This is a genomic window from Caballeronia ptereochthonis (assembly GCF_001545075.1).
In the GTDB taxonomy this organism is placed as follows: domain Bacteria; phylum Pseudomonadota; class Gammaproteobacteria; order Burkholderiales; family Burkholderiaceae; genus Caballeronia; species Caballeronia ptereochthonis.
Genome location: NZ_FCOB02000013.1, coordinates 57,203 through 171,102, shown reverse-complemented (window position 1 = coordinate 171,102; position 113,900 = coordinate 57,203). Strand labels below are relative to the sequence as shown.

103 protein-coding genes and 5 pseudogenes (2 of these 108 running past the window's edge) are annotated in these 113,900 nt (G+C 63.7%); 43 read left to right on the top strand and 65 right to left on the bottom strand.

Annotation, left to right across the window (positions count from 1 at the left end; translation table 11 throughout):
• The 9 genes from AWB83_RS15825 to AWB83_RS15785 form a co-directional block, all read right to left on the bottom strand.
• Positions 1-20, bottom strand: partial view of an NAD(P)H-dependent flavin oxidoreductase gene (locus tag AWB83_RS15825; RefSeq protein ID WP_087046503.1) — the 5' portion only. Its footprint begins 967 nt before the window's first position; the window shows 20 of its 987 coding nt (coding positions 1-20); the start codon lies at positions 18-20; its stop codon lies beyond the left edge, outside the window.
• Complete coding sequence (locus AWB83_RS15820) at positions 17-1,228, bottom strand: CaiB/BaiF CoA transferase family protein (RefSeq protein ID WP_087046502.1); 1,212 nt, start codon at positions 1,226-1,228, stop codon at positions 17-19. The genes AWB83_RS15825 and AWB83_RS15820 overlap by 4 nt, the downstream gene beginning before the upstream one ends.
• An 11-nt stretch (positions 1,229-1,239) precedes the next feature.
• Positions 1,240-2,052 carry an oxepin-CoA hydrolase, alternative type gene (locus AWB83_RS15815; RefSeq protein ID WP_087046501.1) on the bottom strand — a complete coding sequence of 271 codons (813 nt, stop codon included), beginning with the start codon at positions 2,050-2,052 and terminating at the stop codon, positions 1,240-1,242.
• Complete coding sequence (locus AWB83_RS15810) at positions 2,045-3,169, bottom strand: acyl-CoA dehydrogenase family protein (RefSeq protein ID WP_087046500.1); 1,125 nt, start codon at positions 3,167-3,169, stop codon at positions 2,045-2,047. Before AWB83_RS15810 ends, AWB83_RS15815 begins: the two co-directional genes overlap by 8 nt.
• 10 nt (positions 3,170-3,179) lie before the next feature.
• A complete protein-coding gene (locus tag AWB83_RS15805; RefSeq protein ID WP_087046499.1) occupies positions 3,180-4,388 on the bottom strand; it encodes an acyl-CoA dehydrogenase family protein in 1,209 nt (402 codons plus the stop codon).
• A 12-nt stretch (positions 4,389-4,400) separates the two neighbouring features.
• The gene (locus AWB83_RS15800; RefSeq protein ID WP_087046498.1) at positions 4,401-5,582 is read right to left on the bottom strand and encodes an acetyl-CoA C-acyltransferase; all 1,182 of its coding nucleotides are present in this window, start codon (positions 5,580-5,582) and stop codon (positions 4,401-4,403) included.
• 14 nt (positions 5,583-5,596) lie between these two features.
• Positions 5,597-7,717 (bottom strand): 3-hydroxyacyl-CoA dehydrogenase NAD-binding domain-containing protein, encoded by a 2,121-nt coding sequence (locus AWB83_RS15795; RefSeq protein ID WP_087046497.1) that lies wholly within the window; start codon positions 7,715-7,717, stop codon positions 5,597-5,599.
• Positions 7,718-7,831: 114 nt separating this feature from the next.
• On the bottom strand, positions 7,832-8,743 hold the full coding sequence (locus AWB83_RS15790; protein ID WP_087046496.1) for a LysR family transcriptional regulator: 912 nt from the start codon (positions 8,741-8,743) through the stop codon (positions 7,832-7,834).
• Between the two features lie 147 nt (positions 8,744-8,890).
• Positions 8,891-9,835 carry a GlxA family transcriptional regulator gene (locus AWB83_RS15785; protein ID WP_087046495.1) on the bottom strand — a complete coding sequence of 315 codons (945 nt, stop codon included), beginning with the start codon at positions 9,833-9,835 and terminating at the stop codon, positions 8,891-8,893.
• Positions 9,836-10,033: 198 nt separating this feature from the next.
• Between AWB83_RS15785 and AWB83_RS15780 the strand changes: the two genes are divergently transcribed.
• The gene (locus AWB83_RS15780) at positions 10,034-11,317 is read left to right on the top strand and encodes an epoxide hydrolase family protein (RefSeq protein WP_087046540.1); all 1,284 of its coding nucleotides are present in this window, start codon (positions 10,034-10,036) and stop codon (positions 11,315-11,317) included.
• Between the two features lie 229 nt (positions 11,318-11,546).
• A complete protein-coding gene (locus AWB83_RS15775; RefSeq protein ID WP_087046494.1) occupies positions 11,547-12,878 on the top strand; it encodes an aminotransferase-like domain-containing protein in 1,332 nt (443 codons plus the stop codon).
• Positions 12,879-13,072: 194 nt separating this feature from the next.
• Here AWB83_RS15775 and AWB83_RS15770 read toward each other — a convergent pair.
• A pseudogene (locus tag AWB83_RS15770) lies at positions 13,073-13,770 on the bottom strand (sulfite exporter TauE/SafE family protein).
• Positions 13,771-14,539: 769 nt separating this feature from the next.
• Between AWB83_RS15770 and AWB83_RS15765 the strand changes: the two are divergent.
• Both AWB83_RS15765 and AWB83_RS15760 read left to right on the top strand, forming a co-directional pair.
• A pseudogene (locus AWB83_RS15765) lies at positions 14,540-15,595 on the top strand (alkene reductase).
• 1,175 nt (positions 15,596-16,770) lie between these two features.
• Positions 16,771-18,336 carry a CYTH and CHAD domain-containing protein gene (locus AWB83_RS15760; protein WP_244197754.1) on the top strand — a complete coding sequence of 522 codons (1,566 nt, stop codon included), beginning with the start codon at positions 16,771-16,773 and terminating at the stop codon, positions 18,334-18,336.
• A gap of 182 nt (positions 18,337-18,518) precedes the next feature.
• On the opposite strand, the gene AWB83_RS15755 is transcribed toward AWB83_RS15760, so the two are convergent.
• Positions 18,519-18,776: a LysR family transcriptional regulator gene (locus AWB83_RS15755; RefSeq protein WP_159463054.1), complete on the bottom strand. Its 258-nt coding sequence runs from the start codon at positions 18,774-18,776 to the stop codon at positions 18,519-18,521.
• Positions 18,777-18,991: 215 nt separating this feature from the next.
• On the opposite strand from AWB83_RS15755, the pseudogene AWB83_RS15750 reads away from it, so the two are divergent.
• The 4 genes and pseudogenes from AWB83_RS15750 to AWB83_RS15735 all read left to right on the top strand — a co-directional run.
• Positions 18,992-19,789 (top strand): annotated as a pseudogene (locus AWB83_RS15750) (carbon-nitrogen hydrolase family protein); the annotation flags it as partial.
• Positions 19,790-19,836: 47 nt separating this feature from the next.
• On the top strand, positions 19,837-20,862 hold the full coding sequence (locus AWB83_RS15745) for an alpha/beta fold hydrolase (protein WP_244197761.1): 1,026 nt from the start codon (positions 19,837-19,839) through the stop codon (positions 20,860-20,862).
• A 117-nt stretch (positions 20,863-20,979) separates the two neighbouring features.
• Positions 20,980-21,912: an NmrA family NAD(P)-binding protein gene (locus tag AWB83_RS15740; RefSeq protein WP_087046538.1), complete on the top strand. Its 933-nt coding sequence runs from the start codon at positions 20,980-20,982 to the stop codon at positions 21,910-21,912.
• 21 nt (positions 21,913-21,933) lie between these two features.
• Complete coding sequence (locus tag AWB83_RS15735) at positions 21,934-23,286, top strand: epoxide hydrolase (protein ID WP_087046491.1); 1,353 nt, start codon at positions 21,934-21,936, stop codon at positions 23,284-23,286.
• 657 nt (positions 23,287-23,943) lie between these two features.
• Here the strand turns inward: AWB83_RS15735 and AWB83_RS15730 are convergent.
• Entirely contained in the window at positions 23,944-24,546 is a 603-nt protein-coding gene (locus tag AWB83_RS15730) for a nitroreductase family protein (RefSeq protein ID WP_087046490.1), read from the bottom strand.
• A gap of 226 nt (positions 24,547-24,772) precedes the next feature.
• Here AWB83_RS15730 and AWB83_RS15725 point away from each other — a divergent pair, with 226 nt between their 5' ends.
• Positions 24,773-25,432, top strand: coding sequence for an NADPH-dependent FMN reductase (locus AWB83_RS15725; RefSeq protein ID WP_087046489.1), 660 nt, complete (start codon positions 24,773-24,775; stop codon positions 25,430-25,432).
• Between the two features lie 41 nt (positions 25,433-25,473).
• Here the strand turns inward: AWB83_RS15725 and AWB83_RS15720 are convergent, their stop codons facing one another.
• From AWB83_RS15720 to AWB83_RS15635, 18 genes are all read right to left on the bottom strand, one after another.
• Positions 25,474-26,280, bottom strand: a complete 807-nt coding sequence (locus AWB83_RS15720; RefSeq protein ID WP_087046488.1) for an ATP-binding cassette domain-containing protein — start codon at positions 26,278-26,280, stop codon at positions 25,474-25,476.
• Positions 26,277-27,071 carry an aliphatic sulfonate ABC transporter permease SsuC gene (ssuC, locus tag AWB83_RS15715; protein ID WP_087046487.1) on the bottom strand — a complete coding sequence of 265 codons (795 nt, stop codon included), beginning with the start codon at positions 27,069-27,071 and terminating at the stop codon, positions 26,277-26,279. The genes AWB83_RS15720 and ssuC overlap by 4 nt, the downstream gene beginning before the upstream one ends.
• Before the next feature lie 8 nt (positions 27,072-27,079).
• Complete coding sequence (ssuD, locus tag AWB83_RS15710; RefSeq protein WP_087046486.1) at positions 27,080-28,228, bottom strand: FMNH2-dependent alkanesulfonate monooxygenase; 1,149 nt, start codon at positions 28,226-28,228, stop codon at positions 27,080-27,082.
• A 60-nt stretch (positions 28,229-28,288) separates the two neighbouring features.
• Positions 28,289-29,263, bottom strand: coding sequence for a sulfonate ABC transporter substrate-binding protein (locus AWB83_RS15705; protein ID WP_087046485.1), 975 nt, complete (start codon positions 29,261-29,263; stop codon positions 28,289-28,291).
• Positions 29,264-29,397: 134 nt separating this feature from the next.
• Entirely contained in the window at positions 29,398-31,125 is a 1,728-nt protein-coding gene (locus AWB83_RS15700) for an ATP-binding cassette domain-containing protein (RefSeq protein WP_087046484.1), read from the bottom strand.
• Positions 31,122-31,979, bottom strand: coding sequence for an ABC transporter permease (locus AWB83_RS15695; protein WP_087046483.1), 858 nt, complete (start codon positions 31,977-31,979; stop codon positions 31,122-31,124). Before AWB83_RS15695 ends, AWB83_RS15700 begins: the two co-directional genes overlap by 4 nt.
• Entirely contained in the window at positions 31,976-32,890 is a 915-nt protein-coding gene (locus AWB83_RS15690; RefSeq protein ID WP_087046482.1) for an ABC transporter permease, read from the bottom strand. The genes AWB83_RS15695 and AWB83_RS15690 overlap by 4 nt, the downstream gene beginning before the upstream one ends.
• A gap of 1 nt (position 32,891) precedes the next feature.
• Positions 32,892-34,559, bottom strand: coding sequence for an ABC transporter substrate-binding protein (locus AWB83_RS15685; RefSeq protein WP_087046481.1), 1,668 nt, complete (start codon positions 34,557-34,559; stop codon positions 32,892-32,894).
• A gap of 195 nt (positions 34,560-34,754) precedes the next feature.
• The gene (locus AWB83_RS15680) at positions 34,755-35,015 is read right to left on the bottom strand and encodes a hypothetical protein (RefSeq protein ID WP_087046480.1); all 261 of its coding nucleotides are present in this window, start codon (positions 35,013-35,015) and stop codon (positions 34,755-34,757) included.
• Between the two features lie 98 nt (positions 35,016-35,113).
• Complete coding sequence (locus AWB83_RS15675) at positions 35,114-36,457, bottom strand: LLM class flavin-dependent oxidoreductase (RefSeq protein ID WP_087046479.1); 1,344 nt, start codon at positions 36,455-36,457, stop codon at positions 35,114-35,116.
• A 46-nt stretch (positions 36,458-36,503) separates the two neighbouring features.
• Positions 36,504-37,727: an acyl-CoA dehydrogenase family protein gene (locus AWB83_RS15670; RefSeq protein WP_087046478.1), complete on the bottom strand. Its 1,224-nt coding sequence runs from the start codon at positions 37,725-37,727 to the stop codon at positions 36,504-36,506.
• Positions 37,728-37,764: 37 nt separating this feature from the next.
• Complete coding sequence (locus AWB83_RS15665) at positions 37,765-39,462, bottom strand: ABC transporter ATP-binding protein (protein ID WP_087046477.1); 1,698 nt, start codon at positions 39,460-39,462, stop codon at positions 37,765-37,767.
• A 12-nt stretch (positions 39,463-39,474) separates the two neighbouring features.
• Positions 39,475-40,425 (bottom strand): ABC transporter permease, encoded by a 951-nt coding sequence (locus tag AWB83_RS15660; RefSeq protein WP_087046476.1) that lies wholly within the window; start codon positions 40,423-40,425, stop codon positions 39,475-39,477.
• Between the two features lie 19 nt (positions 40,426-40,444).
• Positions 40,445-41,425, bottom strand: coding sequence for an ABC transporter permease (locus AWB83_RS15655; protein WP_087046475.1), 981 nt, complete (start codon positions 41,423-41,425; stop codon positions 40,445-40,447).
• Between the two features lie 11 nt (positions 41,426-41,436).
• Positions 41,437-43,041 carry an ABC transporter substrate-binding protein gene (locus tag AWB83_RS15650; protein WP_087046474.1) on the bottom strand — a complete coding sequence of 535 codons (1,605 nt, stop codon included), beginning with the start codon at positions 43,039-43,041 and terminating at the stop codon, positions 41,437-41,439.
• 210 nt (positions 43,042-43,251) lie between these two features.
• Complete coding sequence (locus AWB83_RS15645) at positions 43,252-43,479, bottom strand: hypothetical protein (protein WP_087046537.1); 228 nt, start codon at positions 43,477-43,479, stop codon at positions 43,252-43,254.
• A 118-nt stretch (positions 43,480-43,597) separates the two neighbouring features.
• Positions 43,598-44,914, bottom strand: a complete 1,317-nt coding sequence (locus tag AWB83_RS15640) for an MFS transporter (protein WP_087046473.1) — start codon at positions 44,912-44,914, stop codon at positions 43,598-43,600.
• A 52-nt stretch (positions 44,915-44,966) separates the two neighbouring features.
• Positions 44,967-46,241, bottom strand: a complete 1,275-nt coding sequence (locus tag AWB83_RS15635) for a glucarate dehydratase family protein (protein WP_087046472.1) — start codon at positions 46,239-46,241, stop codon at positions 44,967-44,969.
• Positions 46,242-46,421: 180 nt separating this feature from the next.
• On the opposite strand from AWB83_RS15635, the gene AWB83_RS15630 reads away from it, so the two are divergent.
• Positions 46,422-47,126: a GntR family transcriptional regulator gene (locus AWB83_RS15630; RefSeq protein WP_087046471.1), complete on the top strand. Its 705-nt coding sequence runs from the start codon at positions 46,422-46,424 to the stop codon at positions 47,124-47,126.
• 3 nt (positions 47,127-47,129) lie between these two features.
• The gene (locus AWB83_RS15625; RefSeq protein ID WP_087046470.1) at positions 47,130-47,597 is read left to right on the top strand and encodes a YaiI/YqxD family protein; all 468 of its coding nucleotides are present in this window, start codon (positions 47,130-47,132) and stop codon (positions 47,595-47,597) included.
• An 89-nt stretch (positions 47,598-47,686) separates the two neighbouring features.
• Here the strand turns inward: AWB83_RS15625 and AWB83_RS15620 are convergent, their stop codons facing one another.
• Positions 47,687-48,280, bottom strand: coding sequence for a cysteine hydrolase family protein (locus AWB83_RS15620; protein WP_087046536.1), 594 nt, complete (start codon positions 48,278-48,280; stop codon positions 47,687-47,689).
• A gap of 330 nt (positions 48,281-48,610) precedes the next feature.
• Here AWB83_RS15620 and AWB83_RS15615 point away from each other — a divergent pair, with 330 nt between their 5' ends.
• A complete protein-coding gene (locus tag AWB83_RS15615) occupies positions 48,611-48,934 on the top strand; it encodes a hypothetical protein (protein ID WP_087046469.1) in 324 nt (107 codons plus the stop codon).
• A gap of 151 nt (positions 48,935-49,085) precedes the next feature.
• Here the strand turns inward: AWB83_RS15615 and AWB83_RS15610 are convergent.
• From AWB83_RS15610 to AWB83_RS15605, 3 genes and pseudogenes are all read right to left on the bottom strand, one after another.
• Positions 49,086-49,364: pseudogene (locus AWB83_RS15610) on the bottom strand (LysR substrate-binding domain-containing protein); the annotation flags it as partial.
• Positions 49,365-49,368: 4 nt separating this feature from the next.
• A pseudogene (glyA, locus tag AWB83_RS35800) lies at positions 49,369-49,497 on the bottom strand (serine hydroxymethyltransferase); the annotation flags it as partial.
• Between the two features lie 56 nt (positions 49,498-49,553).
• On the bottom strand, positions 49,554-51,308 hold the full coding sequence (locus AWB83_RS15605; protein ID WP_087046468.1) for a cytochrome c biogenesis protein DipZ: 1,755 nt from the start codon (positions 51,306-51,308) through the stop codon (positions 49,554-49,556).
• Positions 51,309-51,617: 309 nt separating this feature from the next.
• Between AWB83_RS15605 and AWB83_RS15595 the strand changes: the two genes are divergently transcribed.
• Positions 51,618-52,193, top strand: coding sequence for a thioredoxin family protein (locus tag AWB83_RS15595; RefSeq protein WP_087046467.1), 576 nt, complete (start codon positions 51,618-51,620; stop codon positions 52,191-52,193).
• A gap of 77 nt (positions 52,194-52,270) precedes the next feature.
• Here AWB83_RS15595 and panS read toward each other — a convergent pair whose 3' ends face one another.
• Positions 52,271-53,230: a ketopantoate/pantoate/pantothenate transporter PanS gene (gene panS / locus AWB83_RS15590; RefSeq protein ID WP_087046535.1), complete on the bottom strand. Its 960-nt coding sequence runs from the start codon at positions 53,228-53,230 to the stop codon at positions 52,271-52,273.
• A 395-nt stretch (positions 53,231-53,625) separates the two neighbouring features.
• Between panS and AWB83_RS15585 the strand changes: the two genes are divergently transcribed.
• Together AWB83_RS15585 and AWB83_RS15580 are read left to right on the top strand one after the other, a co-directional pair.
• Complete coding sequence (locus AWB83_RS15585; RefSeq protein ID WP_087046534.1) at positions 53,626-54,180, top strand: DUF6622 family protein; 555 nt, start codon at positions 53,626-53,628, stop codon at positions 54,178-54,180.
• Between the two features lie 171 nt (positions 54,181-54,351).
• Positions 54,352-55,155 (top strand): DUF899 domain-containing protein, encoded by an 804-nt coding sequence (locus AWB83_RS15580; protein WP_087046466.1) that lies wholly within the window; start codon positions 54,352-54,354, stop codon positions 55,153-55,155.
• A gap of 24 nt (positions 55,156-55,179) precedes the next feature.
• On the opposite strand, the gene AWB83_RS15575 is transcribed toward AWB83_RS15580, so the two are convergent.
• The 8 genes from AWB83_RS15575 to AWB83_RS15535 all read right to left on the bottom strand — a co-directional run bounded on the left by AWB83_RS15575 (position 55,180) and on the right by AWB83_RS15535 (position 63,044).
• The gene (locus AWB83_RS15575) at positions 55,180-56,043 is read right to left on the bottom strand and encodes an alpha/beta fold hydrolase (protein ID WP_244197752.1); all 864 of its coding nucleotides are present in this window, start codon (positions 56,041-56,043) and stop codon (positions 55,180-55,182) included.
• 363 nt (positions 56,044-56,406) lie between these two features.
• Positions 56,407-58,128 carry a ubiquinone-dependent pyruvate dehydrogenase gene (poxB, locus tag AWB83_RS15565; protein ID WP_087046465.1) on the bottom strand — a complete coding sequence of 574 codons (1,722 nt, stop codon included), beginning with the start codon at positions 58,126-58,128 and terminating at the stop codon, positions 56,407-56,409.
• 217 nt (positions 58,129-58,345) lie between these two features.
• On the bottom strand, positions 58,346-58,774 hold the full coding sequence (locus tag AWB83_RS15560; RefSeq protein ID WP_087046464.1) for a glycosyltransferase family protein: 429 nt from the start codon (positions 58,772-58,774) through the stop codon (positions 58,346-58,348).
• Positions 58,775-59,114: 340 nt separating this feature from the next.
• Complete coding sequence (locus AWB83_RS15555; RefSeq protein WP_087046463.1) at positions 59,115-59,909, bottom strand: transporter substrate-binding domain-containing protein; 795 nt, start codon at positions 59,907-59,909, stop codon at positions 59,115-59,117.
• Between the two features lie 54 nt (positions 59,910-59,963).
• A complete protein-coding gene (locus AWB83_RS15550; protein WP_087046462.1) occupies positions 59,964-60,692 on the bottom strand; it encodes an amino acid ABC transporter ATP-binding protein in 729 nt (242 codons plus the stop codon).
• Positions 60,676-61,329 carry an amino acid ABC transporter permease gene (locus AWB83_RS15545; protein ID WP_087046461.1) on the bottom strand — a complete coding sequence of 218 codons (654 nt, stop codon included), beginning with the start codon at positions 61,327-61,329 and terminating at the stop codon, positions 60,676-60,678. Before AWB83_RS15545 ends, AWB83_RS15550 begins: the two co-directional genes overlap by 17 nt.
• Entirely contained in the window at positions 61,326-62,072 is a 747-nt protein-coding gene (locus AWB83_RS15540; protein ID WP_087046460.1) for an amino acid ABC transporter permease, read from the bottom strand. Before AWB83_RS15540 ends, AWB83_RS15545 begins: the two co-directional genes overlap by 4 nt.
• A 126-nt stretch (positions 62,073-62,198) precedes the next feature.
• Positions 62,199-63,044: an NAD-dependent epimerase/dehydratase family protein gene (locus AWB83_RS15535; RefSeq protein WP_087046459.1), complete on the bottom strand. Its 846-nt coding sequence runs from the start codon at positions 63,042-63,044 to the stop codon at positions 62,199-62,201.
• Positions 63,045-63,224: 180 nt separating this feature from the next.
• Here AWB83_RS15535 and AWB83_RS15530 point away from each other — a divergent pair, with 180 nt between their 5' ends.
• Positions 63,225-64,001, top strand: a complete 777-nt coding sequence (locus tag AWB83_RS15530) for a FadR/GntR family transcriptional regulator (RefSeq protein WP_087046458.1) — start codon at positions 63,225-63,227, stop codon at positions 63,999-64,001.
• Between the two features lie 67 nt (positions 64,002-64,068).
• Here the strand turns inward: AWB83_RS15530 and AWB83_RS15525 are convergent, their stop codons facing one another.
• The 3 genes from AWB83_RS15525 to AWB83_RS15515 all read right to left on the bottom strand — a co-directional run bounded on the left by AWB83_RS15525 (position 64,069) and on the right by AWB83_RS15515 (position 67,383).
• Positions 64,069-65,415, bottom strand: a complete 1,347-nt coding sequence (locus AWB83_RS15525; protein WP_087046457.1) for an MFS transporter — start codon at positions 65,413-65,415, stop codon at positions 64,069-64,071.
• 232 nt (positions 65,416-65,647) lie between these two features.
• Positions 65,648-66,556, bottom strand: a complete 909-nt coding sequence (locus tag AWB83_RS15520) for an SMP-30/gluconolactonase/LRE family protein (RefSeq protein WP_087046456.1) — start codon at positions 66,554-66,556, stop codon at positions 65,648-65,650.
• Entirely contained in the window at positions 66,553-67,383 is an 831-nt protein-coding gene (locus tag AWB83_RS15515; RefSeq protein ID WP_087046455.1) for an NAD-dependent epimerase/dehydratase family protein, read from the bottom strand. The genes AWB83_RS15520 and AWB83_RS15515 overlap by 4 nt, the downstream gene beginning before the upstream one ends.
• Before the next feature lie 197 nt (positions 67,384-67,580).
• Here AWB83_RS15515 and AWB83_RS15510 point away from each other — a divergent pair, with 197 nt between their 5' ends.
• Complete coding sequence (locus AWB83_RS15510) at positions 67,581-68,570, top strand: LacI family DNA-binding transcriptional regulator (RefSeq protein WP_087046454.1); 990 nt, start codon at positions 67,581-67,583, stop codon at positions 68,568-68,570.
• Between the two features lie 66 nt (positions 68,571-68,636).
• Here AWB83_RS15510 and AWB83_RS15505 read toward each other — a convergent pair whose 3' ends face one another.
• Positions 68,637-69,926 carry an MFS transporter gene (locus AWB83_RS15505; protein WP_087046453.1) on the bottom strand — a complete coding sequence of 430 codons (1,290 nt, stop codon included), beginning with the start codon at positions 69,924-69,926 and terminating at the stop codon, positions 68,637-68,639.
• A gap of 461 nt (positions 69,927-70,387) precedes the next feature.
• Between AWB83_RS15505 and AWB83_RS15500 the strand changes: the two genes are divergently transcribed.
• Positions 70,388-71,260: a DMT family transporter gene (locus AWB83_RS15500; protein WP_087046452.1), complete on the top strand. Its 873-nt coding sequence runs from the start codon at positions 70,388-70,390 to the stop codon at positions 71,258-71,260.
• 89 nt (positions 71,261-71,349) lie between these two features.
• On the opposite strand, the gene AWB83_RS15495 is transcribed toward AWB83_RS15500, so the two are convergent.
• From AWB83_RS15495 to AWB83_RS15480, 4 genes are read right to left on the bottom strand one after another with little or no spacing between them, the layout of a single operon-like run.
• Positions 71,350-72,159: an SDR family oxidoreductase gene (locus AWB83_RS15495; protein ID WP_087046451.1), complete on the bottom strand. Its 810-nt coding sequence runs from the start codon at positions 72,157-72,159 to the stop codon at positions 71,350-71,352.
• A 27-nt stretch (positions 72,160-72,186) separates the two neighbouring features.
• Complete coding sequence (locus AWB83_RS15490; protein ID WP_087046450.1) at positions 72,187-73,428, bottom strand: NAD(P)/FAD-dependent oxidoreductase; 1,242 nt, start codon at positions 73,426-73,428, stop codon at positions 72,187-72,189.
• A gap of 4 nt (positions 73,429-73,432) precedes the next feature.
• Positions 73,433-73,741 carry a non-heme iron oxygenase ferredoxin subunit gene (locus AWB83_RS15485; RefSeq protein WP_087046449.1) on the bottom strand — a complete coding sequence of 103 codons (309 nt, stop codon included), beginning with the start codon at positions 73,739-73,741 and terminating at the stop codon, positions 73,433-73,435.
• A gap of 23 nt (positions 73,742-73,764) precedes the next feature.
• On the bottom strand, positions 73,765-74,844 hold the full coding sequence (locus tag AWB83_RS15480; protein ID WP_087046448.1) for a fatty acid desaturase family protein: 1,080 nt from the start codon (positions 74,842-74,844) through the stop codon (positions 73,765-73,767).
• 146 nt (positions 74,845-74,990) lie between these two features.
• Between AWB83_RS15480 and AWB83_RS15475 the strand changes: the two genes are divergently transcribed.
• Positions 74,991-76,043: a LacI family DNA-binding transcriptional regulator gene (locus AWB83_RS15475; protein WP_087046447.1), complete on the top strand. Its 1,053-nt coding sequence runs from the start codon at positions 74,991-74,993 to the stop codon at positions 76,041-76,043.
• A 72-nt stretch (positions 76,044-76,115) separates the two neighbouring features.
• Entirely contained in the window at positions 76,116-76,406 is a 291-nt protein-coding gene (locus AWB83_RS15470; RefSeq protein ID WP_087046446.1) for a DUF4148 domain-containing protein, read from the top strand.
• 73 nt (positions 76,407-76,479) lie between these two features.
• Here the strand turns inward: AWB83_RS15470 and AWB83_RS36110 are convergent, their stop codons facing one another.
• Complete coding sequence (locus AWB83_RS36110; protein ID WP_143750059.1) at positions 76,480-76,740, bottom strand: hypothetical protein; 261 nt, start codon at positions 76,738-76,740, stop codon at positions 76,480-76,482.
• A 758-nt stretch (positions 76,741-77,498) separates the two neighbouring features.
• On the opposite strand from AWB83_RS36110, the gene AWB83_RS15465 reads away from it, so the two are divergent.
• Complete coding sequence (locus AWB83_RS15465) at positions 77,499-78,560, top strand: glycosyltransferase family 2 protein (RefSeq protein WP_244197751.1); 1,062 nt, start codon at positions 77,499-77,501, stop codon at positions 78,558-78,560.
• A gap of 59 nt (positions 78,561-78,619) precedes the next feature.
• Here the strand turns inward: AWB83_RS15465 and AWB83_RS15460 are convergent, their stop codons facing one another.
• Positions 78,620-78,934, bottom strand: a complete 315-nt coding sequence (locus AWB83_RS15460) for a hypothetical protein (protein WP_244197750.1) — start codon at positions 78,932-78,934, stop codon at positions 78,620-78,622.
• 38 nt (positions 78,935-78,972) lie between these two features.
• On the opposite strand from AWB83_RS15460, the gene AWB83_RS15455 reads away from it, so the two are divergent.
• A complete protein-coding gene (locus tag AWB83_RS15455; protein ID WP_244197749.1) occupies positions 78,973-79,185 on the top strand; it encodes a hypothetical protein in 213 nt (70 codons plus the stop codon).
• 41 nt (positions 79,186-79,226) lie between these two features.
• Positions 79,227-79,484, top strand: coding sequence for a hypothetical protein (locus AWB83_RS15450; protein ID WP_087046444.1), 258 nt, complete (start codon positions 79,227-79,229; stop codon positions 79,482-79,484).
• Positions 79,485-79,493: 9 nt separating this feature from the next.
• Here the strand turns inward: AWB83_RS15450 and AWB83_RS15445 are convergent, their stop codons facing one another.
• Positions 79,494-80,903, bottom strand: coding sequence for an HdeD family acid-resistance protein (locus AWB83_RS15445; protein WP_087046443.1), 1,410 nt, complete (start codon positions 80,901-80,903; stop codon positions 79,494-79,496).
• Positions 80,904-81,072: 169 nt separating this feature from the next.
• On the opposite strand from AWB83_RS15445, the gene AWB83_RS15440 reads away from it, so the two are divergent.
• From AWB83_RS15440 to AWB83_RS15420, 5 genes are all read left to right on the top strand, one after another.
• Positions 81,073-81,657, top strand: coding sequence for a DUF1349 domain-containing protein (locus AWB83_RS15440; RefSeq protein ID WP_087046442.1), 585 nt, complete (start codon positions 81,073-81,075; stop codon positions 81,655-81,657).
• Between the two features lie 96 nt (positions 81,658-81,753).
• A complete protein-coding gene (locus tag AWB83_RS15435) occupies positions 81,754-82,863 on the top strand; it encodes a LacI family DNA-binding transcriptional regulator (RefSeq protein ID WP_087046441.1) in 1,110 nt (369 codons plus the stop codon).
• Positions 82,864-82,967: 104 nt separating this feature from the next.
• Positions 82,968-83,942 (top strand): substrate-binding domain-containing protein, encoded by a 975-nt coding sequence (locus tag AWB83_RS15430; protein ID WP_087046440.1) that lies wholly within the window; start codon positions 82,968-82,970, stop codon positions 83,940-83,942.
• Positions 83,943-83,953: 11 nt separating this feature from the next.
• Positions 83,954-85,471 (top strand): sugar ABC transporter ATP-binding protein, encoded by a 1,518-nt coding sequence (locus AWB83_RS15425; RefSeq protein WP_087046439.1) that lies wholly within the window; start codon positions 83,954-83,956, stop codon positions 85,469-85,471.
• 22 nt (positions 85,472-85,493) lie between these two features.
• Positions 85,494-86,771, top strand: a complete 1,278-nt coding sequence (locus AWB83_RS15420; RefSeq protein WP_087046438.1) for an ABC transporter permease — start codon at positions 85,494-85,496, stop codon at positions 86,769-86,771.
• Here AWB83_RS15420 and AWB83_RS15415 read toward each other — a convergent pair whose 3' ends face one another.
• Positions 86,772-87,560 carry an aldolase gene (locus AWB83_RS15415; RefSeq protein WP_087046437.1) on the bottom strand — a complete coding sequence of 263 codons (789 nt, stop codon included), beginning with the start codon at positions 87,558-87,560 and terminating at the stop codon, positions 86,772-86,774.
• Positions 87,561-87,808: 248 nt separating this feature from the next.
• Here AWB83_RS15415 and AWB83_RS15410 point away from each other — a divergent pair, with 248 nt between their 5' ends.
• Together AWB83_RS15410 and AWB83_RS15405 are read left to right on the top strand one after the other, a co-directional pair.
• On the top strand, positions 87,809-88,012 hold the full coding sequence (locus AWB83_RS15410) for a cold-shock protein (protein WP_008347993.1): 204 nt from the start codon (positions 87,809-87,811) through the stop codon (positions 88,010-88,012).
• Positions 88,013-88,299: 287 nt separating this feature from the next.
• Complete coding sequence (locus AWB83_RS15405) at positions 88,300-88,743, top strand: hypothetical protein (RefSeq protein WP_087046436.1); 444 nt, start codon at positions 88,300-88,302, stop codon at positions 88,741-88,743.
• A gap of 293 nt (positions 88,744-89,036) precedes the next feature.
• On the opposite strand, the gene AWB83_RS15400 is transcribed toward AWB83_RS15405, so the two are convergent.
• Positions 89,037-89,804: a sulfite exporter TauE/SafE family protein gene (locus AWB83_RS15400; protein ID WP_087046435.1), complete on the bottom strand. Its 768-nt coding sequence runs from the start codon at positions 89,802-89,804 to the stop codon at positions 89,037-89,039.
• Positions 89,805-89,886: 82 nt separating this feature from the next.
• On the opposite strand from AWB83_RS15400, the gene AWB83_RS15395 reads away from it, so the two are divergent.
• Entirely contained in the window at positions 89,887-90,777 is an 891-nt protein-coding gene (locus tag AWB83_RS15395) for a LysR family transcriptional regulator (protein ID WP_087046532.1), read from the top strand.
• On the opposite strand, the gene ppk2 is transcribed toward AWB83_RS15395, so the two are convergent.
• Both ppk2 and AWB83_RS15385 read right to left on the bottom strand, forming a co-directional pair.
• On the bottom strand, positions 90,774-91,892 hold the full coding sequence (gene ppk2 / locus AWB83_RS15390; RefSeq protein WP_374729119.1) for a polyphosphate kinase 2: 1,119 nt from the start codon (positions 91,890-91,892) through the stop codon (positions 90,774-90,776). The genes AWB83_RS15395 and ppk2 overlap by 4 nt on opposite strands.
• 53 nt (positions 91,893-91,945) lie before the next feature.
• Complete coding sequence (locus AWB83_RS15385; RefSeq protein WP_087046434.1) at positions 91,946-92,167, bottom strand: HP1242/YdcH family protein; 222 nt, start codon at positions 92,165-92,167, stop codon at positions 91,946-91,948.
• Between the two features lie 245 nt (positions 92,168-92,412).
• Between AWB83_RS15385 and AWB83_RS15380 the strand changes: the two genes are divergently transcribed.
• Both AWB83_RS15380 and AWB83_RS15375 read left to right on the top strand, forming a co-directional pair.
• Positions 92,413-92,733 (top strand): hypothetical protein, encoded by a 321-nt coding sequence (locus AWB83_RS15380; RefSeq protein ID WP_087046433.1) that lies wholly within the window; start codon positions 92,413-92,415, stop codon positions 92,731-92,733.
• Positions 92,734-92,971: 238 nt separating this feature from the next.
• The gene (locus tag AWB83_RS15375) at positions 92,972-93,619 is read left to right on the top strand and encodes a VC0807 family protein (protein ID WP_087046432.1); all 648 of its coding nucleotides are present in this window, start codon (positions 92,972-92,974) and stop codon (positions 93,617-93,619) included.
• On the opposite strand, the gene AWB83_RS15370 is transcribed toward AWB83_RS15375, so the two are convergent.
• Entirely contained in the window at positions 93,608-94,432 is an 825-nt protein-coding gene (locus AWB83_RS15370; RefSeq protein WP_087046530.1) for an alpha/beta fold hydrolase, read from the bottom strand. The two genes, AWB83_RS15375 and AWB83_RS15370, sit on opposite strands and share 12 nt — an antisense overlap.
• Before the next feature lie 25 nt (positions 94,433-94,457).
• The gene (locus AWB83_RS36105; protein WP_244197748.1) at positions 94,458-94,631 is read right to left on the bottom strand and encodes a DUF3563 family protein; all 174 of its coding nucleotides are present in this window, start codon (positions 94,629-94,631) and stop codon (positions 94,458-94,460) included.
• Positions 94,632-95,107: 476 nt separating this feature from the next.
• On the opposite strand from AWB83_RS36105, the gene AWB83_RS15365 reads away from it, so the two are divergent.
• Positions 95,108-99,094 (top strand): response regulator, encoded by a 3,987-nt coding sequence (locus AWB83_RS15365; protein WP_244197747.1) that lies wholly within the window; start codon positions 95,108-95,110, stop codon positions 99,092-99,094.
• Between the two features lie 20 nt (positions 99,095-99,114).
• On the opposite strand, the gene AWB83_RS15360 is transcribed toward AWB83_RS15365, so the two are convergent.
• On the bottom strand, positions 99,115-100,047 hold the full coding sequence (locus tag AWB83_RS15360) for a response regulator (protein WP_087046430.1): 933 nt from the start codon (positions 100,045-100,047) through the stop codon (positions 99,115-99,117).
• Positions 100,048-100,449: 402 nt separating this feature from the next.
• Between AWB83_RS15360 and AWB83_RS15355 the strand changes: the two genes are divergently transcribed.
• The gene (locus AWB83_RS15355) at positions 100,450-101,823 is read left to right on the top strand and encodes a sigma-54 dependent transcriptional regulator (RefSeq protein WP_087046429.1); all 1,374 of its coding nucleotides are present in this window, start codon (positions 100,450-100,452) and stop codon (positions 101,821-101,823) included.
• A gap of 370 nt (positions 101,824-102,193) precedes the next feature.
• Positions 102,194-103,558 (top strand): MATE family efflux transporter, encoded by a 1,365-nt coding sequence (locus AWB83_RS15350; protein WP_087046428.1) that lies wholly within the window; start codon positions 102,194-102,196, stop codon positions 103,556-103,558.
• Positions 103,559-103,573: 15 nt separating this feature from the next.
• Here AWB83_RS15350 and AWB83_RS15345 read toward each other — a convergent pair whose 3' ends face one another.
• Entirely contained in the window at positions 103,574-104,770 is a 1,197-nt protein-coding gene (locus AWB83_RS15345) for an acyltransferase family protein (protein WP_087046427.1), read from the bottom strand.
• A gap of 707 nt (positions 104,771-105,477) precedes the next feature.
• Between AWB83_RS15345 and AWB83_RS15340 the strand changes: the two genes are divergently transcribed.
• Positions 105,478-106,380 carry a phytanoyl-CoA dioxygenase family protein gene (locus tag AWB83_RS15340; protein WP_087046426.1) on the top strand — a complete coding sequence of 301 codons (903 nt, stop codon included), beginning with the start codon at positions 105,478-105,480 and terminating at the stop codon, positions 106,378-106,380.
• A 20-nt stretch (positions 106,381-106,400) separates the two neighbouring features.
• Here the strand turns inward: AWB83_RS15340 and AWB83_RS15335 are convergent, their stop codons facing one another.
• Complete coding sequence (locus tag AWB83_RS15335) at positions 106,401-107,528, bottom strand: alpha/beta fold hydrolase (protein ID WP_208636760.1); 1,128 nt, start codon at positions 107,526-107,528, stop codon at positions 106,401-106,403.
• A gap of 97 nt (positions 107,529-107,625) precedes the next feature.
• On the bottom strand, positions 107,626-108,507 hold the full coding sequence (locus AWB83_RS15330; protein WP_087046424.1) for a LysR family transcriptional regulator: 882 nt from the start codon (positions 108,505-108,507) through the stop codon (positions 107,626-107,628).
• A gap of 126 nt (positions 108,508-108,633) precedes the next feature.
• On the opposite strand from AWB83_RS15330, the gene AWB83_RS15325 reads away from it, so the two are divergent.
• Genes AWB83_RS15325 through AWB83_RS15315 form a run of 3 tightly spaced genes read left to right on the top strand, consistent with a single transcriptional unit; the run spans position 108,634 to position 111,809 of the window.
• Positions 108,634-109,917 (top strand): MFS transporter, encoded by a 1,284-nt coding sequence (locus AWB83_RS15325; protein ID WP_087046423.1) that lies wholly within the window; start codon positions 108,634-108,636, stop codon positions 109,915-109,917.
• Positions 109,918-109,924: 7 nt separating this feature from the next.
• The gene (locus AWB83_RS15320) at positions 109,925-110,869 is read left to right on the top strand and encodes an amidohydrolase family protein (RefSeq protein ID WP_087046422.1); all 945 of its coding nucleotides are present in this window, start codon (positions 109,925-109,927) and stop codon (positions 110,867-110,869) included.
• A 58-nt stretch (positions 110,870-110,927) separates the two neighbouring features.
• The gene (locus AWB83_RS15315; RefSeq protein ID WP_087046421.1) at positions 110,928-111,809 is read left to right on the top strand and encodes an isocitrate lyase/PEP mutase family protein; all 882 of its coding nucleotides are present in this window, start codon (positions 110,928-110,930) and stop codon (positions 111,807-111,809) included.
• Between the two features lie 49 nt (positions 111,810-111,858).
• Here the strand turns inward: AWB83_RS15315 and AWB83_RS15310 are convergent, their stop codons facing one another.
• Positions 111,859-112,158: a DUF4148 domain-containing protein gene (locus AWB83_RS15310; protein WP_087046420.1), complete on the bottom strand. Its 300-nt coding sequence runs from the start codon at positions 112,156-112,158 to the stop codon at positions 111,859-111,861.
• A gap of 280 nt (positions 112,159-112,438) precedes the next feature.
• Here AWB83_RS15310 and AWB83_RS15305 point away from each other — a divergent pair, with 280 nt between their 5' ends.
• The 3 genes from AWB83_RS15305 to AWB83_RS15295 all read left to right on the top strand — a co-directional run.
• Positions 112,439-112,732 (top strand): DUF1330 domain-containing protein, encoded by a 294-nt coding sequence (locus AWB83_RS15305; protein WP_087046529.1) that lies wholly within the window; start codon positions 112,439-112,441, stop codon positions 112,730-112,732.
• 216 nt (positions 112,733-112,948) lie between these two features.
• Positions 112,949-113,659 (top strand): SDR family NAD(P)-dependent oxidoreductase, encoded by a 711-nt coding sequence (locus tag AWB83_RS15300; protein ID WP_087046419.1) that lies wholly within the window; start codon positions 112,949-112,951, stop codon positions 113,657-113,659.
• Between the two features lie 54 nt (positions 113,660-113,713).
• Positions 113,714-113,900: the 5' portion of a tautomerase family protein gene (locus AWB83_RS15295; protein WP_087046528.1), read on the top strand. The gene runs 50 nt beyond the window's last position; 187 of the gene's 237 nt are visible here — the first part of the coding sequence; its start codon is at positions 113,714-113,716; its stop codon lies off the right edge, out of view.

The following is a 113,900-nucleotide window of genomic DNA, read 5'->3' as shown; positions in this document are numbered from 1 at the left end:
GCAAAGAAGCGCTGACTCATGATGTGATCTCCTGCGCCTTCAGTCGTGAAACGTCTTCGTCAGACAGGCCGAGCAGCGAACGAAGCACGTCGCTCGTGCCTTCGCCGAGGGGTGGCGGCGCGCTGCGCACGGGCAGGCGCGCACCGTCGAATCGCCAGGGCGGCGCGAGCACGTGCGTGCTGCCCGCTTCAGGATGCGGAACCGTCGTCAGAAGCCCGGCTTCCTTCGCGCGCTGCGATGTGAGCGCGTCGTGAAGACCGAGCACTTCGCCGCACGGAATGCCTGCGCCCGTGAGCCGCTCCAGCAACACCGCGCGATTCAGCGAGCCGATCGCACGCGTGAGTGCGGGCACGAGCACGTCGCGATTCGCGGCACGGACGAGATTCGTGCAATATCGCTCGTCATCGAAAAGCTCGGGACGCTCGATCACTTCGCGGCAAAAGCGCTCGTACTGGCGATTCGTTCCTACCGCGATGACGACCGGTCCATCGACCGCGTCGAACACGCCGTAAGGCACGATCGACGGATGCGCGTTGCCGTAGCGCGGCGGATCATCCTCTAGCAACATCGACTCGAGCCCGTAGTACGACGTGATCATCAGGCCGCAATCGAAGAGTGCCATTTCAATGTGACGCCCCCTGCCGGTCTTCTGACGCTCGAAGAGCGCGGCCAGCACGGCTTGCGCGGAATACATGCCGGTGAACAGATCGACGGCCGCGACGCCGAACTTGAGCGGCGGTTGATCGGCGGTGCCATTCATCGCCATCAGTCCCGCCTCGCCCTGCACGACGATGTCGTAGCCGGGACGCGCGGCTTCCGGTCCGTGGCGGTCGTAGCCAGAGATCGAGCAATAGATGAGATCCTCGCGGCCTTCGGCGAGTTGTGCGTAGCCCAGGCCGAGCTTTTCCGCGCCGCCGTATTTGAAGTTCTGGATCACGACATCACACTGTGCCGCGAGCTCGCGTGCGATGCGCTGTCCTTCGGCGCTTTGTAGATCGAGACACACCGAGCGCTTGTTGCGGTTGACGCTGTTGAAATACGTCGTCTCGGTCGCGCCGACGCGAATGCCCCAGTCGCGCGTGTCGTCGCCGCGCTTCGGGTGCTCGACCTTGATGACTTCGGCGCCGAGATCGCCGAGCACCATCGCGCACCACGGACCCGCGAGCACGCGAGACAGATCGAGAATGCGAACGCCGGCGAGCGGCAGTGAGGAAACCGGATTCGACATGACAGATCCGTTTATGAAGACTGCACGGCCGCGCCGCGGCGCAACGCGGCGTAATCGGCGGGACGCTTGCCGAAGAACGCGCCGATGCCTTCGGCGGACTCGTCGTCGCCGAGCGATTCGGTCATGTAATCCGCTTCGAGATCGAGTTGCGCGTCGAGCGTGTTCTCGCCCGCATGGCGGCACAAGCTCTTGATGCGGGCAATCGCGCGCTCCGGACCGGCCGCGAGCAGTTGCGCCATCGCGATGGCTTCCGCGAGCGCGCCTTCGGGTTCCGTGAGCCGATTCGCGACGCCGAGCGCATGCATGCGTTCCCCCGTCACGGGCTTGCCCAGCAGACACAACTCGGTCAGCAATTGACGCGAGACGCAGCCGGAGAGAAACGCGGTCGCGCCGGCATCGGGCGAAAGTCCAACCTTTACATAGGCGACCGAGAACGACGCATTGCGTGCGGCAACGAGCAGATCGCACGCGAGCGCAATCGACAGCCCCGCGCCTGCCGCCGCGCCTTCGACCGCCGCGATCACCGGCTTGCTGCAATCGCGGATCGCGCGAATCATCGTGTGCAAGACTTCGACGCCGGCGCGCCGGTCCGTCGGCGTCATCGCGCGGCGTTGCGCGAGACGGTTCAGATCGCCGCCCGCGCAGAACACGCCGCCTGCGCCCGTCAACACGATTGCGCCGACGTCAGGATCGCGCTCTGCCTTTGCGAGCGCGGCCGGCAGCGCCGTGTACGTTTCCGCGGTGAGTGCATTGCGCGCGGAGGGATTGTTCATCGACAGCACTTGCACCGCGCCCTCGCGGCGCGAAAGGATGGCTTCATTCATGACGTTGGCTCCGGGTCAATGCGATATAGCGTTGGAGATGGTGATCTTCGTCGCCGAGTTGATGGTCGACCATCACAAGGCGCTTGGCGTAATGCGCGAGCGGCAGTTCCCACGTCATGCCAATGCCGCCGTGCATCTGGATGCTCTCTTCGGCGACCAGCGCGCCGATGCGCCCGATCGAGTACTTCGCCGCCGACAGCGCGCGCTCGCGCTCGATGCGCTCCGCGCCCAAAAGAGCGGCCGCGTTGATGACCGCCGAGCGCGCCTGCTCGATTTCGAGCAGCATGTCGGCCATGCGGTGCTGCAACGCCTGGAACGTCCCGATCGCGACGCCGAACTGCTTGCGCGTGCGCAGATACTCCAGCGTGTGTTCTTTCGCGACATCCATCGCGCCGAGCGCTTCCGCGCAGAGCGCGAGCACGCCCGCGCCGATCGCACGTTCGAGCGTCGCGAAACCCGCATCGCGTTCGCCGACGAGCGCGTGATCGTCGACGCGGACTTCGTTCAGACGCAGCTCGGCGGCACGCCCGCCATCGATCTTCGGATAGCCGCGCACGTCGACACCCGCCGCATCACGCGCGACGATGAAGAGCGAAATGCCGTCTTCAGCGTCATGCGCGCCGCTCGTGCGCGCCGAGACGAGGAAGAAATCCGCGTGCTCGCCCTGCTGCACGACCGCTTTCGCGCCCGTCAGTACCCAGCCGTTCGAACTGCGCACGGCGCGTGTCGAAACATTCGTCAATTCATAGTGCAAATCGCATTCTTCATGCGCAATGGCGGCGACGGAGCGTCCGTCGATCAGGCACGCGACGAGCGCCTTCTGCGCGTCGTTGCCGGCGTGAGTCAATGCATGGCCGACGACGAGCGCGCCGAGAAACGGCTCGACAACGAGGCCGCGCCCGAGGCTTTCGAACACGACGGCGATATCGAAGCCATCGCCGCCAAAGCCGCCATCGGCCTCATCGAAGAGCGCGCCGATCACGCCCAGTTCGGCGAAGCGCCGCCACATGTCGGCGCTGAAACCCGCCTCGCGTGTCTTGAAGTCGTACCGCTCGGCGACGAAGCGGTTCAGCGAATCCGCCAGCATGCGGCGGTCTTCTGTGTGCTGGAAATTCATCGTCGTGCCTTCACAGTCCCAGGATCATCTTCGAGATGATGTTCTTCTGGATTTCGTTGGAGCCGCCGAAGATCGACAGCTTGCGGTTGTTGAAGTACTGCGCGGCGGCGCTCGCGGCCCCTTGCGGACCGATGCGCGCTTCGTCATGACCTTCTTCGAGCGCTTCCTCGATGAACGGCTGCGCATACGGACCCATCGCGCGACGCATCAGCGATGCAATCTCCTGACGGATCTCGGTGCCGCGAACCTTTAGCATCGAGCTTTCCGCGCCCGGGACGCCTCCGCCCGACACGGCCGCGACCACGCGCAGGTTGGTCGTCTTCATGTTTTCCAGATCGATCTCGACGCGGGCGAGGCGCGCGGCGAAGAGCGAATCGTCGGCGAGCGGACGGCCGTTGCGCTTCACCTTCGCCGCGACGCGCCTCAGGCGCGCCAGCGCCGCCATCGAAAAGCCAACGCCCGCGATGTTCGTGCGCTCGTAGGTCAGCAGATATTTCGCGTACGTCCAACCCTTGTTCTCCTCGCCGACGAGATTGGCGGCGGGCACGCGCACGTCGGTGAAGAACACTTCGTTGATTTCGTGATCGCCGTCGAGCGTGATGATCGGACGCACGTCGACGCCGGGTGCCTTCATATCGACGAGCAGAAAGCTGATGCCTTCCTGCTTGCGCACGTCGTTAGCGGTGCGCACGAGGCAGAAGATCATGTTCGCGTGCTGCCCGAGCGTGGTCCATGTCTTCTGGCCATTGACGATGTAATGCTCGCCCTGATCGTCGATGCCGCGCACCGCGGTCGTCTTCACCGATGCGAGATCTGATCCCGAGCCAGGCTCCGAATAGCCTTGGCACCACCAGTCGGAGCCATCGAGAATGCGCGGCAGCCAGTAGCGCTTCTGGGCCTCGCTTCCGTATTTGATGAGCACCGGCCCGAGCATGTTCACGCCGAACGGCAGGATGCGCGGCGCGCCCGCGAGCGCGCACTCGTTCTCGAAGATGAACTTCTGCGCGGTGTTCCAGCCGGGGCCGCCGTATTCCTTCGGCCAGTGATTCGCGAGCCAGCCTCGTTCGTTGAGAATGGCGTGCCATTCGACCATGTCGTCGCGCGTGAGGCGCACGCCGTTGCGCGCCTTGTCGGCAAGCCGGGCGGGCAGCTTTTCATCGAGAAAGCGCACGACGCTTGCGCGAAACGCTTCCTCTTCGGGAGTGAACTTCAGATCCATGAATCGCTTCTCTCAATAGATTTCGAAGAGGCCCGCGGCGCCCATGCCGCCGGCCATGCACATCGTGACGATCGCGTACTTCACGCCGCGCCGCCGTCCCTCGATGAGAACGTGGCCGACGAGACGCGAGCCCGTCATGCCGAACGGATGCCCGATGGAGATCGCGCCGCCGTTCACGTTGAGACGCTCCGACGGAATCTCGAGCTTCTTCTGGCAGTGGATCGCCTGCGACGCGAACGCTTCGTTCAACTCCCACAGGCCGATGTCGTCGACGGTCAGGCCATGACGCGCGAGCAGCTTCGGCACCGCGAGCACGGGACCGATGCCCATTTCGTCGGGTTCGCAGCCCGCGACCGCGAGCCCGCGAAACGCGCCCAGCGGAGCGATGTTCGCGCGCTCGGCGGCCTTCGCGTCCATCAGCACGCAAGCCGATGCTCCATCCGCGTTCTGCGATGCGTTGCCCGCCGTGATGAACTTGTCCGGCCCTTTAACGGGCACGAGATTCGCGAGCCCTTCGTAGGTCGTGCCGGGACGGTTGCAGTTGTCGGCGGATACCGTCACTTCGCGATAGCTAACGACGCGCGTTTCCTTGTCGGTGACGGACATCGTCGTCGTGACGGGCACGATCTCATCGGCATAACGGCCCGCACGCTGCGCTTCGGCCGTGCGGCGCTGGCTTTGTTCGGAGAAGCGGTCCTGCGCCTCGCGGCTGATGCCGTAACGCTGTGCGACGATATCGGCGGTATCGATCATCGCCATGTAGAGCGAGGGCTTGTGCTCGACGATCCACGGGTCGAGCCCGCTCACGCCGTCTTCACGCGTGCGGATGCCCGAAATGCTTTCGACGCCGCCCGCAATCATCGCCGGCGCGCCCTCGGCGACGATGCGCCCCGCCGCCATCGCGATCGCCTGAAGGCCGGACGCGCAGAAGCGGTTGACGGTAGTGCCCGCGATCGACAGCGGCAGACCCGCGCGGATCACGGCCTGACGCGCGACGTTGCGTCCCGTGAGGCCTTCCGGATAACCGCAACCGAGGATTGTGTCCTCGATGAGCTCCGGATCGATGCCCGAGCGCTCGACGGCTGCACGCACCGCGAACGATGCAAGCGTCGGACCCGGCGTGATGTTGAATTCGCCGCGATGCGCCTTGGTGAGCGGCGTGCGTGCGGTGGAAACGATGACTGCTTCGCGCATGAGTTACTCCTGCGTCAGGCGGATTGATTGAGGCTCGCGAGCGTGGCGCCGCGTTCGACCAGATCGACGATGAGCGTCGACGGCTTCCAGAAGAGCGGATCTTCTTGCGCGAACTCGCGGATATCGGCGAGCACGCTGGCGAGGCCGACGGTATCGGCGTACTTCATCGGGCCGCCGCGATGACGCGGAAAGCCGTAGCCATGAACGAACGTGACGTCGACATCAAGCGGACGCAGCGCGATGCCTTCATGCACGACGTTCGCGGCTTCGTTGATCATCGCGGCCATGTAGCGGCGCATGATTTCGTCGTCGGTGAAGGTGCGCGGCGTGATCTCGGCGCGTTTGCGTTCCGCATCGATGATCGCTTCGACTTCGGGATCGGGTTTGCCGGTGCGCCCGCCATCGGTATAGAGATAGAAGCCGCGTCCCGTCTTCTGCCCGAACCAGCCACGCTCGCAGATGCGGTCGGCGATCTGCACGTAACGCAGCTTCGGATCGCGTGTCGCGGCGCGGCGCTTGCGCGTCGCCCAGCCGATATCGCCGCCCGCGAGGTCGGACACTTGAAACGGTCCCATCGGGAAACCGAAGTCGCGCACCGCGCGATCGATCTGATACGGCGACGCGCCGTCTTCCATCATGTGATCCGCTGCCGCGCGATAGATCGCGAGCACGCGATTGCCGATAAAGCCGTCACATACGCCCGCGCGCACCGGCACCTTGCGCAGCTTCTTCGCGAGGTCGAACGCGGTGGCGATCACATCCGCGCTGGACTGTGCGGGCACCACGACTTCCAGCAGCTTCATCACGTTCGCCGGAGAGAAGAAGTGCAGGCCGACGACATCGGCGGGACGCGAGATGCTCGCGGCGATCGCATCAATGTCTAGATACGACGTGTTGGTCGCGAGTACGGCACCCGGCTTGCACACGCGGTCGAGCTCGGCGAATACGGCCTTCTTCACGGCCATGTCTTCGAAGACCGCTTCGATCACGAGATCGGCTTTATCGAGCGCGTCATACGACGTGCTGCCATGCAGGCGCGCGAGGATATCGGCCTTCTCTTGCAGCGACATGCGGCCCCCTGCGATGAGCCTGTCGTAGACCTTTTCGACGAGCGCTTCGCCGCGCAGCAGCGATGCATCGTCGCGCTCGATCATCGCCACCGGTAGGCCCGCGTCCAGCAGCGCCACCGCGATGCCCGCGCCCATCGTGCCGCCGCCGATCACGCCGACGCTTCGTATCGCGCGCGGCTTCGCCTTGCGCGTTTCAGGCGCTTTGCGCGCCTCGCGCTCCGCAAAAAACGCATGAACCAGACCCGCGCGCTGCGGGCTGTCGAGACATTGCAGAAACAGTTGACGTTCGTGGCACAGGCCATCGTCAAAGGGCATTTCGAGTGCGGCCTGAACGGCATCGACGATCTTCATCGGCGAAAAGAGATGCCGCGTGCTCTTCGATACTTCAGTGCGCGCCGCTTCGATAGCCGTCCGGCTTGCCGTGCGATCCGCGAGTCCTTGCGCGTCGCGTGTGCGGCGTGCCGGAGCACGCGCGGCCAGCAGGCCTTGCGTGTAGGCGAGACCTTCGGCGAGCGCGTCGTCCGTTGTGGCGATTTCGTCGATGAGACCGAGCGCGCGCGCTTCCTTGGCGCCGATCTGACGGCCGCTCAGCATCAGATCGAGCGCTGCCTTCGCGCCGATGAGACGCGGCGCGCGCTGCGTGCCGCCCGCGCCCGGCAGCAAGCCGAGCGTCACTTCGGGCAGGCCGAGCTTCGCGTCGGACGACGCGATCCGGTAATGCGCCGCCAGCGCGACTTCGAGGCCGCCACCCAGCGCGACGCCATGAATGGCGGCGACCACCGGCTTCGCGCTCGCTTCGATGTAGTTGCAGACCTCGGGCAACGATGGCGGCACGGGCGGCTTGCCGAACTCGCGGATATCCGCGCCGCCGATGAAATTGCGGCCCGCGCCGAGCAGCAGCACGGCATCGACTTCGGGATGGGTATCGGCAGCTTCGATCGCTGCGCGCAACTGGGAGCGCACCTGTGCGCCGAGCGCATTGACGGGCGGATTGTCGACAGTGACAACGAAAACGCGGCCGTGCACTGCCTGCCTCACGGCATCCGCGGATGCTTCTGGGGTCATCGCCCTTGTCTCCGTGTAATGTGTGTAGGGCGATTGTGGGAGGCCGCTATTGCCTTGACAATCCAACTGGCGATTAACGCACTGTTAACTGAGACTTGACGATGGCGCTTCTTTTCAGGCCCAGGTTTGCGAGAGGGCGATGACTTCGGCTCGCAGAAAATCAATCAATGCCTGCGTCGCCGCCGAAGGATAGCGATTCGGCAGCGTCACGATATACAGCGTGTTTTGTGGCCCCAGCACGCGATACTCCGGCAGGATGCGCACGAATCCCTGACTCGCGGGCGCGTACTGGATATATGCCGGCAAGAGCCCGATGCCGAGACCTTGAGCCACGGCTTCGGTGAGAAACGGATAGTCGGATGACTGCAGCACGGATTGAATCGTGATCTCGTGAACGTCGTTTTCGTCCTGCCGGTGCGTGAGCGTCATCGTCACGCGCCGCTCCGGATGCGGCGATGCGACGAACGTCTGCCCCTGAAGGTCGGCGGGCGATTGAACGGGCCCATGCGCCTTCATGTAATCCGGCGATGCGTAGAGACGCCAGTCGATCAGACAGATGTCGCGCGCGACGCAATCGAGCGGCGGCGTGCGCGTGATTCTCAGCGCGACGTCGACTTCGGACGCGATCAGATCCTCGATGCGATTATTGAACGTGACATCGAGCGTGATGCCCGGATGCGCGCGCGCGAATTCGAGCAGCTTCGATCCGATGAACATTCGGCCGAAGCCCGTCGGCACGCTGATGCGCACGCGGCCGCTCAGGGTTTGCCCGAGACTGTCGATCGACGCGCGCGCCGCGCACAGATCTTCCAGCATGCGCTTGCCGCAGTCGTAGAGCGTGTGGCCGGCTTGCGTCAGCTCGAGGCTGCGCGTGGAGCGTCGCAGTAGTTGCGCATCGGTTTCGCGTTCCAGCAGCTTGAGCCGCTGGCTGATGTTCGCGCGCGTCATGTCGAGCTTGCGCGCCGCGGCGCTCAGGCTGCGCGATTCGACGATCTCGACGAACAGGCGGATGAGGTTCAGGTCCATGAGGCGTCAGTGCGTATCTATCGTTGTCCTGCGGCGGACAACGCATCATGCAATGCCGCGCGGAATTTTTGTACTGCGGGAGACAGGTACGTCTTGCGTCGATGGAACTGCCCGATGCGGCTTTCGCTCGACAGTAAGGGCCACCCTTCACGCAACCGCCGCGCGACCGTTTCTGCGAATCGCCTGAGGCGGCTGTCCGAACGCACGCGTGAACGCTTCGCGCATGCGCCGGGAATCGGCAAAGCCCGTCTGCTGCGCGATCTGCTCGACGCTATGGCGGCTTCGCTCCAGCATCAGCCGCGCCGCCTCCAGCCGCAATCGCTCGACGGCTTTCGCGGGCGACTGCCCCGTTTCTGCACGAAACGCGCGGCTGAATTGGCGGGGACTGAGACGCGCGACTTCGGCCAACTGTTCAACCGACAGCGACTGCGCGAGATGCTTCTTCGCATATGTCAGCGCGGACTGTATCCGATCCGACTTGGCGTCGATTTCGAGCAGCGCGGAATGCTGGGACTGGCCACCCGCGCGCCGGTGAGACACGACAAGCGTTTGCGCCACCGCTCGCGCGAGATCGGTGCCGAGATCGGCTTCTACCATCGCGAGCGCGAGGTCGATTCCCGCCGTCATTCCAGCCGATGTCCACACCGGACCATCGATGACATAGATCCGGTCCGCTTCGACGCGCGCCTCGGGATAGCGCTTGCTCAACGCGCGCGCATAGATCCAGTGCGTGGTGACCCGACGGCCATCCAGCAAGCCCGCCTCGCCCAGCACGAACGCACCCGTGCAGATGGACGCGACACGCCGGGCCGTTGACGCGCTATGGCGCACGAACTCAAGCAATCCCCGCGACGACGGCACGTCGGTCGGATCGCCGCCGGCGAAGATCACTGTGTCGAACGTTTGGTTGCCAAAAGGCTCGGTCATCACGGCCGGGCCGTCGACCGGTTGAACCGGCGCGCCGTTTTCCGACAGCGTGAGCGTGTCGTAGAACGGCTGACCGTACTTCCGGTTGGCGAACGAAAACACGGGCTGCGCGGCCAGCGCCATCACGTGAAATCCATCGAACACGACGAACGCGATTGTCGGCACGGTGACTCCTCGGTTGACGTCCTGAAAGCGTAGGTTCTACGTCCTTTGCGACATCGGCTGCACGCCATATAACTACGCTATGGATGCATGGAACGCGATTGATCTTTGACGCCGCATCGGCCGCAAAGCAGCATATCGACTCCTCCAGCTCCCATTCTAGTTCTCGTTCGGTTGGTCCAAAGTCAGGAAAACGTCATGATGAAAGGCTTGAAGTCCATCGTCGTCAGTGCTGCACTCGTCGCGACTCCGTTCGCCTATGCGACCGGGTCCGCGCGCGCCGCCGACGCTTCCCTACCGTCCGCCATATCCGGCGATGACGTGTCGATACGCCCGTTCAAGGCGCACTTCTCGGACACCCAACTCGCCGATCTGCGCCAGCGCATCGCCGCGACGCGCTGGCCGGATCCAGAATCGGTCACGGATCGTTCGCAGGGCGTGCAGCTAGCGAGGTTGCAGGCGCTCGTGAAGTATTGGGGCAACGGCTATGACTGGCGACGCGCGGAGGCGCAGCTCAATGCGTTGCCGCAGTATGTGACCACGATCGATGGCGTCGATATTCATTTCATCTGGGTTCGTTCGAAGAACCAGAATGCGCTGCCGCTCATCATGACGCATGGCTGGCCCGGATCGGTCTTCGAAGAACTGAAGGTCATCGGGCCGCTGACGAATCCCGTCGCATATGGCGGGCGCGCCGAAGATTCGTTCGATCTGGTCCTGCCTTCGATGCCCGGCTACGGCTTCTCCGGCAAACCGAAAACCGCCGACTGGACTCCGGATCACATCGCGCGCGCATGGGATGAACTGATGCATCGGCTGGGCTATCAGCGCTATGTCGCGCAGGGCGGTGACTGGGGCTCGGTCATCGCCGACAAGATGGCCGCGCAGAAACCGCCCGGCTTGATCGGCATTCACGTCAACATGCCGGCGACCGTGCCGCCGGAAGTCGCGAAGTCCCTGAAGGCAGGCGACCCGCCGCCACCCGGACTCGACGCCAAGGAAACCGCCGCCTATAAGTCGCTCGACAACCTCTACACGCGCGGCGGCGGTTACGCTGCGATGATGGTGACGCGTCCGCAAACCATAGGCTATGCGCTCGCGGATTCGCCGGTCGGTCAAGCTGCATGGATGTACGATAAGTTCTCAGACTGGACGTACAGCGGCGGCAATCCCGAGCGTGCGCTAACGAAGGACGAGATGCTCGACGACATCACCCTGTACTGGCTGACGAACACGTCGACGTCGGCGGCTCAGCTCTACTGGACGAACAACGCGAACAACTTCAACGCCGTCGACATTTCGATTCCCGCGGCCGTCACCGTCTTCCCCGGCGAGATCTATCAGGCGCCGCGCAGTTGGGCCGAACGAAGCTATCACGATCTCATCTACTTCAACGAAGTAAATAAGGGAGGTCACTTCGCGGCATGGGAACAGCCTCAGTTGTTCTCGGAAGAGATCAGAGCCGCGTTCAAGACCTTGCGCTAACGGTGTCAGTGCATATCGACATCGCCCGGCCGATGTGCGCGGCGTCGGCCGAATGAGACGTGTCGAGTCCGTGCAAGCTCGGGATGCTCGATGCTTGCGCCTGCAGCACCACGCCGTTCATCGACCGCAACTTGGCGATGCGCACGGCGTCCTCACGGAGAGCTTGTATGACAGTATGGTAGGGTCGATAATCGATACAATCAAATAATTGTCGTGGATACACTGAGCCGTGCCTGAGGCCCGCTACAAGCAAATCGTTGACCGCCTTGCAACTGACATTCGCGACGGCCGCCTACGTCCCGGGACGCGTCTGCCTACGCATCGCGAACTGGCTGCTCGCGAGGGCCTCGCCCTCGTGACAGCAACTCGTGTGTATGCGGAGCTACGCACGATGGGTCTGGTTAGCGGCGAAATCGGGCGTGGCACCTTCGTCAAGGAGCCTCTCCCCCGTGGTGAGGGGGTTGACTTGCATGCGTGGAGTTCACTTACGATTGACCTGAGCTTTAACTCTCCGTCTGCGCCGGGTCAGACCGACCTTTTCCGCTCAGCGCTGCGCCAGCTCTCGGCGGCCGGCGATCTGGAGTCGCTGCTTCGATACCAGCCGCACGGCGGGCGAGAGCACGAGCGCGAGACGGCGGCACGCCATCTAGCCAGCCGGGGTCTGGCAGCGACGGCCGCAACGACGTTGCTCGTGAGTGGGGCACAGCACGGACTGACGACGTCCGCCATGGCGCTGCTCGAACCCGGCGACGTGGTTGCCGTGGACGCACTAACCTACCCGGGATTCAAGCTGGCCGCCGAGGCCAATCGATTGGAACTCGCGCCGATTCCGGTCGCCGGGCGTGGCCCCGATCTGGACGCATTGACGGCCCTGTGCAAGCGACGACGCGTACGCGCCGTATACGCGATGCCTACGCTGCACAACCCGCTCGGCTGGGTAATGAGCGCCAGCCGGCGCCGCGAGCTTGTCAGCATCGCTCGACAACATGGACTGGTCCTCATCGAGGACGCGGCCTACGCGTACCTCGCTGAAGATGCTCCGCCACCGTTAGCATCGATTGCTCCGGAAACGACGGTCTATGTCTCAAGCTTATCGAAGAGTGTCGCAACGGGTCTGCGCGTAGGTTTCGTCTGCGCACCACGCGAATGGATTCCCAAGTTTGAACGGGCGATCCGGGCAACGACTTGGAACACACCGGCGACCATGACGGCGATCGCCTGCAACTGGATAAACGACGGCACGGTGGTGCGGCTCGAAAACGAGAAGCGGCGGGACGCCACGATGCGGCAAAGTCTTGCTGCCGAAGCTCTCGGCAAGCTCAGGACGATCACCCATCCCGCCGCGTACTTCATCTGGATTCCTCTCGCGCAGGAAGTTCGCGCCGACGCTGTCGCGATGGCGCTGATGCGCGAACGCATCTCGGTTTCGACCGCCCTGCCCTTCGCTACATCGACTCAGGTACCTCACGCCATTCGACTGGCGATTGGGTCGGTCGATCTGCCCACGCTCCGACAATCGCTGAAAGCAGTGGCTCGCGTTATTGCGGAACATACCTACTGACGCAGGTTTGCGAGGGCGCAGTCTGTCCGGCAGGATCGGACGACGACTTTGCCGCCTTCCCGACGGCTTCCCCGGTAAGCCGCCCTGCAACATGCCTTCCCTGGGCTCATCGCGCAAAACGCACTGCGGCATTGGCGACATATCGCATTTCCGAATGCCCGCGCGATGCGTTCACCGATGCGTGCTGCTGATATTCATCGCAGATACCCGGACGCTCCATCCCACAGCAACTTCATGGCCGTGACCAGGAGCAGGCCGTAGCAGGCCCTGTACATCTGGCGCTGGCCCAACCTGGCGTGCAGGCGCCAGCCCAACCAGACGCCAGACGGAACGGCAAGCAGGCAGATCGCCATCAACGTCCAGACGGTGGTCGCCGGCCTGGCCAAGGCCAACCAAGGTGCCGCCTTGATGATGTTGCCTACCGTGAAGAACAGGCTGGTCGTACCGGCGTAGACCTGCTTGCTGAGGCCGAGCGGCAGCAGATACATCGCAGCGGCGGTCCGCCAGAGTGCGCAACCATGGTAGTAACGCCGGACGTCATACCAGCGGTGACAGCCCGGGCCGACGAGCGTGGCCGAACCGCGACCTCTCCACCGCGTGAGAACCACAAGCCGACGAAAATCAGTGTGACTGCTGCCATCACGATGGCGATCGCGCGATGATCCAGCACCCTAAATAGCAGGTAGCCGACGCCAATGCCGACTACTAGCCCTGGCACCAACACAAGGAGGTCGGGCTTGGACCACGTCGACGGCTTCCAGTAACGAAGGCTGAAGAGATCCATAGCGACAAACAACGGAGCAAGCAGGCCGCCCGCAGTCACCGGATCCATCACAAGCGACAGCAGCGGAATACCAACGATGGCAAAGCCACCACCGAAGGCACCTTTCATGAAGCAGATGAGGAAGACACCCGCAAATGTGACGAGGATGGTGGTGGCGTTCAGTTCCATGTTGCGATTCCCTTCATCGACCAAGAGCGATGCCATCGTAGTCTGGTCAATCACGACAATCAAACTATTGTCATGGATACAGAGTTATTTCCAATGCGAGCATCCGCCAGCAACCGGTGGATTTCCCGCCGATCGAAGTCTACGGAGGCATAAGACGCCGCTGCTACGCTCACCTGTGTGCTCGCCGTCCTTGTACGCATCGGTTGTACGCGACGCGGCACACTTCTCGTGACGCATACATCACCCTCGTACGCATGTCGAAGTGTATGCACGACAATTGATTGGATGTATTGCTTGTCAGGTCTACGATGGTGCCGTTTCGCTGATCTCATCGAAGGACCGTTTGACGAGTCCGGCGTGCAAGCGCCTCGCGTGTCTCTCAAGGCAGCCGATATGGGACAGACGGAGGAGTCGTGGATGACTTGCCTGCCCAGCACTTTGCCCTGTGATGGATGTGCATGTATGCCGGGCTCATCGACCGCACCTGGAGGTTTGAGTCTGCGGTTCAACACCGCACGGGTCTTGTCCATGGCGCAGAGAGGGAACGCGCCGCAGCAGTCACCGACTTCGTGCCCGATCCTCGCCCATGCACCGCGACCATGAATCGGAGAACATCAACCCGCCGTGGCAACAGAAAAACGTCTGACCCCAGGGCTATATCTAAACCCCATCACATAACACTCGCTCTCGCATGAAAGGCAAATACTTTGTGAATACCCTTTTCGATCGCATCCGCATCGGCGACCTCGACCTGCCCAACCGCATCGTCATGGCGCCGCTGACACGCTCACGCGCCATCGGTGGTCAACGCGTCCCAAACGCGCTGATGGCTGAGTATTATGTTCAGCGCGCCTCTGCCGGCCTGATCATTTCAGAAGCCACTGCGGTGACGCCACAAGGTGTCGACTACGCCAACACGCCCGGGATCTGGAGCGATGAGCAGGTGCTAGGCTGGAAACAGGTCACCGACGCAATACACGCTGTCGGGGGCTGCATCTTCCTGCAACTGTGACATGTTGGCCGAATCTCGGACCCAATCTTTCTGGACGGCGATTTACCAGTGGCGCCGAGCGCTATCGCCGCCGCCGGACATGTGAGCCTGGTCCGGACCGAGCGCGCATACGTCACCCCGCGCGCTCTAGAAACCGAGGAGATCGGGGGTGTGGTTGCGGCCTTCCGGCAGGGCGCTGAAAACGCAAGGAAGGCAGGATTCGACGGCGTGGAAGTTCATGGTGCCAACGGTTATTTGCTTGACCAGTTCTTGCAGGACTCCACCAATAAGCGCACTGACGCCTATGGTGGTCCGATCGAGAATCGCGCCCGACTGCTGCTCGAAGTCACAGACGCCTGCGTCGCCGTATGGGGCGCCAACCGGGTTGGCGTACACCTGTCGCCGCGCGGTGACGTGAAATCGATGGGCGATTCGGATCCTGCGGACACCTTTGGCTATGTCGCACGTGAACTCGGCAAACGCAGCATTGCCTTCATCTGCGCGCGCGAAGCGCTAGGCAACGACCGACTCGGTCCCGCACTGAAAGCAGCGTTCGGCGGCGTCTATATCGCCAACGAACAGATGACGAAGAACACGGCCGAACGGTTGCTCGCTGCCGGTGAGGCGGACGCCGTGGCTTTTGGGCAAATGTTCATCGCCAACCCGGACCTGCCGCGGCGACTTCAATTGGGCGCATCGGTCAATGAGCCGCGGCCTGAGACGTTCTATCAATCGGGGTCGGATGGGTATACCGACTACCCGGCGCTTGCCTGACCGTATTCATCGACGCCTCCAAGCTTCCCACCAACGAGGTATTTCTTTGGACGACCGCGCTAGACGCAGTGGTTGTGCGACAAGGCAAGAACAGCAAACGACGGCCCTCGGGCGTAGAACCAGCAGTCACGTTCCCGGAAAAGCCACTTTGTGGCGCATGGGGGAAGCGTCCGGTCCCGTTTCGATCCCGATCCGCATCATCAGCAAAACGCGCGGACGGAAGTGCGCCGCGCATACAGTACGCTTGGCAAAACAGGCGGCATGAGTGCAGCGACAATCATTTGACGCGCGCCCGCATCGCGGATGAACGCCGACGATTCCCGCGAGAACCGAGCTTGCCCCTCGGTACCATGACTACGTGAACCCGCGAGTTGCGCAATCGCGCGTCAAATCATGGACACGACAACGCAACTTCGCAAAATCACGATTCCTGCTTGTTCGTTCACGATTCGGTCGCAGAGTGGCGGCGAGCGCAACGGGAAGTCCCCGTCGGGTGCCACAAGCGGTCCGCATGTGACCGCCATCCGTAGCCGACAGTGGGCCCATTGCCGTCATCTCTGCTTTCGCGTTACCGCAATGATGCCGCGATCGTTCACGAGATTGCGTCTTCGATTCGCGAGGCCCATTTTTTGTCTCCTGTTGCGCGTGAGAGCATGGTCGATGCGACGAGAGGTTCTTCATCGCAGGCAGCCGACGCATACGTCAGTCAGACGTGCCGGCCACTTGAGAAACAGTTCATGAAACTCGCATCGCATGCTACGGCTGGAAGGCCATTCGAACTCTCACGTGAAGGTCACTACGAGGACGCATGGATTGAGTTTGTGCATTTCTGTAAATATCCACATGCACGGTCATTCTGCTTCGCATCGGCGAGCCGCACCGGGCCTGCGGCGGTAAAGGTAGTTGCGTCCCGACTACAGCGGTTACCGGATAAATGACGTCACGAGCACCAATCGCCCTTCCAGCTTTGGCCTCCGCCGACCTCGCACCTGTGATGCGCCAACAAGATCGTTTTCACAAACTTGTGAACCCGGATATGCGTCAGCCAGCCTTTAGCCGGGACCCAGACTTCGGGGAAATGGGACGTGTCTGCGCCTTCGCCGCCATCAGAGGCTCGGCAGCCGGGCTGCATCCGATCCGAGAACGTTTAATGCTTATATCGTGAGAGTACCTTTGTGGCCGCGCTCGACGGAGGAATGATGGAAAGCGAACTCAAATTACACGTATCCGCAGGTAAGGCGAGCCAGATCCTGCATGCTCCCGCGATCAGTCGACTATTGCGTGACTCGAGCACGACCCACGAGCTCACGAGCACCTACTTCGACACGCCCGACTTGCACTTGCATAGGAACGGAGCCTCCCTACGAGTGCGGGCTGACGGCGCCGAACGCTCGCAGACCCTCAAGCTGGACGGCACTGTCGCCGCGGGATTCTTCGAGCGAGACGAATTCGAGAGCCCTGTGAGCGGCGATTCGCCGGACCTTGAACGATTACAACGGTTGATTCCGGCTCGCAAAAAGGGCCGGAAGCTTCTGAAGAATGAGGAACTCGCGTCCCAACTTCAGCCGTTATTTGTTACGCGTGTCAAACGCTCCACTGCGGTGCTTCGATTGCCGCGGGACGCAGAGGTCGAGCTGGCAGTGGATGACGGGGTCATCGAAGCTCAAGCCGGTTCTACAGCGATCCACGGTGTCGAGATGGAATTGAAAACCGGCGCGCCCGAGCAGCTTTACGAGTTGGCGCTTTCGCTCCTCGACGATATTCCTCTTCGCATCGACTACATGAGCAAGGGCGACCGAGGATACGAGTTGCTCGTGCAGGAGCACCGGACGCCCGTGCGAGCAAATCCGCTCAAGCTCAAGAAGCGTTACACGATCGAAGAGGCGTTCCAGCATATTGCGAAGAATTGTCTTGCACAAGTCCACGGCAACGAACGGGGTGTCGTGTCGGGACATGATCCATCAAGCGTGCATCAGATGCGTGTCGGGCTGCGTCGATTGCGCTCGGCGCTGAACTTGTTCGCGAATGTGATTACGGTCCCGGCGCAGTTCGATTCGGAACTCAGATGGATCGCGGGCGAACTCGGCGGTGCACGCGACTGGGAAGTTCTGGCGGGGCCAACGCTCGATCAGGCCTTCGATTCGGTCGAAGGCGGTGAAGACGCGAACGCCACCCGGCAGGCCGCCAAAGAGCGCGCGGTGCAAAATCGCAAAACGGCCGCGGCTGCGGTCGATTCGGTGCGCTATACCCGGCTCGTGCTCAAGCTCACGCTTTGGATCGAGACAATGGGATGGCGTAATGGACAGGCCGACGACGAGCGCAAGCGCTGTGAAAAGCGAGTCGGGAAGTTCGCCAAAGCGACCTTGACAGCCCGTCACAAGAAGCTCCTCAAGCGTGGCCGCGGTCTCGCCGAACTCGACGACGAGGCTCGGCATCGTGCGCGCATCGCAGCGAAGAAAGTTCGATATGCGACTGAGTTTTTTGCGTCACTATTTCCGCGTCGGTCCGTTCAATCGTATGTCAGCGCACTCAGTGAACTTCAGGATGACCTCGGCTGGCGTAACGACATTGTTGTCGCGGATGAGTTGCTCAAGTCGTTGGCGACGACGACGCCCGAAACAGCCTCCGGAGCCGGTTTCGCTCGCGGTTATTTCGCATCGCGCGTCGCCCAGGACCATGATTCGATGAAGATACTGTGGAACAGATTCAAACGACTGCCCCCACCCTCTTCCCATTGTTGAAGCGGCACATGGGGCTTAGGGGTCACGATTGGTATGATCCTTTCAGCTACCTCACCCCCATGAACGCCCATTACAGGCAGGCATCGAGCAAGTCATGTGGCTGAGCGGATCGGGCGCCCAAGCCAGCTCCTCGAGACGGCATACGCAGTCAGCGATCGTCTATCTTCGCTCCGTACACTCATTCAGTTACTGCAGCCAAAATCGGCGGCCTTATGCTGGGCCTGGGTTCGAATGTAATGCGCCAGCGCTTTAACGCCGGGCAGCTTTCGCGTTCCTTCGTGCGTGACCAGCCACAAAGGCAACACAGGCACTTTGCTCTTGATCGGTACACGCACAAGGTTAGCCGAGCTGTTACCGACGATACAGGCCAGTAAGGCGATACCTAACCCCTTCTCCGCCGCCACATAGCCGAACCCTAAGCTATCGGACGATATCGCCATACATTTCCTGCGGCGCAAAATCATTCAACCAAACAGATGGCTCAAATCTGGCAAGTTTGCCCGACATCCCTATAAAGCGATGCTTCGCCAGATCGCCGTCATGTCCCGGTAGCCCGTGTACACGGATGTACTCCTTCGACGCATATAGTCCAAATGCAACGCTGGCCACTCTCGTCGCATAGAGAGAGTCAGGGCCCGGAGAGCCGAGCCGCAGAGCCGAACATCTGCGCCTGCTCGAACAGGCCGTGACTGTGCCCTCCGCTGCTACCGACGCAATCGGCGAAGCCGCGCGACAGGCCGGCATGGTCGTGTCCATCGGCGTCAATGAGCGCGACGGCGGCACGCTGTACAACACGCAACTGCTCTTCGATGCCGACGGTACGCTGATCCAGCGCCGCCGCAAGATCACGCCGACCCATTTCGAACGCATGATCTGGGGGCAAGGAGATGGCTCCGGCTTGCGTGCAGTCGACAGCGCAGTCGGCCGCATCGGCCAGCTCGCATGCTTCGAGCACAACAACCCGCTTGCACGTTACGCAATGATCGCCGACGGCGAGCAGATTCATTCGGCGATGTACCCTGGCTCGGCCTTTGGCGAGGGCTTCGCCCAGCGTATGGAGATCAACATCCGCCAGCATGCGCTCGAGTCCGGCGCTTTCGTCGTCAACGCAACGGCGTGGCTTGACGCCGACCAGCAGGCGCAAACCATGAAGGACACCGGTTGTCCAATCGGTCCGATCTCGGGCGGCTGCTTGACTACCATCGTCTCTCCTGACGGCATGCTGATGGCAGAGCCCCTTCGCTCGGGTGAAGGCGAAGTGATCGTCGATCTCGACTTCACACAGATCGACCGCCGCAAGATGCTGATGGACTCGGCCGGCCACTACAACCGCCCTGAACTGCTAAGTCTGATGATCGACCGTATGCCGGCGGCGCATATTCACGAACGTGCTTCGCGCCCGATGATCGTCGACGACCAGAGTTCCGACGATCTGCGCACCCATGCTGCATGAACCTGCGAACGTCGAACTGCCTCGATAGGAGGATTGCTGTGAAAGCAATGATCAGGACCGGCGTCGTTGCGGCGCTGATGGCGACAGTCTCGCCCGGCTACGCGCAGACGTCTGCAATGCATACGCCAGTCGCCACGCATGCACGCAAGCCGGCGGCCGCCAAGACCGATGTCTCGGATCTCACGCTGGTGAAGTCGCTGCCCGGATTCAGAAATGGCCATGCAACCGTGAATGGCGTACGGCTGCATTATGTGATCGGTGGCAAGGGCGAGCCGCTCGTGTTGCTTCCTGGTTGGCCCAAAACATGGTGGACCTTCCACAAGATCATGCCGGCGCTCGCCGAGCATTACACCGTGATCGTGGTGGATCTGCGCGGCATGGGCGCATCGTCGAAACCCGCTGACGGCTATGACAAGAAAACGATGGCCGCTGATATCCATCAGCTGACGCAATCGCTTGGATACGACAAGGTTACGATCGCGGGACACGACATCGGCTCGGCCGTGGCGTTCGCCTATGCGGAGAACTATCCGGAAGCCACCGACAAACTGGTGATGATGGAGTTTCCGCATCCCGACGATAGCTTGCAGACGCTTCCGCTTCTACCCGCCCAGGGCGCATACGGTGACAGGCTGGGTTCGGCGCGCCCGAACCTATGGTGGTTCGCGTTCAATCAGGTCAGAGGTTTGCCGGAGCAACTGCTGGCAGGGCGCGTCCGGCTTGAACAGGACTGGCTCTTCCACTACTTTCTCGTGAATGAGAAAGCAGTCGACGCGCGCGACCGCGCCGTGTACGAGCACGCCTACGACAGTGCCGCCGCCATCCGCGCAGGCAACGCGTGGTATCAGGCCTTCCCTCAGGACGTCAGCGACAACAAGAACTACGGCCCGCTGCAAATGCCCGTGCTCGTGATGGGTGGTCCCGCATACAAGTGGATGAAGATGGTCGTTGGACAGAAGGCGGCCAACATGAGCGCCGTCGACATCGAGAACAGCGGACACTTCATCCAGGAGGAACAGCCCGAGTTGGTCACGAAAACAATGCTCGGCTTTCTGCAAGGCGCACGCGGATGAGCAACGCGGGCTTGCAAACAATCTCGCCATTCGATGTGCATATGCACGTACATAAATGAAATGAAGTCGAACGTGCGACTCGACGTAATTGAACCCAATTCAAAAAGGTATCTGGAAATGAACACTCAACTTGCACACGATAGACCCATCCTCGTGACGGGAGCTGGAGGCGCGATCGGTGGAATCGGCCGAAGCGTGACCACGTCCTTGCTCGAGAAGGGCTACAAGGTCCGGGCGCTGGTCCGCAAAGAGGACGCACGTGCGGACGAGCTGCGCCGGCTTGGCGCCGAAGTCGTGGTCGGCGATCTCACCGATCTCACGGCGATGCACCGCGCGATCGAAGGCTGCTCGCGGGTCTACTTCGGCATGTCGGTCTCCCCCGCCTACCTGGAGGCAACCGTGAACTTCGCCGCGGCGGCGCGTAATCATGGCGTCGAAGCCATCGTGAACATGTCGCAGATGACGGTCACGGAAATGAGCATCACGGAGACGACCGACAGTCCCCAGCACAAGCTGCACTGGCTCGCCGAACAGGTCTTGCAGTGGTCGGGGCTGCCCGTCGTCACGATGCGACCGACAGCGTTTCTCGAGAGCTTCTTCCTGACACTGGGCGCCGCCGGCGTGCGCGATAACGACGAACTCGCGCTGCCGCTCGGCGACAGCAGGACGTCGCCCATTTCCGCAGTCGACGTTGCGCACGCCGTATCGGTGATTCTCGAGAACCCGGCGCCGCATATCGGCAAGATCTATAACCTGACGGGTCTCGAATCGACGGATCCCGAACATGCCGCACGCGTCTTCTCGGAGGCGCTCGGTCGGCCCATCCGCTACCGCAATGTGCCGGTCGCACCATGGTCCGACAAATTGCGCGAGCTCGGCATTCCCGATCACGTCGTCGCGCACCTCGCCGTGATGACCGATCTGCATGCACAGGGACGATACGACCGCATGACGAACGACCTGTTCGAGCTCACGGGCCGCAAGCCGATGAGCATGTACGACTTCGTGAAGCTGCACGCAGCCGACTTCACGCGCAAGGCAACGCACTGATCGCCGCTCGAGCCCCATCCTATGTCAAACAACGCTTCCCAATCCTCATCGCGCCGCCATTTCGTCGGCATGGCCGCTGCGGCGCTCGCGGCAGGCTCGCCGAGCCGGCTCGCCTTGGCTAACGCGTTCCCGACTGTCGGCACGATCACGGAACCCGCGAATGGCGACAAGACAGCGCTGCGCCCGTTCCGCATTCACGTTCCTGAAGCGCAGCTCGTCGACATGCGGCGGCGCATCAAGGCGACGCGCTGGCCGGACCGCGAAACCGTGCCCGACGAATCGCAGGGTATTCAGCTCGCCACTATCCAGGGACTCGCTCAATACTGGGCGACCGGATACGACTGGCGTAAATGCGAGGCGCGACTGAATTCGTATCCGCAATTCATCACGGAGATCGACGGACTCGATATCCATTTCATCCATGTGCGCTCGAAGCACGACGACGCCATGCCGTTGATCGTCACGCATGGATGGCCCGGGTCGGTCATCGAACAGTTCAAGATCATCGATCCGCTCGTCAATCCGACCGCGTATGGCGCGCCGGCATCGGATGCCTTCCATCTCGTGATTCCCTCTTTGCCCGGTTACGGCTTTTCGGCCAGACCGACCACGACAGGATGGGGACCGGAGCGCACCGCACACGCGTGGGTCACATTGATGAAACGCGTCGGCTATGAGCGTTTTGCTTCGCAGGGCGGCGATCTCGGCGGGATCGTCACGAACATCATGGCCAAACAGGCGCCGCCCGAACTGATCGGCATTCATGTGAACTTCCCTGCCTCCGTTCCAGCGGAGATTCTGAAGTCGCTGGCTGCCGGTGAATCGATGCCCGCCGGATTATCGGAGGAGGAAAAGCACGCGTATGAGCAGTTGAGTGCCAACTTCAAGAAGAAGCGCGGCTACGCATTCGAAATGGGCACGCGCCCGCAGACGCTGTACGGACTCGCCGACTCGCCCGTCGCGCTGGCTTCCTGGCTACTCGACCACGGCGACGGCTACGGCCAGCCCGCCGCTGCGCTGAGTGCGGCCGTCCTTGGTCACCCCGTCAACGGTCACTCAGCAGGCGCGCTGACGCGAGACGACATACTCGACGACATCACGCTTTACTGGCTGACCAACACCGGTATCTCGGCAGCGCGTTTCTACTGGGAGTCGCATGCGAACTTCTTTCTCACAGCCGACGTCAATGTGCCTGCTGCCGTGAGCGCATTTCCCGGAGAAAACTACCAGGCGCCGAAGAGCTGGACGGAAAAGGCCTATCACAAGCTGATTTACTTCAACAAGCCCGAAACGGGCGGCCACTTCGCGGCATGGGAAGAGCCGATGATCTTCGCGAATGAAGTACGCTCGGGGTTAAGGCCCTTGCGCGCGTGAAGCTCGAAACGCTCCGGCGCGCATGCGTCGGAGCGCTCATCGATGTCGAAGCCGTGGCGGACGCCATGGAATCGTTGCCCACGATTTTTCCCTGTCATGGATCGCGAATCCTGCCTTTTGACGGCATATAGACCATCTCGATCATCTGAGCGTGTCGAGCGGCAGATCCCGCTTCGCCAAAAGATTGACTCTACCTCTATGGAAAAAAAGCTAACTTCATTGTGTGTTGATACATATGCGACAGACCAGCATCGTCTTAAGATCGATTAAAGACTCCAGTTGAATGGGGCGAAGTGGCAGCGTCCCCGTTACCCGTCTCGGCATGGGGTAGGCGAAACAGCGCAAATCTTCGGCCTTATATACGACGGCCGCACGCCCCGCGCGCGACGGTCGAAGCGAAGCTCGCCGCACCGCATCTGCTGTCGAGATCGCTGTGGTGGCCGCGCAGTAGGCGCAAGGGAGTCGATGCGCGGCGGCGGACAGCGCTCGCGAGCACCGCCGCGACGATCCAATCCGGCGCCTCGATGCGTGCGAGCCGCCCGCTAGCGCTCGAACTCTGTCCCGCGCACCGCCTCGATCAGATGATCGACAAACGGGACGCCTTATTTGCAGCGCCATTCCCTACGATGGTGCACGCGAATCTCTCTCGTTTTGACTTTATTGTTCGCGAACCGGGGCCTGCCATCCGCCGAATCGCGCGATCTCGTCGAGCGGCAGCCGGGCGCGCGGCGCGGCTTCGCGCTCGGCCAGCGCGGCGGGCAGCGCCTGGGCATCGCCGTGATGCGCCACGGAGATCACGCTGAGCGCGGCGTAGCGCTCGGGAATCACGAAGGCCTGTCGAAAGGCGCTCGCATCGAATCCGCTCATCGGATGCGCGGCGAGTCCTTGCGCCTGCGCCTGCAACAACAGCGCCATCGCGGCGGCGCCTGCGTCGTAGCTTGCGCTCGGGTTGACCGTCCCTTTCGAGGTCAGCGTATCCGCGAGCACGACGATCAATACCTGCGCGGGCGCATTCCACGTCTGATTGAAGGGAATGAGCGTCGCGAACGCGCGCGCGAACGCATCCGGGTCCTGGCCTTTCTCGAAGACGACGAAGCGCCACGGTTGCGCATTGAACGCGGATGGCGCCCAGCGGGCCGCCTCCAGCAGAGCAAGGACCTGTTCATGCGCGACCGGCCGCTCCGCATAGGCGCGCGGACTCCAGCGTGCGGCGATCAGGGGATGAATGTCGATATCGGTTTGAGCGGGTCGATGTGTCATGGCGTATTTGTTAAAGAAGACGAGCCGAAAAGCTTAAGCGGCGAACCCCGCGCGCTTAAACAATTTACCTGACTAAGCAAAGCGCTCGGGCAGGAATGAAACGTTCATGTATATCCTTAGCGAAAATCATGCGTTCCGGTCCGTGATGCCGCTGGCTATGATGTTTAGCCTGACGGTTCGTCACGCACCGCGTGCAGCGCCGCCCCCTTCATCTGGAGCATTGATCTTGACTCGAATTCATTCATCGCGCCGCCCGCTCGTGGTCGGAATCGGCGGCACGACACGGCCCGCATCGTCGACGGAACGCGCGCTCGCATTTGCATTGAAGGGCGCACAGGAAGCCGGCGCGCGCGTTCAGCTCTTCGGCGGCGCGTTCCTGCACACGCTGCCTCACTACGCGCCCGAGACGCGCGAACTCACCGACGAACAGCACGAACTCATCGAAGCCGTGCGCGCCGCCGATGCGCTCGTCATCGCGACGCCGGGCTATCACGGCGGCATCTCGGGTCTGGTGAAGAACGCGCTCGATATGCTGGAGGAACTCCGGCTCGACGATCGTCCGTACCTCGACGGGCGCGCGGTCGGCAGCATCGTGACCGCGTATGGCTGGCAGGCGGCGGGGACGGTGCTGACGTCGCTGCGCTCGATCGTTCATGCGCTGCGCGGCTGGCCGACGCCGTTCGGCGCCACGGTCAATACGCTCGAAACGCGCTTCGAGACGGCCGACACCTGCTCGGACCCGAAGGTCGTCGAGCAGCTCAGGACAGTGGGCCGCCAGGCGTCGAGCTTCGCGCTGGCTTTCGGCACGCAACAATCCGACGCCTATCACGCAGTGGAACAACATCACGCAGTGGAACAACGCGAATCCGTCATCGCTCAAAGCTGAGTGATCGCCCGGTCGAGGCAACGCCCCGACCTTTTCTCGCCTCAGTCCGTTCGCAACACGCGCGACAGCACCTGTTCTTCCAGTTCGGCGAACCTCTCCGCCGTGCGCGCACGCGGGCGCGGCAGCGCCACTTCGGTATCGAGCGTGATGCGCCCCTCCTCGATCAGCACGACGCGATCCCCGAGCGACACCGCTTCCTGCACATCGTGCGTGACGAGCAACGCCGTAAAGCGATGCTCGCGCCAGAGCCTTTCGATCAAGCCCTGCATTTCGATGCGCGTCAATGCGTCGAGCGCGCCGAGCGGCTCGTCGAGCAGCAGCAGATCCGGCCGATGCACCAGCGCCCGCGCGAGCGCCACGCGCTGGCGCTGGCCGCCCGACAACCGCGAAGGCCAGTCGCGTTCGCGCTCGCTCAATCCCACTTCGGCGAGCGTCGCGCGCGCTTCGTCGCGTGCGCTGCGCGGCAGGCCGAGCATCACGTTGTCGAGCACGCTCTTCCAAGGCAGAAGCCGCGCATCCTGAAACATGATGCGAATGCGCAGCGCGTCGTCGGGCGACGCCGCATGATGCTGCACGGCACCGCCCGTCGTGTCTTCGAGTCCCGCGATCAGCCGCAGCAACGTGGACTTGCCGCAGCCGCTGCGCCCGACGATCGACACGAAACCGCCGCGTTCGATCGACAAGTCCAGGTCCCGCAACACGCGGCGCTCGCCGAAGCGCTTCTCGACGCCTCTCAGCGAGACGGCCGGATCGCGCCCGACCGGCAAGTGCGCGACCGGCGACGGACGCTGCAAGGTCCGCGCGAAGGCATCGCCGTTGCGTTCGATCGTCGAATTCATCGAAGTCATGTTTGCACCTTGTTCTGATAGGCCGGATGCCAGCGCAGGGTCGCGCGTTCGATCGCGCGGGCGGCCATGTCGGCGAGCTTGCCGAGCAACGCATAGAGCAGGATGCCGACCAGCACCACATCGGTCTGCAGGAACTCGCGCGCGTTCATCGTCATGTAGCCGATGCCCGATTGGGCGGAAATGGTCTCCGCGACGATCAACATCACCCACATCAGCCCGAACGCGAAGCGCACGCCGACGAGAATCGAGGGCAGCGCGCCCGGCAGGATCACATGCCGATACAGCGCCGGCCCGGAGAGTCCGTAACTCTTCGCCATCTCGATCAGATCGCGGTCGACCGAGCGGATGCCGTGGTACGTGTTCACGTAGACGGGAAAGAACACGCCCAGCGCGACGAGCACGAGCTTCGCCTCCTCGCCGATGCCGAACCACAGGATGAGCAGCGGAATCATGGCGAGCGCGGGGATGTTGCGGACCATCTGCACGGTCGAATCGAGCGCGACCTCCGCGGGCTTGAAGAGCCCCGTGGCCAGACCGAGCACGAAGCCGGCGGAGCCGCCCATCGCGAACCCGGCGAACGCGCGCCACGCGCTCACCTTGACGTTGGCCCAAAGGTCGCCGGACAGGATCAGCGCCCACGCCGCCTTCACCACCGCGAGCGGCTCGGGCAGCACGCGCGCGGACAGGCCGCCCGCGCGCGCCGCGCCTTCCCACGCGATCAGGATCAGAAGCGGCACGACCCAGGGCAAGGCCCGCGCGCTCGCGCGCCGAAGAGCAGAGTTGAGCGTCATCGTGATGTTCAGCCTTGCGCCGCCTTCGGCAATTCGGATGTGCCGATCACTTCGCCGAACGGTCCGGACAACGGCCCCGTCGCCTTCTCCTTCTGCGCCCGCGGCAGAAGCGGAAACACGAGTTCGGCGAAGCGATACGACTCTTCGAGATGCGGATAACCCGACAGGATGAAGGTCTCGATGCCGAGGTCCGCATATTGCTTCATCAAGCCGGCCACCTGCTCCGGATTGCCGACGAGCGCCGTGCCCGCGCCGCCCCGCACGAGCCCGACACCGGCCCACAGATGCGGATACACCTCCAGCTTCTCGCGGCTGCCGCCGTGCAGCGCGGCCATGCGGCGCTGGCCTTCCGAATCCATCTTCGCGAACGAGGCCTGCGCGCGGCGGATGGTTTCGTCGTCGAGCTTGCTGATGAGACGCTCCGCATCCGTCCACGCTTCGCTCTCCGTTTCGCGCACGATCACGTGCAGACGAATGCCGAACTTGATCGTGCGCCCCGCATCGGCGGCGCGGCGGCGAATATCGGCAAGCTTCTTCTCGACTTCGGCGGGCGGCTCGCCCCAAGTCAGATAGGTGTCGATATGCTTCGCCGCGATCTCGTGCGCCGCCGGCGACGAACCGCCGAACCACAGCGGCGGATGCGCCTTCTGCACCGGCGCATACAGCACCTTGCCGCCCTGCGTGCGCAGATGCCGGCCGTCGAAGTCGAAGCTGCCGTTCTCGTGCGAGGTCTCGAGCAGGCCCCGCCAGATGCTCAGAAACTCGTCGGTGATTTCGTAGCGTGTGTCGTGGTCGTAAAACACGCCGTCGCCCGCCAGTTCCCCCGGATCGCCGCCGGTTACGACGTTGATGAGCAGACGCCCGTTCGAGAGCCGGTCGAAGGTCGACGCCATGCGCGCCGAAAGACCCGGCGAACTCAGGCCCGGCCGCACCGCGACGAGGAACTTGAGACGCCGCGTGGCGTGGATGAGGCTCGAAGCCACCACCCACGCATCCTCGCAGGAGCGGCCCGTGGGCAGCAGGACGCCTTCGTAGCCGAGCGTATCGGCGGCTGTCGCGATCTGCCGGAAGTAGTCGTAATTCGCCGCGCGCGCGCCTTGCGTCGTGCCGAGATAGCGGCTGTCGCCGTGTGTGGGAATGAACCAGAAAACATTCATTGCGGGCCTGCCTTTCGAAATCGTCGTGTCGTGAATATCGTGAATGTCGGGATGCGGCGCTCAGGCGACGTTCCAGCGCGCCTCGGTCACATCGAGCTTCTTCGGAATCAGCCTGAGATCGGTGAACACGTCGGCGATCTGCTGCTGATACGAGAGCGTCGCGGGCGCGACCGGCTGCACGCCATACGCCGTGCGCTTCAGCGCGACTTCGAGGATGCCCGCGTCGAGCCCGACGAGCGGCGAGAGTTGCGCGGCCACCGCGGGCACATTGTCGTGCGCCCAGCGGTCGACCTGATCGAGTTCGTCCAGCACCGCATGCACGAGTTGCGGCCGCGTGGTGGCGAACTTGCGCGTGGCGAGGTAGTACTGGATGTTGCGCACGAGGTTCGTGCCGTCGGCGAGCTGGCGCGCATTCGCCTGTTTTTCGACGGCGGCGAGATACGGGTCCCAGATCACCCATGCGTCGATGCTGCCTTGCACGAAGGCCGCGCGCGCATCGGCCGGCGCGAGATAGACGGGCTGGATATCGGCATAGGTGAGCCCCGCCTTCTTCAGCGCTTCGACCAGCAGATAATGAACGTTCGAGCCCTTGTTCAAGGCCACTTTCTTGCCGCGCAGTTCCGCCACCGAACGGATCGCCGAATTCTGCGGCACGACGATCGCCTCGGCCCTGGGCGCGGGCGGCTCGTTGGCCACATAGACGAAATCGACGCCCGCGGCCTGCGCGAAGATGGGCGGCGTTTCACCGACCGTGCCGATGTCCACCGCGCCCGCGTTGAGACCTTCGAGCAATTGCGGCCCCGCGGGAAACTCGAGCCATTGCACGGTGACGCCCTGCGCCGCGAGCCGCTTGTCGAGCGTGCCGCGCGCCTTCAAGACGACGAAGTTGCCATACTTCTGATAGCCGATGCGCAGCGTCCCGGGCGCATCGGCGGCGCGCGCGCCGCTGGTGGCGAATGCGCCCGATGCACCCGCACCGAGAGCCGCGAGCTTGATGAGCGCGCGACGGCGAGACGCATTCTTCAGATCGAACATAAGGATTCCTCGGGCAATGAACGACGGCATTCCCGATGCCGTATAGTCCGTCGATCTTAGCAATGCATGCCGCCAGCGCTAAGTGAGCAATCGTGATAACCATTGCAGCAAATCGGCGATGGATCAGCGCATCGTCAGCTCGCTGCGAGCTCCCGCTCTTCACCGCACAACGTCGGCGCGGATGCCTTCAACAAGCGCGTATAGGCGTGCTGCGGCCGGGCGAACACGCGTTCGACATCGCCCTCCTCCACGATGTGCCCGTCCTTGAACACGAGCACGCGATCGCTCAGATGCCCGACCACGTCGAGATCGTGCGAGATGAAGAGCAGCGCTGTCGAATGACGCGCCTGCAACGACACGAGCAGATCGAGCACCTGCGCCTGCACGTAGACATCGAGCGCGGAAACCGGCTCGTCGCAGACGATCAGCGCGGGCTCCGAAGCAAGCGCACGCGCGATGGCGACGCGTTGCCGCTGCCCGCCCGACAGCGATACGGGACGACGCTCCAGAAACGCAACACCCAGTCCGACCTGCTCCAGCAATTCGACGCTGCGCGCGAGCGTATCGGCCTTGGAAAGCCGTTGTGGATAGAGTCCTTCTTCAAGCAACTGGCGCACCGAATGTCGCGGATCGAATGAGCTCAGCGGGTCTTGCGGAATGTATTGCATGCGGGGACGCAACGCGCGCCGCATCTTCTCCGTGACGCCCCGACCGTTCCATTCGGCATCGAGAAAACGAACCTTGCCGCGATCAGGCGCGAGCAAGCCGAGCACGATGTTGCCGCACGTGCTCTTCCCCGATCCCGATTCGCCGATGATGCCGAGCACTTCGCTTTCGCGAACGATGAACGAGACGTCGTCGAGCGCGGTGAAGCGTTCGTCGTGCGCGCCGCCGCGACGTCGATAGGTCTTGCCGATGCCTTCGACACGCAGCACTTCACGCCCCGAACCGGCGACGCGCGGCGGCAGCGGATCGCGAACGATCGATAGCGCCTCGACATCATCACGCGCGGCACGCACGATGCGCGCCGAGCTCAGCCGATGCCCGCGCGATTCCAGCGAAGGCTGCGCGGCCAGCAACTGCCGCGTGTAGTCGTGCACGGGACGATTGAGCACATCGCCGGTCGCGCCGCTGTCGACCACGATGCCGTCGTGCATCACGATGACGCGGTCCGCGATGCCCGAAACCACCGCCAGATCGTGACTGATCAGGAGCACGCCCACGCCCTGCGCGAGACGCTCCGCGAGCACGGCGAGCACCTGCGCCTGCACGGTGACGTCGAGCGCGGTCGTCGGCTCGTCGGCGATGACGAGCGCCGGTCCCGCCGCGATCGCCGCCGCGATCAGCGCACGCTGCCGCAAACCGCCCGACAGTTCGTGCGCGTACTGATGCGCGCGCATCGCGGGATCGGGAATGCCGACATCGGCCATCACTTCACGCACGCGCGCCTGCCGCTCGCCGCGCGAACGCAGCACGCGATGATGCGCCAGCACTTCCGTGATCTCCGCGCCGACCGTGCGCAGCGGATCGAGCGAGACGAGCGCATCCTGCATGACGAGACCCGCGAACGGTCCGCGCAGCGTGCGCCAGTCGCGTTCGGTGAATGCCCGCGCATCGCGCCCGTCGATCTCGAAGCGCTGCGCGTCGATGCGCGCGCCCGGCCCCGAGAGGCCGATCAGACTTCGCGCGGTCAGGCTCTTCCCCGAGCCCGATTCGCCGACCAGCGCCACGCATTCGCCGGGGCGAATCGTCAGGTCGACGTCGCGCACGAGCGGCGCGCCGCCGTTCGCATGCGCGAAGCCGATGGAAAGCCCGCGAATATCGACGAGCGGCCGGGCCGGACCTGAAGCCGGTGAAGTCATGCGCGCACCTCGAACTTGCGTTGCAGGAAGCGGCCGATCACGGCGAACGAAAGCACCGTCAGTGTGATGGCCATGCCGGGAAACACGCTCGGCCACCACGCGACGCGCAGCACGTCGCGCCCTTCCGCAAGCATGACGCCCCACTCGGGCGTCGGCGGCTGCGGGCCGAGCCCGAGAAAGCTGAGGCCCGACACCGCGATGATCGCGCTGCCGATATCGATGGTCGCGATCACCGGCACCGCGACGAGCACGTTCGGCAGCACGTGGCGAAAGAAGATGCGGCTGCGCGAAAGCCCGAAGCTCACCGCATGCGTGACGTAATCGGCGCGGCGCACGACGAGCGCCTGCGAGCGCAGCACGCGTCCGAACTTCGGTATGCCGGCGATGCCCACCGCGATCGCGATATTGACGATGCCCTGCCCGAGAAACGTGACGACGAAGAGCGAGAGCAGAATCGGCGGGAATGCGGAAAGCACGTCGAAGATGCGCGACGCGCCTTCATCGGCGAGACGATTCGACAGTCCCGCGAACAGACCGATGACGAGCCCGATGGCAAGACTCACGATCATGCTCGCAAGTCCGATCAGCAACGAGTAACGCGCGCCGTAGATCACGCGCGAAAGCACGTCGCGGCCGATGCGGTCCGTGCCGAACCAGTGCTGCCCGCCCGGCGCCTGAAGCGTCTGCGCGACGTCGCTCAGGAGCGGATCGTAAGGCGTAAGCAGGCGCGGAAACGCCATGGCGACGGCGAGCACGACGAGAAACGCCACGGCCAGCAACACGCCGGCGGGCAACGGCGATGCGGGACGCGGACGCCTGCGCTCGACGAGAACGAAACGGTCGATGGTGCTCATTGGCTGCGCAACCTCGGATCGATGAAGAGATAAGCGATATCGAGCAGCGTCGAGATGAAGACGTGCACGAACGCGGCGAGCAGCACGACCGCGAGCACGACCGGCACGTCCTGCGACGTCACCGCATTGAGCGTGACGCTGCCGATGCCCGGCCGGCCGAACATCTTCTCGGTGATGACCGCGCCGCCGAGCAGGCTGCCGATCAGCCAGCCGCCCAGCGTCACGACCGGCAGCAAGGCATGACGCAACACGTGCCGCACGCGCAGCGCGAGCTCGGACACGCCGCGCGCGCGCACCGTCGTCACGAAGGGCTTCGCGAGCGCGGCTTCGAGCGCTTCGCGCATCACCTGCGAAAGAATTCCCGCCGTCGGCAATGCGAGCGTCACGGCGGGCAATACCAGCGAGCGCCAGCCTTTCGCGCCGGATACCGGAAAGAGCCGCAGCTCGAACGAGAATGCAATCAGCAGCAGCATGCCGAGCCAGAATACGGGCGTCGACGTGCAGGTGAGCTCGACCAGCGACGCGATGCGCGTACTCCAGCGCCCGCCCGCGGTCAAGGTCGCGACCAGAATCGCGAGCACGATCGCCAGCAGTCCCGCCGATGCCGCGAGCTGCATCGTCGGCCACAACTGGCTCTTCAGAACGTCGAGCACGGGCTGCTGCATCACGAACGACGTGCCGAGATCCCCGTGCGCGAGGCGCAACAGGAACTGCCCGTACTGCCACAACAGACTGCGATCGAGGCCCCATTGCGCCGCGATCGCCTCGCGCAGACCGGGATACGCGAGGTCGCCCGCCAGCACGTCCTCGATGCGGCCCGGCAGCGCGTGGATCGCCACGAACGCCGCCGAGGCGGCGAGCCATAGCACGAGGAGTCCCGTCATGAGCCGTGTCGCGATTTTTTGGCGCATCTCATGCTCCTCGCTTGTCTATCCAGATGTCATACGCGCTCGCGGGACCATCGAGTTGCGGTTCGAAACCGATTCCATGCACCGTCGACTTGGCGGCGAGGTGATACACCGGCGCGAACAGCGGCACGATGAACGCTTCATCGACGGCGCGCTTCTGGATTTCGCCGAGCAGCTTGCGGCGCTCGTCGCCCACCGGCATCAGGCGCGAACGATTGATCTGCCCGACGATGGTCGCGTCGGGATTCGGAATCGCGCTGTAGAGAAAGCCCTTGTCGCCGAGCATGTCCCACAGCTCCATCGCCACATCGGACGGGTTGTCGGTATTCGGGTAGATGAACCACACGCCCGTCGCTTTCTGATTGGCGAAGTCGCCCGCCGTCGTGATGCGCAGATGCAGATCGAGCCCGATGTTCTGCCGCAGCGCCGACTGCACCGCGCGGATCAGCACGTCGCGGCTGTCGCGCACATACGGCTGCGGATAGCCGACTTCGATCGAGAGCCGCTTGCCGTCCTTCGTGCGGAAGCCTTCACTGTCGCGCGCGGTCCAGCCCGCTTCGTCGAGCAGCCTGTTCGCCGCCGCCACGTTGTTGCCCCACGAACCCGCGAGCCCCCTGTTGTAGTCGGGATTGTCCGGACCGATGTTCGACCAGGCGCGCTGCACCGTGCCGAGATAGACGCTCTTCACGATGGCGTCGAGATCGAAGCCGTCGCGCAGCGCGCGGCGCACGCGCACGTCGCTGGCGGGCGCGACCGTGTAGTTGACGTTGAGCGTGAACGAGGTCGTCGCCGAAGGACCGCGCACATACTGGAAGCCGTCGACCTTGTCGAACACGGCGATGTCGGTCGGCTGCACGCCTTCGATCAGATCGACTTGTCCGGAACTCAGCGCGCCGGTGCGCACGGCCGATTCCGGCAGGAACCGATACGTGACGCGATCCAGATACGCCGGCCCCTGATGCGCCGCATTGCCGGGCGCCCACCGGTAGTCCGGATTGCGCTCGAAGGTGGCCTGCTGTCCACGCTGATACGACTTGAAGACGAACGGTCCCGTCCCCACGATGCCCGGCCCGCCGCCGCACAGATCCTTGTTCTCGGCCAGCGCTTTCGGCGAGATGAAGCCGAGCTTCACGCTCGAAAGCGATTCGAGCGTCGTCGAATCGGGCTGCTTCATCACGAGCTTCACGACATACGGCGAGACCACATCGACGCGATCGAAGTTGACGAGCAGCGACGCGGAGGCCGAAGTCGTGCTGACGTTCTTCAGGATGTAATCGAAGTTCGCCTTGACCGCTTCGCCGTTGAACGGCGTGCCATCGGTGAACCTGACGTCGTCGCGAAGGTTGAAGGTGTAGCTCTTGCCGTCATCGGCGATGCTCCATGACTTCGCGAGCCACGGCGCATAGGTGCCGTCGGTGCGCTTCGAAATCAGCGAATCGATGAAATTGCGGATGACCCAGAATGCGTTCTGTTGCGACGAGCGATGCGGATCGAAGCAGGCGGGCTCGGTGGTCACGCCCCAGGTCAGCTCGCCGCCCGACACCGCCTGCTTCGCGACGCCCTGCACGGGTGCCGCCGATTCGGATTTGCTGCAGCCGCTGATCGCCACGCCGATTGCGACGAAAATGGGAAGGGCCAGGACGCTCAGCGGCGCCGGTTGTTTTTGGTTCATCTATCAGGAGGTCCTTGGAAGACACGTGCGCGAATCCGGAGACCGCGTCACGGAGAGAGGACCAAGCTTAAGGGCGCGCGAAGGTCGGAGGCAACCAAGCAAAGCTCATAACGTTATGGCTGCGCGCATTCGACAGGATTGCTTCGTATGGCCATATGAATACAGCGGAGAAGCGCTGGAATGAACGCCGCCGGATCACTCCGGCGGCAAGTCGGCGGGCGACTGAAACACGTCGACCGTATAGCCCATGTTGAAATAGCCCGCGCGCGCGTAGAGCGCGATGCGTTCGAGGCGCTCCGTGCGGTTCGCCGCATCGCTTGCGTGCTCGTCCGTTGCGGAAGCCGTGCAGGCGCATGCATTCCTGACGCGCTCGAACGCGCGGATGCGCCTGCGATCGCGCATGTCTTTCGCCGAAGCCGACAGGCTCTGCCAGTAACGCGTCAGGATATGCGGCATGGCGGTTCCCCCGCAATGCATGGATACCTCAAATCTAGACCGATAAAAAAGGCTCCGCAAACAAGGTTTTCTGCAATGCATTGCACGCGCGCGGCGCGTCAGGCCGCTTGTTCCGCCGCATGACGGCCGGCCGGCACGCCAAGCCCGAGATGACTGCGCAAAGTCTTCCCTTCATATGCGCGACGGAAAATCCCGCGCTGCTGAAGAATCGGCACGACGCCTTCCGTGAATGCTTCGAGTCCGCCGGGCAGCGCATCGGGCATCAGATTGAAGCCATCGGCCGCACCCTTGCCGAACCAGTGCGTGATGTCGTCCGCGATCTGCTCCGGCGTACCGACGATCACACGATGCCCGCCTCCGCCCGCAAGCGCGCGCACGAGCTCGCGCACCGTGTAGCCGTGCGTGCGCGCCTGTGCGAGCGTCGCGTTGAAGAACGTGTGGTTGCCGTTGCCGTTGTTGGGCAATGGCAGATCGTCCGGCAGGCGCTTGTCGAGCGAGAGCGATTCGACGGGCACGCCCAGCGTACCCGCCAGACGGTTCAGGCTGTAGCGCCACGGAATCAGCTCGACGAGCTCGTCGCGCCGGCGGATCGCCTCGGCTTCCGTCGCGCCGATGATCGTCGTCAATCCGGCGAGCACCTTCACCGCATTCGGCCCGCGCCCGTGACGCGCCGCGCGCGCGTTGAGATCCTCGCGGTACGCGCGCGATTCGTCGAACGATTGCGAGGCCGAAAAGACCGCTTCCGCATGGCGTGCCGCGAGTTCGCGTCCGTCGCCGGATGCGCCCGCCTGCACCAGCACGGGATGGCCTTGCACCGAACGCGGCAGATTGAGCGCGCCCTGCACGCCGAAGAAGCGCCCGCGATGCGCGGCGGGATGCAGCCTGTCGAGATCGACGAAGCGGCCCGTCGCCTTGTCGGCGACGAGCGCGCCGTCCTCCCAGCTGTTCCACAGCGCCTTCACGAGCGTCGCGAACTCGTCCGCGCGGGCGTAACGCTGCGCGTGATCCGGCACCGCGTCGAGCCCGAAGTTGCGTGCGGAAGGCAGATCCGCCGTCGTCACGATGTTCCAGCCGGCGCGGCCGCCGCTGATGAGATCGAGCGTGGCGAAGCGCCGCGCGATGTTGTACGGCTCGTTATAGCTCGTCGATGCCGTCGCGATCAGCCCCAGATGCGTGGTCGCGGCGGCCACGCTCGTCAGCAGCAGCGTGGGCTCGAGCGCCGTGATCGGGCGCATGTCGAGCTGGTCGGCGATCGCGGCGTTATCGGCGAGAAAGATCGCATCGAGACAGGCGCGTTCGGCGACCTGCGCGAGGCGCACGTAATGATCGACATCGATGAATGCCTGTGGATCGGCTTCGGCGAGACGCCATGCCGAAGGCACGAAGCCGGAATGAAGCGCGTTGATGTTCAGATGCAACTGGCGCGGGGCGGCGGCGCTCATGACAGGAAACTCCGGAGAAGAATCGACTTTCGATAAAGCGGAACCATCAGAACACCCGGCCTTCCGTGAGGTGCGTGGTCACGCCGTTCAGTTCGTAATCGCCGAGCACGCGCGACTTGTGAAGCAGCGGGTTGTGGCTGAAGATCGTGCGCAGATTGCGCCAGTGCCGATCGAAGTTGTGCGCGCGCGAGGTCGCCGAGGCGCCGCCCGCTTCGAACATGCGTTCGGCCGCATAAAGCGCGAGCTTGCTCACGACGAGTTGCGTGCGCGCCGTGGCGAGCGCGCCTTCGAGCACGAGCGCGTCGGCATCGGCGGCGCCGTTGCGGATTGCGCGCGCGGAGCGCTCGAGCTCGCGCGCGTTGTCGCCGATGAGCGCGTCGATCGCGTGGCTGTGCGCCGTCAGCTCGCCGACGACCTGCTGGATGAACGCGTCCTCGCGCGCGCTCGGCGCCGGGCTGTGCAGCACGGGACGTCCATGACGCAGCACGTAACGCTTCGCATCGGCGACGACATTGCGCACGATGCCCGCCGCCACCGCGACCAGATGCAACTGGCGCAACGCGCCGCCGTGCCGGCCGACGAGCGTCGTCTGCACGCGCGGCGTGATCTCGTCCGCATGCACCAGCAGATCGTCGAACTCGAGGCTGCCGCTCGCCGTCATGCGCTGGCCCATGCCGTCCCAGTCGTCGATCACGCCGAAGCCTTCGCGCTTCACCGGCACGATCGCGCTGACCGGCTCGCCGTTTTCGTCCTGCACGTTGAGTCGCGCGTAATCGGAGAAAGCGGTGCCCGTCGAATAGTACTTGCGGCCGGTCAGACGGTAGTGATCGCCTTCGCGCCGCAGTTGCGTCGTGATTTCGCCGGGACGCGACGTGCCCGCTTCCGTCGATGCGCCGCCGAAGATCGCGCCGTCCGCCACGCGCCGGATCTGCAGTTCGTTGAACGGCGTGCGCGGCGAGAGCAGCAGCGCCTCGGTCAGATCGAAGTGGATACGCAGCGCATGCGCGACGTTGCTTTCGTGCGCGGCGAGCGTGGAAATCACATGAAAGACGTCTTCGAGCGATCCGCCGAGGCCGCCCCACTCGACCGGCAGGCGCAGCTTGCCTAGACCCGACCGGCGAAAGAGCGTGAAACCTTCGAACGGCAGCTCGCGGCGCGCTTCACGCGCGGCGGCGTCCTCGCCGATAGCCCGCGCGAGAGCGGGCAAGGCGGCGAGCGCGGCGTCGAGTTCTTCGCGCACGCCGGCGCGGGATTGAGCTTGTTGTGACATCGTTATTCCCTGTTGATTGAGTTGCACGCGGCAAGCGTCAGGCGGCCTGCGCGTCGAATTGCCTGGCCGGCACGGCGTCGAGCAGCGTGCGCGTGTAGGCATGCTGCGGCGAGCGCCAGATATCGCGGTGATGTCCGCTCTCGACGATGCGCCCGCCGTGCATCACGTGCACGCGATCGGCGATATAGCGGACGACGGAAAGATCGTGCGAGATGAACAGATACGCGAGCCCGAGATCGCGCTTCAGCTCGACGAGCAGGTTGAGGATCTGCGCCTGGATCGACACGTCGAGCGCGGACACGGGCTCGTCGCAGATCAGCAACGCGGGTTCGAGAATCAATGCGCGCGCGATGCCGATGCGTTGACGCTGGCCGCCCGAGAACTCATGCGGAAAGCGTTCGAGCGCCGCACCGGGCAAGCCGACGCGATCGAGCATGGCGGCGGCGCGCGTGCGTCGCTGACGCGCATCGCCGATGCCGTTCACCGCCATCACGGTTTCGAGAATCTCGCCCACGGTGCGGCGCGGATTCAACGACGCATACGGGTCCTGGAACACCATCTGCACATGCCGCCGATGCGGTCTCAATTCGCGCTCGGAGAGCGGCACGAGGTCGGCGCCGCGCAGGCGTATTGCGCCGCCCGATGCGGGCACGAGGCGCACGATCGCTTTCGAAAGCGTCGATTTCCCGCAGCCGGATTCGCCGACGAGCCCCACCGTTTCGCCGCGCGCGATGTCGAACGAAACGCCATCGACTGCGCGCAGCGCGCCCTTGCCGTTGCGATGCGCGTAGTCGACAGTGAGATCCTTGATCGAAAGGAGCGGCCCGCTTTCGTCCGGCTTCGCGGTGGACCCGGCCACCGCATTGCGTGGCGCGAGCGGCGTCACGTTGAACGCGGGCTCGCCGTCGCTCGAGGAACCGTGACGTATCTCCGGCAACTTCCAGTCGCGATAATGAAGCTCGTTCGAGAGATTCAGCGACGCGCCGAGCAGGCCACGCGTATAGGCATGCTGCGGCTGCGTGAACAATTGCGCGACGGGTGCCTCCTCCACCTTCTCGCCCGCGAGCATCACCGCGACGCGGTCCGCGTGCTGCGCCACGACGCCGAGGTCGTGCGTGATGAGCAGAAGCGACATCGACAGCTCGCGCCGCAACTCGCCGAGCAGCTCGAGAATGCGCGCCTGAATGGTGACGTCGAGCGCGGTCGTGGGTTCGTCGGCGATGAGCAGGCGCGGTCGGCACGCCACCGCCATCGCGATCATCACGCGCTGACGCTGTCCTCCGGATAGCTCGTGCGGGTAGTCGGACACACGCCGATGCGGCTCCGGAATACGCACCAGATCGAGCAGCTCGACCGCGCGCTTCGTCGCCGCCTGCTTCGACAGCGATTCATGCTGGCGCAAGGTCTCGACGATCTGCGCGCCGACCGGCAGCACTGGATTCAGCGATGTCATCGGCTCCTGAAAGATCATCGAGATCTCGCGGCCGCGCAACGCGCGCATCTCCCGCGGCGTCAGTGCGAGCACGTCGCGCCCGTCGAAGCGCACGCTGCCCGTCACGCGGCCCGGCGACGGCACGAGGCGCATGAGCGAGAGCGCCGTCGCTGATTTGCCGCAGCCCGACTCGCCGACGAGCGCGAGCGTCTCGCCTTCGGCAATATCGAGGTCGATGCCGCGCACCGCGCGATGCGCGCCGAAATCCACGCGCAGATCGCGCACTTCAAGAAGATTTGCCATGAAGCACCTCGATCAGGAAAGCTGCCGCATGCGCGGGTTCAGCGCGTCGTTGAGACCGTCGCCGAGCAGGTTCAGGGCGAGGACGGCAAGCACGATCGCGGCGCCGGGAACCGCGGTGAGATACCACGCCGTGCGCAACGAGTCGCGGCCCGCGCCGATCATGCCGCCCCACGTGACCACGTTGGGGTCGCCCATGCCGAGAAACGAGAGCGACGATTCGATCAGGATCGCGCTCGCCACCATCACGGAAGCGGTGACGATCACCGGCGGCAGCGCGTTCGGCAGGATCTCGCCGAAGATGATGCGCGCGTTGCCGAAGCCCTGGCTGCGCGCGGCGAGCACGAAATCGCTCCGGCGCAAGGTGCGAAACTCGGCGCGCACGATGCGCGCGACGGTCGGCCACGATGCGATGCCGATGGCGAGCGCGATGATCGTCACGCTCGGACGCCCGATCGCGACGATCACGATCACGAGAAGAAACGACGGCACCGTTTGAAAGAGCTCGGTGATGCGCACGAGCAGGTCGTCGAGCAAGCCGCCGAAGAAGCCGCCGAGCGCGCCGACGAGCGTGCCGATCACGAGCCCGATCGCCGCCGACGACGCGCCGATCAAAAGCGACACGCGCGCGCCGTGCGCCACGCCGGCGGCGACGTCGCGGCCGAGCGAGTCGGTGCCGAGGCGGTAGAGCGGATCGGCGCCCGGCCATTCGAAGGGCGCGGCGACCATGTCGAGCGGATCGCCGGGAAAGAGACGCGGAGCGCCGAGCGCGAGCGCGATGAACGCGGCGAGCAGCACGATTCCCGCGAGCGCGGACGGATTGCGCAACAGCGCGCGCCAGGCGCCGCGCGACGCGCCCGCGGACGGCAATGCCTGCGAGCGGCGCGAGCCGAAGAGCGCGCCCGCGAGCTGGCGTCGCCATGCGGACGAAGCCGGTGCAACGAGATCGGGTGAGTCGGAAGCCATGCGTTATCGGATTGAAGAGTTAGGCGATGCGCGGGTCGAGCCACGCCTGAAGCAGATCGACCACCACGTTGGCGACGATCACGAGCAGCGACGAAAGCAGCAGCACGCCGAGCAGCACGCTGAAGTCGCGCGCCATGACGGAATCGAGCGCCAGCCGTCCGAGACCCGGCCAGCTGAAGACGGTTTCCGTCACCGCCGCGCCGCCGAGGAGCGTGCCGAAGTGGATGCCGACCATCGTCGTGAGCGGCATCAGCGCATTGCGCAGAACGTGGCGGACCGTCACGCGCAGCGGATGCAGTCCCTTCGCGTGAGCCGTGCGCACGAAGTCCTGCCGCGCGACTTCGAGCATCGCGGCCCGCGTGAGACGCGCGTAGATCGCGACGAAGAACGTTGCAAGCGTCGAGGCTGGCAGCAGCACGTGCTTTGCGACATCGGCGAGACAAGCGAAGCCGTGCAGGTTCGCACCGACCGTCACGTCGCCGCCGCTCGGCAGCCAGCCGAGATGCACCGAGAACAGCACGATGGCGAGCAGGCCGATCCAGAAACCCGGCGTCGAGTACAGCAGCAGTGCGACGATGGAGAGCACGCGGTCCGGCCATTTGCCCGCCCAGTGCGCCATGACGGCGCCCAGCACGATCCCCGCGACGATGGCGAGCGCGAGCGCCGTGCCCATCAGGATCAGCGTGTTGGGCAGGCGCGAGAGGATCAGCTGCATCACCGGCGCGTCATAGCGCGGCGAGTAGCCGAGGCTTCCATGCGCGAGATGCGAGAGATAAGCCCCGAGCTGATGCAGCACCGTCTGATCGAGGCCGAACTTCGCGCGCATGGTTTGCAGGGTCTCCGCCGTGGCGGAGCCCGCCTCGCCCGCGAGCACGTCGGCGGCGTCGCCGGGCATCAGCTTCAGCAGGAAGAAGTTGACGATCACGATCGCGAGCATCGTCGGCACCGCTTGCCATGCAGTGCGTCGAGCGATCGCGGCAAGGCGCGTGCGTCGGTTCATCGCGTGGGTCCTCAGGCGGCGAGCCAGACGTCGGCGAGATTGCCCTCGAGCCCTTGCGCCGACACCGTATGGTTGCGCACGCGGCGGTTCGCGAGCGTGACCATGCGCGGCGCGACGAGATTCAGGATCGGCAGGTCGCGATAGACGATTTGCTGGAACTGCCGATACAGCGCGACGCGCTTCGTCTCGTCGGTTTCGATCGACGCGGATTCGAGCAGCGTGTCGACCTCCGCGTTGCTGTAATGCGGCGCGTTGGAAAACGGCACGCCGGGACGAATGTTCTTCGACCAGTAAAGCCGCTGCACGCCCACGCTCGGATCGAAGAGCGTATTCACGCCGATGCTCGTGAAGTCGAACTGCCGGTCCGCGTAGACACGCTTCAGGAACGACGGCAGATCCTGCGAGCGCACGGTGACGTCGATGCCCACGCGCGCCAGCGCAGACTTCACGTAGTCCGCCTGGCGCCGGTACATGTCGCCGTAGGGCAGAAAATCGTGCGTCAGCTGAAAGCGCGGGCCGCCGTTCTTGCGCGGATAGCCGGCGGCGTCGAGCAGCTTTTCGGCGCTGGCGGCATCGAACGCATACGGCGCGAGCTTTGCATCGTGATACGGCGACGCGGGTGTGATCGGCGTCGGCGAAAGATCGGCATAGCCATAGGCGATCGTGCGCTGCACGACTTGCGGATTGATCGCGTGCGCGATCGCCTGGCGAACGCGCACGTCCTTCAGGATCGGATGATCGAGATTGAAGTCGATCTCCGAGAGCGGCTCGAGAAAGCGGTAGCCGCGCGTTTCCACCGCGAGTTGCGGCAATTGCGTGAGACGCGGCAAGTCGGAAAGCGGCACCGGGTTCTCGCCGCCGAGATCGAGCGCGCCGGTTTCGAACGCGGCGGAACGCGCGGCCGCATCGGGAATGACCTTGAAGACGAGCGAGTCGATATACGGCTTGCCCGCGTCCCAGTAGTCCGGGTTGCGCTCGTAGACGATGCTCGCGCCGCGCGTCCACGACTTGAAGCGGAACGGGCCGGTGCCGATCGGCGCATTGTTGTGCGGGTTCGCGAGCGGGTCGCCCGTCGCATGGAGATGCTTCGGCACGATCGGCGATTCGCCCGCCGACAGCGCCTTCAGCAGATACGGCGCGGGCTTCGACAGCTCGATGACGGCGGTGCGCGCATCCGGCGTCGACACGCGCACCACGTTGGCGAACGTGCTGCGTCCGCGCGGGTGAATCGATTTCAGCAGATCGATCGAGAACGCGACATCCGCCGACGTGAACGGCTGGCCGTCGTGCCATTTGACGTTCTGACGCAGCGTGAACGTGTACTTGAGGCCGTCCGGGCTCACGTTCCACGCGGTCGCGAGCTGCGGCTTCGGCTTCAGGTCGAAGTCATAGGCGAGCAGGCCTTCCAGCACCTTCGAGCTGGCGACGAGCGCCGGTCCGGTCGTCTGGAAAATGGAGACGAGATCCGGCGGTTCGGGATTGATCAGCATGTTGAGCGTGCCGCCGCGCTTCGGCGCCGCGGCCTCGTCCTGAGCGAACGCCAATGAGGACAGGCTTGCCGACGCGATTGCCGCGCTCGATGAAACCAGAAATTCCCGCCGACTGAAGCCTGCCATGTGATGCCGTTCCTTGTGTGGTGTCGTTCGAATGAGAGGTGCGGCGTCATGCTGCCGCGTCGCTCACGATAAAACGGTGTCGCACGCAAGAGAACCAATCGATACGCATATGCAAAGCATTGCGTTTCGAAAGAGCTTATGAAGGGAGGGATTTATGTGGCGGGGATGGGCGCGCGGGATGGTCGGATTGCTGACGTCGTCAGGGCGACGTCACTCGCGCCGTCGCCCTGCCCGCTTGCCGCGCTGATCGATCCACAGCCGCGCCCAGCGCGCGGCATACGCAATGGCGTGATCGGCTTCGAAGAAATAGTCGAGCGCGTCGAACGTGAACGATGCGCCGCGCGGCGAGGCGCCGCTTTCGATGGTGAGGTTCGCGGCATACAGGCCGCTTGGCATTGCGTGCGCGGAAGGCGCGACGTCGTATCCCTTGTATCGCATGAGGATTTCCGGAGAAATGCGTGCGGGCAACATCGCCCGATGCGATTCATGCTAATACGCGCGCCGCGCCCGTCCAACGAAGGCTTTGGCCTTAGCTAATCAGGGCTGCTTTCACGTCCTATTTCGGCGCGCCCGGTTGAAGTTCGAGCGCGGAGCGCCCTGCCCGAGGCGTCATGCGCGCGAAGAAGACGATCGCGGCGGCCACCACCGACATCAGCGCAAGCCCCGTGAGGCCGCCCTGGATCGAGCCTGTCTTCTGCTCGAGGAAGCCGAAGGCCGCGGGCGCGACAAAGCCGCCGAGATTGCCGATCGAATTGATCAGCGCGAGCACCGGCGCCGCGATGCGCGCATCGAGATAGCCCTGCGGGATCGGCCAGAAGAGCGACGAGGCGGCCTTGAACCCGATCGCCGCGAAGCAGATGGCGATGAACGAGAACACCGGGCTGCCCAGACCGGCGGCGTACATGCCGACCGCCGCGATCAGCAGCACGCACGCGACCCACGCCTGCTGGAACTTGAAGCGCGCGGCGAGCGCGGCGAACAGGTACATCGCGACGATGGAGATCAGCCAGGGAATCGAGTTGAACAGCCCGACCTGGAAGTCGTTCAGATGCCCCATCTTGCGGATGATGCTCGGCAGCCAGAACGTCGCGCCGTAGATGGTGAGCGACACCGAGAAGTAGATCAGGCAGAAGATCACGATCAGCGGATCGCGCAGCAGACTCCACGCGGACGGCTTCACGGTGTGCGCCGCATCGCGCTGACGCTGTTCCGCCTCGATCTCGGCGACGAGCGCGTCCTGCTGCTCGCGCGTAAGCCATTTCGCGTCGCGCGGCTTCGAATCGAGCCAGAACCACACGAAGCCCGCCAGCACCACCGACGCCATGCCCTCGATGATGAACATCCACTGCCAGCCATGCAGGCCCGCGCCTTCGATCAGCAACAGCCCGCCCGAGATCGGCCCGGAGAACACGGACGCGAGCGCCGAGCCGCTGAGGAAGACCGCCATCGCCTTGCCGCGTTCGCCGCGCGGCAGCCACTGCGTGAAGTAGAAGACGACGCCGGGGAAGAATCCCGCCTCGGCCGCGCCGAGCAGGAGGCGCATCGCATAGAACGAGGTCTCGCCCTGCACGAACGCCATGCCGACGGCGGCCAGCCCCCACGTGACCATGATGCGCGTGAGCCACGCCTTCGCGCCGAAGCGCTGCATCAGCATGTTCGACGGCACTTCGAACACCGCGTAGCTCACGAAGAACAAGCCCGCGCCGAGCCCGTAAGCCGCCGCGCCGATGCCGAGATCCGCGCTCAGATGCTGACGCACGAATCCGATGTTCACCCGGTCGATGTAGTTGACGATGAACATCACGACGAAAAGCGGCAGCACGTGCCACTTGATCTTGCGAACGGCGCTCGACAGCGCGCTGGAACTGCTCATGAAGTTGTCTCCTGGATGGGCGCTGCGAACGCGTCTTCGACGTCTGTGCGGATCAGAAGCGCGGATTCCTGCCGCTGAAATCCGGCTGATACTTGCGCATCTGCGAGAGGTCGTCGCGATTGCGCACGCCGCACGACAGATATTGCTGGTGCAGCTCCGCAAGCTTCTCGCGATCGAGCTCGACGCCGAGACCCGGCGTCGTCGGCACGCGCACCGCGCCGTTGTCGAACACGACGCGGCCGCCCTTCACGACCTCCTCTTCCTGCCACGGGTAATGCGTGTCGCAGGCGTAAGTGAGATTGGGGATGCTCGCCGCGACGTGCGTCATCGCCATCAGGCTGATGCCCAGGTGCGAGTTCGAATGCATCGACATGCCCAGGTCCCACAGCCTGCACATGCGCGCGAGCGTCTGCGTCGCGCGCAGGCCGCCCCAGTAGTGGTGGTCCGAGAGCAGCACCTTGACCGAGCCCATCTCGCAGCCGCGGCGGAAATCGTCCATGGTCGTGATGACCATGTTGGTCGCGAGCGGCAGCTTCGTATGCTTCTGCAGTTCGGCCATCCCTTCGAGGCCCGGACACGGGTCTTCGTAATACTCGAGGATCTCGTCGAGTTTGGGCGCGGCCTCGATGCTCGTTTCGAGCGTCCAGTTCGCGTTCGGATCGAGGCGCAGCGGCACGCCGGGGAACGCCTTCGCCAGCGCCTTCATGCACGCGATTTCATGCGCCGGCTCGAACACGCCGCCCTTCAGCTTGATGCTCTGAAAGCCGTACAGGCCGATCATGCGGCGCGCCTGAGCCACGATCTGCTCCGGGCTGATGCCCTCGCCCCATGCATCCGGCGCATAGGGCTTGTCGACATGCTCCGCGTACTTGAAGAACAGATAGGCGCTGTACGGCACGGCGTCGCGGACCTTGCCGCCGAGCAGATCGACGATCGGCGCGCCGACGATCTGCCCTTGCAGATCGAGCATCGCCACTTCGAAGGTGCTGATGGCCTTCGCCGCGTTCTTCGCCGTGTGCGAGCCGGGCGCGAGCTCGAATTCGACCGCGCCGGGCGTCGCCCTGATCGTGGCGCGCACGCGCTCCTCCATCCGGTTCAGGTCGAACGGCGAAAGACCGATGACGAGATCCCTGGCCTGCGCCAGCACGCGCAGCATGGGTTCGTCGCCGTAAGTCTCGGAGATGCCGACGCGCCCGTCGCTCGTCTCCACTTCGACGATGGCGCGCAGTGCCCACGGCTCGTGGATGCCCGCGGCGTTGAGAAGCGGACCGTCGCGAAAGGCGATGGGGGTGATGCGCACCTGGGAGATGGAGATCTGGCGGGTCATGTCGATGTTCCTGCGAATGGGTAGTAGCGAGGATGGACGAATGGTAAAGCACTAATATATTAGTGTGTCAGTAGGGAATCCACTAGCGTCAGCACCGGCGCGATGCGCGGCGGCTCCGGCATTCCGACGGGCTATAGTATTAATGTTTCAGTCATCGCCGCCTTATCGCTTCCGCCTCACATGAAAAACGTCGATTCCCCTCGCGCGGTCCATCGCCTCGACCGGTCCCGCCACGCCGCGCCGCAAGTCTTCGAGAGGCTGCGCGAGATGATCCTGTCGCTCGAACTGGCGCCCGGCACGGTGCTGTCGCGCACCGAGCTCGCGACCCGCTACGGTCTCAGTCAGACGCCGGTGCGCGACGCGCTGATGAAGCTCGGGGAGGAAGGACTCGTCGACATCTTTCCGCAGCACGCCACGGTCGTCAGCCAGATCAGCGTGGCCTCGGCGCTTCAGGCGCACTTCCTGCGCCGCTCGATCGAACTGGAAGTCGTGCGCACGCTGGCGCAGCGGCACAGCGCCGCGCTCATCGCGCGGTTGCGCGCCACCATCGCCGAGCAGATGGAGCTGCTCGATCCGAAGGACGTCGAGCAGTTCGCGCTGCTCGACCACGCTTTTCACCGGCAGATGTACGAAGCCGCGGGCGTGCCGCAGCTATGGGATCTGGTGCGCCGGCTGAGCGGGCACATCGACCGGCTGCGCCGTCTGCATCTTCCGGTGGAAGGCAAGACAATGGCCGTGGTGCGCGATCACACCGAGATCGTCGATGCCATCGAGAAAGGCGACGCCGATGCCGCGGAGGCGGCGCTGCGCAAGCATCTGTCGGGCACGCTCAGTCAGATCGACGAGATCCGCACGAGCCATCCGACCTATTTGACGGATCACTGACCCATGCAGATTCTGGTCGATGCGGACGCCTGCCCGAGCGTCGTCAAGGACATCCTCTTTCGCGCGGGACCGCGCGTGAAGGTATGCGTGACGCTCGTTGCGAACCAGTTTCTGCGCACGCCGCCGTCGCCTTATATTCGCGCGATCCAGGTACCTTCGGGCTTCGATGTCGCGGATTCGCGCATCGTCGAGATGACCCGGCCGGGAGATCTGATCGTCACCGCCGACATTCCGCTCGCAGCCGCCGTGCTTGCAAAGGGCGCGCATGCTCTCGATCCGCGCGGTGAATGGTTCAGCGCGGAAAATATCGAAGAGCGCCTGACGATCCGCTCGATGATGGATCAGTTGCGCAGCACGGGAGTCGCCACGGGCGGGCCGTCGCCGTATAGTCCGCGTGACAACAAGAATTTCGCCGCGCAGCTCGACCGCTTTCTGGCGCGGCGGCGCGATGCGGGAACCCCGCCCGCGTGAGCCGGTTGCGGGTTGCGGGTTGCGGGTTGCAGGCCCTTTGCCGGATGAAACGGCGAGCTATTTTCCGAGCGTCATCCCGCCGTCGATCGTCACGATCTCGCCGCCGGCGAATGCCAGGCAAGCAACGACAAGGCATCAGCGAGCGAGAGCACCGTTGTGCGCGAGTCGAACGCGGTCGAAAAAAGATGATCGTGCACGACCGGGTCCGGGGCGTAGCAGCAATCCTTGACAGTGAACAAGCGGAAGTCCGCATCGCTCGCATACGCAACCGACGACAGCACGACACCGGTCGATGCAATACCCGCCATGAGCAGTGTATCGATACCCTGCCCGGCAAGCCGCGCCTGCAGTCCAGTACCAAAGAACACGCTGGCCCGATGCGCGATGATGAGCGGTTCAGTGGCCTGCTGGCCGAGTTCCGGCGCGATCTGGTCGTCGACGAAAAGACCAAGCCGTTTGATTCCCTGCCCGTTCCTGTTCAACGGACTGACTTCCGGATAGCCCGGGCTAAAGTGGATCTTGGCGAAATAGACGCTGATGCCCTTGGCCCGCGCCGCATCACACAGCCTGCGCGTATTGGCGAGCAAGGTCGGCGCGACCGATGGAAATAACTTCAGGATGTCAGTCTGATAATGCATGACCACCAGAGCGGTTTGCGCCGGAACGATCGCTGGAATCTGCATGTCCACACTTTGCGCCCCGGCGACGCCGCCCACGCCCTGTTGATGGTCTGTCGAATCCGCAAGTCCAGGTTCAATGCGTGGCGACGCAAGGCTACGCGATGATGAATGATGCTCGACTCTATCACGACCATCATGAAGCGAAATTTCACGAAGCGAAGCGTGGTGGCCTCTCCCAAGGCGCGCTGGTTGGCGAACCGCACACCGCTTCGACCATTGACGCGACTGCTTCAGGAAATCGTTCTGCGCGCGGCACGATAATTGCGCCACTTGTATTAAGCAGGCGACGAACGTCTGCGTTCTTGTTCCAGTCCGATAAAGGGGGCACGAGTCATGAGCAAAGCAATCAGCACGTTAATCGCGGCCGTCGCCGCAGTCACGCTGTCGGGCGGCGCCTATGCACAGGCCGCCGGAGGCTCGAGCGGCAGCGGTTCCGCAGGCAGCACGGCTAGCCCGGCAAACCAGGTGAACGGTGCAACGGGCGGCTATGGCAGCCCAAGCGCCACCCACTCGGACAGCGGCATGTCCGCCAGGGCTCCGAACTCGGGCCTGCCGAGCAGCACCAACAGCAATTCGACGTCTGGCACCAGCGCTCCCACGACGAGCAACAACACGCTGGCGACCCCTAGCGTAAAGTCACCGGTTTCCGGCCAATAAAAGCAGTTGAAGATGACCAGCCGCCGCGAATAAGCGGAAGTTCGGTTCCCTTATTTGCCGTCTGGCATATGAAAGGACCGCTGCCCTCGTGACAGCGGTTCTTCGCGTCCTCCGCGACAACCCGCCAGGCAGTCTGCAAACGCACCCCCGCTCATTGCGCGATCTTCGCCCGCGCCGACGGCCATCCCTGCATCATCGTGCCGATTTCTTCATCGAGCCATCGCCGGAACTGAAGATACTCAGGCCACGATTTCGCGTTGCGATGCGTGATCAGATAGTGATGACGGTCGTGAAAGACGAACGCATCGTCGACGGGCCTGACGAGCTTCCTCTGCTCGACCTGACGGTGCACGAGATGATGCCGGCCGAGCAGCGTGCCCTCGCCCGCTTCGGCCTGCGCGACGAGCAGACGATAATCGTTGCTCTCGAGATCGCCACTTGCCCGGAAGCGCCGGACGCGCCCCGTGCGTGAGATGCCCGCCCGCATCGAGCGACGTGCCCATGACGGTGTCGCGGAGCTTCACGAGCGCGAGCATCACCGCGCCGTTCGCCTGCGCGCCCGCCGCGCAAAAATGGCGCGGCGCAGGCTGCAGAAAGTCAGCAAGCGAATCAGATCGGGTCAGCCAAAAGTGAAGCTGTACACCTGCGCGCCAGGATCGAGAAACTCGATCTGAAACGTGCGGTCGTCGACTGCATCGTTCTGACGCACCAGTTGATACAGCCGCGCGTTCGTCACGATGCCGCTGCCATCGGCGGCGACATCGGCGCCGTGCGACGCGCCCGGCGGCTTGCCATCGATCGTGATGCGAAACCGCACCGGCTTGCCATCGGTCGTGGGTCCGAGCACGAGATGCAGATCGCGCGCATGAAAGTGATACGCGATGTGCGCCCGCGACGCAGCCGGCACGGCCGCTTCCCCGCCGACATTCCACTTTCCATCGAGCGCCCATTGGTTGAGCGGCAGTTGCGCGGGCAGCGTGTAGTTTTCCGCGGCATCGGGCTTTACGCGCTGCGGCGATGCAAAGCCTTGCGCCTGTCTGTAACCGACATACGTCTCGTCCGATCCGATATCCGCCGTATCGGCCGCTGCCTGCGCGCCGCTGCCCTGCACCGGCTGCGCATCGGCGGACATCATCGGCTTGCCGTTCTCGGCGAGCAACTGGCGGATCGCATCCTCCGCCTCGCGATACCCGCCTTCACCGAAGTGGTGATAGCGCACACGCCCCTGCGCATCGACGATATAGAACGCCGGCCAGTATTGATTGCCGAACGCGCGCCAGATGCCGTAGTCGTTGTCGATCGCCACGGGATAGCGAATCGTCAGGTTCTCCAGCGCACGCTTCACGTTGCCGGTGTCGCGCTCGAAACCGAACTCCGGCGTGTGCACGCCGACCACGACGAGTCCGTCGTTGCCATAGCGCTGAGCCCACGTCTTGAGATACGGCAAGGTGCGCAGGCAGTTGATGCACGAGTACGTCCAGAAATTGACCACGACGACCTTGCCGCGCAACGCGTCGGCGGAGAGCGGCGCAGAGTTGAGCCAGGCCGTCGCGCCGTCGAGCGACGGCAGACGGCCCTGAACGGGCAGCGCGACCGGCATCGACACGCGCACGACGCGCGCGCCCTGCCGTTCTTCATGCGATGCCTGCTTCGTTTTCGCCACATCGACGAGCCAGCCCTCGATGCCGTTCGTCGGCGCGCCAGGCACGTGCGCGAGCAGGCGCGTGTCGAATCCCGTTGCAATCGCCGCCACCGACAGCAGCACGAGCGCGCCCATCGCGCGACGCAGATGCTCCCCGAAGCCGAGCGAACGCTTGAGCGCATCGAACGCGCGCTTGCCGAGGCCGGTCGCCACCGCGAGCGAACTCACGGCGCCCACGGCATAGGCGGCGAGCGCCGCGGCCGTTTGCCAGTTCGCGCCATGCAAGGCCGCGCCCGTGAGGATCACGCCGAGGATCGGGCCCGCGCACGGCGCCCACAGGAGACCGGTCGCCGCGCCGAGCAGCATCGACGAGGCGATGCGGCGCGTCGTGCCATAGGACTGCGAGCGCGCGGTGATGCGGTCCGCCAGTCCCGACAGCGGTAGCGTGAGCCGCGCGGCGATCGACGGAAACAGCAGCGCCGCGCCGAACAGCGCGAGCATGGCGAGCGCGATCCAGCGGCCGTACTGGCTCAGTTGCGCCGCGCCCGCGAGACCGGCCGCGCCGATGCCGGTCACGAGCGCGAACGTGCCCGCGAGCCCGGCGAAGAGCGGCAGACGATCCGTGAGGAAGGGCCGGTCCGAGCGCGCGAACACGAACGGCACGACCGGCAGGATGCAGGGACTCAGGACGGTGAACACGCCGCCGAGAAATGCGATGACGATGAATGACATGAGATCGGTAACCGGTGAAAGCGGTGGGACAAACCGGCGTCGAACGCCGGGACATCGGCACGTCAGGCCATATGCCGTATTTCAGCGTTCTCATGTATCGGGGGAATTTCAGAACCGGCGTGTCGTGCAACGCCATGTATCGGTCGCGGTACCGGATACACGGCAATACAAACGGCGCGATTGGTATCGCCATGTATCCGGACGGCGCGTCGATACAAAGCGATGCACAACGACCGATGCCGGGACACGCGCCCGATACATCCGCACGTTTCAATACGATCGAACACTCACTCGAAAGGAGCATCCGTCATGTTCGATCGTCTCAAGGTCGCTGCCGTCGCCGCAGCCATGGCCGCTGCATTCGGCGCCGTCGCGGCGCTTGCCGCTTTTGCCTCGACGAGCAATTCATCCGGCCTGAAAACGACGCAGCAGGTCGCCATGCAGGCGCCGGACTTCGCCGGCATCGATACGTGGATCAACAGCGCGCCATTGCACCTCGAGCAGTTGCGCGGAAAGGTCGTGCTCGTCGACTTCTGGACGTTCGACTGCATCAACTGCGCGCATACGCTGCCCCACGTGAAGGACTGGTATGCACGCTATCGCGACAAGGGGCTCGTCGTGGTCGGCGTGCATACGCCCGAATACACGTTCGAGCGCGATACCGGCAATCTGAAGCAGGCGATCAAGCGGTATGGAATCGAGTATCCGGTGGCGCAGGACAATCAGTACGCGACGTGGAATGCATACGGCAATCAATATTGGCCCGCGCTCTATCTGATCGATCAGAACGGCAAGGTCGTGTACAGCCACTTCGGCGAAGGGCGGTATGCGCAGACGGAAGAAGTGATTCGAGACTTGCTCGGACTGAGCGGGAAGCAGGGTTGACCACGCCGCGCACGGTCGAAAAAAAGGCGCGCCCGCAACGGACACGCCTTTCTCTTTGACCCGGCAGCTGTGGTCACTCACCCTTGCCGGGCAACGACCCCTTGCGCATCGGCATCGCGCGTCGACCCTTTCGCGGGCCGTCCCGCCCAATACCCCGCGAGCATCGATCCCGACAGGTTGTGCCACACGGAGAACAACGCCCCCGGCAGCGCCGCGATCGGCGTGAAGTACAGCTTGCCGAGCGTCGCCGCGAGCCCCGAATTCTGCATGCCGACTTCGATCGCAAGCGTGCGGCAGACGGCCTCATCGAAGCCGAGCAGACGCCCGCCCCAATAACCGCCAAGCAGACCGATGCCATTGTGCAGCACCACGCCCAACGCGACGACGAGCCCCACCGAAGCGATGCTCTTCTGCGTCCCGCCGACCACGGCGGCGATGATCAGCAGGATCGACACCATCGACACGAGCGGCAATGCCCATTCGATCCTGCGCACGGCCTTGCCGAACAGATGATTCACGACGAGCCCGACGACGATCGGCAGCGCCACGATCTGCACGATGCTCATCAGCATGCCGTGCACATCGACCGCGATCGACGCATCGACGTACAGGCGCGTGAGCAGCGGCGTCGCGAACACGCCGACGAGCGTCGACAGCGCGCTGATCGTGACCGACAGTGCGACGTCGCCGCGTGCGAGATAGATCATCACGTTCGACGCCGTGCCGCTCGCGACGCTGCCCACCAGCACCATGCCCGCCGTCAGGTCCGGCGGCATGCGCAGGGCCTTCGCGATCGCCCATGCGGCGAGCGGCATCACGAGGTAATGCAGAACGATTCCCGCGATGACCGGCGCGGGACGCGTGAACACGCGCCTGAAATCGTCGAGGGAGAGCGTCACGCCCATCGACAGCATGATGATCGTCAGAAGCGTGGTGACGTGCGGCGCGATGCCCGTCACGGAAGCGGGAGAGCAGTAGGCGGCGATGGAAACCAGCACGGCCCAGAGCGGGAAAAGGCGGGTGATGCGGGCAAGCATGAAAGGCAATCCTCGAATGTCGTGGCGTGTCGTGTTTCTCAGGCGAAACCGTGGCGCGCGGGCGATCGTGCGCGCGGCGGCGGATTCGAAAAGCGGCTTCGCGGCGCCTCGGCGATTGGCGTGGCGCCGCATGCGACTGCGCACGGAATGAACGACCGTGCGCAAACGGAACGAATGATTGCCTTCGTGGGGCGGAGGCCGGCCCGGGATGCCGCGACGCGCGGGTCGCGCGCGATGCGGCTCGATGTCGGGCAGGCGCCGCATTTTACCCGGCGCGCGGGCGGAATTCGGGAATCGCTTAATTTGCGCGTCGCAGGCCGGGCCGGCCGGCTCATTCGCGGCTAATAGTGGGGCGTCATGATGCGCGCGAAACTTCCAATTCGAAGGAGACCGTCATGTCGCCAGTCGCAATCATTCAGGGCACGCCAACCTGGGTCGGCTTGCTGCTCGTCTTCCTGGCCTATCGCGGGTTCACCGCGTTGCAGGGCAGCACGTCGCCGCTTTCGAAGCTCGCCATCGTTCCGGTGATTTTCGCGGGCATGGGAATCGCGCATCTGGTCTCCGAGCCGCTCGCGGGCTGGACCGCCGCGTCGGCATGGATCGTCGGGCTGTGCGGGGGCATCGCGGGCGGCGTCTTCACCGCGAACCGAACCCGTTTCATCGTCGACCCGGTTGCTCGCACCGTCATGCTGCCAGGGTCCGTGGTGCCCCTGCTGCTGATCGCCCTCACGTTCGTCGCCAAATTCTGGCTCGGCTTCCAGATGGCGACCGAGACCAACGCAGCGCTGCTCACGACCTACGTGTTGATCGATGCCGCCGTGTCCGGCGCCGTCGCGGGCATGTTCGCCGGACGCTTCGTCACGTACTGGCGCACGATGACCGCGTGCAGCGGGCTGCTGGACGTCGGCGACGTGAGTTCGGCGTCGTCCGGAAACACGCACGCTTCATGAACCGCGGCTCGCCAGCGGCTCGAGCGAAATACCGCCACACTTGTTACTCCCATCGTTCCGGGTTCCGGGTCCAGACTGTCTCAAGGCAAACGACGAACAAGAGCAGCGAATGGAATCGCGCTTCGGTCACGATGCGCGCAAATTTGCCCCACTCAGGAGGTTGCACAAGCCATGACTACATCAGACGAGAATGGAAAGAACACCCCACCGACCACGATGCGCACGCCGCCGGTCGTGCCGCCCGAAGAATGGGAGGCGGCGCGCGAGCGGTTGCTCGTGAAGGAGAAGGCTCATACCCGCGCCCGCGACGCGCTGGCCGCCGAGCGCCGCCGGATGCCGTGGATGGCCGTCAAGGCCGATTACATGTTCGAGGGCCCGGCGGGCAAGGTCACCCTGCTCGATCTCTTCGACGGGCGGCGGCAGCTGATCGTCTACCGCGCGTTCTACGAACCGGGCGTGTTCGGCTGGCCCGAGCATGCGTGCCGGGGCTGCTCCATGGTGGCGGATCAGGTCGCGCATCTCGCGCATCTGAACGCACGCGACACCACGCTGGTCTTCGTCTCGCGTGCGCCTCAGCAGGACATCGCGCGACTCAAGGAACGCATGGGCTGGGACATCCCTTGGTTCACCATCACGGACCGATTCGATGCCGACTTCGGCGTGGACGAATGGCACGGCACGAACGTGTTCTTCCGCGACGGCGACCGCGTGTTTCGCACCTACTTCATCAACAATCGTGGTGACGAGCAGATGGGAAGCACCTGGAACTACCTCGACATCACGCCGCTCGGCCGGCAGGAGCTCTGGGAGGACTCGCCCGAAGGCTATCCGCAGACGCCGACGTACAAGTGGTGGAACTGGCACGATAGCTACGTTGCAAACGCGCCGCCGGACAAGAAATGGGTCGCGGTGTCCGATGCAGGAGAGGCCGCATTCCGGGCCGAGAGCGCGAAGAAGAAGTCGGGGCCGGCGTGATTTACCGCTTCTTCTGATCGCGCGCTATTCCGTCACGCGCAGGAACGCGAGCAATTCGCCCACGATCGCCTCGGGCGCATCTTCCTGCATCAGATGTCCTGAACCGGGCACGCGCGTGAAGCGCGCGCCCGGAATCAGCGACGCCAGTTCCACGCCACGCTCGACTGGTATCCACTCGTCTTCCTCGCCCCACAGGATCGAAACGGGACACTTCAGTTCGCCGTAACGCGACTGAACCTCGTCGGTGTATCGCTGATCCATCTGGGCAATCTGCCGATAGAACGCGGCCTGACCGCTCTCCCCCGTCCACGGCCGCGTGTAGATGCGCAGCGCCCCGTCCGACAAGGGCCCGTGCGCGGCGCCTTGCAAATATGCATCGAGCATCGCCTGATGCATATAAGGCGGCACGCCCGCGAACGCGGCTTCATGCTGCCGCACATGACGCACGAAGGGCGAGCCCCAGGGGGCGACCGCGACCGGATCGACCAGCATCAGCGAACGATAGGCGCAGCCATCGAGCAATGCCGCTCTCAGCGATGTGGCGCCGCCGAAGTCGTGCGCGAGCACATCGGGCGCGGCGCCGTTCCAGTCGCGGCTCCAGTGCTTCAGCAGCGCCGCGAGCAAGCGGTTCTGCACGCCGAGCGACACGTCCTGTCCCGCGCGCATGTCCGATGCACCGTAGCCCAGCAGATCGAAGTAATGCACGCGCCGCCAGCGCGCCGCGATCGGCGCGATGCGCCGCCAGACCTGCGACGAAAACGGCGTGCCATGCACCATCACGAGCGGCGCGCCCGCGCCGATCACGCCGTAGCGCACGGATTGTCCTTCGAAGTCGAACACATGATCGAGCGGCAATGCGTCCCTGGATTGCTGATTCGTTTCGCTCATGACTCGTTCCTTGAATGTCGATCCATGAGGATAAGGCAGGTCGCCGGACGGCGCACTTGGCCCGGACGTCTCGCCATATACATTCCCAACATGACGCAGCCGTCGATCTCCAAGCATCTCAAGGTGCTGGAGCGCGCCGGCTTGATCTCGCGCTCGCGTGCCGCGCAAACCCGACCTTGCCGTTCTCAAAACGAGCGTTGCGGAATCGCACGCGCACCGTTCAGCGAGCTGTGCCCGCTCGACATAGAGAATGTCGTGACGTTCAGCGATGAAGGCGGCAGGACGGCGATTGCACTGCGTGCGGCGCCGTTCGGTGCAAGCGAGCAGGGGCAGCGCGGCCCGCGAAGGGCCGCGCTTGCCTGCTTAACGCAGGTTCGTGCGGGCCAATTCGATGATCTCGTCGCCGCGACCGCTCAGAATCGCGCGCAGCATGTAGAGACTGAAGCCCTTCGCTTGCGACAGTTCGATGGTCGGCGGCATCGACAGCTCGTGCTTCGACGTGACGACATCGACGACCGCGGGCCCCTTGTGCGCGAACGCCTCGCGCAGCGCGTTCTCCAGTTGCTCCGACTCCTCGACGCGCACCGACCAGATTCCCGCGCCCTTGGCGATCTGCGAGAAGTCGGTCTTGCTCAGGTCGACGTTCGTGTCGACATAGCCTGCTGCTTTGAGCTCCATCGACACGAAGCCGAGCAGGCTGTTGTTGTACACGACGACCTTGATCGGCAGGTCGAGCTGCACCGCGCTCAGAAGATCGCCGAGCAGCATCGACAGGCCGCCATCGCCCGACAGCGACACCACTTGCCGTTGCGGACGCGCCGCCTGCGCGCCGAGCGCCTGTGGCATCGCGTTGGCCATCGAGCCGTGATTGAACGAGCCGTGCAGCTGGCGCTTGCCGTTCATCGTCAGATAACGAGCGGCCCAGAGCGTCGGCGTGCCCACGTCCACCGTGAAGATCGCATCGTCCGCGGCGATTTCGTCGACGAGCTTCGTCAGGTATTGCGGATGAATCGGCCGGCCCGGCGCGGACGGCGTCGCGAGATGGTCGAGGTCCTTGCGCGCGCTGGCATAGTGCTTCAGCGCGTTCTCGAGGAAGCGCCGTTCGTTCTTGCGCTGCAGCTTCGGCAGGAGCGCCGCCAGCGTCTCCTTGATCGTGCCGACGAGGCCCATCTCCAGCGGCGCACGGCGTCCGAGTTGCGCGCCGCGCCAGTCGATCTGCACGATCTTCGCCTGCGGCGGATAGAACGGGCGATATGGAAAATCGCAGCCGAGCAGGAGCAGCGTGTCGCAGTTCATCATCGCGTGATAGCCCGAGCTGAAGCCGATGAGACCGGTCATGCCGACATCGAACGGATTGTCGTATTCGATGAACTGCTTGCCGCGCAGCGCATGCACGACGGGCGCGCCGAGGGTATCGGCGAGCGCCACCACTTCGTCGTGCGAGCCGGCGACGCCGCTGCCGCACATGATCGTCACCGCCTCGCAGCCGTTCAGAAGGCTCGCGAGCCTGTCGAGCTCGGCATCGGGCGGCACGATCGCGCCGGGCGCGCTCGCGGTCCAGCGCGGCTCGATGTCCGGCCCCTCGCTCAATGCGACATCGCCGGGCAGCACGATCACCGCGACGCCGCGCTGATCGACCGCCGCGCGCATCGCACGCTCCAGCACGCGAGGAAACTGCGAAGCATTCGACACCAGCTCGACGAAATGGCTGCACTCCTTGAACAGTTGCTGAGGATGCGTTTCCTGGAAGTAGTCGAGACCGATCTCGGTGGACGGGATATGCGCGGCGATGGCGAGCACCGGCTGATGATTGCGATGGCAATCATAGAGGCCGTTGATCAGGTGCAGATTGCCCGGCCCGCAACTGCCCGCGCAAACGGCGAGCTTGCCTGTCGCGGCGGCATCCGCCCCGGCGGCAAAGGCCGCGGCCTCCTCGTGACGCGTGTGCATCCAGCGGATCGAGCCCACTCGATCGAGGCTGAATGCGAGTCCGTTGAGGCTGTCACCCGTGACGCCCCAGATACGTTCGACGCCCGCTGCCGCGAGCGTCTTCGCGAGGTAGTCGGAGATCGTGTTCTTGGCCATGATGGATTCCGTAAGGAAAAAAGAGATTCCGAAAGACGGCGGATTCGTGCAGACGTGTAACGCACGGTGCAAGTGCGGCGGCTCAATGAATGCACGATGCAAAACGCAGAGGCAGTGTATGCCGGAGACGCGCAGTTTGTCCTAAACCCCGCCAAAGCCTCACGGCACGGGGCCAGGCGGATTCTGCAGCGGTTCGGTGGGAGAATGACATCGCGGATCAGTTATGGACGAAAAGCACCTGACTCACTTTGCGGAATTGCTTCACGCCGTTCGTCGCAACCAGGTCCTCGAAATATGACGCGTCACCATCGTGTGTCTTGTCACGAAAACCGACGCGCTTCGCCAACTCCGTCCTGACGATGAAACAACCGATATCGATCGATTCATGTTTCGGCAACGTTTCGAAATGGCAATAGGAAGCTTGCGGCCTGCCGCCGGGATTGACGTGGCTATGAATCATGTCGCACAGGACGAGCTCACAATCGCTTTGAGACGCGGCGCCGAGCATGGTCTCGACGAATACCGGGCAGTAGTAGTTATCGCCATTGGTGAGCAAGAGCCACTCATGTTCCGCCATACCAATGCCAATATCGCGCAAGGTGTGTCCGAAGTCGTTGTGACGCGCTTCCGTGGAGATAAAACGCATCAGCCCGGGCTGCCGGCTTCCGTAAGCACGACCGATTTCATCGAACTGCGCGTCGGGGCGTCATGAATGATCGTGAGGCGAAAGTTCAGAGACGTTTGCGACAACATGCAGTTTAGAAACGTCTCGAGTTTCGGTCCGTGCCGATAAGTGACACATACGATATCGATCTTGCTCATGGCATACAGGCGGAAACACGTTGGCCGCAGATGATAGCAATATGCATCCGCGGCAACTGAAACAATTCGCCAAATCGAGGCACATTCTGATCGGAACCCAGGCGCACGCAGCACTGACGGACGGGAGCCGCACGGTTCCCCTCCGTCACACATCCTGCTACTACTCAGCTCTTGCGCACGTTGTCCGGCAGATCACGGCCGTGGTACTTCTTGTAGATCGCGTTCAGGTTGCCGTTCTTCATGTTCGTGCTGACCCAGTTGTTGACCCATTCCTTCAGGCGCGGCTGCTCCTTGTTCATGGCGATGCCGAGGTCGAAGTTCTTCTGCTCGAACTTCAGCTCGATGTTTCGTTGCGGCGCGCGATGCTGCATCTCCTGCAGGTTCGACGGCGTGCTCGAAAAGACGTCGATCTGGCCGGTCACCATCGACGTGATGAGCGTCGCGTCGTCTTCATAGCGCTGGATCTGCGCGCCCTTCGCCTGTTGCGTCGTGAGCGTATCGTTCACCGTCGCGCGCGTGAGGCCGATGGTCTTGCCGTCGAGGTCCGCGTAATCCTTCACCTTGATGGACTTCACGCCGCCGACGATGATCGTGATGACCGCATAAGGCACCGAGAAATCGACGACCTTCGCGCGCTCCGGCGTGATCGACAGGTCGGCGATCACGAGGTCCGCGCGCTTCGCCTGCAGCGTAGGAATGCGCGCCGCATTGGTGATCTGCACGAGCTCGAGCTTCACGCCGAGGTCTTTCGCCAGCGCGGCCGCGGTATCGACATCCGAGCCCGCGGGCTTCAGGTTCTCGTCCGCATAGCTGAAGAGCGGCGTGCCCATCGCGATGGCGACGCGCACGACGCCCGCCTTCTTGATGTCGTCGAGCTGATCGGCCATTGCGCTGTGCATCGCGCCTGCCAGCATCAGGGTCGCCACGGCGGCGCGTGCAATGAGTTTCTTCGCTTTCAAGTTGTGTCTCCGTCGTTTCGATGTTGCGTTGAATGATGCGGATCTATCGCGCGCTCACAGACCGTTATCGAGAAATGCGCGCAGTTCCGGCGTGCGGGGCGCGTCGAGCATGCTGCCGTCGCCGACTTCCCACACCTTGCCCTGATGCATGTAGATGATGCGATCCGCCACGCGCTTGGCGAACGCCATCTCGTGCGTGACGAGCAGCATCGTCATGCCGTCCGCCGCGAGGTCCTCCATCACGCGCAGCACTTCGCCCGTCAGTTGCGGATCGAGCGCCGAAGTCACCTCGTCGAACAGCATCACCTTCGGCGACATCGCGAGCGAACGCGCAATCGCGACGCGCTGCTGCTGTCCGCCCGAAAGCTGCTCCGGATACGCAGCGGCCTTCTGCCCGAGACCGACCTGTTCAAGCACGTTCGTCGCGATGCGCCGCGCCTCGTCGCGCGAAAGCTTCTTCACGTGACGCAGCGCGAGCATGATGTTCTCCTCCACGGTCAGATGCGGAAAGAGGTTGTAGCTCTGGAACACGATGCCGACTTCGCGGCGCAACAGATGCAGATCGACTGTCGGATCGTCGACGCGAATGCCGCACACTTCTATCTGCCCCTTGTCGATCGTCTCCAGACGATCGATGCAACGCAGTGCCGTGCTCTTGCCCGAACCGCTCGCGCCGATCACGGCGATCATCTCGCCCTTGTTGACCTCGAAGGACACGCCCTTGAGAACATGATTGGAGCCGAAGCTCTTGTGAATATCGCCGACCTTAACGATTGCTGACATTGAGCTTGTTCTCCATCGATTGACTCCAGCGCGAAAGCGGATAGCACAGGGCGAAATAGAAAGCGCCGACCAGTCCGAAGATGAGGAACGGCTGGAAGATCGAGTTGTTGATGATCTGGCCCGCGCGCGTCAGTTCGATGAAGCCGATCACCGAAGCGAGCGACGTCATCTTGATGAGCTGCACGAGAAAGCCGACGGTAGGCGGCAGGGCGAGGCGCATCGCCTGCGGGATGATCACGAGGCGCAAGGTCTGCCAGCGCGACAGCGACAGACACTCCGACGCTTCCCATTGCGGCTTGGGCATCGCCTCGATGCACCCGCGCCAGATATCGCCGAGATAGGCGCTCGAATAGACCATCAGCGCGAGGCCGGCGGCGACGAGCGCGGGCACCTGGTAGCCGTACACGGACAGGCCGAAATACACGATGAACAACAGGATCAGCAGCGGGATGCCCTGAATTGCTTCGATATAGACGAGCGCCGTGCGCGAAAGCCACGGACGCGGCGAAATGCGCGCGAGCATCACGCCAAAGCCGCCTATTCCCCCCAGTACGAACGCGAGCGCGGAAAGCACCAGCGTCCAGCCGATCGATTGCACCAAATAGACAAGGTGCGAAGCCGTGAATCCGCCGCTCATGCCGCACCTCCGGGAATGACCGTATCGATACGCTGCGGATCGGGCGGCGTCTTGCCCGCGCGTTTGGCGGCCAGTCGAATCGCACGGCGGCGCTTGAAGAGATGCTCGCCCACCGCCCATGCGATGAGCTTGATGATCAGCGACAGCGCGAGATACAGCGCCGCGACCACAATGTACGTTTCGAGCGAGCGGAACGTGTCGGATTGCACGGTGTTGGCGACCGCCGTGAGCTCTTCCGCCGAGATCTGCGATGCGATCGCCGAGGCCTGCATCATCAGCAGAAACTGGCTCGTCAACGCCGGATACACCTTCTCGATCGACGGCTGCAGCATCACATGCCAGCCGATGCGCCACTTCGAAAGCCCGAGACATTCCGCCGCTTCGATCTGTCCGCGTGGCACCGATTCCAGACCAGCGCGAATGATCTCCGCCGCATACGCGCCGATGTTGATCGTCATCGCGAGCGCGGCGGCCGCGAAGGTCGGCATGCGCAAGCCAATGCTCGCCAGGCCGAAGTACAGCAGGAAGATCTGCACGAGGAACGGCGTGTTGCGAACCGCCTCGATATAGAGGATGCAGATGCGCGTGAGCACCGGCACTTTCGCGCGCTTGGCGAACGCGACGAGCATGCCGAGGATCAGGCCGAAGAACACGGCGACGCAGGTCATCTTGAGCGTGAGCCAGGCGCCCAGCAGGAACGTCGGCCAGTACGGCAGCAGCGGTGAGAAATCTAGAGAAAACATGGCGGCAAATGTCCCTGTGATAGTGGGCGCTTTACGCGTCGCGATCGGCCCTCCGGCGACGATCCAATGTTGCGCTTGATGTATGACGACATACTACAAAGGGAGTGATATTGCATGTTGCATGCATTAAACCGGGTCGAACGGGCCGATCGCCGTGAAGGTGCCGCCTTGCAGCACGGTCACCGGATCGGTAGGCGCGGGCGGCGGCGTCGCTTCGATCCTTTCGCGGAATTGCTCGGACGAGTCATGCGGCACGAATCCGAGATGCGCGGCGCAGCGGTTGTCCCACCAGGTGTGCGCGTTCGCGGACATGCCGAAGACGATCGTGTGCCCGACGCCGGGCGTAAAGAGGCTGCGGCGCAAAAGGTCGTGGAAATCGTCGTAGCTCATCCAGCTCGCCATCATGCGGCGGTCCTTCGGCTCCGGAAACACCGAGCCGATGCGGATGCTCACGGTCTCGATGCCGTAACGGTCGAAATAGAGCTGCGCCATGTCCTCGCCGAACGATTTGGACAGGCCATAGTAGCCATCGGGACGCTTGCGCGCTGTGGCGTCGATTCGTTCGTCCTGCCGATAGAAGCCCGTGACGTGGTTCGAGCTCGCGAACACGATGCGCTTCACGCCCCGGCGACGCGCCGCTTCATAGAGATTGAACACGCCCTTGATGTTGGCCTCGAGAATCTCCTCGAACGGACGCTCGACCGATACCCCGCCAAGATGAATGATCGCGTCGCAATCCTGGGCGAGCGCATCGACGGCCCGGCGGTCGGCCAGATCGCAGGGAACGATTTCTTCATGAGGCGCCGCGTCGTCCGGCAAGACGCCGGGCAAGTCCGAGACGCGCACATGGTGCGCGAATTCGGCGACGCGATGCCGGATCGCCCGACCGATTCCCCCTGCGGCGCCAGTCAGCAGCAAGCGATCGAATTGCGCGACGCCGTCGGAAGACGGCGTGCCGTTTTGTTGTTCCATCGAGTCGTGTCTCCTGTAGGCCGGAGTCGGCGCGTCAGCGCTCCGCCGGCCCTCCGAGATTCGGCTAGGGAATTACCCTGCGCGTCTCTTCTTGTACGTTGTCATATCACTGCATGACGCATATCATCATTTACCGACCGATTTGTCAATGTATGTAAAACCCATTCCAACGAAAACGCCGTGACGCTATCGCCCGACATTCATGCGGATCCGCTCCTCGCCTCTTCCACAGATGCCTCCATCGCTTCCCCCGGAATGCGCCGCAGCCTCACTGCGCGGCTCGTGGATGCGTTGCGCGCGCAAATCGAATCGAGGGACCTGAAGGTCGGCAGCCGTCTCGCGACGGAGGCGGAGATGGTGCAGCGCTTCGGCGTGAGCCGCACCGTCGTGCGCGAAGCGCTATCGCGCCTGCAGGCGGCCGGACTCGTGGAAACGCGCCATGGCATCGGCACGTTCGTGTGCGAGGCAGGCGCGTCGACGCTCCTGCAACTCGATCCCGCCGATGTCGCCGGCTCCATCGATGCCCTGGCCATCCTCGAATTGCGCATCAGTCTGGAGACCGAGTGTGCGGGACTCGCGGCCATGCGCCGCGATGCCGAGCGCCTCGCGACGATGCGCTCCGCGCTCGCCGATTTCGCGCAGAGCATAGACGAGGCGGCCGATACGGTATCCCCGGATTTGCGGTTTCACATGGAGATCGCGCATGCGACCGGCAATCGTTACTTCGTCGAGATCATGGAGCATCTGGGAACGCGGATGATTCCGCGCACGCGCATCACCGCCACGCCGATTCCGCGCGATCGATATGCGGAGTATCTGATGCGCGTGAATCGCGAGCATGAGCAGATCGCGGATGCCATCGAACGTGGCGATCCGGATTCGGCGCGCACGGCGATGCGCCTGCATTTGATCAATAGCCGCGAGAGGTTGCGCAGGGCGCAGGCTTCGTCGGCGTGATGCTTCGCCGAACGAATGCGCGAGGGACCGCGACCTGCTCGCGGTCCCTCGCATCTTCACGAAGGTCTCAACGAGCCATGTTAGGCTCGCCGTCCTCGATGTCGTGCGCGCCGGAAATCGTCTCCAGCGCGGAATCATGATGCAGCAGCAACACGGCCGCCACGCCGACCATGCCGGCGCCGGCAAGACACAGCAAGCCCGCGCCGAAGCCGCCCGTGCTGTCCTTGATCCAGCCCATCGCATAAGGACCGAAGAAGCCCGCCAGATTCCCGAGCGAATTGATTGCGGCAATGCCGCCTGCAGCCGCGGCGCCTGACAGGAACGACGCCGGCAATGTCCAGATCACGGGCAGGCAGCCGAAGATGCCGAAGCCCGCGATCGACAGCGCCATCATCTTCAAGACCGGATTGTCCAGTCCCGCCGATGCCGCAATGCCACCCGCCGCGACCATCAGCGCAATGGCCACATGCCAGCGGCGCTCGAGCTTGCGATCCGAATGCCGGCCCCACAGCACCATGCTGACCACGCCAACCACATATGGCAGCGACGTGACGAAACCCGTCTGCACATTGGTGAGGCCAAATGCCTTGACGATCTGCGGCAGGAAAAAGCTCAGGCCATAGTTGGTCGCGTTCGCGCCGAAATAGATCAATGCGATGGCCAGCACGCGCGGATTGAAGAGCGCTTCTTTCACGCTGAACGAATGCACCGCTTCACGATGCGCGCGCTCGTGGGCTTGACGCTTGACGAGCCAGTCGCGTTCTTCATCGGAGAGCCAGTGGGCATCGGAGGGCCTGTCGGTCAGATAGAAGTACACGACGAACGAGAGCAACAGCGCAGGCAATGCTTCGATCAGATAGAGCCATTGCCATCCCGCCATGCCGCCCAGACCGTCCATCTGCAGAAGCGCTCCGGAAACAGGCCCGCCGATCACGGTCGACAGCGGAATCGCCGCCATGAAATAACCGACGACGCGCCCGCGATATTTCGCAGGAAACCACAACGTCAGCAGAAAGATGATGCCGGGAAAGAAGCCCGCTTCCGCAACGCCAAGCAAGATCCGCAAGCCATAGAACACGTATGCGTTGGAAAGACCCGTCGCCTGCGCGATATGCGGAATGTAGGCCATCGCCGCGGCGAGAATGCCCCACGTGAGCATGATGCGCGCGATCCAGCGCCGCGCCCCGAAGCGTTCGAGCAGCAGATTGGACGGGACTTCGAAAAAGAAATAGGCAATGAAGAAAATGCCGGCGCCGAAACCGAACATGCTCGCGGTAAAGCCGAGCGCCTTGTTCATTTGCAAAGCTGCAAAGCCGACGTTGACGCGGTCCAGATACGCAATGAAGTAACACAAGATCAGGAACGGCACGAGGCGAACCATCACGCGCTTCATGGTGCGAGCTTCAAGGTCCATCTATGTCTCCTCCGGATAGAAGAATCGGTAGATCGCTGGGTATGTGAGATACCTGCGGAGACTACTCTTTAAGGAGGAACTACAGCATTGGTGTTTAGCCTTGGTATCGGTTCCGAAGCTTGACGGCGCTCGTCGCCGGATATGCGCCAACGCGGTGCGCGAGAGCGCTCGCGTCCCAAAGTTTGCGCAAAAATGACTAACCGGGGCGAAGGATCGCCCCGTTTCATGAATTTTATGCGACCGGTAACATCCCGGCGTAATCGGGTTCCGGTAAGCCTTGCACACCGGCGTTCAAGGCGAACACATAACCGTCGTCTTCAGTGGCGTTCATTACCGGACGAATCGTCGTGGCATAGAGCGTCGACAAATCGCTGCCGCCGAATGCGCACATGGAAGGCTTGCTCGCGGGCAACGCGATTTCGCGATCGAGCTTGCCTTGCGGCGTAAAGCGCAACAAACGCCCGGCATCGTTCGCGCAGGTCCAGTAGCAGCCGTCCGCATCGACCGCTGCGCCGTCCGGACGTCCCGCGTAATGACGAAGGTCCGCTAACACGCGGGGCGCGCCCGGCGTACCGCTATCGGGGTCGAAGTCGAATGCCCAGACGAGCCGTCTTTGCGGATGCGAATCCGACAAGTACATCGTCCTGCCATCGGGCGACCATGCAAGACCGTTCTGGGTGATCAGACCTTCGACGACGGGCGCCGACAACGTGCCGTTCTCATCGAAACGAAAGAGCGCTCCCGCAGGGCTCGCGAGCGACATGTCCTGCACCATCGTGCCCGCCCAGAAGCGCCCTTGCCTGTCGCAACGGCCATCGTTGAAACGCATGCCGGATGCGGGAAATTCCGGCGCAGCCAACCTGACGACGCGCGCATCGCCCGCTTCCTGCAGGCTCACGCCGAATACCCCGCTCTCCATTCCCGCGACGACGCGCCCCGCCGCATCGAACGCGAAGCACGCGACCTGCTCCGCAAACGTCCACTCGGTGCGTCGCGCGCTCGCGATTTGCAGCCGAACGATGCGCCGCGCCGGAATGTCGACCCAATACAGCGCACCCTCTTCCGCGCGCCAGACGGGGCATTCGCCGACCGTCGCGCGGCCGCCCGCATCGAGCCGCTCGGCGCGAACCGCGACGCTCATCGCTTGCGCTCCATCGGCTCGCCGAGCACGAATGCGCCGCCCTGGAAGCGCTGCGCAGGGTCGTCGCGATCGTCGGTCGGCGCGGTGACGGGGAAGAGCCCGTTGAACTGCGCGGAGCTGTCCTGCGGATCGAAGCCGAGGAAACCGGCCTTCGAGTTGTCCCACCACTTCGCCGGGTTGTCCGACACGCCATACACCACCGCATGACCGACGCGGTTCGTGAACAGCGAGCAACGCACGAGCTCGATGAAATCGCGGTAGCTCAGATACGTGACGAGCATGCGCGGATTCTTCGGCTCCTCGAACGACGAACCGATGCGCAGGCACACCGTCTCGATGCCGAAGCGGTCGAAGTAGTAGCGCGACAGCGACTCGCCGAAGCACTTCGTCACGCCGTACAGGCTGTCCGGGCGCTGCGGAGAATCCGCATCGAGGACTTCGGTGACGGGATGGAAGCCGATCGCGTGATTCGAGCTCGCGAAGACGACGCGCTTCACGCCGTAGCGACGCGCCGCCTCATAAATGTTGTACGTGCCGCGGATATTCGCTTCGATCAGATCGTCGAACGGCGCATCGATCGAGATGCCGCCCAGATGCACGATCGCATCGACGCCCTCGACGAGCTGCATCACCTTCTCGCGGTCCGCGAGATCGACGGCGCTCACTTCCTCGTGTTTCGCGGCGTCGTCGAGCGGAGCGATGTCGGAGAGACGCACGACGTCGGCCCATTGCGCGAGCGCGCCGCGCAACTGACGACCCAGATTGCCGGCCGCGCCGGTCAGAAGCAGGCGCTTGAACGGCTTGCCCGCTGCGGTTGGCTGATTCATCGAGACTCCTGTCGAATACTTTTGATACATTGAAAGCAAAAAGGAAGAAAACGTTTTCTTGACTATAGCGATTGGCTGATCGAGCCGTCAACTGCCATTTGGCATGCAAAACGCCGCACACAAAATGCGCTTTTGCTGTCATTGTTTCCCGATTTTCTGCGACAATCCGTAAACACTGCGAAAACGTTACCCTCCGAATGAAAAAAATTTCCCCGACCATTCGCGATGTCGCCGCCGCGGCGGGCGTGTCGGTCGCGACCGTCTCAAAGTACATCAACGGCGCGCAGCGCTTCTCGGCGCCCGTCGAAGCCCGGCTCAAGGAAGCGATCGACTCGCTCGGCTATCGCTCGAACCCGCTTGCACGCTCGATGATCACGGGCCGCACGCGCACCATCGGGCTCACCATCCTCGACATCAGCAACCCGCACTTCACCCATGTCGTGAAGGGCGCGAACCGCATTGCGCTGCGGCACGACTACACGCTGCTGCTCGTCGATATCGACGAGAACCAGGCCCGCGAGCGTCCGCTCATCGAAGCGCTCGCGCAGCGCGTGGACGGCCTGCTCGTCAGCTCGCGCCTGCCCGACGAACACGCGCAATGGATGCTCGAGCTCGACAAGCCCGTCGTGCTCCTGCGCAACGCCGAGCTGCCCATTCCGAGCGTCGGCATCAACAGCCGCCTCGCCACCTACATGCTCGCGCGCCATCTGCTCGATCTCGGGCACCGCCGCATCGCCTATCTCGGCTTCGAGCACGCGCGCATCAACGATGAACGGATTCGCGGCGCCCGCGAATGTCTCGCCGAAGCGGGGCTCGAGCTCGACATCTACGAAGCTCACGCACCGACCTCGCTCGCGGGCGAACAGGCCTGCTCGCGCGTGATGCTCGGACCGAAGCGGCCGCAAGCCGTGATCTGCTACAACGACCTGATCGCGCTCGGCTTCATGAAGGAGGCCGCGACGCTCGGCATTCGCGTGCCGCACGACGTTTCCGTGACCGGCATCGACAACGTGCCGTACGGCGCGTATGCCGCACCGGGCCTCACCACCGTCGACATTCAAAGCGAGAAGATGGGCGAGCTCGCGATGCAGAAGCTCATCGATGCCCTCGCCGGTCATCCGGACCCGGGCAACTCCATGTTCGAGCCGCGGCTCATCGTGCGCGAATCGACCGCTGCTGTTACATGATGCACGCCGCGCCGCCGGCGTGTTGCAAATGCTGGCGGCGCGGCGCATGTTGCAGTCGGACTGCGATTACGCTGCGAGCTTCGCCGGCGTCATCTTCGGCGTGAGCACGTGCATGATCGCGAAGGCGATGAGGTAGGCCGACGCACCGATCGCGAACAGCACCCAGTAGTGACCCGTGCGTTGCAGCACCTGACCGATCACTTCCGAGAACAGCACGCCGCCGATCGAGCCGGCCATGCCGCCGATACCGACCACCGCGCCCACCGCACGACGCGGGAACAGGTCCGATGCCGTCGTGAAGAGGTTCGCCGACCAGCCCTGGTGCGCCGCCGCCGCGAGACCGACGATCGCCACCGCCACCCACAGATTTTCCGCCTGCGACACGAACGCGATCGGCAGTACGGCACATGCGCAGATCAGCATCGCGGTCTTGCGCGCCCGATTCACGCTCCAGCCCGCGCGCAGGAGCGCCGACGAAATCCAGCCGCCGCCGATGCTGCCCACCGTGGTGATCGCGTAGATCACGACGAGCGGCAGGCCGATGTGCTGCATGTCCATGCCGCGCGATTCGTTCAGCCACTTCGGCAGCCAGAACAGATAGAACCACCACACCGGATCGGTCAGGAACTTGCCGACGATGAACGCCCACGTCTCGCGCTTCTTGATGAGCACCTTGAAGCCCGGCGCGCCCGCCTTCGCGTTGGCGATGTCGGCAACCTTCGCTTCGTCGCCTTCGTCCGCGATTTCGTCCTCTTGCGCGCTGCCGTCCGGTTCGCGATACATCACGAACCACACCACGAGCCACACGATGCCGATGGCGCCGACCATCACGAACGCCGCGCGCCAGCCGAAGGCCACGGCGAGCGCCGGGATGAGCGCGGGCGCGAACACCGCGCCGATGTTCGCACCCGAATTGAAGATGCCGGTCGCGAGCGCGCGTTCACGGCGCGGGAACCATTCGGCGGTGGTCTTGATCGCCGCCGGGAAGTTGCCGCCCTCGCCGATGCCGAGCAGCGCGCGGACCATCGCGAAGCCCATTACGGAGCCGACGGCCGCGTGCAGCACCGCGGCGACGCTCCAGACGAACATCGCAAGCGCATAGGAGATGCGGGTGCCGAGCCAGTCGACGATGCGGCCGAAACAAAGGAGACCGATCGCATAAAAAGCCGAGAACGCAATGACGATGCGGCCGTACTGCACCTGCGTCCAGCCGATGTCGTGCTGCAGCATCGGAGCGAGCAGACCGAGGATCTGCCGGTCCATGTAGTTGATGACCGTGGCGAAGAAGAGCAGCGCGCACACAGTCCAGCGATAACGGCTGGCGGTTCGCACGACGCCGGCAACGACAGTGTTCATGAAAGTCTCCGGACGCGGCGGCGCTCGTCGAGCCGCGTTCTTTGTTGCGTTGAACGGCGACGAGCGCCGTCGGCATGGCTTTGCTTGGTCAGCGAGGCCGCAAGCCGCCCAGGTTTTGGAAAACGTTTTTCGAAGAATAGTCGGTTTGCCTTGGGATGCCTACCCTAGTGTTTGCCCTAGTACGGGCCTAACTCCAAGCCGATACAGCGCCGCAAAGGTTATCCACTAGATTCCAGTCTTAGCTTCGGGAGTTAATCGTTTTCTAGAAAAACACGCTCGCAAAGTTTCGCGAGTGTGAGCGGCGCTCTGCCCGCCCGCGCGTTTCCAAGGTCCCCGGCATTCGCGTGGTCTTTTGCATCTTGCGTTTTGCATACATTTTTGTGTTTTGTATGCCGCGCCATGCATGCCAGGTCAGCCTGTATGATCGGGGCCCGAGAACGACAACGACAAGACCGCCTTCCATGCCAGCTCGCCTGACGGGGTTCATCTATCTGCTCGTCACCGCCACCGGCTGGGCGCTCAACTGGCCGGCCATGAAAGTCCTGTTGCGCGAGTGGCCGCCGCTCTTCTCGCGCGGCGTCGCCGGGATGGCCGCCACCATGCTGCTCGGCGTACTCGCGATATTCGCCGGCGAGGACCTCCGCGTGCCGCGCTCGCTCTTGCCGCGTCTGCTCCTCGCGTCCGCGATCAACGTCTTCGCGTGGATGGGCTTCTCCACCTTGTCGATGAAATGGCTCTCGGTCAGCGAAGGCGCGCTGCTCGTCTACACGATGCCGATCTGGGCAATGCTGATCGCATGGCCCATCGCAAAGCGCAAGCCGTCGACTGCGGGCTTTTGCGCGCTGGCGCTCGGCCTCGCGGGCGTCGTCGTGCTGCTCTCCGCGCACGGCCTTTCCTTCGATGGCGGCAAGATCGCCGGCATCGCATTCGCGCTCGCGGCGGCTGTGCTGTTCGCGCTCGGCACCGTCGTCACGCACGGGCCGATGCCCATTCCCCCGATCACGCTCGTCGCGTGGCAAGTCGGGATCGGTTGCGCACCGATGGTCGTGCTCGGCGTCCTGATCGAGCATCCGGCCCTCTCCGCGCTCGAACTCGACGGCTGGGCGGTGCTCGCCTACATGAGTCTCGTGCCGATGGGCGCCTGCTATCTGGCGTGGTTCGCGACGCTGCGCCGCCTGCCCGCCGAAATCGCGTCGATCGGCATGCTGCTCGTGCCGATCATGGGCATCGTCGCGGCGGCGCTGGCGCTCGGCGAGCCGCTCGGCTCACACGAGGCGATCGCGATGGCGCTTACGCTCTCGGGCGTCGCGCTGGCGATGCGGCAGCGTCCTTAGGACGACAGGATCGAGGAGGCGAGCCGCACGGTCAAACCGGACGGCACCCGCGCGCCGTCGGCATGGTCCGCGTTTGAGCAGGTCGACGCTCAGAGCGGTTCCTTGGGATGCGGCGCGTCGTCATACGCGCCCCATATCGATTGATCGAAGTTGACCATCGATCCCGTCATGAGACCCGATTCCGCGCTCGCGAGATAGGCGACCGCCCGCGCCGCTTCGTTCGTGTTGATCAATCGTCCGAACGGCTGCGCCGTGGCGGCGCGCTCGAGCCAGTCGTCGCCCGCGCCGTGATGGGTGCGCTGAATGCGGTCCTCGCCTTCGCTCGCCATCCAGCCCAGATTCAGACCGTTCACGCGGATGCGATTGCGCAACAGCGCATAGGCCGTGTTCTGCGTGAGCGTCGCGAGCGCCCCCTTGGACGCGCAATACGCCGAGATGAAGGGCTGCCCTGCAATCGCCGACATCGAGCAGATGTTGACGATCGCGCCTTCGATCTGCTCGCGCTTCATGATGCGGATCGTCTCCTGCATCAGGAAGAACGGCGCGCGCACGTTGGTCGCGAACATGCGATCGAAGAGCTCGGGATCAGTGTCCAGGATCGTGCCGCGCTCGGTCGTCGCGGCGGCGTTCACCAGCACGTCGACGCGCCCGAACTGCGCATCCGCCGCCGCGATCACGGCGCGGCAATCCTCCACGCGCGACAGGTCCGCCGCGACGAAGCGCACTTGCGCCCCCCCCGCTTCCGCAAGCTCGTGCGCCTTCTTTTCGCCCTTCTCTTGCGAGCGCGCGCAGATCACGATGCCATGGGCGCCGCGTTCCACGAAGAGCGCCGCCACCGCGGCGCCCAGGCCTTGCGCGCCGCCCGTGATCACCGCCACCTTGCCTTCGAACTGACTCATCGTCGTTCTCCTTGTCTTCGCCTGGTGCTAGAGCAGAGCCTTGAGCCCGATGCCTGCATCGTCGAGCATCTCCGCCGAGGGCGAAAGTCCGCGTTCGACGAGCATGCGCGCGAGCTTCATGTCCTTCGCGATGACGCTTGCAGGCCCGAATCCGCTCGCGCCGACGAGCCGTCCGTGTGCATCGAAATGGAAGTCGATCGATCCCGCATCCCCGAGCGGTCGCCTGACCGCGCGTTCGCCGAGCGACGGCTCGCCCGCCACTTGCAGTTGATGATCATACTGATCGGACCAGAACCACGGGACGTCGTCGTACGTTGCCCGCTCGCCGAGCATGTTGCGCGCGGCCGTGCGCGCCTGCGTCTCGGCGTTGTGCCACGTTTCCTGCCGAATCGGCTGGCCGGTGAAGCGGCTCGGATAGATAGCGATGTCGCCCGCCGCGAATATGCCCGGCACGGACGTCTCCAGCTCGGCGCTCACGATGACGCCGCGATTCACGGCGAGCCCCGCGTCACGCGCCAGTTCGTCCGCCGGCTCGATGCCGATGCCGACGATGACGATATCGGCGGCGATCGAGCGGCCGTCGGAAAGCGATATCCTGAGTGCGCCGTCCGTCGCCCGCTCGATCGCAAGCGGCGCGACGCCGATGCGCACGAGCACGCCATTGCGCTCGTGCAGCCGCAGCACCTGCTCCGCGATGCCCGCGGGCACCGCGCGCCCGAGCAATCGCAGCGCGCCTTCGATCACGCACACTTCGCAGCCGCGCTTGCGGGCGGATGCGGCAACTTCCAGTCCGATGAATCCACCGCCCACGATCACGACGCGCGCGCCGGGCACGAGCCGCGGCGCGATGCGCGCGGCATCGTCGAGTGTGCGCAATGTCGATACGCCATCCAGATCAGCGCCGGGAATTCGCAGGCTCCGCGCGTGCCCACCGGTGGCCAGCAAGAGCGCCTCGTACTCGATGCGGCTGCCATCCTCGAGCCTCACTTCACGCGAGTCCGGCATGATCGCCCCTGCACGGCCCACCACATGCTCGATGCAATCCGTCTGCCACGCATCATGCGTACGCAAGTGGCAATGCATCGCTTCGCGTTCGCCGGTGAGCAGTTGCTTGGATATCGGCGGCCTTTCATAAGGAAGGTGCACCTCCGCGCCGATCATCACGATGCGCCTCTTCCAGCCGAATTCGCGCAGTGCGAGCGCAGCGCGTCCACCGACATGTCCCGCGCCGACGATCACCATCGCGCGCCCGTCCTGCCCGCAAGCCATGGCGTCAGACCTCGATGAAGATGCGTCCGCCCTCGACCCTTGCGGGGTACGTCCTGAGCTTTTCGCAAACCGGCGCGCACAGTGGCCGGCCGTCGCGGATATCGAAGCGTCCGTTGTGCTTCGGGCATTCGATGACGTGATCCATCACGAGCCCGTCGCTCAGATGCACGTGCTCGTGCGTGCACAGGCCGTCGCTTGCGTACACGGCGTCGTTCACGCGGTAGATCGCGAAGGTCCGGCCATCGTGATCGAAGCGCATCACGTCTTCGTCGTCGATGTCGTCCAGCGCGGCTGCATCGATCCATTGCGTCATGACAAATCGTCTCCTCGAGTCTCTTACGCCTGAGTTGCCGCCGGCACCGGCCGTTCGACGTGATACGACGGATCGCGCGTCTGCCGCATGAGCACCGGAATGATTTCCGCGTAAGCAGCGATCGAGCTCGGATAGGGCGGCGGCATGTCGTGCTTGACCGCTTCATGCAGGCGCGGCAGCGCGTGATACGGCACCATCGGAAACATGTGATGCTCGACGTGATAATTCATGTTCAGGTAGAGAAACCGGAACACGGGATTCATCATCACGGTGCGGCAGTTCTTGCGATGATCGAGCACGTTCTCCGGCATGCCGGCGTGCTGCGTCAGGCCGAAGAAAAGATAGAGCCATGCGCCGTAGAGACTCGGCAGGCCGACATAGAGCAGTGGCAAAATCGAATGGAACACGAAGCATGAGGCGATCACCACCGCATGAATCGCAAGCCAGACGCGCGCCTCGATAATCACCTTCGGCCATTCCGCTTCAGGCACATAGGTCCTTTCCTCCTCGCCGATGTTGCCGAAGGCCGATGAAATGATCTTCGGCACCTCGCCCGCGACGTGCTTAAGCGCAAACACATTGAGCGCGAGGCTCAGCCAGTCCGTCGGCAAGGGCACGGCGATCTCGCGATCGCGGCCCACGACGAGCGTATCCGTGTGATGGCGCGCGTGACTCCAGCGCCAGATCGTCGGACGCCGAAACACCTGAAACGACGCCACCTGATAGAGCGCCTTGTTCATCCATGACGTCTTGAACGCGGTGCCGTGTCCGCTCTCGTGCCAGCGCGAATCGGCCGGGCTGCAATACAGCGTGCCGTAGAGAAGGAACGCGGGAATCGCCCAAAGCGAATGCGCTTGCCACGCGAACCACGCCAGCACGCCGCTCGCGACGATCGCCGCATACCAGAGGAGCGTGTCGCGGATCGCGCGCGCATCGCTTCGCTGCATCAGGCTCTTCATGACCGGGCGCGGCACCGCGCATTTGTGCCAGTCGGCATTGACGAGACCCGCCGCCTTCGCGCGCTCGCCGGCGCCTCCTATCAACTGGTAAGCGCAATGCCTGTCCGGCGCGCGTGCGCCTCGGGACTGCCCGGATTCCATCATGTCACCTCATCCGATGATTGGATTTACATCATTCGTTCTTGTCGGATCGATGATAGGAGGCACGCAAAGGCGGCGCAATGTTCGCGCGCATTTGCTATCTTTAAGCATCATCGCGCCATTCGAAAATCCATCATTTCCATCAAGAGATGAGCAAGCGTCCCACACTTCAGTCGGTCGCAGAAGCGGCCGGCGTGAGCCCGGCAACGGTCGACCGCGTGTTCAACGGTCGTCTGAGCGTGCGCGAAGGAACGGCGCTGTGCGTGATCGAAGCGGCTGAACGCATCGGCTATCACGGCGCAGGACTGATGCGCGAGCGCCTGCGCGCACAGCGCGGCGAGCGTCGCGAACGGCACACGCTCGGGTTCTGCCTGCAAAAGCGCGCCGATCCGTTCTATCAGACCTTTGCTCGCATCCTGACCGATGCGGCCGCGCGCCATGAGCCGGAACACTGCACCGCCGTCATCGAGTACATGGACGAGCTCGATCCTGCTTCCATTGCACGCACGCTTCTCGCACTCGGTGAAGAGGCCGATGCGCTCGGCGTCGTCGCGGTGGATCATCCGCACGTGACGGCGGCCATCGAGGCATTGCACGCTCAAGGCAAGCCGACCGTCACGCTGCTGTCGGATCTGAGCGCGCCCTTGCGTGCGGGCTATATCGGCGTGGACCCGCGCAAGAGCGGACGCACGGCAGCGTGGGCCGTGAGCCGCCTCACTCGCCGAGATGAAGGCACCGTGGGCGTGTTCGTCGGCACGCCGCGCTATCTCGGCCAGGAAAGCTGCGAGATCAGCTTCCGCTCGTATCTGCGCGAACATGCGCCCGGACTGCGCGTACTCGACACGCAGATCAACCTGGAGGACAAGCAACTCGCCTATGAAGCGACACTCGCGATGCTCGCGCGGCATGCCGATCTGGCCGGTCTCTACATTCCGGGCGGCGGCGTGGGCGGCGTCATTCGCGCGCTGCGCGAGGAGGCATCGGGAAGACACATCGTGACCGTGTGCAGCGACCTGATGCCCGACCGTTACGAAGCGCTGGTCGAAGGCGTCATCGACCTCGTCATCGATACGCCGCTTCAGCGCATCGCGGAAACGGCAATACAGGCGATGCTGCGTGCGTTGCAGGCCTTGCCCGGAGAGTCGGCGTTAGCGAGTCAGTATCCATTGTCCGCGCAGCTCTACACGCCGGAGAATGTTTGAGCGCGCTAACGCTCGACTAATTCTTCGCACCTAGTCTCCTTATCGAGTTCCACTCTCTTAAGGGGATCGACCATGAAACGCATTTTGATTGCCTTGGTTGCATCCGCCGTCATGGCGCCCGCGCTTTCGTATGCGCGATCGGATGCGCCTGTCACGCGCGCTGAAGTTCAAGGCCAGATCGTCCAGGCGCTGCGCGACGGCACCTTGCATCAATCGAATGTCCACTATCCGGATACACAGCGCACGAGTCCATCATCTGCCGATACCTCGTACGGACCGGGTACCGAAAGCGCGGCGCAAAGCGGATGGATCACGCAGCCCTCGCCACAGGCGCTGGGGCAATCGCTCTATAACCATCATTGACCCTGGCGGCAAGCATTCGATTCGCTTTCGGTTCTTCTTCTTGCCCGCGATCATCGAGTCTCGCTCGCCCGCTTTAATCAGCAGGACGATGCGAGACCGTGGCATTGCATTTGCTACTGCTTTTCGGGCGTTTCTTCCTGCAGATCGAGAATCGGGCGTTGGAACGCGGCATAAAAACCATCGGCGCGTTGACCGGCGCTGCAGCGAACACGTATTTTTTTCGTCTCCGGTGATGATTGGCGCGGCCGGGATGAAAAATCTGCCGCATTTCGCAAAGTTCGCTTGCACCCTGAAACGATTTGTCACGCTCCAGGGCTGAAGACAGCCCTGCCATGTGACTGAGCGCACGGAGCGCATTCGTTCGAGTCTGGACCATACTGTTAATCAGCGCGATCGCGCACCGACGTGAGATGCAACGCGTAATGCATACACGATCAGTGCAATAAGTACGCGCATCGCGCGACCGATCTTGCATCAGTGTCTTGAAAGGAGCACGTTTCGCTTTTTCTGAACGACGTACTGGCAACACACGAATGTCACCGCCTGGTTTTTTTTAAACCGCTAACATGCAAGCTACGTGTTCGGCTTCGCCTGTCAGTCGCGGTTGAATCCGCAAATTTCACAGCGCGGGGACTGTTCACGTGATTCGGGATTGGTGTCAGCGCAAAATCATGGCGTCCGGGGAACCCGCCCCGACGAATGCGCTCTATTGCGTTTGCTCGATCGACATGCACGTCAGACCGGGGCATCCGGGGCCGGCAATGTGACGTGACATGCTCCAACTATAAGCGTCGTAAGACCGTTCATGCGGCTTGCCTCTGGGGCGGCTTTGCGTGAACGCCTGCGCCGCACCGGCGTTTCAAATGGCTCTTCCCCGCCGCGAACACGGTGAACGAGCCCGCCGCATCCATCAGACCACTGCATGACTCGCCGTGTGGCGCGTCGCGCGAGCCGCTTGTGTCGTGGCGCACGGCCCGCCGCGTCGTCACACGTCGTGACATCGACGACGGCTCATCGCATCGAACAGGTGCGGCGAGTCAGAGCCCAATCATCCGACGGAGAGCGTCATATATGCCGTTTGAGAGTGACTCCTTGCGAGACACGAACCCGCTTCTGAGCATCGTCGTGGCGGCGTACAACATCGAGGGATACATCGAGGAAGCGCTCGAATCCTTGCTGTCCCAGCCCCATGTCGACGCGATGAAAATCATCGTCGTCGACGACGGTTCCCGCGACGAGACTTACGCCGCGGCGCGCGCGATCGTCGAGCGCGATCGCGGCGTGCACGTCGAACTGCTGCGCCAGGAAAACCGCGGCCTGAGCGCCGCGCGCAACACGGGCCTGGCGGCGGTGCGCACGCCCTATGTCGGCTTCCTCGACGGCGACGACATCTACCTCGACGGCTTCACCGAGGCGGTCATTCCCGTGCTCGCGGAGCGTGCGTGGGATCTCGTCGAATACAACGTCAAGATCATCGACGACGACGGCCGTGAGCTCGACGAAATCGACCTCGTGGAGACCGCCACGAGCGGTGGCGGTCCGGTGAATCGCGCGACGCTGCAGCAATTCGCAGAAGGCTTCCATACCTTCGCGTGGGCGCGCGTCTATCGCACCGAGCTCTTCGACGACGAGCCGTTTCCCGTTGGCCGTCACTACGAAGACATGGCCGTCGTGCCTTCGACGTATCTTCGCGCCAGCAGCATCTTCCGCATTCCGACGCCGTTGATCGGCTATCGCCGGCGTTTCGGCAGCATCACGCAACGCGCTTCGATCGACGATATGCGGGACCTGCGCACCAACGGCCGGGAAGCGCTCGCGCGTTGCGACGGCGGGGAGTTGGACGACTACTGGCTTACCGTGTTCGACAAGCTGTTTCATCGCGCATGCCATGTCTGCGCGCGAGTCGATCGCGGATCGTTCAAGCAGGCGTCGGAAACGCTGTCCGCCATGGCGGTCGATCATCGCAAGACCCGCGCGAAGCTCGCCGAGCGCAGCGGCCGCGAAGTCGTCGAGCTCAAGCCTTTCGATCTGAACGTGCGCGCGGACCGCTCGATTCACTTTCTGAAAGGCCTCGTGAAGAAGATGCTGAGGCGCAGCCTCGATCATCATCAGCGCGAGCGGCGCCCGAGCACGTCGAACCAGTTGAGTGGATGAGCGCGCAGGCGTGCGAGCGACGTCTTCAGGCCTCCTCTATCGCTCGCAGGCTCATCCGCTTATAGGCGTCGACCAGCAGCGCACCCTCGCCGCGCCTGTGCGCGACGGCGAGGCGCATGGTTTCCTCGCCCAGTTGCCAGATCAGACGCGAGCGCGTTGACGCGCTTGCTGTCGATGTGCGGATCGACGCGCCGGATCGCGGCCGCAAGCAAGGCGCCGCACGCGCGGCTTTCCGCGATCTCGATGCCCATCAGCTCCTTGTCCGAGCGCAGCGCCGATGAGATGTCGCGCATCACGGGCTTGTCCATCACGATTTCATAGTACTGGTCGACCAGTGCGGCAAAGGCGCTGAGCAGTTGCGCCTTGTCGCGCACGCACCGGCGGCTTTCCAACTCGGCGCGACCTGCGTCCGGTGCCCGTGCCGCCCGACGCATTTCGAGCCGGTCTGCTCGACGCCGGTGTGTCGAAGGAGGAAACCGACCTCATCCTTTATCTGTTCGCCACGGTGCTCGACGGGCGCAACGAAAAGCCCGTCGATGGCGTACGCCGTGCGTTGAATCGCGAGCCGCGGTCGTTCCTGGACTATGCAAGGCGAACCGCGGCAAGCGGCGTGTGGAACGCATGACGTACTCGAAGGCCGTCATCGTTTCACGGTAAACTGCAAGGATGGAACAGTGTCCCTATTGCGAGCGAATCCGTGACGAATGGGATTGTCACGGTCAGGAATGCCGCACCGCCATCGCCCGCGCGCTGCGCAGGCAGCGCATGGGCTTGCCGATGGTGGCGAAGGTCATCCGCAACGAAATTCCGCCAGGCGCCACGACGGGCGAAGTGATCGCCCAACTGTCGCGCCAGCGGCTGCGCGCACGCCGTGCGAACGAGGAGCGCCGCGCGCGCAAGGCCGCTGAAGACCTCGACCTTTAGCTCGCTCGTCTATACACGCGCCGGCGGATCGACGTTCGATCCGCCGCTCTGCGCAAGCGTCCCTTCGTCACGCCATTCGCGCCGCGATGCGCGCATCGTCGAAAGCGCCATGCGCGCGACCTTGAGCCAGACATAAGGACGAGGATCGGCGACCATGCTGAGCGCCCGCGCGTAGTCGAGCGTGAGGCCCGGCGTCCAGGCCATCGTCACCGCGCGCTTGCGGACCTGCGCGGCAACCCAGAGTTCGGGCGTCACGATCATCCGCAATAGCGCGCCCCACCCGGCGCGCTCGCCATACAATCGTCCGGCCGCGCCTTCCAGCGCCGCTTCGAGCGCACGCGACACGCTGCTCGAGCAATTGCGATGCGTGAGGTTATAGGTGGTGTCCTCACGATACCTGCGCCAGAAGCGATCCAGACGCACGGGATCGTAATTGCGGATGCGCACGCGCGTCGTCGAAGGGCACCACGCCTTCGATTCGATCGGATAGCTCGGCTGAAACACGCCGGGCACGTCGTTCTCGCGCGTGGCGCGCAGCAGGCGTGCGAAGTCGTCGGGCGAGCGATCGATCTCGACGGCCGGGTAAAGGCTCACGTACACGCCCTCCGGCGATTCGAGCGCGGCGTGTCCCGTCGAAATCACGCCGTTGCGATCCACGGCGGCAATATAGCGGTCCACGATCGGATGCCACTGTGTCTCCGCCTTGGACGATCCCACCGGCGTCCATACATGCACGGTCAGCGCCGGTTCGTCGTCGGCGGGCGGGCCGTCCCATTCGCTCGCTTGCAGCGCAGGGCGCGCTCCCTCGTTCGCTCCCGCTTCGCTCGCCGCTTCCGCGCTGGCATCGCCCCATATCGCGGGATTGCTCGTCAGCTTGCGCACGCGCGTCGCGATCACGATCAGGTTCCATCCCGCGAAGATGAAGAACGCGCCGACGCAATACGGCACGGTGCCCTTGTAATGCGTCGGATAGGGCTGAATCATGAAGACGCCGAGCAGGAGCTCGAAGATCGCGAAACCGAGTGCGACGCGGTAGCGCCGGTAACGCACGACGAGCGCGGAAGTCGCTTGCAGAAGGGCATTGAAGATAAAGGCGATACCGATGAGTATCGAAAGAATGAAGTGGCCGTGATGATTGCCCTCGAAAATCAGCGCCGCCGCGAGCATGAACGCGACGCCCTTCGCATAGCGCAGTCTGCGCTGCCCGCCAACTCCCGCCCACGCGACAGCCAGCGTGAGCAGGCTCTCGATCAGAAGCAGCCAGCCGACGAGCGAGATCGGAAAGCCGAGCGCACCGTCGAGCGCGTCGATGAACACGCCGATGCCGACGATCAACAGCAGCCAGCCCATCACCATGAGACCGCGCCAGCGGTTGCGCAGGTAGTCCACGCCCAGCAGGATCATTATCAGCTTGACCATCGTTCTCCCTTCCGAAAAGGGACGGTAAGGATCCGTTCATGCTAATTCAGCTGACGCAGAAATAGTTTCATATGAACATTAGAAATTCGCCGCACCGCATCATGAACGAGGCATGACGATAATCGCGCCATGCCATACTTGCGCTGCCCATCCACGCGACGGAGACGCCATGTTCGAGCAATGCAGATGGATCAACGAACCCGCGCAATGGCGTGTCGAGAACGACACCCTCTTCGTCACCACCGACGCGAACACCGATTTCTGGCGCAAGACGCACTACGGCTTCGTGCGCGACAACGGCCACGTATTCGCGGCCGGCGTGGACGGCGATTTCACGGCGGAAGTCGCGGTCCACGGCGATTTCTCCGCGCTCTACGATCAGGCCGGCCTCATGGTGCGCGAGAGCGCCGAACGCTGGATCAAGGCCGGCGCCGAGTACAACGACGGCGCGCTCACCTTCAGCACCGTCCTGACGAACGATCTCTCGGACTGGTCACTCGGCTCGCGCGCCGGGACGAACCGCTTCCGCCTGCGCATGACCATCGCGCAAGGCGTTCTGAAAGTGCAATGCAGCGCCGACGGGCGCAACTGGACCCTCATGCGTCTCGCGCCCTTTTCCGCGAGCGGTGCGAGCGCGCGCTGGCATGTCGGCCCGATGTGCTGCACGCCCGAACGCGGCGGTCTGAACGTGCGCTTCTCAGACTTCAGGATCGGACCGCCCATCGTCAGGGACCTGCATGACATCGCGATGTAAGGCGGTACGTCCGGCTCGGTAAAAACACTCACTTGCTACGCTCGTCAACGCTTTCTACTATTTTGAAACGTTTCAGAATTTCGACGACATCACGCCTTGGACTCACGAAAAAAAACGACCAGCACGCTCAAGGATGTCGCCAGCGCGGCGGGCGTCTCACTCGGCACCGCGTCGAAGGTCATGGCGGGCGCGGAAGGCGTGAGTCCCGCGCGGCGTCAGCAGGTGTGGGAAGCCGCGCGGCGGCTCGGCTATCGGCGCAACAGTCTTGCGGCCGAACTGCGCAGCAGCCGTTCGACATCCATCGGCTTCGTCGTGCCCGACCTGACGAACTCGTTTTTCATCGAGCTCTTGTGCGTGGTCGAGGATCATGCGCTCGCAAGCGGCTATCGCCTGCTGCTCGCACATGCGCAGGAAGACCCCGAGCGCGAGGCCGAGCGCATCCGCTTCGTCCTGTCGCGGCAGGTGGCGGGCATGATCATCATTCCCTGCCACGGCTACGAGCACGCAATCGATGAGCTGCGCGAATGCGACGTGCCGCTCGTCATGGCCGACCGCGTCGACAACAGCTTTCCCGCCAACACCGTCACCACCGACAGCCGGCGCGCCGCGAGGGACGGCACCGATCATCTGATCGCGCTCGGGCACAAGCGCATCACCTTCATCGTCAACGCGCTCGATCTCGTCAACAGCCGCGAGCGCGCGGACGGTTATCTCGATGCGATGAAACGCGCGGGCCTCGCGCGTCATGCGCGCGTCGTGGTGTGCGGCATGACCGACACCGAAAGTCACGCGGCCACGCTCGGACTGCTGTCGGAACGTGAGCGTCCCACTGCGCTCTTCACCGGCGCGAACGTCGCGACGCTCGGCGCACTACGTGCGATACGCGACGCCGAATTGCGCCTGCCCGAGGAAATCTCCCTGCTCTCGTTCGACGACGCGCCATGGATGTCGGTGCTGCATCCGCGCATCAGCTCGATTCGTCAGCCGGTGGAAGCCGTAGGACGCGCGATCTGGCAGTTGCTGCACAAGCAGTTGCAAGACGAACCGTCGGAGCCGGTGCATCTGCGCATGAAAGCGGATCTGCGTGTGCGCGAAAGCACCGCGCCGCCGTACAAGCCCGCGGGGAAGGAAAGCCGCAGGGAGACCGTCACGGCGCCTCAGAACGCCGGGCGCAGCCGCAAGCGCACCGCTCTCGCGGATCGCTAGCGGCACGCGCTATAACGTTTTATTTTTTCCTAAGAACAGAACCTGCGAGACAACGCCGAACGAAACCGAACCCGGAGCTGGCAACCCCTATCAGGAGAGACGCAATGGACAGCAAACGACGCATCATCACCGCGAGTCTCATCGCCGCACCGCTGGCCGGCGCCGTGGGCACCTTCTCGGCGCTCATTTCGCAGCCCGCGTTCGCGCAGCAGAAAAAGTATCGCTTCGGGTTCTCGCAGGTCACGACCGTCGAACCGTGGCGCGTGCAGTTCAACAAGGACATGAAGGCCGAGGCCGCGAAGCATCCGGAGGTCGAGTTGATCATCGCCGATGCAGGAGACCGCACCGACAAGCAGAACGCCGACATGGAGAACTTCATCGCGCAGAAGATGGACGCGATCTTCATCTCGCCCAAGGAGTCCGCCGGGCTCACGGGCGTCGTCGAAAAGGCCTTCAAGGCGGGCATTCCCGTGTTCGTGCTCGACCGCGAAGTGAACGGCGATCAGTTCACGCAGTTCATCGGCGGGGACAACGTGCAGATCGGGCAGGAAGCGGGCAACTTCATCGTCAAGCTCCTGGGCGGGCCGGGCAAGGCGCAAGGCAATCTCGTCGAGATCTGGGGCGGCTTCGGCGCGCAGCCCGCGCACGACCGGCACGACGGCGCGGACAAGGCCATCGGCAAGGAGAAAGGCATCAAGCGCGTGGGCGAGCGCGTCGACTGCGACTGGAAGCAGGACAAGGCCTACGACTACATGAAGACCGTGCTGCGCGTGCAGCCGAAGATCGACGTGGTCTATGCCCACAACGATCCGATGGCCTACGGCGCCTATCTCGCCGCGAAGGACGCGGGCCGCGAGAAGAGCATCAAGTTCGTCGGCATCGACGGCTTGCCGCAGGAAGGCGCGACGTGGGTCGAGCAGGGACTGCTCGCGGGCACCTTCATGTATCCGACGCCGGGCGCCGAAGGCATCCGCCAGTCGCTCAAGGTTCTGCACGGCGACAAGGTGCCGAAGAAGGTGACGCTGCCGACGCAGGGCATCTTCGCGGACAACGCGAAGCAATATATCGCGAGCCACTGAGGACTACGCCGATGGCTACGGCTACCGCGCCGCTCATCGAAGCCGCGGGCCTGTCGATCTCGTTCAACGGCAGCGCCGCGCTCTCGGGCGTCGATTTCGATGTCGCCTCGGGCGAGATTCACGCGCTCGTCGGCGAGAACGGCGCGGGCAAGTCGAGCCTGATGAAGATCCTGGGCGGTCTCTATTCGCCCGATGCGGGCGACATCCGCGTGCGCGGCGAGATCACCCGCATGACGAGCGTGAACGACGCCACGCGCGCCGGCGTGGCGATCATTCATCAGGAGCTCAATCTCGTCGATACGCTTTCCGCCGTCGACAACATCTTTCTCGGCAAGGAATTGCGCACGCGCACGGGCTTTCCCGATCGGCGCGCGATGCGTGCCGCCGCCGCAAAGGTGCTCGCGCAACTGGGTTTTCGGCCGCCGCCGGACACGCTCGTCGGCACGCTGCGCGTCGGCGAGAAGCAACTGGTCGAGATCGCCAAGGCGCTGCTCGCGGATGCGCGCGTGCTCATCATGGACGAGCCGACGTCCGCGCTCTCCGACACAGAGACGCAAGCCCTGCTCACGCTCACACGCGATCTGCGCGAACGCGGCATGGGCATCGTGCTCATCAGTCACCGGCTCGGCGAAGTGTTCGCGGTCGCGGATCGCGTGACCGTGCTGCGCGACGGCCGGCGCATCGCGACCTTGCAGATTCGGCAAGTGGAATCGTCGGCGGCGCTCGTCTCGATGATGATCGGCAAGGACTTCGCGCCGCCCGAGCGCACCGAAGCCGAAGCGCCGCAGGAACGCCCCCTCGCGGTGGACGTGCGCGGCCTCACGTTGTGGGGACAGGCGCGCCCGCTCGTATCCGGTGTCTCGTTTTCGGTGCAGCAGGGCGAAGTGTTCGGCATCTCCGGGCTGCTCGGCGCGGGCAAGACGGAGATACTGGAGGCGATCTTCGGCGTGTCGCAGTATCGGCGCGAAGGCGAGATACGCGTCGCAGGCCATGCCCGCACGATCGATTCGCCCGATCGCGCGGCCGCCGCCGGACTTGCCTTCGTGACCGAGGACCGCAAGAAGGACGGGCTCGTGCTCGATCAGTCGCTCGAAGCGAACCTGCTGCTGCCGTCGCTTTCGCGCGCGCCGGGGTTTCCGTTCTACCGGCGCGGGCGCATGCATGCGTGGGCGGCATCGCAGGCGCAGTCGTCGAACGTCAAGCATCGCAGCCTCGCGCAGGACGCGAGCACGCTATCGGGCGGCAATCAGCAGAAGCTCATCATCGGCAAATGGCTGATGACGAGGCCGCGCATCCTTCTGCTCGACGAGCCGACGCGCGGCGTCGATGTCGCGGCGAAGGCCGAGATCTATCGGCAAATCCTCGCGGCCGCGCGCGAAGGCGTGACGGTGATCGTCGCGAGCTCGGAGATCGACGAGCTGATGCTGCTCTCCGACCGCATCCTCGTGATGTGCGAGGGGCGCCCGCGCGGCGTGCTGACGCGCGACCAGTTCTCGGGCGACGTGCTCATCAGGATGGCCTCGCCCTGAAAGGAAACCGGAGACTCACACCATGCTGCATGTGCAGGACCAACTCGCCGAGCCCGCGGCCACCGCCCGCCAGCGACACCTGAGCACCTTCCTCAGATATCTGAAGTATTACCTGGGGCTCATCGTGCTGCTCGTGGTGGGCGCGCTCACGTCGCCGCACGCGGCGGACGGCGGCAACATCTTTCTGTCGAGCGCCAACATCTCCGACGTGTTCCGGCAAGTCGCCAACGTCGGGGTGATCTCCATCGGCATGACGCTCGTCATCATCACGGCGGGCATCGATCTGTCGGTCGGCGCGATCATGGGCCTCGGCAGCGTGCTCACCGCGATGCTGCTCACCACCGACGGCTGGAATCGCGCGGTGTACGCATCGCTCGTGCTCGATGCGATCGCCATGTTCGCCATCGTGTTCGCCGCTTTCGGCGTCGCGCGGGGCATCTTGCGCGCCCGCGACGCCCGGACGGTGCGCGTCGCGAGCCATGCGCCGGTCGCGATGCAGGCGGGCATCGCCCTGCTCGCCGCTGCGCTGGCTTGTGCGTATATCGCGCTGCATGGCGGGCATCGCATGCCGCTTCTCGCCGTCATGTGGATCGTGCCGCTCGCGGGCTTCACGCTCGGCGCGCTCAACGGCTGGATCATCGCGCGCGGACGCATGCAGCCCTTCATCGTGACGCTCGCCGCGATGGTCGGCGTGCTCGGCGCGGCTCGCCTGATCGCGGGTCAGGACACGGCCGTCTATTCGATCTACAGCGGCACCAACGCGACGACCGATATCGAAGCGCTGCGCGCGCTGCTCTTCAACGTCGTGCCGGTGCCGGCCCTCTTCTTTCTCGTGATCGCCGTGGTGGTCGGCTTCGTGATGAACCGCACCGTGTTCGGCAAGTATCTTTACGCGATCGGCGGCAACGAGAAATGCGCGGTCGTCTCGGGGCTCGATGTCGCGCGCCACAAGATGGCGGCCTACGCGATTTCGGGGCTTTTGTCGGCGCTCGTCGGCGTGCTTTACGCCGCGCAATACCGGCAGGGCAAGGCGGACGCCGGCATGGGCTGGGAACTCGATGCGATCGCGGCCGTGGTGATCGGCGGGACGAGTCTTTCGGGCGGCGTCGGGCGCGTGTCGGGCACGGTGGCGGGCGTGCTGATTTTCGGCTTCCTGAGCAACATCCTTCTGCTCAACGATATCGACAGCAACACGCAGCTCGTGCTCAAGGGGCTGATCATCGTGATCGCCGTATTCCTGCAGCAGACCGATATGGGCAAGCGCCGCGGATGGTTCAGGCGCTTCGCCGGGCGCAAATAATCACGCCTCGAAGTCGATGCCCCGTGCCCGCAACTGCCGCATGCCGCTCGCGAGATGCGCCCGCGCGCTCTCGGCATCGCCGGCGCGCATCTGCTCGCAGGTGCGCTGCGCGATTTCGTGCGGCACCGGCTTGAGCGGCCGGTTGGCGCTCATCGCGCGCAATTGCACTTCGGCCGCGCGCTCCAGATAGTACAAATCGTCCCACGCCTCGGCGATGGTTGCGCCGGCAACCATCACGCCGTGATTCTTGAGGAAGAGAATATCGGCGTCGCCCATCGCGGCGGCGATGCGGTCGCCCTCGGCATCGTCCAGCGCGAGACCGTTGTAGTGCTCGTCGACAGCCGTGCGGCCGTGGAACTTCAGCGCGGTCTGGCCGAGCCACAGGAGCGGCGGTCCTTCGAGCAGGCACAGTGCGGTCGCATTGGGCATATGGGTATGAAACGCCGCCTTCACGCGCGGCATCAGTCGATGCAGGCGCGCATGGATATAGAACGCGGTCGCCTCGGGTTTACCCTCGCCGTCGATCACATGACCGTCGAAATCGCAGATCAGCAGGCGCGACGCCGTGATCTCGCCAAAGGCGTAGCCGTACGGGTTCACGAAGAAGAGATCGTCGTGGCCCGGCACCATCGCCGAAAAGTGATTGCAGACGCCCTCTTCGAAACCCTGCAGCGACGCGAGCCGGAAGCAGGCTGCGAGCTCGCGGCGAGCCTGCGCGACGGCCGGCGAATCGAGCCGGAGCGTTGCAGGCGTGGCGCGTTGCGCGGCGTGGGAAAGCGTGTGTGCCATGAAAAGGTCCGTGTGTGTCGTTTGCGTGGCCGGAACGTCGAGGATAATCGAACGCGCGGGCGATTAATGTCCGAACAAATAAATTTCTTCCGGAACGGACGTGCGGCGCGAAGTATGACGCGCATATGGCGCGTCTCTTAGCAGAAACGCTTATTTGAAGTTCGCGTTCCGGCGTGGTAAAACTCCATGCCGCTCGAGATTTCGCAGCGCATCTTCAACGTAATTCGTCTCAAAAGGGTTTGAGAAAAATGGCAACAGGTACCGTGAAGTGGTTCAACGATGCAAAGGGTTTTGGTTTCATCACGCCGGATGACGGCGGCGAAGACCTGTTTGCACATTTCTCCGAAATCCAGTCCAAGGGTTTCAAGTCGCTCCAGGAGAACCAGAAGGTGAGCTTCGAAGTCAAGCAAGGCCCGAAGGGCAAGCAGGCTTCGACGATCCAGCCGCTGTAAGTAAATCCAGCGGTTCTCGCCCCAGGCACGAAACGGCCCGCAAGGGCCGTTTTGCATTGGTGGGCCGGGATCGACCGGGCCGATATCGATTCGATCAGTGCGCGCTCGTTCACGGCGAAGCACGGCGACTTTATCGCCCGCCTTAAAATTAAATAAATCAATAAAACCGCTACATATTTCAAGGCCGGCAAATTCGTCCCGGCGCGAAATTCTTTCCTCTTATTCGTGTGAACTCGACAAGCGGTCGGAAAAAATGCCGCGCATTCGTCCGGCATAAAACCAATGCATTGTTCGTTTCTCTCTGGTTTCTGACCTGGGATGCGCACGCGCAACCGTTCGTCGTCAACGCGAGAGCGGCGCGTTTTGCCGCCGCCGTCGTGATGAACGACTTCCACACTGCTCAGGCAGGCGGCGGCTACGTGTTTTCATACGAAAGCCAGGAGACCGAGGCTTCGCTTGCGGCCAAGCTCGACCGATGGTTCTCCGGCGCCGATCCGCACGCCATCGCCATGGAGCCCGCCGAGAAGCAGGCGCTCTTCGGCTTCTACTGGGCCGGCAGCATGATGCCCGCGACTTCGGCATGCTTTCGCGATATCGCCGATCCCGGGTGCCGCGACGATCTTTCGCCGTGGATGGCGCGCGAGCTCGACGACGATCCCCGCTTCGTTCGCGCTTACGAGTCGGCGAGAGATCCGCTCGGCCTGCCGCCGCTCGCGGCGGGCGCGCACTGATCGACTCTCCGCCGGCGGGAAGCGCCCTTCGCGCTCGCGCAACGCTTCGGCGAACCACGGTTGTGCATACGTGCGGATGGCGATCTACACGTGGCCCGGCATGCCAGAGCGGCACGGACCGACACGGGCGGACGCGCGGCGGGCGCGGGCGCTTCGGGCGCGTCATCCTCCCGCGGATCGCGCAGCAGCGCGATTTTCGCCGCCACGCTCACGAGCAGCGACAGCACACCGATGGTTTCGAGCAAGGCGGGAATCATGATCGTCTCCCAGGGCGCCGACGCGGCTTTCGCCCTTCATCGATTCGACAGCATCGGCCCGTAGGTCTTCACGAAGAATGCAATCGTGATGCCCGCGCTCACGAGCAAGGTACCCGCGCGTACCCAGTGCGGCGGCGCGCGCCGGCCGAGCTGCGCGCCGCCGTAGCCGCCCGCCATCGCCGCGAACAGCATGGCGATGGTCTCCGGCCAGCGCACTGCCTGCGCCGCCGCGAAGGTCAGCACCGCAACCGAGTTCGCCGCGCTCACGAGCAGCGTGCGCGGCGCGTTGAGGCTCTTCAGGTCGCGCGAATCGAGCAAACCCCACACGGCCATCATCATGATGCCCACTGCGCCGCCGAAATATCCGCCGTAGACGCCGAGCACGAACTGGATCGACAGCACCGCCGCCGCGCCGATATGCCAGCGCCGCCGCAGCGCTTCGCCGAGCCGGCGCCCGAACGCGAGCGTGAAGCTCGCGCACAGCAACAGCCACGGCAGCACGAAGGAAAACGTCTTCGACGACGTGGAGAGCAGCAGCGCCGCGCCGACGAAGCCGCCGACGAGCGTCGTGACGAGCATCTTGCGGATCGATACCGAGCCGACGGGACCAAGCCCGTCGCGATAGGCCCACGCGCTCACGACGCCGCCTGGAAAGAGCGCGACGGTGCTCGAAGCATTCGCCTGAACCGGTGGCAAGCCGGCGGCGATCATCGCGGGCAGGCTGACGAACGAGCCGCCGCCCGCGAGCGCGTTCATCGCGCCCGCCAGAAAACCCGCGCCGATTACGAGAAGAAAGGGTTGCATCCGACAGATGCTAACGATGCCGCCCCGCGCTTACAATCTGGCATTTCCAATGCGAGGCTTCGGCAAAACCGAAGGATGCGGCATGCGCTTCGACCTGACCGACATGCGGCTTTTTCTGACCGTGATCGAGCACGGCAGCATCACGGCGGGCGCGCAGGCCATGCATCTCGCACTCGCTTCCGCGAGTGAACGCATCGCGGGGATGGAGGCCGTGCTGGGCGCGCCGCTACTCGAGCGCAATCGCCGCGGCGTGCAGCCGACCGCCGCCGGCGACGCCTTCACGCGCCACGCACGCGCGATTCTCGGCCAGGTCGAGCAGATGCGTGGCGAGTTGCGCTCGTTCGCCACCGGCCTCAAGGGGCGCATCAAGCTGCTCTCGAACACGGCGGCGCTTGCCGCCTTTCTGCCGCCGCGACTCGCGCGCTTTCTCGCCGACTATCCGGACCTTTCGATCGATCTGGACGAACGCCCGAGCGTCGACATCGTGCAGGCGATCGCCGAAGGACGCGCCGACCTCGGCGTCGTCTCCGATACCACGGATCTGGGCCGGCTGGAAACGCATCTGATCGCGCAGGATCGACTGGTCGTGGTGGCGAGCCGCGCGCACCGCATCGGAGGGGAAAGCGCGGTGGCGTTCGCGGAGATCGTCGGCGAGGCGTTCGTCGGGCTGTCGGATGCTGCGCTGGAGATGCATCTGGCCGAGCGCGCGTCGCGGCTCGGGCGGCAGGTCAACTATCGCATCCGCATGCGCAGCATCGACAACGTGGGCATGCTCGCCGAAGCGGGGATCGGGCTCGTGATTCTGTCGGAGGCATCGGCCCGCATGCTGGAGCGGCCGGGGCTTTCTATCGTGCCGCTGTCGGAGCCGTGGGCGACGCGCCGCCTGCATTTGTGCGCCCGCGACTTCGACGCGCTTACGCCCCACGCGCGCCTGCTCGCTCGGGCGTTGAAGGACGGCGCGGGCGAGAACTAGAACGGCCGCCCGACGATGAACGGGTCCACCGCGCCGATCGCCGCGAGATCGCGAGTCGCATACGGCAGCTTGTGCAGCACATAGCGCATCGCGTTGAGCCGCGCGCGCTTCTTGCAATCGGAGCGCACGACGGTCCAGGGCGTGTCTGCGCTATCGGTGTGCGCGAACATCGCTTCTTTCGCGTCGGTGTACGCGTTCCACTTGTCGAGCGACGCGAGATCGACCGGGCTCAGCTTCCACTGCTTGAGCGGATGAATCTCGCGCTCCTTGAAGCGGCGGCGCTGCTCGGCGCGGCTCACCGAAAACCATAGCTTGATGACATGCGTACCGCTTTGCGACAGATGCCGCTCGAACGCGGGCACCTGCTGCATGAATTCGTCGTATTCGCGCTGCGTGCAAAAGCCCATCACGCGCTCGACGCCCGCGCGGTTGTACCACGAGCGGTCGAAGAGAACGATCTCGCCCGCCGTCGGCAAGTGCTCCACGTAACGCTGAAAATACCATTGCCCGCGCTCGCGCTCGGAAGGCTTTTCCAGCGCGACCACGCGCGCGCCACGCGGATTCAGATGCTCCATGAATCGCTTGATGGTGCCGCCCTTGCCTGCCGCGTCGCGCCCTTCGAAGAGGATCACCACGCGCTGGCCGGTGTCCCGCACCCAGGCCTGAAGCTTCAGCAGTTCGACCTGAAGGCGGTATTTCTGCTTCTCGTACGCGCGCCGCGACATCAGATGGCGATACGGATAACCGCCTTCTCGCCATGACGGCGACAGCTCGTCGTCCGGATTGGGAGCACCGCCTGCCGAGCGCAGCGCCGCCGCTCCATCGAACAGATGCGCGCGCAACGCGCGGATTTCGTCCGGCGACATTCCGTCGATCAGCGTGCGCACGGTATCGAACAGCGATGCCGTTCCTCCCGGCGCCTGCATGCCAAGCTTCTCCAGAATGCCGTCCACGCTGCTCGTCATCAGGTCGCGTGCCGCTTCGACCGCGCGCTCGGTCTCTTCCTGCTCGATACCGTCCGGGTCCGAACGGGCCGTGACGTCTCCGTCGATCACGGCATGCAACTCGGGTGGATGCTGCGCTGCGCCCGAGGCGGCATGGTCATCTCGCGTCATCAACTTCATCAACTCCTGGCTCGATTGCTCTGTCTCTCTCGTCTCGATGCTTTTCACGCGGTTTCATGCGCCTTGCGCAAGACGACGTAGATCTTGTCCTTCAACAGCAGCTTTTCCTTCTTGAGCGATTCGATGGCGAACGCGTCGGCGGGCGTCACGCCCGTTTCCATGTTGCTGATTTGATGATCGAGCTCGTTGTGGCGCTCGAAGAGCCGAGAGAAGTGAGCATCTTCGGTCTTCAGGCGGGAAATGAGATCGCGGTATTCGGGAAACATGCGGAGTGACCCTCCAGAGTCGGCTATATAAAGTACTTCGACGTACATATTACCGATAAGGACGATTCATTCCTTAGACATTTATCAAGTTTTCGCGCATTAGGACGTCGTGGACACGCCCGCGCCACAACTAGGCAAAACCCTCTTCCGTTCGGGCATCCTGCGTGCGCACAATAGACTGCTGCCGTGCGCTTCGTCTTCGTTGCATTTCACGCGCGCGGCGAGCGTCGACCAAGGAGGCCGTCATGAAGAAAGATCGCAATCGCGTGCAGCGGCACGTCATGCCCATTGCGCTGATCGTCGGCGCCGCCGGCCTGTGCTTCGCCACGGCAGCAAGCGCGGACAGCCAGGCCGCCAAGAAGATGGGACAGATGGGTGTCATCAACCAGACGCTGCAGCCGAAGCCCCTCAAATCGAACAACGCTTATTCGAACAGCGCAAACACCAACACGGCCCGTCCCGGCTACAACGCCAACTCCACCTATAACCCGAATGCTGCCAACGCCGCGAACGCGAATGCCGTAAACGCCGGCAACGCCGGCGCTGCCGCGGGCGCAAAGAAGTAGCTTCGACACATCGCTTCATGACTTCATCGCCGCCGCCCGCGCCTGCCCGGCGGCGGCCCCGTCCTTGCCCGCCCTGATTTGCTCCCGCCACCGCTTCGACGGCATCGCATGACTCGCCGATCGAGGCGCCAGCGCCTGGCAGACACAGGATTGACGCGCGTATGCGCACATTCCCGCACACCTGATCTTTTATACTTGGCGCAAGGCCCCGCGCATTCCGCACCCATTCCTTGAGCCCATGAAAAAGATCAAGCCCGGTCTCGTGCTCGAACTCGTCGCCAATCTGCTGCTTCCGTGGCTTGCCTATCGCCTTGCGTTGCCGTATTGGGGCGACGTCGGCGCGCTCTACGCGTCGGCAGCGCCGCCGCTCGTCTGGAGCCTCGTCGAGTTCGCGCGCTCGCGCCGCGTCGATGCGCTCTCGGCGCTCGTGCTGTTCGGCATCGCGCTGTCGATCGTCATGCTCGCGATGGGCGGCAGCCCGCGCATCCTGCTCGTGCGCGAATCGCTCGCGGCGGGCGCGACGGGCATCGTGTTTCTTCTTTCGCTTCTGTTCGAGCGCCCGCTCGTCTTCTATCTCGCGCGCGCAACCGTCACGCGCGAGCAGGAAAACGGCGCGGAGCGTTTCGAGGCTTACTGGAGCGAGAGCGCCGCGCTGCGCGCATCGCTGCGGCTCATGACGCTCGTTTGGGGCGTCGGCCTGACGGCCGAAACCATCCTGCGATTCTGGTTCGCGTGGACGTGGCCCGTCGAGCGTTATCTCGTGGTGTCGCCCGTCGTGAGCTACGTGATCTATGGCGGATTGCTCGCGTGGACGTTCTGGTTCCGCGCAAGGCTCATCGAGCGTCAGGGTGAAAGCGCGCCATCGCGCGACGGCCTACTCGGATAGGCTTTCGGCGCGCTCGTCGCACGCTTCGATATGCCGCACGATGGCCGCGTTCACCGCCTGCGCATGCGTGAGCGGCCCCATGTGCCCCGCGTCGGGCACGACGATCAGCTTTGCCGCCGGCATCAACCCGGGCAGCGTCTCGGCGATCAGGCGCGTCGGCGCGGGCGCGTGTTCGCCGCGCATCACGAGCGTGGGAATGCGCAGATTCGCATAGGCGCTCGCGGGCGTGGGCTCGTGAATCAGCGCGCGGAAATCGAGCGGAGCTTTCGGCACCCATCGCGTCAACATTGCCTGCACCGACGGCCGCAGCGCCGACCATGCGCCCCGCCCGCTCCAATAATCGACGAACGAGCTTGCCGCGCCGCGCAGATCGCCCGCAACGACGCCTTCCGCCGTGCGCGCGGCGATCGCGAGAATCTCCGCGAATTCCGCCGCGCCGCGCACGCCCATGCCCTTCAGCAGATGAAACGCCGAGGGCTCGTAGAGCGTGATGCTCGCGACGCCGTGCGGCCGTTCGAGCGCCGCGCGCAACGCGACGCCGCCGCCATATGAATGGCCGACGAGATGCACCTTGCCGCGATGGCGATCGATGATCTCGACGGTGCGCGCCGCTTCGTCCGCGAGCGTGAAAGCGCGCTCGCCGCTCCAGGGGCCGGCGCTGTCACAGCCGTAGTGCTCGGGGGCGATCAGCGCGTAACGGGCATTCATCGTTCCGAGCGTTTCGCCGAGCTGGCGCCATTGAGTCGCGCCCGCGCCCGAGCAATGCAGCGCGATGACCGGGGCGGCGGTCTGCTGGTCGTTCAAAGCCATCATCATTCGTTCTCGCCCTTCGATGTGATCATGCATCGAACTCGCACGTGCGCATGCGCCGCTCGAGTTCGCCGATATCGGCGCACGACGCGAGATACGCATCGCGCCGGCTGTGCTCCGCGCGGTCCAGCAGCATTTCGGTCCAGCAGATCAGGCACGGCAGCACGATGTCCTTCGCCATGTCAATCAGGTATCCCAACATGATTCGCTCCACTTGCACAAAGGGTCTTTCGATGAAATGCCGGCTGAGCGAACGGGTGAGTCGGAGAGTCGCTGAAGCGGCGGGTGTCGGCTCCTGATGCACCTGCCGTGCCAGTTTCTCGAAACCCTTGCGCGGCAAGGCTCGGCGCGAATCGAGACGCCCCCGGACGGCGCGGAACGTCGGGCGCTGACCAACGCTTTCGGCTCTGAATGACGGCAAGCCGCCAACACAAGCTTCGCGTGAGACGAATGCGGAGCCGTGCCTCGATATATCGGGAAAAGCCGGGAAAAATTCCACCCCACGGGATCAAGCTTTCTCACCACGATGCCGTAAACAGGCTTGATCGCCGCACGAAACGCCGTATGCGCCGTCCCGCCCGTCAAACGGCCTCCTCCGGATGGCGCGATAAGATACGGCAGCCTTCGAATTTCGAGGCCGGCCTGCGCCATTTGCAACGCTCATTCGGAGATAACGGCGTGCTCAGTCGCCATTCGCTCACCTTCAGGATGACGATGTTCATCGTCGTCGTCTGTGTGCTGCTGATCGGCACCGACGTATGGCGCAGCTTCACCGCGCGCCGCGTGCAGCTCCATGAGATGACGACGGCGACGAACAACCTCGCGCGCGCGATGGCGCAGCACGCGAACGACACGTTCAAGGAAGCGGACACGACGCTCATCGGCATGGTGGAGAGCGTCGAGGAGGAAGGGACGTCGCCCCGGTCGCTGGAGCGCCTGCATCGTTCTCTGGTCTCGCGCGTCGAGCAGTTGCCGCAGCTGAACGGCCTCTTCATCTACGACAGGACCGGCGCCTGGATCGTCAACTCGCAGCCGAAGCTCGACCTGCGCTTCAACAATTCGGATCGCGAATACTTCGAATATCACCGCAGTCACACCGACCGGGGCACGCACATCGGACCGCCGGTGAGGAGCCGCTCGACCGGCAAATGGATCGTGCCGGTATCGCGCCGCATCGATGCGCCCGACGGCAGCTTCGCGGGCGTCGCGCTCGCGACCATCGACGTCGCCTTCTTCTCGCGCTTCTACGACAGCCTCGACCTCGGGCAAGCAGGCGCGGCGGTGCTCGTGCTGAATTCCGGGGTGATGGTCGTGCGCCGCCCGTTCGAGGACCGCTTCGTCGGCAAGAACGTGATCGACACGACGATCTTCCGCACGTATCTCGAACAGGGCCGCTCGGGCGTCTTCACGACGACATCGTCGCAGGACCGCGTCACGCGCCTCAACAGCTTCCGCGAACTGCAGGACTATCCGCTCTTCGTCGCGGCGGCGCTCTCGCGTGACGAGATCATCGCCCCATGGTGGCGCGACACGCTCTGGCACGCCGCGGTCACCGGCGTGCTCGCCCTGGTGCTGGCCCTGTTCGGCTCGAGCCTCGTGCGCCAGATCACCGCGCGCACCGGGATCGAGCAGGAACTCGCCCGCAGCCTCGCGACGACGCGCACGGTCCTCGACACCGCGATCAACCCGATCATCACCGTGGACGAGCGCGGCGCGGTCCGCTCGTTCAACTCCGCAGGCGAGCGTGTATTCGGCTACAAGGCGAGCGAGGTCATCGGGCAGAACATCCGGATGCTGGTCCCGCCGCCCTATCTCGATGCGTATAACGAATACATAATGCAATTCAAGGGCGCGAGCGGAATTCCGACGGCCGAATGCGAGCTCGCGGGCCTGCGCAAGGACGGCACGTCATTCCCGGCGCACGTCTCGACGGGCGCGATGCGTCCCGATGGCGCTTTGCATTTTGTATCCGTCATTACGGATATCTCGCGGCAGAAGAAGGAGCGCAGCGAACTCGCCGACGCGCGCGACCAGCTTCTGCTCGCCGCCGACATCGCCGAGCTGGGCATCTGGTCGTGGAATATCGCCACGGGCAAGCTGCACTGGAATGCGCGCATGTTCGAGATCTATCAATATCCGCCCGAGCTGCTCGACAACGGCCTGCACTTCGAGCACTGGCTGCAGCGCATCCATCCCGATGATGCCGGCGAAATCGATGCGTGCCTGCGCGCCGCGACGGCGGGCGAAACCGAGGAATTGCCGCCGTTTCGCATCGTCCTGCCGGACGGCACGACGCGGCGCATCCAGATCGGCCTGCGCGCGCAGCGCGACGCGAGCGGCAAGCCCGTCGCCATGACCGGCGTGAATTACGACGTCACCGATCAGTACGAGCTCGAGTTCCATCTGCGCAACGCGAAGGAGCAGGCCGACGCGGCGAGCGCGGCCAAGTCGTCGTTCCTCGCGAACATGAGCCATGAAATCCGCACGCCGATGAACGCGGTGCTCGGCATGCTCCATCTCGTGCAGCTGACGACGCTCGACCGGTGCCAGCGGGACTACGTAAGCAAGGCCGAGATCGCCGCGAAATCGCTTCTGAACCTGCTCAATGACATCCTCGACTATTCGAAGATCGAAGCAGGCAAGCTGCAGCTCGACAGTTATCCGTTCGAGCCCGAGAAGCTGATGGAGGAACTGGGCGCCGTGCTCTCCGGCAATCAGGGCACGAAGGACGTCGAAGTGCTGTTCGATCTCGATCCGGCCTTGCCCGACGTGCTCGTCGGCGATGGCTTCCGGCTTCAGCAGGTGCTCATCAATCTGGCGGGCAACGCGCTCAAGTTCACGTCGGCCGGGGAGATCGTCGTGAGCATGCATCTGCTCGAAACCATGCGCGACGCGTCCGGGGACACGGTGCGCTTGCGCATCGTGGTGAGCGATAGCGGCATCGGCATCAGCGAGGAGCAACTGGCGCGCATCTTCGAAGGCTTCACGCAGGCGGAGGCGTCGACGTCGCGGCGCTACGGCGGCTCCGGCCTCGGGCTCGTGATCTGCAAGCGGCTCGTCGCGATGATGGGCAGTCAGCTCGAGGTCGAAAGCCGTGTGGGCGAAGGCAGCCGCTTCTGGTTCGACATCACGCTCGGCGTGGAGCATGCGCGCGCCCCCATGCACGACGCGAGCGCGATCCCGGAGCATGGCGCGCGCATCCTCATTGCGGACGACAATGCCATTGCGCGCGACATCCTCTCTCGCACGGTGCGCTCGCTCGGCTGGCACGCCGATGTGGTCACGAGCGGCATCGAGGCCGTCGAGCGCATCGCCGATGCCGCGCGCGGCGGCGCGCCCTACGACATCGCGCTGCTCGACTGGCGCATGCCCGGCCTCGACGGCCTGAACGCCGCGAAATTCGTCGGCACGATGAAGGATCGCGGCGCCCCGCCGCTCGTGCTGCTCGTCACCGCGTTCGGGCGCGAGGTGTTGAGAGAGTCGCAGGAAGGCGGCGTGGCGCCCTTCGCCGGATTTCTGACCAAGCCCGTGACGCCGAAGCAGCTCGTCGCAGCCATCCGCGCCGCAATGCCGGGCGACGCCGGCGCGATCCATGCTCAAACGCAGCCGCGCCGGATCGAAACGAAAGCGCGGCGCCTCGCGGGACTCTCGCTGCTGGTGGTCGAGGACAATGCGCTCAACCGCCAGGTCGCCGAAGGCCTGTTGCTCGCCGAAGGCGCGACCGTGACGCTCGCCGAGAGCGGACGCGAAGGCGTCGACCTGATCGTGGCCGCGAACGCGCATTTCGATGCCGTTCTGATGGACGTGCAGATGCCCGATCTCGACGGCCTCGAAGCGACGCGCCTCATTCGCGCGGATGGCCGCTTCGCCGCGCTGCCTATCGTCGCGATGACGGCCAACGCATCGGGCGCGGATCGCGACGCCTGCATCGAAGCGGGCATGAACGATCACGTCGGCAAACCGATCGATGTCGAGCGGCTTGTGAGTGTGCTGCGCGCGCAAGCCGGACACGCGACGGCCGACACGGACACGGATGAAACAGCCGAACGAAGCGCGAGCGGTGAAGCGGCGATCGAGCCGCGCGATTCGATCGTCGCGCGCTTTGGCGGCAATCTGGAGCTGATCCACAGCGCAGTCGGCGGCTTCGGGGCGCAGACCGGGAAGCAACTCGCGCATCTGGCCGCGAGGCTCGCCGCACAAGACGCGAAAGGCGCCGCATCGGTGCTGCACGCGATCAAGGGCAGCGCGGGCACGGTCGGCGCGACGGCGCTCGCCCGACTTTCAAGCCAGCTCGAGAGCGATCTGCTCGGCAGCGAAGACGGCGCGCGCACGCTCGCCTCGGCCAGCGCGAGGATTTCGCGCATGCAGCAGCTGCTTGAATCGAGTGTCGAAGCGCTGACCCGTGAATTCGCCCGTCCGCCGGCGACAGCGAAAGCGCCAATCCTCACGCAACCGCTCGAAGACGAGGGCTGGCATGCGCGCCTTTCGACGATCGTCGCGTTACTGGATGCATCGAATCTGCAAGCGATCGCGCTCTCGGAAAACCTGTCGCCTCACGCGCCGAGCGGGCATCGCGAGGACTTCGAGCATTTCCTTGCGCGCGTGCGGGCGCTCGATTTTGCGCGAGCATCGAAGATCGCGCGCGACATGCTGAAGCAGGCCTGATCCGAGGCATCCGCTGAAGATCAGGCGCCGCGCATGTCGCGAGCGTTTGCAGGGAACGGATGAACGCGCGCGCCACCAGGAGATTCAAGCGCCGAACGAAGCGTCTCTTGCGCCTTGCGCGCCGAAGCCAGCGCGGCGCGCACACGTGCCTGCAGAACGGCGGGCCTCGCGGGTTTCGCGATGACATCCGCCGCGCCCGCATCGAGCATGCGCTGCTCGGTGTCGACATCGCATGCGTCGGCCAGCACGATGATGGGTATGAGAGGATCGGGCGCAAGCAACGCGCGCACGGTTTCGGCGAGCGTTTGCGTTTCGCCAGGCGCATTGCAGCAACGCGCATCCAGCACGATGGCGCTCGGCGCATTTCGCTCGGCAAGACGCAGCGCGGCCTCGCGATCCGCAATCAGATCCAGCGTGCCGATGGCTTCGAGCGCGTCGCGCTGGGCGTCGGCGGTATCACTCGCCAGAATGCCGAGCAAGCGCACGTCCGAGGCTTTGGGTGCAGACGGCGTTATGCCTTCCTCGCGCAAGCGTGCCTGCGCTTCCATCACGCGGCTCTTCAGGCGAAGCTGCGCGCGCACCCGCGCCTGCAGGCGTGGCGCGACGAGCGGCTTGATGACGTAGTCGGCCGCGCCCATGCGAAACGCATCGACTTCGAGCGCGGGGGCATCGTGGCTCGTGACGAAAACCACCGGCACGCGCGCGAGTTTTGCATCGCGCTTGAGGATTTCGCAGACATCGAAGCCCGTCATGTCAGGCAGGTTCGCGTCGAGCAGGATGAGATCCGGCGTCGATTCGCGCGCCAGTGCAAGCGCGGACTCGCCGGTGGTAGCGAAACGCTGATCGGGAAATTCCGCGAGCATCTCGCCGATGATGCGGATCATCCCCGGATCGTCGTCCACGAGAAGCAAACGCGGCTGGTAGGCGGAAGTGAAATTCTTTGCTTTGTGCATGTTTCGACGGATATTCATCGGACGATATGCATCCACGGACTCTACGCCCACGATGCCGGCCTCGCAAACCAATTTGCATGAAAGTATTAATTATCTGATATTTCAGCGCTTGCCAATTTTGTATATGCAGATACTTCCCGCGTCGAACATATTCATAAGCGAATAAGTAATTCGTTCCGTACGGCAACGGCAGAAGAGCTTGTCCAGCAACGGGCAGCGAATTAAAGCACGCGCGTTCAACCAGAACCGCACGAACGTCTCGCAAAAAATTCCTTGGCTTTCTTAATCGAAATCTGCTGACCAATGCAAACATTCAAAATCGGCTTATCGTTTGCGAGGCATTTTACGTTGATGATTTCGGGCGCATACTCGGCCCTACACTTACAAGAATCGAGAAAAGCCATGCACGGGGAAGCCAGAACGCTCTACTACGCTGGGCGTACGGTGCCGGAAGATCTGTCCGAGCGCCTGCATGCCCGCGGCTGGACGATCGAGCGCATCGATCCGGCCAAGCTGCCCAAATCCGCGAGGCACGGCAAGCGTGCGGCTGCGGGCATCGTCGATCTGACGAGCCGCGGCTTCGCTAAAGAAACGGCGGTCCTCGCCGAGTTGCTCGCGGCTTATCAAGTCGGCTGGGTCGCAACCGTCGATGCCGAACACGTGGATAGTCCGGAAATCTGCCGCCTGATTCGCGACTTCTGCTTCGACTACGTGACGGTGCCCTCTTCGGCCGATCGTATCGTCGATGCGGTCGGTCATGCATACGGCATGGTCTCGCTGCACGACGCCACCTGCAACGATCCGCGCAAGGACGATTGCAAGGAAGGCAGCATGGTCGGTTCGTGCGACGCGATGCAGGCCTTGTATCGCTCGATCCGCAAGGTCGCGATGACCGATGCCCCCGTCTTCATTTCGGGCGAATCAGGCACCGGCAAGGAATTGACGGCGGTAGCGATTCACGAGCGCTCGGTACGGCGCGAGCAGCCGTTCGTCGCGATCAACTGCGGCGCAATCCCCCCGCATCTGTTGCAATCCGAACTCTTCGGCTATGAGCGCGGCGCATTCACCGGCGCGAATCAACGCAAGATCGGCCGCGTCGAAGCGGCTGACGGCGGCACGCTCTTTCTCGATGAAATCGGCGATTTGCCGCTAGAAAGCCAGGCGAGCCTGTTGCGCTTCCTGCAGGAGCGCAAGATCGAGCGTCTGGGCGGACAAAGCTCGACGCCGGTCGATGTGCGCATCATTTCCGCTACGCACGTCGACATGCAGGCCGCGATGATCGAAGGACGCTTTCGCGCGGACTTGTACCATCGCCTGTGCGTATTGCAGATCGACGAGCCGCCGTTGCGCGTGCGCGGCAAGGATATCGAACTGCTTGCCAATCACATGCTCGAGCGCTTCAGAAAGGATGCAAGCCGTCGGCTGCGCGGCTTCTCGCCGTGCGCGATCGCGGCGCTTCACAACTACGGCTGGCCCGGTAACGTGCGCGAGTTGATCAACCGCGTGCGCCGCGCGATCGTGATGTCCGAAGGACGGCAGATTCTCGCCAGCGATCTCGAACTCGGCGAATACGCGGAGGCCGCACCGATGACGCTTGCGCAAGCGCGCGAAGCGGCCGAGCGTCAGGCGATCGAGGTGGCGCTGCTGCGTCATCGCGGGCGGCTCGGAGAAGCAGCTGACGAACTGGGGATTTCACGCGTCACGCTGTATCGGATGTTGACGGCATATGGCTTGCGCGCGAAGGCGGATCGTCCGCTTGAAGCATCGGGGACTTAGCGCGGTCCGCATGAAGTCGCTCGATGCGGCTATGTGAGTCATGATTCGGTTAAGAACGCGTAAAGGAACCTTTCTTTCCACGCGGCACTCCAATGTCCGCATCGACATCGATGCATCGTGAAATCCTGAAGCGGCATTCGCGCGCAAGCGCCAATCGCCCCATCACGCATTTCCTTCCGTAGCCCCTGGCGTATTCTCGCGCCGCCAGAACGCGCGCTACGCAGTCTCATCGCACTCAAAGCCGGCTCGCTTGACGTTCCCTGGCGCGCCTGTGCCGCGCTTTTGCGCCATGCCGGCCCGTCGCATTGCACGATGAAATGGTCGCGTGCCCGTGTTGGCGTGCCCAGCGAACAAGGTATGGTTGCAGGTCATGTATTCGCTTAACGCTCCTTCGCTCGTCCGGCAGTTTTCGAACTACGCGGTGCCCACGGTATTGGCCGCATGGGTGTACTGCATGCATTCGGTCATCAGCGGCATATTCATCGGACGCCATGTCGGCGCCGATGCGCTCGCCGCGCTGAATCTTCTCGTGCCTCTGCTCTACTTGCCCTACGCGTTCAGCGTGATGATCGGAGTCGGCGGATCGACGCTCGTGTCGCGACTGCTGGGCGAGCAGCGCGAACGCGATGCCGCTGCCGCATTCACGCAAGCCCTATGGCTGCTGGCTTTGTGCGGCATATCGTTCGCGTTCGCCATTTACGTTTATGCCGACACCTTCGTGCATTGGACAGGCGCGCGAGGCGAGATGGCTCGGCTCGCCAGGGACTTCCTGCACGCCTATGCGCCGTTCGTGCTGTTCCCGACCGCGTGCTATGCGCTCGAACTCTTCTTGCGCGTCGAAGGTGCGGCAAAGTTCGGACTTGCGTGTCTGCTCGCGGGCGGCATCGCCGATGTCGCGATGACGTACTGGATGGTGAGCCACATGCAATGGGGCATGCGCGGCGCGGCGCTCGCATCGGGCATCAGTCAGGCGCTGGCGTGCCTGCCGATGCTCGCCTTTCACTTCACCAAGGCGCGCCGGGTTCGTCCCGTCGCGCGTGCATTCGCTTCGCTCGATCACGCCTGGCGCATGGCTTACAACGGCGTATCCGAGTTTCTCGGCGAGATCGCACCGAGTGTCACGCTGTTCGCCTTCAATCATGCGGTGTTGCGCTGGCTCGGCGACATGGGACTCGTCGCGTTCGCGGTCGTCGAATACATGACGATGATCGCCTCGGTCACGATGGTCGCGCTCGTGCAGAGCATGCAGCCGATCGTGAGCTACCAGCGTGGCGCGGGAAACGCGCAGGCCGTCTCGCGCGCATTCTCGATCGGCATCACGGTCACGGCGGGATTCGCCGTTGCCGCTGCCATCGCGATCCTCACGCTCGCGCAGCCGCTCGGCGCGCTCTTCGTGCCGGGCAGTCCCGCCGCACAGACGCTGCTGCGCGAAGCATTGCCGTGGTGTGCGCTGGCGTTCGTGCCCGCTGCGATCAACCTCGCGGTCAGCGGATATCTGACGGCCATCGAGGCGCCGCTCGCATCGATGATCGTCGCGCTCTTGCGTAGTTGGCTGTTGCTGCTCGCGATGCTCTGGCTCCTGACTGAATGGCTCGGGCCGCGCGGAATCTGGATGACCGTCGCGGTAACCGAAGTGGTGACGCTCGCCGCGAGCATCGTGTTGTATCGCATGCGCGGCCGTCGTCTGGTTCTTCGGGCGCGCTCTACGGCCAAGCAAACTCAAGCGATCCCATAAGCGATTGATCGTGAACTAAGCATCGCGCGTCAGATGAAAGCGTCGATCCACGGATGCGAGCAGACGCCTGGACAAACGCGTTGCACGCCCTTGAATCAACCGGTCCGAAACGCGCGAAAGTCCATAAGACACGACCAGCACTGCAATCAACGTCGCTCCGAACAGCGCAAGCGAAGTCTCTTCATTCTTCTCGCCGAATGCACGGTCGAAGAAATGGAACGTCATATAGACGCAGATGAAGTGCCAAAGATAGATGCCGTAACTCTCGCGTCCCAGCGCGGCCGCGCAGCGCCGAACGAAGGTCACGCGCGGCACGGTGCACGGTTCCTCGCGTTGCCTGCGGGCGTGATGCGAGCACACGAACAATAGAAACGCGACGGCGCTGCACGCCGCGAACATCGGCGCGAGCGCGTGAGCCTTGTCGAGCCAGACGCCGAGCGCGCCGGTCGTCAGCGCGAACATCAACGCCAGCGAAAGATAGAGCCAGGACGTTCGCCTGGTGACGTGCGATGAGCCGAGCAAGTGCGAGCGGAACGCATACCACGCCCACATGCCGACGATAAAGCACGGTCCTTGCACCGGCGGCCAGAAGTAGCTGAACGTGTTGTTGGCGACGTTGCAATCGAGCGTGCCGTTGCACTCGCTGATCGACATCACGGTTATCGATATCCCCAGGAGGAGGACCGTGGCCATTAGAAGGCGCATGCGATCCATCGCGAGGAAGAACAGCAACGGTGCGATCATGTAGAAAAGCATCTCGACGCCGATCGACCATCCTCCGGGCACGACGTTGTTGATCGCGGTCGGCGACAGCGCGTGCAGGAACACCATGTTGAGAAGCACATCCATCGGGCCATGCACGCCCAGGATCCAGGCGCGCTCGATGCCCGAACGCGTCGCGCCGTAACTGATGAGGCCGTAGACCGCTATCGCCGCGTAATACATGGGCGCGATGCGAAAGAAGCGCTTGATATAGAAACGCAGCGTGACATGACGCGCGTCCGCGCAGCGAGCGTGATCCATCTCCAGCGTCATGAAGATCGTGATTGCACTGATCACGAAGAAGAGCTGCACGCCGTATTGGCCCATGCGCGCGATCATCGTCACGGCGCCGGGCAGATTGGGAAACTGAAACGACAGGTGTACTGCGACTACCCCGACGATCGCGAGCGCCCGACCTGCGTCGAGCGCGGCAACGCGTCCTTTCTCCATCGATACTCTCCTCGCGGTTCCGATTTGCCAAGACCTTGAAACAGGCCGCGAGGCCCGTGGACAAAAGGACGTCGGTCGTAGTTCCAGCGGATCGTCGTCGAGCGGGGAACTCTTACAAGAAGAAACTTGAGACACGCAAAGATACAATTTCCACTTGGCCGATCCCTGTGTCATCGGTTAATAGATAGTCATAACGTCGCGGGACTTTTTTCGGAGTCAGGGTCGGCAATTTGTCATTCAACCCGAAATTTCCTCGATTTAACGACTGTTAGTTTTTAACCGCCGTTCAAATCGGACTTATCCGCCAAAGTAGTGGTATTTGGTGCCTTAGCCAACCAAGTAACATTTCGACACCCACGCTCAAGAAAGGTTAATGTATGCTTTCATGGTTAGACTATTGCTGAAGTTGGCGCAATCGTACCTCCAGCAAGCGGATTTCGCCTGAAATCGGACAGAAAGTAGTATTCCCCGGCTTTCAGGCCATAGAGTCACGCAATACATACCGACATTGGTGAAAGCTGCGCATTCAGCTTTTCGTCTTTCGTCGCGCCAAGAAATCGGATTAAGGCGAACCGGCAGAATGCCGGGATTTTTGGGGGCCAAGGCGGCGCTATGTGCAGAATCGCACAGTGCGTTAATTTGTGTGCTGTTCCACTGACCGGCTTATTTTATCGGCAGAGGAATCTTTTAGCGGGGCCACAAGGGAGATGACGACATTATCCCAATCGCAATGTGGGCGCTTCTGGAAAGACGGATTCATCCGTCTGGAGAATGTCGCAACGCATATGGAAATCAAGACCTTGCGTAATGTGGGCGACCGCCTGCTGCGCGAAAAGGCGGGATTCACCGAAGGCCTGCTGTTCGACTTCTACCCTGAGGGAGAAGGACCGGACCAGCCCAAGCTCGCCCAGTTGCATCACCCTTCCCATTTCGAACGCAGCTTGCTGGACATGGAGCTGGCTCATCGCGTACAGCGTGTGGCGATGCAGTTGCTCGGCCCCAAGGCGCGATTCGTCAGCGACAGCTTCTTTCACAAGCCCGCGCATACGGACGCCGTCACGCCCTGGCACCAGGACGAAGCCTTTACGGACCCGCGCATCGAGCATCGGGAGGTCAACTTCTGGTTTCCGTTGCAGCCGGTGTCGCTTGCCAATGGCTGCATGCAGTTCATCCCCGGATCGCATCTCGGTCCTGTGCTGCCGCATGGGCCGATCGGCGGCGACCCAACGACACACGGTCTTGAATGCGTGTCGGGCTTCGATCTCGAAAGCGCCGTGATCTGTCCGCTCGAACTCGGCGATTGCACGATTCACGCCGGTCGCACGCTGCATTTCGCGGGACCGAATCGTTCGGATGCGCCACGCTATGCGTATTCGCTCGTATTCGGATTGCCGCGGCGCGCATCGCGCGAAGTGCGCAGCTTTCCCTGGAACGACAATCGGCATTTGTCGCGCGACCAGCGCGTGCACGAATCTCGCCGCGGTCAGGGCAACTTCTGGCCTTATCTGTATCGCAAGGTGAAGGAGTTCGATTACACCAACCCGTACGAGTGGCGCCTCGGCGCACATCGCGTCGCGCGTCTCATCAAGGGCGGGACGTCGGACAAGTAATCGTCAAGGCACGCGCCCCGCTAGATGGCGGGCGCGTCCCGCCTGAGGAATCGCAAGATCCGGCTGACCACCGTTCTCGGCTGTTCCTGCTGCACCCAATGCCCTGCCCCTTCGATCAGATGCGCGGCGCGGAAGTCCCTGCAAGCGAGCACGCGCATCGCTTCGAAATCGCCCGGGCGCTGATAGACGCCCCAATCGCTGCTGCCCGCGATGAAGCATGACGGCACGTCGATCGTACGCCCGGACCAGGTCCGCAAAGCGGCGGAATGACGCGCGTCCGTGCCGCAGCGATACCAGTTCAAGCCGCCTTGAAAACCGGTACGCGCATATTCGCGTGCATAGACATCCAGTTCCTGATCACTCAGCCATGGGCAGGCTGCGATCGCCTCTGCAGAAGGCATATGCTCGGCGACGGTCTGCGGCATGGTCGCATCCGCGTGCATGACATAGTACGTCGGCAGCAGAGCAAGTTGATCGGCCGTGACCGATGCAAGCGGATGCGGCTGATTGCCCGTCCAATCCGCGCTCTTGACGTGGTAATACGCGCGCAGGAATGCAGCGATCCCTTGCGGGGCATGGCGCATATCGTCATTGGCCTGAGGGCCCGAGTAATACCATTGGTAATGCTTGCGCGGCGGATCGAGCGATGCCAGCGCCGCCACCGCATCGGCCATCAGCGATGCGGTGATGTCGACACGCGCAAGCCTCCCGTCGCCTTGCGCGGTATTGAACGCGAACACGGGCGGCCCCGCGAAAGGCGCGCTCATCATGACGACAGACGCGAACACGTCAGGGCGGATCAACGCGCACCATGCGGCCACAGGCGAGCCGAAATCATGCCCGATCACCGATGCCACGCTGCGATATCCCAAGGCCGACACCAGGCCGAGCACATCGCGAACGAGATTGGGAAAGGCGAAGTCATCGAGATCCGCATCGAATGACGCGGGCGCTCCGGTAGTCCGTCCATAACCGCGCTGGTCCGGCGCAATGACGTGAAAACCCGCATCCGCGAGCGGCCCCATGATCTTGCGCCAGCTATAAGCCAGCTCGGGAAAACCATGCAGCAGCACGATGCAAGGCCGGTCCGGCGTTTCGAACCCGGCTTCGAGCACATGCATCGAAAGGCCATTGCCGTTGTCGATCATGCGCGACCTGATTCCTTCGGGCAAAGGAAGATCGTTTAGCGGTTCATTCATGCTTGCCTTGACTCCAGATTTGCCATGACTTTAACCCCTAATGTGCTCATGCCTCGAGCAACGCCGCGAAGCGATCCGCAAGCGTCGGACGCGAGCGCATCGGCCATATCGCGCTGAGTTCGAAAGGAGGCAGGTTATCGCCGTCGCGCACGTCGCAGAAGCGCACGCCCGCGAATTGCAGCGCCGTCACGGATTGCGGCAGAAGCGAAGCGCCGCATCCCGCCGCGACGCAAGCCAGCACGGTCAGCGAACGATTCGCGTCCTGCACGACATTCGCCTCGCAACCCGCCTTGCGAAACGCGCTCAGAATGCCCGCGCGAACCACCGGCAATTGATCGCCCGGAAACCATACGAGGCCCGCATCGGAGAGATCCTTCAAGCCGACCTTGCCGTCATCGCCGAGTGCAAACGAAAGCGGCAGCACGGCCAGCAGACGTTCCCGCGCGATCAGTTTCTCGCGCATGCGGCCGCCCACGGCAACGGGTGTATGCAGCAGGCCGATATCGATGGTGCCCTTCTCCAGCGCGCTCGCCTGCTCCGCATTGCTCATTTCCTTGAGCATGAGTTCGACATTGGGCACTTCCGCACGCAGCGCAGCAATCGCGCGAGGCAAGAGATTGAATAGCGCCGCCGATGCAAAGCCGATCGTAAGCCTCCCGCCGCGCTGAGCGCCGATTTCACGCGCGCGATGCGATGCGGCGTCGATGCGCGCCACGCTCAGGCGTACGTCCTCGACGATCGCCTCGCCCGCCGGCGTCAATTGAGCGCCCCGCCGCGTGCGCTCGAAAAGCTTCACACCCAGATCGCGCTCCATGCGCGAAAGCGCCTGGCTCAAGGCCGGCTGCGCGATGTCGAGCACTTCGGCCGCGCGCGTGACGCTGCCCGCATCGACCACCGCCAGAAAGTATTTGAGGTTGCGTGTCTCCATTTCGCGAGCATATCAAAACGATATGAAAGATGAACGTATCCATAGTATGCGCGCCCGGCTTTCGTTTCTAGAATGCAATGGCAAATTGAACAAGAGCCGGGCGAAGGCCCTTACAGGAGACACGACATGAACTGGTACCGTGAGATTTCCACGGTGGAGAAACGCACGCTGTGGGGATGCTTCGCCGGCTGGGCGCTGGACGGCGTCGACACGCAGTTGTTCAGTCTCGTCATTCCAACGCTCATCGCGACATGGGGCATCGGCAAGGGACAAGCGGGTCTGATTGGCGGCGCGACGCTCGTCGCGGGCGCATTGGGCGGGCTCTTTGCGGGGGTGCTCTCGGATCGCATCGGCCGCGTCAAGGCCTTGCAAGTGACGGTCCTGTGGTTCTCGCTCTTCACGTTCCTTAGCGCCTTCGCGCAGAACTTCGAGCAATTGCTCGTGCTCAAGTCCCTGCAAGGGCTCGGCTTTGGCGGCGAATGGACCGCGGGTTCGGTATTGCTTAGCGAGACGATCCGCGCCAAGCATCGCGGCAAGGCGATGGGCATCGTGCAAAGCGCTTGGGGCTTTGGTTGGGCAGGCGCCGTGCTGCTCTATACGATCGTGTTTTCCTGCGTTTCACCGGAATGGGCGTGGCGCGTGTTGTTTGCAGTCGGCCTGATTCCCGCGCTGCTCGTCGTCTATATGCGCCGCAATATCGAAGAGCCGCCACGCGAAACGAAACCCGCCGAACATGGCGATACGCAACGTCAAGGCGCGTTCGCAATCCTCGCCGGCATCTTTCATCCGTCGGTTTTGCGCACGACCATCGTCGGCGGATTGATCGGACTCGGCGCGCATGGCGGTTATCACGCCATCACGACATGGCTGCCCACTTATCTGAAAACCGAGCGGCATTTGTCCGTGCTCGGCACGGGCGGCTATCTGGCCGTGGTGATCTCCGCGTTCATCGTCGGCTGCTTCGTCAGCGCGTGGCTGCAGGACAGGATCGGCCGCCGCAAGAACGTCATTCTCTTCGCGATCTGCTGCGCGGTCACGGTGAACGTCTATGTGTTCCTGCCCATCGGCGATGTCGCGATGCTCATCCTGAGCTTCCCGCTCGGTCTCTTTTCCGCCGGCATTCCCGCGACGCTCGGCGCGCTCTTCAACGAACTGTATCCGCAAGGCGTGCGCGGCACGGGCGTGGGCTTCTGCTACAACTTCGGGCGCATCGTGTCCGCGGTCTTTCCGGTGCTCGTCGGGCACATGGGCAACTCGATGCCGATCGGACAGGCGCTCGGCATCGACGCGGGCATCGCATATGGACTCGTCGTCGTGGCCGCGTTGCTGCTGCCCGAGACCAAGGGACGCCGCATCGCGGCCGTGCCTGCACAAGCCGCGTCGGGAGAACAAACGCCCAAGCATGTCTGATACGCACATGACGAATTCACTTTACTCCGCTCTCGCCGACGAAGCCGGCGCCCTCTCGCGCGCCAGCCGGCAATGGCTCGAATCGACGGATACGGCAATCGAGGCGATCGACAGCCATGCGCATGTTTTCGTGCGCGGCCTGCCGCTCGCGCCGCATCGCCGTCATGCACCGGACTATGACGCAACGCTCGACGCCTATACCGATCATCTGCGCACGAACGGCGTGTCGCATGCGGTGCTCGTGCAACCGAGCTTCCTCGGCACCGACAACTCGTTTTTTCTCGACGTGCTGCAACGCTATCCGCAACGCTTTCGCGGCGTGGCCGTCATCGACCCTTCGATCGACGATGACGAATTGCAGCGGCTCGCGAAACATGGCGTCGTCGGCATGCGTTTGAATCTGATCGGCCTGGCGCTGCCCGATCTGCGCGAAGCTCATTGGCGCAATTTGTTCGAGCGCGTGAACGCGCTTGGCTGGCACGTGGAGATTCATCGCGATGCGATCGATCTGCCGATGGTCGTCACGCCCTTGCTCGAACAAGGCTGCACGGTCGTGATCGATCATTTCGGCCGGCCCGACCCTGCCTGCGGCGCGAACGACCCAGGCTTCCGCTATCTTCTGACGACGGCGGCAACCGGGCGCGTGTGGGTCAAGCTCTCCGCGGCTTATCGCAGCGTTCATGGCGAGAGCGGCACCGCGCTCGGGCAAACGCTCACGGCGGCATTGCTCGACTCCTTCGGCGCGGCACGATTGGTGTGGGGCAGCGACTGGCCGCATACGCAGCATCGCGGCCTGGTCGACTACGACGGCTCGCGCGATGCGCTCGACCGCTGGATTCCCGACGCGTCGCTGCGTACCATCGTGTTGCGAGACTCGGCGCGCATGCTGTTTCGCTTCAGTGATCGTCACGATCGACACATGACGCAAGCGCCGACGCTCCGCACGCGTTAGCATTGCAGACGCTGGCGCACGCGTCGCGCCGAATTCAAACTCTTTCCGGAACCGAGCCATGACCACGTCATCTTCCCGCCGCCGCGCCGCCTTTCGCGAGCAGGTCAACGCGCGGCGCGCGCTGCTCCTGCCCGGCGCCTTCAACGCGATGAGCGCGCGCGTCGCCGCCGATCTCGGATTCGAAGCGATCTACATCACCGGCGCGGGCGTGACGAACATGTCGCTCGGCATGCCGGATCTCGGGTTCATCGGCCTCGCCGAAATCGCGGAGCACACGTCGCGCATACGCGATGCCGTGGACGTGCCGCTCATCGTCGATGCGGATACCGGCTTCGGCAACGCGCTCAACGTGCGTCATACGGTACGCACCCTCGAACGCGCGGGCGCCGACGCGGTCCAGCTCGAAGACCAGGTGATGCCAAAGAAATGCGGCCACTTCGCGGGCAAGGCCGTGATCTCGACGAACGAGATGGTCGGCAAGATACGCGCCGCGGTCGATGCGCGTGACGACGCGAACTTTCAGATCATCGCGCGCACCGATGCATGCGCGGTGGAAGGCTTCGATGCGGCGATAGAGCGGGCACGTGCATTCGTCGAAGCGGGCGCGGACATTCTTTTCGTCGAAGCGATCGAAACGCCGGAGCAGATCGCGTCGCTGCCCAAGCTGCTCGATGCGCCGCAGCTCATCAACATCGTGATCGGCGGCAAGACGCCGGTGACGAGCCAGGAAGATTTGCAGCGCCTTGGCTTTAGTCTCGTTCTTTATGCCAACGCGGCATTGCAAAGCGCCGTGCGCGGCATGCAGACGGCGCTCGGCGCTTTGAAATCGCAAGGACGGCTCGATGAGGATCCTGCCGTCGTCGCGCCATTCGCCGAGCGTCAAAGGCTCGTGAACAAGCCTTTGTTCGACGAACTGGACCGCAAATACGCCGCGGACTGAGAGTCTCGCCTGAAGCGGCTGAATAAAGTCGCTTCAGGCAATCGGCGCCTTAGCGCGAGTACATCGCGTTCCAGTCGGCTTGCGAAACATGGCCGCCGCCCGATTGCGACGTGCCGCCTGCCGCGCCGCCATAAGCTGTTTCGCCATTACGCGCCGCCAGCCTGGCTTCCGCCGCCTGAATCGCCTCCGGATAATGCGCCTGATCGCCGTCGCCAACGTGATAACCGACGCTTTCCAGCTGTGCGAGTTCGGCACGCACCTGAGCACGCGTGATCTGGCTCTGGGCGAACGACGCGACAGGAACGACGAGAGCGGTTGCAACGAGTGCCGCGCGAATGATCGACTTCATGATGAAACTCCAGTGATATGAGGTGCCTGGCTTTCGAACAGTGCCGTTCGAAGCAGTGAGGGCAGTCTATGACGCCAGCCCTCTCGGGTTAACCCCTAGCATGGGAAAGCACCTTTCACTGGAACGCGCAGAATCGTGGAGACAGCGCGTGCGCAAGACGTACGGGTTGTCCGATCGCCATAATTTGCTATGCTGGCCGCCGAAACCGGACGCCCTGGCGCGATGCGCGCATGGCGTTCGCCTCATGGCGCAAAGCGCCCGTTCAATACTGGAGATGCAGATGGCAAAAGGATATTGGGTCAGCGTGTACAAGACGATCATGAAGCCGGATCAGGCCGCGGAGTACGCGAAGATCGCGACGCAAGCCATCAAGGAAGGCGGCGGCCGACCGCTCGTTCGCGGCGTCGCATCGATGGTGCAAGGTGAAGGCGCCCTCGAACGCACGGTGGTCATCGAATTCGATTCGCTCGATGCCGCCGTCGCTGCTTATAACAGCGCGACCTATCAGGAAGCGCTCAAGGTGCTGGGCGATTCCGTCGTACGCGACTTCCGCATCGTCGAAGGTGTGGCCTGAACGACGGTCCGGCCCGGACCGTACTACCGTACTACATACGGACGCGCGAGGAAATGCCGCGGGCACGTAGCGGCCGCGCCATGATTTGTTCCTCGCGCGCAAGACTGATTGTCCACGGCGTGTGTACGCAACGAACCTCGAAAAGCCTAGATTACGGCCATCGGAGCCTTCGGTCCGATCCGCCACAGGCCCATTACTTTTCTTTCGAGGTTCATCATGAGCAACGCACAAAAGGTCGCCATCGTTACCGGTGCATCCCAAGGCATCGGCGCTGAAATCGTCAATGCGCTCCGCGCGCGGGGTTACGGCGTCGTCGCGACCGCTCGTTCGATTCAACAGCCGGACGATCCGAATGTCATCGCCGTTGCCGGCGACATTGGCGAGCGCGCCACCGCGCAACGCGTCGTCGAGGCCGCCATCGCGCGCTTCGGCCGTATCGATACGCTCGTCAACAACGCGGGCATCTTCATCGCCAAGCCCTTCACGCAGTACACGCAGGAAGACTATGCCGCGATTCTGAACGTCAACCTGAACGGCTTCTTCCATATCACGCAACTCGCCATCGGGCAGATGGAAAAGAACAAAAGCGGACATATCGTCAACATCACGACGAGTCTCGTCGATCATGCGGTGAGCGGCGTGCCTTCGGTGCTGGCGTCGCTGACGAAGGGCGGGCTGAATGCAGCGACCAGATCGCTCGCGATCGAATACGCGAAGTCGGGAATTCGCGCGAACGCTGTGTCACCCGGCATCATCAAGTCGCCGATGCACGCGCCCGAGACGCACGAAGCGCTCGGCGCTTTACATCCGATGGGACGCATGGGTGAAATGAGCGATATCGTCAACGCCGTGCTCTATCTCGACGACGCGCCGTTCGTGACAGGCGAGATCCTCCACGTCGACGGCGGTCAAAGCGCGGGGCATTGATTGTGCATGCGCCCCTCGCGGGCGCCTCTTCTCTTTCACTTCAAGGAGATCGCCATGCCGATCGTAACGATTCAGGTGACGCGCGAAGGCAACAAGCCCGACACGAATGCCATCACTGCCGATGAGAAAGCGCAACTCATCAAAGGCGTCAGCGAACTGTTGCGCGACGTGCTGAACAAGCCGATGGACTCCACTTTCGTCGTCATTCAGGAAGTGGAACTGGAGAATTGGGGCTGGGGCG

Excerpts from the sequence above, each read along its gene's own strand:
- AWB83_RS15820 (WP_087046502.1), bottom strand. The coding sequence starts at position 1,228 with ATGTCGAATCCGGTTTCCTCACTGCCGCTCGCCGGCGTTCGCATTCTC.
- AWB83_RS15815 (WP_087046501.1), bottom strand. The coding sequence starts at position 2,052 with ATGAATGAAGCCATCCTTTCGCGCCGCGAGGGCGCGGTGCAAGTGCTG.
- AWB83_RS15810 (WP_087046500.1), bottom strand. The coding sequence starts at position 3,169 with ATGAATTTCCAGCACACAGAAGACCGCCGCATGCTGGCGGATTCGCTG.
- AWB83_RS15805 (WP_087046499.1), bottom strand. The coding sequence starts at position 4,388 with ATGGATCTGAAGTTCACTCCCGAAGAGGAAGCGTTTCGCGCAAGCGTC.
- AWB83_RS15800 (WP_087046498.1), bottom strand. The coding sequence starts at position 5,582 with ATGCGCGAAGCAGTCATCGTTTCCACCGCACGCACGCCGCTCACCAAG.
- AWB83_RS15795 (WP_087046497.1), bottom strand. The coding sequence starts at position 7,717 with ATGACCCCAGAAGCATCCGCGGATGCCGTGAGGCAGGCAGTGCACGGC.
- AWB83_RS15790 (WP_087046496.1), bottom strand. The coding sequence starts at position 8,743 with ATGGACCTGAACCTCATCCGCCTGTTCGTCGAGATCGTCGAATCGCGC.
- AWB83_RS15780 (WP_087046540.1), top strand. The coding sequence starts at position 10,034 with ATGAAAGGCTTGAAGTCCATCGTCGTCAGTGCTGCACTCGTCGCGACT.
- AWB83_RS15755 (WP_159463054.1), bottom strand. The coding sequence starts at position 18,776 with ATGGCGATATCGTCCGATAGCTTAGGGTTCGGCTATGTGGCGGCGGAG.
- AWB83_RS15745 (WP_244197761.1), top strand. The coding sequence starts at position 19,837 with ATGATCAGGACCGGCGTCGTTGCGGCGCTGATGGCGACAGTCTCGCCC.
- AWB83_RS15740 (WP_087046538.1), top strand. The coding sequence starts at position 20,980 with ATGAACACTCAACTTGCACACGATAGACCCATCCTCGTGACGGGAGCT.
- AWB83_RS15735 (WP_087046491.1), top strand. The coding sequence starts at position 21,934 with ATGTCAAACAACGCTTCCCAATCCTCATCGCGCCGCCATTTCGTCGGC.
- AWB83_RS15730 (WP_087046490.1), bottom strand. The coding sequence starts at position 24,546 with ATGACACATCGACCCGCTCAAACCGATATCGACATTCATCCCCTGATC.
- AWB83_RS15720 (WP_087046488.1), bottom strand. The coding sequence starts at position 26,280 with ATGACTTCGATGAATTCGACGATCGAACGCAACGGCGATGCCTTCGCG.
- ssuC (WP_087046487.1), bottom strand. The coding sequence starts at position 27,071 with ATGACGCTCAACTCTGCTCTTCGGCGCGCGAGCGCGCGGGCCTTGCCC.
- ssuD (WP_087046486.1), bottom strand. The coding sequence starts at position 28,228 with ATGAATGTTTTCTGGTTCATTCCCACACACGGCGACAGCCGCTATCTC.
- AWB83_RS15705 (WP_087046485.1), bottom strand. The coding sequence starts at position 29,263 with ATGTTCGATCTGAAGAATGCGTCTCGCCGTCGCGCGCTCATCAAGCTC.
- AWB83_RS15700 (WP_087046484.1), bottom strand. The coding sequence starts at position 31,125 with ATGACTTCACCGGCTTCAGGTCCGGCCCGGCCGCTCGTCGATATTCGC.
- AWB83_RS15695 (WP_087046483.1), bottom strand. The coding sequence starts at position 31,979 with ATGAGCACCATCGACCGTTTCGTTCTCGTCGAGCGCAGGCGTCCGCGT.
- AWB83_RS15690 (WP_087046482.1), bottom strand. The coding sequence starts at position 32,890 with ATGCGCCAAAAAATCGCGACACGGCTCATGACGGGACTCCTCGTGCTA.
- AWB83_RS15685 (WP_087046481.1), bottom strand. The coding sequence starts at position 34,559 with ATGAACCAAAAACAACCGGCGCCGCTGAGCGTCCTGGCCCTTCCCATT.
- AWB83_RS15680 (WP_087046480.1), bottom strand. The coding sequence starts at position 35,015 with ATGCCGCATATCCTGACGCGTTACTGGCAGAGCCTGTCGGCTTCGGCG.
- AWB83_RS15675 (WP_087046479.1), bottom strand. The coding sequence starts at position 36,457 with ATGAGCGCCGCCGCCCCGCGCCAGTTGCATCTGAACATCAACGCGCTT.
- AWB83_RS15670 (WP_087046478.1), bottom strand. The coding sequence starts at position 37,727 with ATGTCACAACAAGCTCAATCCCGCGCCGGCGTGCGCGAAGAACTCGAC.
- AWB83_RS15665 (WP_087046477.1), bottom strand. The coding sequence starts at position 39,462 with ATGGCAAATCTTCTTGAAGTGCGCGATCTGCGCGTGGATTTCGGCGCG.
- AWB83_RS15660 (WP_087046476.1), bottom strand. The coding sequence starts at position 40,425 with ATGGCTTCCGACTCACCCGATCTCGTTGCACCGGCTTCGTCCGCATGG.
- AWB83_RS15655 (WP_087046475.1), bottom strand. The coding sequence starts at position 41,425 with ATGAACCGACGCACGCGCCTTGCCGCGATCGCTCGACGCACTGCATGG.
- AWB83_RS15650 (WP_087046474.1), bottom strand. The coding sequence starts at position 43,041 with ATGGCAGGCTTCAGTCGGCGGGAATTTCTGGTTTCATCGAGCGCGGCA.
- AWB83_RS15645 (WP_087046537.1), bottom strand. The coding sequence starts at position 43,479 with ATGCGATACAAGGGATACGACGTCGCGCCTTCCGCGCACGCAATGCCA.
- AWB83_RS15640 (WP_087046473.1), bottom strand. The coding sequence starts at position 44,914 with ATGAGCAGTTCCAGCGCGCTGTCGAGCGCCGTTCGCAAGATCAAGTGG.
- AWB83_RS15635 (WP_087046472.1), bottom strand. The coding sequence starts at position 46,241 with ATGACCCGCCAGATCTCCATCTCCCAGGTGCGCATCACCCCCATCGCC.
- AWB83_RS15630 (WP_087046471.1), top strand. The coding sequence starts at position 46,422 with ATGAAAAACGTCGATTCCCCTCGCGCGGTCCATCGCCTCGACCGGTCC.
- AWB83_RS15625 (WP_087046470.1), top strand. The coding sequence starts at position 47,130 with ATGCAGATTCTGGTCGATGCGGACGCCTGCCCGAGCGTCGTCAAGGAC.
- AWB83_RS15620 (WP_087046536.1), bottom strand. The coding sequence starts at position 48,280 with ATGCAGATTCCAGCGATCGTTCCGGCGCAAACCGCTCTGGTGGTCATG.
- AWB83_RS15615 (WP_087046469.1), top strand. The coding sequence starts at position 48,611 with ATGAGCAAAGCAATCAGCACGTTAATCGCGGCCGTCGCCGCAGTCACG.
- AWB83_RS15605 (WP_087046468.1), bottom strand. The coding sequence starts at position 51,308 with ATGTCATTCATCGTCATCGCATTTCTCGGCGGCGTGTTCACCGTCCTG.
- AWB83_RS15595 (WP_087046467.1), top strand. The coding sequence starts at position 51,618 with ATGTTCGATCGTCTCAAGGTCGCTGCCGTCGCCGCAGCCATGGCCGCT.
- panS (WP_087046535.1), bottom strand. The coding sequence starts at position 53,230 with ATGCTTGCCCGCATCACCCGCCTTTTCCCGCTCTGGGCCGTGCTGGTT.
- AWB83_RS15585 (WP_087046534.1), top strand. The coding sequence starts at position 53,626 with ATGTCGCCAGTCGCAATCATTCAGGGCACGCCAACCTGGGTCGGCTTG.
- AWB83_RS15580 (WP_087046466.1), top strand. The coding sequence starts at position 54,352 with ATGACTACATCAGACGAGAATGGAAAGAACACCCCACCGACCACGATG.
- AWB83_RS15575 (WP_244197752.1), bottom strand. The coding sequence starts at position 56,043 with ATGAGCGAAACGAATCAGCAATCCAGGGACGCATTGCCGCTCGATCAT.
- poxB (WP_087046465.1), bottom strand. The coding sequence starts at position 58,128 with ATGGCCAAGAACACGATCTCCGACTACCTCGCGAAGACGCTCGCGGCA.
- AWB83_RS15560 (WP_087046464.1), bottom strand. The coding sequence starts at position 58,774 with ATGCGTTTTATCTCCACGGAAGCGCGTCACAACGACTTCGGACACACC.
- AWB83_RS15550 (WP_087046462.1), bottom strand. The coding sequence starts at position 60,692 with ATGTCAGCAATCGTTAAGGTCGGCGATATTCACAAGAGCTTCGGCTCC.
- AWB83_RS15545 (WP_087046461.1), bottom strand. The coding sequence starts at position 61,329 with ATGAGCGGCGGATTCACGGCTTCGCACCTTGTCTATTTGGTGCAATCG.
- AWB83_RS15540 (WP_087046460.1), bottom strand. The coding sequence starts at position 62,072 with ATGTTTTCTCTAGATTTCTCACCGCTGCTGCCGTACTGGCCGACGTTC.
- AWB83_RS15535 (WP_087046459.1), bottom strand. The coding sequence starts at position 63,044 with ATGGAACAACAAAACGGCACGCCGTCTTCCGACGGCGTCGCGCAATTC.
- AWB83_RS15525 (WP_087046457.1), bottom strand. The coding sequence starts at position 65,415 with ATGGACCTTGAAGCTCGCACCATGAAGCGCGTGATGGTTCGCCTCGTG.
- AWB83_RS15520 (WP_087046456.1), bottom strand. The coding sequence starts at position 66,556 with ATGAGCGTCGCGGTTCGCGCCGAGCGGCTCGATGCGGGCGGCCGCGCG.
- AWB83_RS15515 (WP_087046455.1), bottom strand. The coding sequence starts at position 67,383 with ATGAATCAGCCAACCGCAGCGGGCAAGCCGTTCAAGCGCCTGCTTCTG.
- AWB83_RS15510 (WP_087046454.1), top strand. The coding sequence starts at position 67,581 with ATGAAAAAAATTTCCCCGACCATTCGCGATGTCGCCGCCGCGGCGGGC.
- AWB83_RS15505 (WP_087046453.1), bottom strand. The coding sequence starts at position 69,926 with ATGAACACTGTCGTTGCCGGCGTCGTGCGAACCGCCAGCCGTTATCGC.
- AWB83_RS15500 (WP_087046452.1), top strand. The coding sequence starts at position 70,388 with ATGCCAGCTCGCCTGACGGGGTTCATCTATCTGCTCGTCACCGCCACC.
- AWB83_RS15495 (WP_087046451.1), bottom strand. The coding sequence starts at position 72,159 with ATGAGTCAGTTCGAAGGCAAGGTGGCGGTGATCACGGGCGGCGCGCAA.
- AWB83_RS15490 (WP_087046450.1), bottom strand. The coding sequence starts at position 73,428 with ATGGCTTGCGGGCAGGACGGGCGCGCGATGGTGATCGTCGGCGCGGGA.
- AWB83_RS15485 (WP_087046449.1), bottom strand. The coding sequence starts at position 73,741 with ATGACGCAATGGATCGATGCAGCCGCGCTGGACGACATCGACGACGAA.
- AWB83_RS15480 (WP_087046448.1), bottom strand. The coding sequence starts at position 74,844 with ATGATGGAATCCGGGCAGTCCCGAGGCGCACGCGCGCCGGACAGGCAT.
- AWB83_RS15475 (WP_087046447.1), top strand. The coding sequence starts at position 74,991 with ATGAGCAAGCGTCCCACACTTCAGTCGGTCGCAGAAGCGGCCGGCGTG.
- AWB83_RS15470 (WP_087046446.1), top strand. The coding sequence starts at position 76,116 with ATGAAACGCATTTTGATTGCCTTGGTTGCATCCGCCGTCATGGCGCCC.
- AWB83_RS36110 (WP_143750059.1), bottom strand. The coding sequence starts at position 76,740 with ATGGCAGGGCTGTCTTCAGCCCTGGAGCGTGACAAATCGTTTCAGGGT.
- AWB83_RS15450 (WP_087046444.1), top strand. The coding sequence starts at position 79,227 with ATGGAACAGTGTCCCTATTGCGAGCGAATCCGTGACGAATGGGATTGT.
- AWB83_RS15445 (WP_087046443.1), bottom strand. The coding sequence starts at position 80,903 with ATGGTCAAGCTGATAATGATCCTGCTGGGCGTGGACTACCTGCGCAAC.
- AWB83_RS15440 (WP_087046442.1), top strand. The coding sequence starts at position 81,073 with ATGTTCGAGCAATGCAGATGGATCAACGAACCCGCGCAATGGCGTGTC.
- AWB83_RS15430 (WP_087046440.1), top strand. The coding sequence starts at position 82,968 with ATGGACAGCAAACGACGCATCATCACCGCGAGTCTCATCGCCGCACCG.
- AWB83_RS15425 (WP_087046439.1), top strand. The coding sequence starts at position 83,954 with ATGGCTACGGCTACCGCGCCGCTCATCGAAGCCGCGGGCCTGTCGATC.
- AWB83_RS15420 (WP_087046438.1), top strand. The coding sequence starts at position 85,494 with ATGCTGCATGTGCAGGACCAACTCGCCGAGCCCGCGGCCACCGCCCGC.
- AWB83_RS15415 (WP_087046437.1), bottom strand. The coding sequence starts at position 87,560 with ATGGCACACACGCTTTCCCACGCCGCGCAACGCGCCACGCCTGCAACG.
- AWB83_RS15410 (WP_008347993.1), top strand. The coding sequence starts at position 87,809 with ATGGCAACAGGTACCGTGAAGTGGTTCAACGATGCAAAGGGTTTTGGT.
- AWB83_RS15400 (WP_087046435.1), bottom strand. The coding sequence starts at position 89,804 with ATGCAACCCTTTCTTCTCGTAATCGGCGCGGGTTTTCTGGCGGGCGCG.
- AWB83_RS15395 (WP_087046532.1), top strand. The coding sequence starts at position 89,887 with ATGCGCTTCGACCTGACCGACATGCGGCTTTTTCTGACCGTGATCGAG.
- ppk2 (WP_374729119.1), bottom strand. The coding sequence starts at position 91,892 with ATGACGCGAGATGACCATGCCGCCTCGGGCGCAGCGCAGCATCCACCC.
- AWB83_RS15385 (WP_087046434.1), bottom strand. The coding sequence starts at position 92,167 with ATGTTTCCCGAATACCGCGATCTCATTTCCCGCCTGAAGACCGAAGAT.
- AWB83_RS15380 (WP_087046433.1), top strand. The coding sequence starts at position 92,413 with ATGAAGAAAGATCGCAATCGCGTGCAGCGGCACGTCATGCCCATTGCG.
- AWB83_RS15375 (WP_087046432.1), top strand. The coding sequence starts at position 92,972 with ATGAAAAAGATCAAGCCCGGTCTCGTGCTCGAACTCGTCGCCAATCTG.
- AWB83_RS15370 (WP_087046530.1), bottom strand. The coding sequence starts at position 94,432 with ATGATGGCTTTGAACGACCAGCAGACCGCCGCCCCGGTCATCGCGCTG.
- AWB83_RS36105 (WP_244197748.1), bottom strand. The coding sequence starts at position 94,631 with ATGTTGGGATACCTGATTGACATGGCGAAGGACATCGTGCTGCCGTGC.
- AWB83_RS15360 (WP_087046430.1), bottom strand. The coding sequence starts at position 100,047 with ATGCACAAAGCAAAGAATTTCACTTCCGCCTACCAGCCGCGTTTGCTT.
- AWB83_RS15355 (WP_087046429.1), top strand. The coding sequence starts at position 100,450 with ATGCACGGGGAAGCCAGAACGCTCTACTACGCTGGGCGTACGGTGCCG.
- AWB83_RS15350 (WP_087046428.1), top strand. The coding sequence starts at position 102,194 with ATGTATTCGCTTAACGCTCCTTCGCTCGTCCGGCAGTTTTCGAACTAC.
- AWB83_RS15345 (WP_087046427.1), bottom strand. The coding sequence starts at position 104,770 with ATGGAGAAAGGACGCGTTGCCGCGCTCGACGCAGGTCGGGCGCTCGCG.
- AWB83_RS15340 (WP_087046426.1), top strand. The coding sequence starts at position 105,478 with ATGACGACATTATCCCAATCGCAATGTGGGCGCTTCTGGAAAGACGGA.
- AWB83_RS15335 (WP_208636760.1), bottom strand. The coding sequence starts at position 107,528 with ATGATCGACAACGGCAATGGCCTTTCGATGCATGTGCTCGAAGCCGGG.
- AWB83_RS15330 (WP_087046424.1), bottom strand. The coding sequence starts at position 108,507 with ATGGAGACACGCAACCTCAAATACTTTCTGGCGGTGGTCGATGCGGGC.
- AWB83_RS15325 (WP_087046423.1), top strand. The coding sequence starts at position 108,634 with ATGAACTGGTACCGTGAGATTTCCACGGTGGAGAAACGCACGCTGTGG.
- AWB83_RS15320 (WP_087046422.1), top strand. The coding sequence starts at position 109,925 with ATGACGAATTCACTTTACTCCGCTCTCGCCGACGAAGCCGGCGCCCTC.
- AWB83_RS15315 (WP_087046421.1), top strand. The coding sequence starts at position 110,928 with ATGACCACGTCATCTTCCCGCCGCCGCGCCGCCTTTCGCGAGCAGGTC.
- AWB83_RS15310 (WP_087046420.1), bottom strand. The coding sequence starts at position 112,158 with ATGAAGTCGATCATTCGCGCGGCACTCGTTGCAACCGCTCTCGTCGTT.
- AWB83_RS15305 (WP_087046529.1), top strand. The coding sequence starts at position 112,439 with ATGGCAAAAGGATATTGGGTCAGCGTGTACAAGACGATCATGAAGCCG.
- AWB83_RS15300 (WP_087046419.1), top strand. The coding sequence starts at position 112,949 with ATGAGCAACGCACAAAAGGTCGCCATCGTTACCGGTGCATCCCAAGGC.